This is a genomic window from Arcicella aquatica (genome assembly GCF_034928825.1).
Taxonomy (GTDB): Bacteria; Bacteroidota; Bacteroidia; order Cytophagales; family Spirosomataceae; genus Arcicella; species Arcicella aquatica.
On sequence record NZ_JAYFUL010000001.1, the window covers coordinates 1 to 115,343 of the forward strand.

General features: G+C 35.8%; 88 protein-coding genes (1 of these 88 running past the window's edge). 41 read left to right on the top strand and 47 right to left on the bottom strand.

Annotation, left to right across the window (positions count from 1 at the left end; translation table 11 throughout):
- Nucleotides 1–176 precede the first annotated feature (176 nt).
- A complete protein-coding gene (locus tag VB264_RS00005; protein WP_323245973.1) occupies nt 177–848 on the bottom strand; it encodes a hypothetical protein in 672 nt (223 codons plus the stop codon).
- 155 nt (nt 849–1,003) lie between these two features.
- Nucleotides 1,004–1,534, bottom strand: a complete 531-nt coding sequence (locus tag VB264_RS00010) for a hypothetical protein (protein ID WP_323245974.1) — start codon at nt 1,532–1,534, stop codon at nt 1,004–1,006.
- Between the two features lie 252 nt (nt 1,535–1,786).
- Here VB264_RS00010 and VB264_RS00015 point away from each other — a divergent pair, with 252 nt between their 5' ends.
- From VB264_RS00015 to VB264_RS00060, 10 genes are all read left to right on the top strand, one after another.
- Nucleotides 1,787–4,234, top strand: a complete 2,448-nt coding sequence (locus VB264_RS00015; protein ID WP_323245975.1) for a TonB-dependent receptor domain-containing protein — start codon at nt 1,787–1,789, stop codon at nt 4,232–4,234.
- Between the two features lie 749 nt (nt 4,235–4,983).
- Nucleotides 4,984–6,318 (top strand): rhamnogalacturonan acetylesterase, encoded by a 1,335-nt coding sequence (locus VB264_RS00020; RefSeq protein WP_323245976.1) that lies wholly within the window; start codon nt 4,984–4,986, stop codon nt 6,316–6,318.
- Between the two features lie 21 nt (nt 6,319–6,339).
- Nucleotides 6,340–8,172 carry a rhamnogalacturonan lyase gene (locus VB264_RS00025; RefSeq protein WP_323245977.1) on the top strand — a complete coding sequence of 611 codons (1,833 nt, stop codon included), beginning with the start codon at nt 6,340–6,342 and terminating at the stop codon, nt 8,170–8,172.
- 229 nt (nt 8,173–8,401) lie between these two features.
- Nucleotides 8,402–9,532 (top strand): glycoside hydrolase family 88/105 protein, encoded by a 1,131-nt coding sequence (locus VB264_RS00030; protein WP_323245978.1) that lies wholly within the window; start codon nt 8,402–8,404, stop codon nt 9,530–9,532.
- Nucleotides 9,533–9,852: 320 nt separating this feature from the next.
- The gene (locus VB264_RS00035) at nt 9,853–10,617 is read left to right on the top strand and encodes a rhamnogalacturonan acetylesterase (RefSeq protein ID WP_323245979.1); all 765 of its coding nucleotides are present in this window, start codon (nt 9,853–9,855) and stop codon (nt 10,615–10,617) included.
- A 600-nt stretch (nt 10,618–11,217) separates the two neighbouring features.
- On the top strand, nt 11,218–11,925 hold the full coding sequence (locus VB264_RS00040) for an alpha/beta hydrolase (RefSeq protein WP_323245980.1): 708 nt from the start codon (nt 11,218–11,220) through the stop codon (nt 11,923–11,925).
- A gap of 175 nt (nt 11,926–12,100) precedes the next feature.
- Entirely contained in the window at nt 12,101–14,209 is a 2,109-nt protein-coding gene (locus VB264_RS00045; protein WP_323245981.1) for a beta-galactosidase, read from the top strand.
- 336 nt (nt 14,210–14,545) lie between these two features.
- The gene (locus VB264_RS00050; protein WP_323245982.1) at nt 14,546–15,022 is read left to right on the top strand and encodes a hypothetical protein; all 477 of its coding nucleotides are present in this window, start codon (nt 14,546–14,548) and stop codon (nt 15,020–15,022) included.
- Between the two features lie 248 nt (nt 15,023–15,270).
- Nucleotides 15,271–15,846 carry a hypothetical protein gene (locus VB264_RS00055; protein ID WP_323245983.1) on the top strand — a complete coding sequence of 192 codons (576 nt, stop codon included), beginning with the start codon at nt 15,271–15,273 and terminating at the stop codon, nt 15,844–15,846.
- A 69-nt stretch (nt 15,847–15,915) separates the two neighbouring features.
- A complete protein-coding gene (locus VB264_RS00060; protein ID WP_323245984.1) occupies nt 15,916–16,440 on the top strand; it encodes a hypothetical protein in 525 nt (174 codons plus the stop codon).
- Between the two features lie 49 nt (nt 16,441–16,489).
- On the opposite strand, the gene VB264_RS00065 is transcribed toward VB264_RS00060, so the two are convergent.
- Nucleotides 16,490–16,975, bottom strand: coding sequence for a PH domain-containing protein (locus tag VB264_RS00065; RefSeq protein WP_323245985.1), 486 nt, complete (start codon nt 16,973–16,975; stop codon nt 16,490–16,492).
- Between the two features lie 9 nt (nt 16,976–16,984).
- On the bottom strand, nt 16,985–18,952 hold the full coding sequence (locus tag VB264_RS00070; protein ID WP_323245986.1) for a tetratricopeptide repeat-containing sensor histidine kinase: 1,968 nt from the start codon (nt 18,950–18,952) through the stop codon (nt 16,985–16,987).
- Nucleotides 18,953–19,058: 106 nt separating this feature from the next.
- Between VB264_RS00070 and VB264_RS00075 the strand changes: the two genes are divergently transcribed.
- Nucleotides 19,059–19,430 (top strand): VOC family protein, encoded by a 372-nt coding sequence (locus tag VB264_RS00075; protein WP_323245987.1) that lies wholly within the window; start codon nt 19,059–19,061, stop codon nt 19,428–19,430.
- Nucleotides 19,431–19,705: 275 nt separating this feature from the next.
- Here the strand turns inward: VB264_RS00075 and VB264_RS00080 are convergent, their stop codons facing one another.
- The 3 genes from VB264_RS00080 to VB264_RS00090 all read right to left on the bottom strand — a co-directional run bounded on the left by VB264_RS00080 (nt 19,706) and on the right by VB264_RS00090 (nt 21,269).
- Nucleotides 19,706–20,299, bottom strand: coding sequence for a YceI family protein (locus VB264_RS00080; protein WP_323245988.1), 594 nt, complete (start codon nt 20,297–20,299; stop codon nt 19,706–19,708).
- Nucleotides 20,300–20,341: 42 nt separating this feature from the next.
- Nucleotides 20,342–20,740: a hypothetical protein gene (locus VB264_RS00085; protein ID WP_323245989.1), complete on the bottom strand. Its 399-nt coding sequence runs from the start codon at nt 20,738–20,740 to the stop codon at nt 20,342–20,344.
- 124 nt (nt 20,741–20,864) lie between these two features.
- On the bottom strand, nt 20,865–21,269 hold the full coding sequence (locus VB264_RS00090) for a hypothetical protein (RefSeq protein ID WP_323245990.1): 405 nt from the start codon (nt 21,267–21,269) through the stop codon (nt 20,865–20,867).
- A gap of 142 nt (nt 21,270–21,411) precedes the next feature.
- Here VB264_RS00090 and VB264_RS00095 point away from each other — a divergent pair, with 142 nt between their 5' ends.
- Nucleotides 21,412–22,278 (top strand): helix-turn-helix domain-containing protein, encoded by an 867-nt coding sequence (locus VB264_RS00095; RefSeq protein ID WP_323245991.1) that lies wholly within the window; start codon nt 21,412–21,414, stop codon nt 22,276–22,278.
- A gap of 112 nt (nt 22,279–22,390) precedes the next feature.
- Here VB264_RS00095 and VB264_RS00100 read toward each other — a convergent pair whose 3' ends face one another.
- Entirely contained in the window at nt 22,391–25,279 is a 2,889-nt protein-coding gene (locus tag VB264_RS00100) for an exo-beta-1,4-galactosidase (RefSeq protein ID WP_323245992.1), read from the bottom strand.
- 1,031 nt (nt 25,280–26,310) lie between these two features.
- On the opposite strand from VB264_RS00100, the gene VB264_RS00105 reads away from it, so the two are divergent.
- The 8 genes from VB264_RS00105 to VB264_RS00140 all read left to right on the top strand — a co-directional run bounded on the left by VB264_RS00105 (nt 26,311) and on the right by VB264_RS00140 (nt 37,195).
- The gene (locus tag VB264_RS00105; RefSeq protein WP_323245993.1) at nt 26,311–29,151 is read left to right on the top strand and encodes a glycosyl hydrolase; all 2,841 of its coding nucleotides are present in this window, start codon (nt 26,311–26,313) and stop codon (nt 29,149–29,151) included.
- A 67-nt stretch (nt 29,152–29,218) separates the two neighbouring features.
- Nucleotides 29,219–29,995 carry an NIPSNAP family protein gene (locus VB264_RS00110; RefSeq protein ID WP_309914333.1) on the top strand — a complete coding sequence of 259 codons (777 nt, stop codon included), beginning with the start codon at nt 29,219–29,221 and terminating at the stop codon, nt 29,993–29,995.
- 112 nt (nt 29,996–30,107) lie between these two features.
- Nucleotides 30,108–30,419: an L-rhamnose mutarotase gene (gene rhaM, locus VB264_RS00115; RefSeq protein WP_323245994.1), complete on the top strand. Its 312-nt coding sequence runs from the start codon at nt 30,108–30,110 to the stop codon at nt 30,417–30,419.
- 706 nt (nt 30,420–31,125) lie between these two features.
- Nucleotides 31,126–33,264 (top strand): hypothetical protein, encoded by a 2,139-nt coding sequence (locus VB264_RS00120; RefSeq protein WP_323245995.1) that lies wholly within the window; start codon nt 31,126–31,128, stop codon nt 33,262–33,264.
- Between the two features lie 145 nt (nt 33,265–33,409).
- Nucleotides 33,410–35,860 carry a glycoside hydrolase family 95 protein gene (locus VB264_RS00125; protein WP_323245996.1) on the top strand — a complete coding sequence of 817 codons (2,451 nt, stop codon included), beginning with the start codon at nt 33,410–33,412 and terminating at the stop codon, nt 35,858–35,860.
- A gap of 150 nt (nt 35,861–36,010) precedes the next feature.
- Nucleotides 36,011–36,238: a hypothetical protein gene (locus VB264_RS00130; protein ID WP_323245997.1), complete on the top strand. Its 228-nt coding sequence runs from the start codon at nt 36,011–36,013 to the stop codon at nt 36,236–36,238.
- Nucleotides 36,235–36,657: a PIN domain-containing protein gene (locus VB264_RS00135; RefSeq protein ID WP_323245998.1), complete on the top strand. Its 423-nt coding sequence runs from the start codon at nt 36,235–36,237 to the stop codon at nt 36,655–36,657. Before VB264_RS00130 ends, VB264_RS00135 begins: the two co-directional genes overlap by 4 nt.
- Before the next feature lie 52 nt (nt 36,658–36,709).
- A complete protein-coding gene (locus VB264_RS00140) occupies nt 36,710–37,195 on the top strand; it encodes a DinB family protein (protein WP_323245999.1) in 486 nt (161 codons plus the stop codon).
- 149 nt (nt 37,196–37,344) lie between these two features.
- On the opposite strand, the gene VB264_RS00145 is transcribed toward VB264_RS00140, so the two are convergent.
- The 6 genes from VB264_RS00145 to carB all read right to left on the bottom strand — a co-directional run bounded on the left by VB264_RS00145 (nt 37,345) and on the right by carB (nt 48,036).
- Entirely contained in the window at nt 37,345–38,874 is a 1,530-nt protein-coding gene (locus VB264_RS00145; protein ID WP_323246000.1) for a hypothetical protein, read from the bottom strand.
- Nucleotides 38,861–39,412, bottom strand: coding sequence for an RNA polymerase sigma factor (locus VB264_RS00150; RefSeq protein WP_323246001.1), 552 nt, complete (start codon nt 39,410–39,412; stop codon nt 38,861–38,863). Before VB264_RS00150 ends, VB264_RS00145 begins: the two co-directional genes overlap by 14 nt.
- An 88-nt stretch (nt 39,413–39,500) precedes the next feature.
- Nucleotides 39,501–40,754 (bottom strand): Ig-like domain-containing protein, encoded by a 1,254-nt coding sequence (locus tag VB264_RS00155; protein ID WP_323246002.1) that lies wholly within the window; start codon nt 40,752–40,754, stop codon nt 39,501–39,503.
- Between the two features lie 58 nt (nt 40,755–40,812).
- Nucleotides 40,813–42,000: a PepSY-like domain-containing protein gene (locus tag VB264_RS00160; protein ID WP_323246003.1), complete on the bottom strand. Its 1,188-nt coding sequence runs from the start codon at nt 41,998–42,000 to the stop codon at nt 40,813–40,815.
- A gap of 196 nt (nt 42,001–42,196) precedes the next feature.
- Nucleotides 42,197–44,905, bottom strand: coding sequence for a CHAT domain-containing protein (locus tag VB264_RS00165; protein WP_323246004.1), 2,709 nt, complete (start codon nt 44,903–44,905; stop codon nt 42,197–42,199).
- 290 nt (nt 44,906–45,195) lie between these two features.
- Nucleotides 45,196–48,036, bottom strand: coding sequence for a carbamoyl-phosphate synthase large subunit (gene carB / locus VB264_RS00170; RefSeq protein ID WP_309914302.1), 2,841 nt, complete (start codon nt 48,034–48,036; stop codon nt 45,196–45,198).
- A gap of 446 nt (nt 48,037–48,482) precedes the next feature.
- On the opposite strand from carB, the gene VB264_RS00175 reads away from it, so the two are divergent.
- Both VB264_RS00175 and gcvP read left to right on the top strand, forming a co-directional pair.
- Nucleotides 48,483–49,559 carry a DUF5694 domain-containing protein gene (locus tag VB264_RS00175; protein WP_323246005.1) on the top strand — a complete coding sequence of 359 codons (1,077 nt, stop codon included), beginning with the start codon at nt 48,483–48,485 and terminating at the stop codon, nt 49,557–49,559.
- Between the two features lie 463 nt (nt 49,560–50,022).
- Nucleotides 50,023–52,911: an aminomethyl-transferring glycine dehydrogenase gene (gene gcvP / locus VB264_RS00180; RefSeq protein WP_323246006.1), complete on the top strand. Its 2,889-nt coding sequence runs from the start codon at nt 50,023–50,025 to the stop codon at nt 52,909–52,911.
- Nucleotides 52,912–53,039: 128 nt separating this feature from the next.
- Here the strand turns inward: gcvP and VB264_RS00185 are convergent, their stop codons facing one another.
- Nucleotides 53,040–54,818 carry a gliding motility-associated C-terminal domain-containing protein gene (locus VB264_RS00185; protein ID WP_323246007.1) on the bottom strand — a complete coding sequence of 593 codons (1,779 nt, stop codon included), beginning with the start codon at nt 54,816–54,818 and terminating at the stop codon, nt 53,040–53,042.
- A 256-nt stretch (nt 54,819–55,074) separates the two neighbouring features.
- Here VB264_RS00185 and VB264_RS00190 point away from each other — a divergent pair, with 256 nt between their 5' ends.
- The gene (locus VB264_RS00190; protein WP_309914291.1) at nt 55,075–55,320 is read left to right on the top strand and encodes a DUF1456 family protein; all 246 of its coding nucleotides are present in this window, start codon (nt 55,075–55,077) and stop codon (nt 55,318–55,320) included.
- A gap of 93 nt (nt 55,321–55,413) precedes the next feature.
- On the opposite strand, the gene rlmF is transcribed toward VB264_RS00190, so the two are convergent.
- From rlmF to VB264_RS00220, 6 genes are all read right to left on the bottom strand, one after another.
- A complete protein-coding gene (rlmF, locus tag VB264_RS00195) occupies nt 55,414–56,370 on the bottom strand; it encodes a 23S rRNA (adenine(1618)-N(6))-methyltransferase RlmF (RefSeq protein ID WP_323246008.1) in 957 nt (318 codons plus the stop codon).
- Nucleotides 56,371–56,544: 174 nt separating this feature from the next.
- Nucleotides 56,545–57,789, bottom strand: a complete 1,245-nt coding sequence (locus tag VB264_RS00200) for an MFS transporter (RefSeq protein ID WP_323246009.1) — start codon at nt 57,787–57,789, stop codon at nt 56,545–56,547.
- 57 nt (nt 57,790–57,846) lie between these two features.
- Nucleotides 57,847–58,692, bottom strand: coding sequence for an MOSC domain-containing protein (locus VB264_RS00205; RefSeq protein ID WP_323246010.1), 846 nt, complete (start codon nt 58,690–58,692; stop codon nt 57,847–57,849).
- Between the two features lie 131 nt (nt 58,693–58,823).
- Nucleotides 58,824–59,705, bottom strand: coding sequence for a TraB/GumN family protein (locus tag VB264_RS00210; protein WP_323246011.1), 882 nt, complete (start codon nt 59,703–59,705; stop codon nt 58,824–58,826).
- Nucleotides 59,706–59,779: 74 nt separating this feature from the next.
- Complete coding sequence (locus VB264_RS00215) at nt 59,780–60,382, bottom strand: hypothetical protein (RefSeq protein WP_323246012.1); 603 nt, start codon at nt 60,380–60,382, stop codon at nt 59,780–59,782.
- A 41-nt stretch (nt 60,383–60,423) separates the two neighbouring features.
- Entirely contained in the window at nt 60,424–60,924 is a 501-nt protein-coding gene (locus VB264_RS00220; RefSeq protein WP_309914275.1) for an RNA polymerase sigma factor, read from the bottom strand.
- 367 nt (nt 60,925–61,291) lie between these two features.
- On the opposite strand from VB264_RS00220, the gene VB264_RS00225 reads away from it, so the two are divergent.
- Both VB264_RS00225 and VB264_RS00230 read left to right on the top strand, forming a co-directional pair.
- The gene (locus tag VB264_RS00225; protein WP_323246013.1) at nt 61,292–61,570 is read left to right on the top strand and encodes a hypothetical protein; all 279 of its coding nucleotides are present in this window, start codon (nt 61,292–61,294) and stop codon (nt 61,568–61,570) included.
- Nucleotides 61,571–61,743: 173 nt separating this feature from the next.
- Nucleotides 61,744–63,558 (top strand): serine hydrolase, encoded by a 1,815-nt coding sequence (locus VB264_RS00230; RefSeq protein WP_323246014.1) that lies wholly within the window; start codon nt 61,744–61,746, stop codon nt 63,556–63,558.
- 504 nt (nt 63,559–64,062) lie between these two features.
- On the opposite strand, the gene tilS is transcribed toward VB264_RS00230, so the two are convergent.
- Nucleotides 64,063–65,391 (bottom strand): tRNA lysidine(34) synthetase TilS, encoded by a 1,329-nt coding sequence (tilS, locus tag VB264_RS00235; RefSeq protein WP_323246015.1) that lies wholly within the window; start codon nt 65,389–65,391, stop codon nt 64,063–64,065.
- 35 nt (nt 65,392–65,426) lie between these two features.
- Here tilS and VB264_RS00240 point away from each other — a divergent pair, with 35 nt between their 5' ends.
- Nucleotides 65,427–67,163: an OstA-like protein gene (locus VB264_RS00240; protein ID WP_323246016.1), complete on the top strand. Its 1,737-nt coding sequence runs from the start codon at nt 65,427–65,429 to the stop codon at nt 67,161–67,163.
- 286 nt (nt 67,164–67,449) lie between these two features.
- On the top strand, nt 67,450–67,965 hold the full coding sequence (locus VB264_RS00245; protein ID WP_323246017.1) for a T9SS type A sorting domain-containing protein: 516 nt from the start codon (nt 67,450–67,452) through the stop codon (nt 67,963–67,965).
- Between the two features lie 282 nt (nt 67,966–68,247).
- Here the strand turns inward: VB264_RS00245 and coaE are convergent, their stop codons facing one another.
- From coaE to nusB, 6 genes are all read right to left on the bottom strand, one after another.
- Nucleotides 68,248–68,841, bottom strand: coding sequence for a dephospho-CoA kinase (gene coaE / locus VB264_RS00250; RefSeq protein ID WP_323246018.1), 594 nt, complete (start codon nt 68,839–68,841; stop codon nt 68,248–68,250).
- Nucleotides 68,841–69,515, bottom strand: coding sequence for a YbbR-like domain-containing protein (locus VB264_RS00255; protein ID WP_323246019.1), 675 nt, complete (start codon nt 69,513–69,515; stop codon nt 68,841–68,843). The genes coaE and VB264_RS00255 overlap by 1 nt, the downstream gene beginning before the upstream one ends.
- Nucleotides 69,516–69,737: 222 nt before the next feature.
- On the bottom strand, nt 69,738–70,052 hold the full coding sequence (yajC, locus tag VB264_RS00260; RefSeq protein ID WP_309914255.1) for a preprotein translocase subunit YajC: 315 nt from the start codon (nt 70,050–70,052) through the stop codon (nt 69,738–69,740).
- 39 nt (nt 70,053–70,091) lie between these two features.
- Nucleotides 70,092–70,529: a DUF1573 domain-containing protein gene (locus VB264_RS00265; RefSeq protein ID WP_323246020.1), complete on the bottom strand. Its 438-nt coding sequence runs from the start codon at nt 70,527–70,529 to the stop codon at nt 70,092–70,094.
- A gap of 28 nt (nt 70,530–70,557) precedes the next feature.
- Nucleotides 70,558–70,857 carry a YtxH domain-containing protein gene (locus tag VB264_RS00270; protein WP_184130374.1) on the bottom strand — a complete coding sequence of 100 codons (300 nt, stop codon included), beginning with the start codon at nt 70,855–70,857 and terminating at the stop codon, nt 70,558–70,560.
- Nucleotides 70,858–70,925: 68 nt separating this feature from the next.
- Nucleotides 70,926–72,185, bottom strand: a complete 1,260-nt coding sequence (nusB, locus tag VB264_RS00275; protein WP_323246021.1) for a transcription antitermination factor NusB — start codon at nt 72,183–72,185, stop codon at nt 70,926–70,928.
- 99 nt (nt 72,186–72,284) lie between these two features.
- Between nusB and VB264_RS00280 the strand changes: the two genes are divergently transcribed.
- Nucleotides 72,285–74,066, top strand: a complete 1,782-nt coding sequence (locus VB264_RS00280; RefSeq protein ID WP_323246022.1) for an ABC transporter ATP-binding protein — start codon at nt 72,285–72,287, stop codon at nt 74,064–74,066.
- Between the two features lie 476 nt (nt 74,067–74,542).
- A complete protein-coding gene (locus VB264_RS25085) occupies nt 74,543–74,671 on the top strand; it encodes a transposase (RefSeq protein WP_407654637.1) in 129 nt (42 codons plus the stop codon).
- Nucleotides 74,672–75,227: 556 nt separating this feature from the next.
- Here VB264_RS25085 and VB264_RS00285 read toward each other — a convergent pair.
- The 4 genes from VB264_RS00285 to VB264_RS00295 form a co-directional block, all read right to left on the bottom strand.
- On the bottom strand, nt 75,228–76,985 hold the full coding sequence (locus VB264_RS00285) for an endo-1,4-beta-xylanase (protein WP_323246023.1): 1,758 nt from the start codon (nt 76,983–76,985) through the stop codon (nt 75,228–75,230).
- A 230-nt stretch (nt 76,986–77,215) separates the two neighbouring features.
- Nucleotides 77,216–78,235, bottom strand: a complete 1,020-nt coding sequence (locus tag VB264_RS00290) for a non-reducing end alpha-L-arabinofuranosidase family hydrolase (RefSeq protein ID WP_323246024.1) — start codon at nt 78,233–78,235, stop codon at nt 77,216–77,218.
- A gap of 984 nt (nt 78,236–79,219) precedes the next feature.
- A complete protein-coding gene (locus VB264_RS25090; RefSeq protein ID WP_407654638.1) occupies nt 79,220–79,543 on the bottom strand; it encodes an IS1 family transposase in 324 nt (107 codons plus the stop codon).
- A gap of 23 nt (nt 79,544–79,566) precedes the next feature.
- Nucleotides 79,567–79,896 (bottom strand): transposase-like zinc-binding domain-containing protein, encoded by a 330-nt coding sequence (locus tag VB264_RS00295; RefSeq protein ID WP_323246025.1) that lies wholly within the window; start codon nt 79,894–79,896, stop codon nt 79,567–79,569.
- A gap of 79 nt (nt 79,897–79,975) precedes the next feature.
- Between VB264_RS00295 and VB264_RS00300 the strand changes: the two genes are divergently transcribed.
- Complete coding sequence (locus VB264_RS00300; RefSeq protein ID WP_323246026.1) at nt 79,976–80,788, top strand: ion transporter; 813 nt, start codon at nt 79,976–79,978, stop codon at nt 80,786–80,788.
- A 12-nt stretch (nt 80,789–80,800) separates the two neighbouring features.
- On the opposite strand, the gene porD is transcribed toward VB264_RS00300, so the two are convergent.
- The 4 genes from porD to VB264_RS00320 form a co-directional block, all read right to left on the bottom strand.
- The gene (porD, locus tag VB264_RS00305; protein ID WP_323246027.1) at nt 80,801–81,745 is read right to left on the bottom strand and encodes a type IX secretion system protein PorD; all 945 of its coding nucleotides are present in this window, start codon (nt 81,743–81,745) and stop codon (nt 80,801–80,803) included.
- Nucleotides 81,746–81,779: 34 nt separating this feature from the next.
- A complete protein-coding gene (gene coaBC / locus VB264_RS00310; protein WP_323246028.1) occupies nt 81,780–82,985 on the bottom strand; it encodes a bifunctional phosphopantothenoylcysteine decarboxylase/phosphopantothenate--cysteine ligase CoaBC in 1,206 nt (401 codons plus the stop codon).
- Between the two features lie 98 nt (nt 82,986–83,083).
- Entirely contained in the window at nt 83,084–83,407 is a 324-nt protein-coding gene (locus tag VB264_RS00315; protein ID WP_323246029.1) for a DNA-directed RNA polymerase subunit omega, read from the bottom strand.
- A gap of 51 nt (nt 83,408–83,458) precedes the next feature.
- Nucleotides 83,459–84,355, bottom strand: coding sequence for an outer membrane protein assembly factor BamD (locus VB264_RS00320; protein WP_323246030.1), 897 nt, complete (start codon nt 84,353–84,355; stop codon nt 83,459–83,461).
- Between the two features lie 434 nt (nt 84,356–84,789).
- Here VB264_RS00320 and VB264_RS00325 point away from each other — a divergent pair, with 434 nt between their 5' ends.
- A complete protein-coding gene (locus VB264_RS00325) occupies nt 84,790–87,849 on the top strand; it encodes a PVC-type heme-binding CxxCH protein (protein ID WP_323246031.1) in 3,060 nt (1,019 codons plus the stop codon).
- Nucleotides 87,850–88,087: 238 nt separating this feature from the next.
- Here the strand turns inward: VB264_RS00325 and VB264_RS00330 are convergent, their stop codons facing one another.
- Entirely contained in the window at nt 88,088–90,943 is a 2,856-nt protein-coding gene (locus VB264_RS00330; protein ID WP_323246032.1) for a T9SS type B sorting domain-containing protein, read from the bottom strand.
- A gap of 391 nt (nt 90,944–91,334) precedes the next feature.
- Between VB264_RS00330 and VB264_RS00335 the strand changes: the two genes are divergently transcribed.
- From VB264_RS00335 to VB264_RS00350, 4 genes are all read left to right on the top strand, one after another.
- Entirely contained in the window at nt 91,335–92,006 is a 672-nt protein-coding gene (locus tag VB264_RS00335; RefSeq protein ID WP_323246033.1) for a succinate dehydrogenase cytochrome b subunit, read from the top strand.
- Nucleotides 92,007–92,100: 94 nt separating this feature from the next.
- Entirely contained in the window at nt 92,101–94,083 is a 1,983-nt protein-coding gene (locus VB264_RS00340; RefSeq protein WP_323246034.1) for a fumarate reductase/succinate dehydrogenase flavoprotein subunit, read from the top strand.
- A gap of 123 nt (nt 94,084–94,206) precedes the next feature.
- On the top strand, nt 94,207–94,566 hold the full coding sequence (locus VB264_RS00345) for a four helix bundle protein (protein WP_309914213.1): 360 nt from the start codon (nt 94,207–94,209) through the stop codon (nt 94,564–94,566).
- Between the two features lie 83 nt (nt 94,567–94,649).
- Nucleotides 94,650–95,396: a succinate dehydrogenase/fumarate reductase iron-sulfur subunit gene (locus VB264_RS00350; RefSeq protein WP_323246337.1), complete on the top strand. Its 747-nt coding sequence runs from the start codon at nt 94,650–94,652 to the stop codon at nt 95,394–95,396.
- A 297-nt stretch (nt 95,397–95,693) separates the two neighbouring features.
- Here the strand turns inward: VB264_RS00350 and VB264_RS00355 are convergent, their stop codons facing one another.
- Nucleotides 95,694–96,722 (bottom strand): hypothetical protein, encoded by a 1,029-nt coding sequence (locus VB264_RS00355; protein WP_323246035.1) that lies wholly within the window; start codon nt 96,720–96,722, stop codon nt 95,694–95,696.
- A 253-nt stretch (nt 96,723–96,975) separates the two neighbouring features.
- Between VB264_RS00355 and VB264_RS00360 the strand changes: the two genes are divergently transcribed.
- The gene (locus VB264_RS00360; protein WP_323246036.1) at nt 96,976–97,170 is read left to right on the top strand and encodes a helix-turn-helix transcriptional regulator; all 195 of its coding nucleotides are present in this window, start codon (nt 96,976–96,978) and stop codon (nt 97,168–97,170) included.
- 330 nt (nt 97,171–97,500) lie between these two features.
- Here the strand turns inward: VB264_RS00360 and VB264_RS00365 are convergent, their stop codons facing one another.
- From VB264_RS00365 to VB264_RS00375, 3 genes are all read right to left on the bottom strand, one after another.
- A complete protein-coding gene (locus VB264_RS00365; RefSeq protein WP_323246037.1) occupies nt 97,501–98,928 on the bottom strand; it encodes a hypothetical protein in 1,428 nt (475 codons plus the stop codon).
- A gap of 147 nt (nt 98,929–99,075) precedes the next feature.
- Nucleotides 99,076–99,996, bottom strand: a complete 921-nt coding sequence (locus tag VB264_RS00370) for a helix-turn-helix domain-containing protein (protein WP_323246038.1) — start codon at nt 99,994–99,996, stop codon at nt 99,076–99,078.
- A gap of 75 nt (nt 99,997–100,071) precedes the next feature.
- Nucleotides 100,072–101,079, bottom strand: coding sequence for an aldo/keto reductase (locus tag VB264_RS00375; RefSeq protein WP_323246039.1), 1,008 nt, complete (start codon nt 101,077–101,079; stop codon nt 100,072–100,074).
- Between the two features lie 324 nt (nt 101,080–101,403).
- On the opposite strand from VB264_RS00375, the gene VB264_RS00380 reads away from it, so the two are divergent.
- Entirely contained in the window at nt 101,404–102,168 is a 765-nt protein-coding gene (locus VB264_RS00380) for an Eco47II family restriction endonuclease (RefSeq protein WP_323246040.1), read from the top strand.
- On the opposite strand, the gene dcm is transcribed toward VB264_RS00380, so the two are convergent.
- Nucleotides 102,144–103,382, bottom strand: a complete 1,239-nt coding sequence (gene dcm / locus VB264_RS00385; RefSeq protein WP_323246041.1) for a DNA (cytosine-5-)-methyltransferase — start codon at nt 103,380–103,382, stop codon at nt 102,144–102,146. The two genes, VB264_RS00380 and dcm, sit on opposite strands and share 25 nt — an antisense overlap.
- A gap of 410 nt (nt 103,383–103,792) precedes the next feature.
- On the opposite strand from dcm, the gene VB264_RS00390 reads away from it, so the two are divergent.
- Nucleotides 103,793–104,668: an aldo/keto reductase gene (locus VB264_RS00390; RefSeq protein ID WP_323246042.1), complete on the top strand. Its 876-nt coding sequence runs from the start codon at nt 103,793–103,795 to the stop codon at nt 104,666–104,668.
- A 261-nt stretch (nt 104,669–104,929) separates the two neighbouring features.
- On the opposite strand, the gene VB264_RS00395 is transcribed toward VB264_RS00390, so the two are convergent.
- The 5 genes from VB264_RS00395 to VB264_RS00415 form a co-directional block, all read right to left on the bottom strand.
- Nucleotides 104,930–105,319: a VOC family protein gene (locus VB264_RS00395; protein ID WP_323246043.1), complete on the bottom strand. Its 390-nt coding sequence runs from the start codon at nt 105,317–105,319 to the stop codon at nt 104,930–104,932.
- A 316-nt stretch (nt 105,320–105,635) separates the two neighbouring features.
- Nucleotides 105,636–106,220 (bottom strand): LutC/YkgG family protein, encoded by a 585-nt coding sequence (locus VB264_RS00400; protein ID WP_323246044.1) that lies wholly within the window; start codon nt 106,218–106,220, stop codon nt 105,636–105,638.
- Nucleotides 106,221–106,492: 272 nt separating this feature from the next.
- Nucleotides 106,493–107,869, bottom strand: coding sequence for a lactate utilization protein B (locus tag VB264_RS00405; RefSeq protein ID WP_323246045.1), 1,377 nt, complete (start codon nt 107,867–107,869; stop codon nt 106,493–106,495).
- A 191-nt stretch (nt 107,870–108,060) separates the two neighbouring features.
- Complete coding sequence (locus tag VB264_RS00410) at nt 108,061–108,777, bottom strand: (Fe-S)-binding protein (protein ID WP_323246046.1); 717 nt, start codon at nt 108,775–108,777, stop codon at nt 108,061–108,063.
- A gap of 89 nt (nt 108,778–108,866) precedes the next feature.
- A complete protein-coding gene (locus VB264_RS00415) occupies nt 108,867–109,742 on the bottom strand; it encodes an AraC family transcriptional regulator (RefSeq protein ID WP_323246047.1) in 876 nt (291 codons plus the stop codon).
- 253 nt (nt 109,743–109,995) lie between these two features.
- On the opposite strand from VB264_RS00415, the gene VB264_RS00420 reads away from it, so the two are divergent.
- The 3 genes from VB264_RS00420 to VB264_RS00430 form a co-directional block, all read left to right on the top strand.
- The gene (locus VB264_RS00420; RefSeq protein ID WP_323246048.1) at nt 109,996–111,252 is read left to right on the top strand and encodes an MFS transporter; all 1,257 of its coding nucleotides are present in this window, start codon (nt 109,996–109,998) and stop codon (nt 111,250–111,252) included.
- Between the two features lie 121 nt (nt 111,253–111,373).
- Entirely contained in the window at nt 111,374–112,885 is a 1,512-nt protein-coding gene (gene treF, locus VB264_RS00425; protein WP_323246049.1) for an alpha,alpha-trehalase TreF, read from the top strand.
- 233 nt (nt 112,886–113,118) lie between these two features.
- Nucleotides 113,119–115,343, top strand: the 5' portion of a protein-coding gene (locus VB264_RS00430; protein WP_323246050.1) for an outer membrane beta-barrel protein. Its footprint extends 583 nt past the window's final position; the window shows 2,225 of its 2,808 coding nt (coding positions 1–2,225); it begins with the start codon at nt 113,119–113,121; its stop codon lies off the right edge, out of view.

A 115,343-nucleotide genomic window follows, 5' to 3' on the forward strand; every position in this document is an offset into this window, starting at 1 on the left:
AGAATAAATCTTTAATTTTGATACCGATGATATTTTTCATTAAAAGGCTGTATTTGTTGCTTAGGAACTACAAATTTCAGCCTTTTTTTATTAATTCTGATTTTTCATCGGGTAGAGTAACTTAGAATAATACCTAAACAAATAGTAATTACTTAATTGATATGAAAATAAACATTTTAATAGTCCGCTTGATAACCATGACCATTCTTTCCATAAAATGTTAGCCATCTAGCCAAAGAATAAACAATGTGTAATTTGCCTGCTATATCATTTTCTTCTGAATCAGAAGGAGCTCTTTGGTTTTTAAGGTATTCTAGATTATTTTCCTTAGCAATATTATCAGCAGTATTCATTAACCTATTGCCATAATCTAATGCTTCTTCAGCAAGTTTGGTTTCCCAAGCTTCGTGTACTAAACTTTCATCTATCAAGCCAATACATGTTGTCAAAAATTCGCCTCTGAATACATGTTCCTCCTGTCCATAAGCAATATAGATAGGTAATCCATCAATCTCTTTTGCCAATTCAAGAATATAATAACCTTTATGTTTTTTGATAAAATCAGATTCAGATAGTTCTTTATTACTATCTTGGTATTTTACCTTAATCCAGTCCTCTGCTTCTTTGTCACGTCCAACTTGGGGAGCTTTAAGGGTTTCATACACTGAAATCTGATTAGCAAACCATTCTTCAAGAAGTTCTTCTTTAGATGGAAGTTTTTTGCCTTTTAATTTATCAAGAAAACTCAACTCAAGTGTTTCTTTTCCTTCTATTACTCTAAAGATTTGATTGAATCTTTTCTCAAATCCTTTTTTGGGTTTCCCCATTGGTACTAAATCTAAGCCCATCGTTTAAATATTTATTTATTAAAATGTAGTTTTTCTTTAAAGCAATTCTCTTTTTATTCAAAGACATGAGACACACTCATGGCATGACTTCCAATTAATCGGCAACTATCATAAAACTAACCAAGTCATGCCATGAGTAATTCACAGACCACGAATTATTTCTTAGTCAGGAAATAAAGTTCTCTTTCTAATTCATGTTTCAATTGTGCAACACTTCTCTTCATCATAAAATAGGGCACTAATAACATAATGATACCATGAATTAGAAAAATTGGCAATATACTACTTAATGATTCACTAGGCATTGTACTAATAAATGAAACAAGGAAGATAGCATATACAATACTTATCACTATGTAAAAAGGAATTCCAAAAGTATTGAATCCATTTATTTCAGTTTCAATTAAAAGTTTTTCATTTTGTACAGTGTATGTGCCTTCAGCAATAGCCACATTAAATCCTCCATCAAAAAGCTTCTTTCGTTTTTTAATTTTAAAACCTTCATAATTTACTGTGCCTTTAAAGTCTTTTTTACTGGAAGAAAACACCTCAAAAGGATTTGAAAACAGTCTAGTACTACCTTCTTCTACGATAGTATCCATTTTGTTGACGAAGTCATTTCTACTGATTGGGAGGTCGATTGTTAAGGTGTCAATTAGTTTAATCTTCTTTAGGAATTCATCCATATTAATATTTGTTAAGACGTGGTTTATGTTTGTGACTATGTGGATTATTAGTCCAATGAATATATGTAAAATAATTGAATCAGTTAATTAAAGGAATAATATATTTATGTACCTAATCCCCCCTTAAACTTTTTAGCCTTTGAAAAATCTAAGACCAGTACAAGGATTATTGTCAACTTCAGATTCCTTACAGAATCCTTCCGTAACTTTGTTTCATCAACCAATTATACATCAGCATTTATCTAAAATCGTATGAATAAATTACTAATTGTAGTGTTACTTGTGATGAGTAACTTTTTTGTCTTTGCTCAAACTAAACCAAGTAACAGTCTATCAGGTAAATTGATTGATGGTACGACTAAAGAGCCTCTCCCTTTTGCTGCTGTTATTGTATTAAAATCGCTTGAAACTGGAAAAGATTCTTTGCTAAAAGGCGTTAATTCCAACGAATTGGGGATGTTTCAACTCACTAATTTGCCTACTGAGAAACTTAAAATCAGGGTATCTTTTGTAGGGTATCAGAATTATGAACAAGTTATTGAATTAACCAATCAGGAGACTGTCTTGGCTGACATCGCTTTGTTGCCAGAACCTAAAATGTTGAAGGAAGTGACGGTCACGGCCACCAAAAGTACTACCTCAATGGGGATGGACAAGAGGGTTTTTAATGTAGAACGAAACCTCACTACGGTAGGTGGTACGGCTGAAAACCTCCTCCGTAATCTACCCTCATTAACCATCAATCCCGATGGTTCTGCTAATTTAAGGAATATGGGGGCTACCATTTACATCAATGGAAAGCCTACACAATTGAGTTTAGCACAAATTCCAGCAGGACAGATTGAATCGGTTGAAGTAATTTCAAATCCTTCGGCTAAGTATGAAGCAGCGGCTTCTGGGGGTATTGTCAACTTGATTTTGAAGAAAAATCGTGAGGCTGGTTATAACGGTACCGCTAGTGTGGGAATTGGCAATAATTCACGGTATGATGGCATGGTAAACCTGAACGTGAACCAAGGAAAATGGAATTTTTCGACCATCTATAATTTTAATGCGACTAAAAACCCGCTGAATGGTTATGCTTATCGTACTAATTTCACCAATACGGGGGCTGTCGCAAGCTATTACAATCAAAATACGGATGTTTCTTTGAACAATCTTTTTCATAATATACGTTTGGCAACAGATTATACCCTTAATAAAGCTAATACGCTTTCTTTAGCTGGTAGTTATGTGACGGGTGAATATAATTCAGAAACCAACCAACAGTATCAGAATTTAGATGCTAGTAAGTCATTAGTAAGTTATGGTGGCAGAACTACGAAGCCACACAACACTTTTAATAATGTGGGTGTTGAGTTCGACTGGAAGCATAATTTTGCTCAGAAAGGAAGAACTTTGAGTTTTGTGAGTTCATTTACTCGTAATAATTTATCGAATGCTGCTAATTGGTACACTACCTCGTTGAATGCCGATGGGAATAGTCAGGCAGGTTTTCCAGAAACGGATATTATTGCAGGAAATACCGTGGGAAGTCAGATACTTGCCCAATTGGATTATGTAAAGCCTATCAACGATTCTACCAAAATTGAGATGGGTGTAAGAAGCTATACCTATATACGTGACCAACAATATCTTTTTTCAAAACTAGATGAGGCAAGTAATACCTTGATTCTTCAAAAAGATTTCTCGCAGGATGCAAACATTACCGAAACTGTTAATGCGCTTTATGTGATGTATTCTACGAAATGGAAAAGGAATATCAGTTTTGAAGCTGGCTTACGTTTTGAACAGTCGAGCCTGACAGGGATTTCAAACCTTGATGCTAAATCTAGCTTCGGCTATAAATTTCCCTCAAGTGATGGTGCTAATCTGATTAAAGCGTTATTCCCTTCGCTATCCATCAGTAAAAAACTGAATGCAGACTCGGAGGTTGGTATTAATTTTAGTAGAAAGGTAGGGCGTCCTAATTTCAGACAATTGTTTGTCGGAATTCAGGCTAATGATAAACAGAATATTACGATTGGTAATCCACAAATTCAACCTGAGTTTGTTAATACTGCCGAGTTGAATTATAATACTTCATTAGGCAAAGTAAACTGGCTGTCGAGCTTCTATTATATTTATGAAGACAACACCATTAAGCCAATCGTACAAGCATCGCCAACAGACCCATCTGTATACGTAACTACCTTTATTAATGCACAGGCTGATATTCAAACAGGTTTTGATAATACATTGACTTTTGGAATAGGTAAACGCCTTAACTTCTTAGCCAATTTGAATGTATTCAACATGGTATTGAAATCGGCAGATTATGAAAAAACGTTGTGGCGTTTTAATAGTAAACTGAACATTACTTATAAGGTAAGCAATAGTATTTCGGCACAATTGAATTCAAATTATGACAGCAAAGCCCCACAATTACAAGGCTATCGTCAAGGCATCAAAGCGATGGATTTTGCCCTTAGAAAAAGCTTTATGAACAACAAGGCGAGCGTATTGTTTACGATTAATGATATTTTTAATTCAAGAAAACCGATTACGATTTACGATCAGCCAACATCATACCAAGAGTCGATGAATAGACGAGAGGTAAGGTTTTATAAAATCACCTTGCAATTGCCAATAGGCAACAGCACTGCCGCAAAGAAAAAGGAGCAAAAAATTACGCGTCCTGATGTTGATTTTAATAATTAGATTGATTACTGATGGCATGAATTGAAGTCATGCCATCAGTGACATCTTTCTTATTTTTTAAAATTACCCATTAACGTATATTGTAAGCGTTATAAAATATAAACAACTATTCCCACTCCTTGAATGACTAATACTAGATAGTCTTGTAGTGAAATGCCTACCTTTTGCTTTGGTAAAAAATACCACAGCACTGCAGAAGCAAAGCAGAAGCAAATACCACAGCACTGTAGAAGCAATGCAGAAGCAAATACCATAGCACTGTAGAAGCAATGCTAGTATAATAAAACTATTAAAACTTAAGAAAACTATATAAACCATTAAAACAATAACAACAACAATGATAAAAAAAAGTATTGTTGTTGTTAAGATGAATAACAATGCTTTATTTTTTTGCCTTTGATTGCTATGACAAAATCAAGGGCAAAAATCATGTAGAAAGGTTTTGTTTTTAAAAGAAAAATCGCTATATTTGTATAAAGTTTTACAGCCTGTTATCTTCCGTGTTTTTGTTAAAATCAAAAAATCTTGTGCAGTTTTTATCAATGGAAATATTTAATGTTTCCTAATTAAGCTATTTTTTGTCCCCAAAAAACCTACGATTCCTACCCCGTGAGACCACAGGAGAGTTTTAGAGTCTTGTAACCCTTAATTTGTATTATCATTTAAAAAAGATAACATAGTCTTATTTTAATACAACGATTTCTTTTTTTATAGGACTTTATACATAATTCAACGCTATCACATTCAAGATGAATAAATTTAAGGGATTATTATTGGGTATTATTTTCACATTTTCTTCTTTGTACACTTTTGCTCAATTGCCAACTAGCTTCAAATTTGACTTTGGTGCTGGAAAAGTTGCTAAAGGATATACACAGGTATTACCTGAATCCGTTTATACCAAAGAAAAAGGATTTGGTTTTTTGCCGAATGCACCCATCGTTTCAGAAACTAGAAAAGGCAAAGATGCGTTGACCTCAGATTTCTGTACAAGTACACAGTCTTTTTATTTTACGGTGGATATTCCAGAAGGGAATTATAATGTAAAGCTATACCTAGGAGATACAAAAGGTACTTCCACCACAACCGTGAAAGTTGAAAACCGCAGGTTGATGTTGGAGAAAGTAATTACACCAGAAGGAAAAGTGGAAGCCAAAGAATTTACCGTGAATGTAAGAACTCCTCGTATCAATGATACCGAAAGTGTAAAACTTAAGCCTAGAGAATTTGAATACTTGCATTGGGATAATCAGTTGACATTTGAATTCGCTGATGTGAATCCTAAAATTTGTGGCTTAGAAATCACTAAAGCAAATGACTCAGTAATAACTGTTTTTTTAGCGGGTAATTCAACCGTGGTAGACCAAATCCAAGAACCATACGCTGCTTGGGGACAAATGATTCCTAGATTTTTTAAAGCGAAAGACATAGTTTTTGCTAATTATGCTGAATCTGGAGAGACTATCAAAAGTTTTGCAGGTGCCAAACGTTTGGATAAAGTAATGAGCCTGATGAAAGCTGGCGATTACTTTTTTATAGAATTTGCCCATAACGACCAAAAGGCAGGCTCTGGCGTTGAAGCGAATACGACGTACAAGGAATTTCTAAGATCATACATTCAGAAAACAAAAGAAAAAGGTGGCATTCCTGTGTTGGTAACGTCTATGCTTAGAAGAAATTTCGATGATAATGGTAAAATCATCAACACACTAGGCGACTTCCCCGATGCGATGCGTCAGGTAGCGAAAGACGAAAATGTAGCTTTGATAGATTTGAATGCGATGAGCAAAGTGCTTTTTGAAACGATGGGTCCCGAGAAATCAATGAAAGCCTTTGTGCATTACGAAGCCAATACTTTTCCTGAACAAACAAAGGCTATCCACGACAACACGCACTTTAGCAATTATGGTGCTTATGAAATCGCTAAATGCATCATTGAGGGCATTAAGCAAGCAAAATTAGGCATTGCTACTTCATTAATCAGTGATTTGCCAAGTTTCGACCCTGCTCATCCAGACGAGGAAACTAGCTTTAGCTTGCCACATAGTCCGCTAGTTCATGTTGTTAAACCTGATGGTAACTAATACGCTCTAACTCAAATAACAATGAAATCAACTATTTTAAAAAGTATCATTATCCTTTGTGTTGTCTCGTTCCAAACGTCGGCACAACGCTTAATGGAAAACCTCAACAGAGGTATCATCGCCATCAACCAAGGCGGTGGGAAAGTATTTGTAAGCTGGCGTTTATTGGGGACGGAAGCACCTGATACAAAATTCAACCTTTATAAAACAACAGGCAATGCCAAAGCCGTTAAGCTCAATAAAGAGCCTTTGACAAAAGGCACCAACTTCGTAGATGAAAAGGTAGATTCTTCTAAAGTAAATACCTATTTCGTAAAAACCATTACTGGTAAAACTGAAGGAAATGCGAGCGAGTCTTTTGTATTAGCGTCCAATTCTCCTGCACAAAACTATCTTTCTATTCCTTTACAAACGCCTGACAGATATACACCGAACGATGCTTCGGTAGGTGATTTAGATGGCGATGGAGTGTATGAAATCATCCTTCATCAAGCGGGTATCGCTAAAGATAACTCACAAAAAGGGGTTACCGACGAGCCTATTTTTGAAGCGTATAAGCTAGATGGCACGTTACTGTGGAGAATCAATTTAGGTAAAAACATTCGTGATGGGGCACATTACACCCAATTTATGGTATATGACCTTGATGGTGACGGTAAGGCTGAATTTGCTTGTAAAACGGCAGACGGTACAACCGACGGCAAAGGCAAAGTAATAGGCAATGCGAAGGCTGACTATAGAAATGCTGATGGTAAGATTTTAGATGGCCCAGAGTTCTTTACCATTTTCGATGGCTTGACTGGTACGGCTTTAGCGACTACTGATTATATTCCTGCCAGAGGTGACCTTGGCGGATGGGGTGGTAAAGGCGGAAACGGTGGCAATGACAAATCGGGTAATCGCAGCGACCGTTTCTTGGCGTGTGTGGCTTATTTAGATGGAAAACTACCGAGCGTAATCATGTGTCGTGGATATTACGGAAGAACCGTTTTAGCCGCTTGGGACTGGCGTGGTGGTAAACTAACTTCTCGTTGGGTATTTGATTCTAAAGATGGCAGTAATCCTTTTTCAGGACAGGGTTATCATAACTTAACCGTGGCGGATGTCGATGCTGACGGCAAAGATGAAATTGTATATGGCTCAATGGTCGTTGATGATAATGGTCAAGGGTTGTTTACGACTGGCTTGCGTCATGGTGATGCCTTGCATGTTACTGATTTAGACCCTTCTCGCCCTGGCTTAGAAGTATTTGGTGTGCATGAAATTGAAGAAAAAACCGAAGGACCGGGTGCCGCTTTGTATGATGCTAAAACGGGTGAAATCATCTGGCGTAAAAATGAAGGACAAGACGCTGGCAGAGGTGTAGCCGAAGATATTGACCCTACTAACGAAGGGGCAGAAATGTGGTGGTCTGGCTCAGGCGGACTGTTTAATGCGAAGGGGGATAAAATTGGTGATAATCCGAGTTCAACCAACTTTGTGATTTGGTGGGATGGTGATTTATCGCGTGAGTTATTAGATGGCAACCATATCGACAAGTATAAAGTGGGTAGGTTGTTTACTGCTGAAAACTGTTCTTCAAACAATGGTACAAAATCAAATCCAACTTTGAGTGCCGATTTATTTGGCGACTGGCGTGAGGAGGTGATTTTTAAAACGAATGATAAAAAGGAATTGCGTATTTTTTCAACGACGATTCCTACAGAACACCGTTTACCGACGTTGATGCACGACCCGCAATACCGACTAAGTATCGCTTGGCAAAATGTAGGCTATAACCAACCGCCACATACAAGCTACTTCTTAGGAACAGGCATGAAAACACCAACGAAGGCGAATATAAAAGTGAAGTAAATTATTGAGTGAGTGAGTGATTTGTGATTGAGTGATTGATTTAGTTGCGAGTTACGAGTTAGTAAATTGAAAGTCAATGAGTTGATAAATCTTATAACACATCTATCATTCATTTGCAGCTAAAACAATCACTAACTCACAATTTCCTCTTTCACAACTCACAACTAAAAACAATCACTCAATCACAACTCACTCAATCACAATTAAATCAATCACTCAAACAAAAGATATGAAAAAAAACATCACAACGCTCTGTCTTCTTGCACTGATAAGTATTTGTCAGCTACAGGCACAGAAACTTCCTAAAAAGCAGGAAATGTTAAAGGCTTTGACAGTAGCCAACGATTACTTTATGACAAAATGGGCTGATGTTTCTGCTCCAATTGTGCGTCCTGATAAAACTCGTCCAAGTAATATTTGGACACGTGGGGTATATTATGAAGGATTGATGGCCTTGTATAGTGTTGACAAACAAAAACGTTATTACGACTATGCCGTAGCATGGGGAGAAGCTCATAAATGGGGTTTGCGTAATGGTATCAAAACTCGTAATGGTGATGACCAATGCTGTGGACAAACCTATTTGGATTTGTATTTGATTGACCAAAAGCCTGAAAGAATCCGTGACATCAAAGCGTCTATCGATAGTATGGTGAACAGTACTAAAAAAGACGACTGGTCGTGGGTAGATGCTTTGCAAATGGCCATGCCTGTGTTTGCTCGTTTAGGACAAATCTACAAAGATGATCGTTATTACGAAAAGATGTATGAGATGTATATGCACACCAAGACGATTCACGGAGACAAGGGGTTATACAACCCTGCCGAGGGACTTTGGTGGAGAGATAAAGATTTTGACCCTCCTTATAAAACGCCTGCTGGTAAAAACTGTTACTGGTCGCGTGGAGATGGCTGGGTAGTAGCAGCTTTGGTGAGAGTTTTAGAAATTATGCCTAAAAATGCGCCACATCGTGAAGAATATCAAAAGACTTACTTAGAAATGATGAAAGCCTTACCTCCACTTCAACGTGCGGATGGTTTCTGGAATGTAAGCTTAACTGATGAAACTGATTTCGGCGGTAAAGAATTAACAGGTACTGCTTTGTTTACTTATGGCATGGCGTGGGGCATAAATCACGGACTATTGAATAAAAAACAATACTTGCCTATCATTGCCAAAGCAAGCAATGCGATGCTGAAAGACTGTGTACAACCTAATGGATTTTTGGGTTATGTACAAGGCACAGGAAAAGAACCTAAAGACGGACAGCCTTTGAGCGTTGATAAACAACCAGATTTTGAAGATTTCGGACTAGGTTGTTTCTTATTAGCTGGTTCAGAGGTTTTGAAGATGAAATAGGCGATTAAGCATTAATCCTTCCTATTAGTGGGTGACTTAAATCCTATTGATTACCAACAAGCATATAAATAACTGATAATCAAGGCCCTTATCCCTAGCGAGGGACTTAAGTCCCTCGCTAGGGATAAGGGCTTCACGTAGTCAGACTATGAAATGAGGCGACCAAAGCTCGGTTTGAAAGGAGATTTAAACCAATTTAAACCAATTTTATCAATAATCACACCTTCATTTCAACTTTGTAAAAGATGTGGGTAATCGATAGGGCTTAAGTCACCAGCTAATAGAAATAAATTTGATAATCAAAGTATAATAACAACAACATGAAACGCATTCTAATTCTATCAAGTATTATTTTTCTTTCTTTTACCTTCTTTAAAAAACAAAAACCTACGTTGTATATCATCGGTGATTCTACCGTGAGAAATGGCTCAGGTAAAGGTTCTGACGGACAATGGGGTTGGGGAAGTGTCATCCAAGATTATTTTGACACGACTAAAATCCATATCGAAAACCATGCGATTGGTGGCAGAAGTAGCCGAACATTCTTGACAGAAGGACGTTGGGATAAAATCATGGCTAATCTTAAAAAAGGAGATTATGTGATGATACAGTTTGGTCATAACGATGGCGGAGCGTTGAATGATAGTACACGTGCCAGAGGAAGCATCAAGGGAATCGGCGAAGAGTCCGAAGAGATTGATAATATGATGACTAAAAAGCATGAAACCGTACATACTTATGGCTGGTACATGCGTAAATACATCAATGAAACCAAAGAAAAAGGTGCGCAAGCTATAGTATTCTCGCCAGTACCACGCAATGTATGGAAAGGTGGAAAAATACCAAGAGATACTTATGGAAAATGGGCTGCTGAAACAGCTAAGACCACAGGAGCTTTCTTTGTAGATTTAAACGAATTGGTGGCTGTAAAATATGAGCAATCGGATGAGGCTACTTTGAAGAAAAACTACTTCCCTATCGACCATACACATACTAATTATGAAGGAGCAAAAGTGAATGCTCAGACAGTAGTGGAAGGGTTGAAAGGAGTGAAAAAATGTAAATTGAATAAATATCTAAAGTAATCATACTGATTGCCAATCTCAAAAAATACTGATGACATGACTTGGAGTTATACCATCAATGCTCTTATCCCTAGCGAGGAACTTAAGTCCCTCGCTAGGGATAAACTATTTAATTATCAACAACTTACAAACTTATAGATAATCTATAAAACTTAAGTATCTCTCTAGGGATAAGGGTTCCCTACTCTCCACAGAACCACACAAACCTACTTGTACATACCGACTTATACGCTTAACTTGGAAGACTATGAAAAATTTAACTTGTAAATAATTCCTCCAATGTCCAAATATACCCTGCTGTTATTATGCTGTGTAACGATTTGTTCTTTAAAGTCTGTCAGTGCTCAAAAAGATATAGCAACAGTTAAGCTGCAAAAAGGCATTCAAACATTTATCATTCATACCGTTGATATAGGCAATATGAATTATGATTATATTAACTTTAAGAAGATAGATTAAGTAACTTCTTGTACGATAAAATCATTCACATAATAGGACACCATGAGCTATCAAATTATCTCAAAAATACTCTTTATAATATTAGGCATATACCTTATCATTTGTGGATTATTGTTCATGTTTCAAGAAAAGCTCATTTTTTTGCCTCAAAAACTTAATAGCACACATCAATTTAGTTTCTGGCAAGACTTCAAAGAAATGAATTTTAAAATGAAGGATGGAGTATTGCTTAACGGAGTTTTATTCAAAGCGGTTAATTCAAAGGGACTTATCTTTTACTTACATGGCAATGCTGGTTCGTTAGAAAATTGGGGAGAAGTAGCAAAAACTTATACAAGCCTACATTATGATGTTTTCATGCTCGATTATAGAGGATATGGAAAAAGCGATGGCTCGATATTCAGTGAAGAACAGCTTTTTCAAGACAATCAGGCTGTTTATGATGAATTAAAAAAGAAGTATTCTGAAAATAAAATAATAGTATTAGGGTATTCAATAGGTACTGGCATGGCTACCAAAATTGCCTCCACCAATCATCCAAAACTATTAATTTTACAAGCCCCATATTTTAGCTTAACAGATTTGATGAAACACTCCTACCCTATTATTCCCCCGTTTATACTACAATACAAACTAGCAACTAACCTATATATCAAAGATTGCAAAATGCCTATTGTGGTTTTTCATGGAGATGAGGATGAAATAATTTATTATGGCTCATCTTTAAAGCTAAAAGCATTATTTAAACCACAAGACACCCTTATCACCTTAAACAAACAGCATCATAATGGTATCACAGATAATGAAAATTATCGGCTGTCTATTCAGAAAATATTGATGGAGCGTTAGGAATACAATCCTTTGATAGTTGGGTTAATACGTTTTTCAGTTGTTTACTAAATAAGTACAAAAAGAATTCTTCTTATTGTATCATTTTGATACAATTTTGTATTATTTTTGAAATGAAAGGCTATTTTTCAATCAAAAACAATCAATCGTATCTTATTTGTATTCCTCCTCAATTATGAAAAATTCCAGATTATTCACCAAAATCATGGCTCAGTGTCTGTTGATGACTTGGCTGATGTTAGGAAATGCTCTGTATTCCTCCGCACAAAGTCCCAACAATAAATTACTTTTCGGGGTAGCTTATTACGACGAGTACATGCCTTACGAACGTTTGGATAAAGACGTTGCCATGATGAAAGAGGCAGGTATTAACGTGGTTAGGATTGCAGAATCAACATGGAGTACCGTTGAACCACAAGATAATGTCTATGATTTTTCACATATCGACCGTGTTCTGAATGCCATGCACAAAGGAGGAATCCATGTGATTATCGGGACGCCTACTTATGCCGTACCGACTTGGTTGGTCAAAAAATATCCTTCGGTATTGGCTACTACTGCTCAGGGGCAAAACCGATATGGCGTTCGTCAGAACATGGATATTACCAATGAACACTTTAGGTTTCATGCAGAAAGGGTGATTCGTAAAATAATGGAACATGTAAAAGACCACCCTGCCATCATTGGCTATCAGGTAGATAACGAAACCAAGCACTATAATACCGCAGGCGATAATGTTCAAAAAGCATTTGTAGCCTATATGAAAGCAAAATACAAAACCTTAGATGCTATCAACAAAGCTTTTGGGTTAGATTATTGGAGCAATAGAATTAACAATTGGGATGATTTCCCATCGACCGTAGGTTCTATCAACGCTAGTTTAAGTGCTGAGTTTTCTAAGTTTCAAAGACAATTAGTGACTGACTACTTGGCGTGGCAAGTGGCTTTAGTAAAAGAATATAGCAAGCCCAACCAGTTTGTCACCCAAAACTTTGATTTCGACTGGCGAGGAATTTCTTATGGTATTCAAACCGATGTAAACCATTTTGATGCAGCCAAAGCAATGGATTATGCAGGAGTTGATATTTACCACCCAACACAGGATTTTTTGACAGGTATCGAAATTTCATTTGGCGGTGATTTAGGTCGCTCGATGAAGAATGGCAAAAACTACTTGGTGATTGAAACAGAGGCACAGGGTTTTCCTCAGTGGACACCCTACCCTAACCAGTTACGTTTACAAGCCTTTAGTCATATCGCCTCAGGGGCAAATATGTTGGAATATTGGCATTGGCATTCTATCCATAATTCAGCAGAAACCTATTGGAAAGGCTTATTAAGCCATGATTTTGAACCAAACCCTACTTATAACGAAGCAAAAACGATTGGTAAAGACTTTGAAAAATTAAGCCCGAAGTTAATCAATCTTAAAAAGCAAAATGATGTAGCCATTCTATTTAGCAATGAAGCCCAAACGGCCTTCAATGCTTTCAGCTTTGGTTGGGGAGCTAGAGAGCGTTATAATGACATTCTTCGTCCGCTTTATGATGCTCTTTATCGCATGAATGTTGGCACTGATTTTATCGACCCAAGTACTGCTAATTTCGAAAAGTATAAACTGATTGTAGTCCCTGCCCTTTATGCGGCATCTGACGAACTATTGAACCGACTAAACACTTTTACCAAAAATGGAGGGCATGTAATATATACCTTTAAAAGTGGGTTCTCGGATGAAAACGTAAAAGTAAGAACTAGCCTTCAGCCCGGTATCGTCAACGAGGCGTGCGGGATTTCATATAGTCAGTTTACTATTCCCAATAATGTTTCGTTGAAAGGCGACCCTTATCAAGTAGGAACAGCCAACAACATAGTAAACACATGGATGGAACTTATCACGCCAACGACTGCCAAAGTATTGGCTTATTATGAACATCCAGCTTGGGGCAAATACGCAGCCATTACTCAAAATGAATATGGCAAAGGCGTAGCAACCTATATCGGCTGTATGACGAACGAGAGAATTACAGAAGGCATATTGAAGGAAGCTTTAAAGAAGGCTAATCTTTGGGGAACAAATCAAAATTTGTACTTCCCACTCATCACCAAAGAAGGTACTAATACGGCAGGCAAAAAAATCCATTATTACTTCAACTATTCTGCCGAAAGCAAAAGCTTAAAGTATCCTTATAAATCAGGAAAGGAACTGATTTCAAATACTGGCATTCAGCTAAATCAAAATATTGATTTAGCACCTTGGGGATTTAAGATTGTTGAGGAGGAATAATAGGGTTTATTTGCTTCCCTTCTCCGTGGTCTGTGGCACACACTTACTCCACTGCGTTCTGCATGCCACAGACCACGGAGAAGAGAGAATAAAAGAACTTTTAGCGGTAACCCTTGCGGTTACCGTGCAAGAAAGTACAATAATGAAAAACGGTAACCGCAAGGGTTACCGCTACTGGTTATCATAAGATAAGATACTGTATTATAAGTTTTGGGAAATGAATTTGGGTTTAGTTTGGAGGTTTTGTGCGAAAGTGGTATGTTGCTTAGAAAAAAGAAGCATTACATTTATTAACTCTCAACTGTTGAATAAAAACTAAATCAAAAAAACTAAACAATGGAAATTCCATACAAAGAAATATTACTTTTAATATTGACAACCCTGACTACTTACCTTATATGGCGTGTTCAGTATCAAAAAGAAAAATTGAAAATTATTGAAAATCAACTATCTGATAAGAAATATAAAATGTATTCAGAGCTCATCTATATATTTTTCGATATTGTTTTAGGAGCAAAACTTGGACAAGAATTAACTAATGAGGAAATTCTAAAAAGAATTATTGCTATAAAAAAAGATATGTATTTATATGCTCCTGATATTGTATTTAGACAATTTACAGAATGGTTATTAAATTTAAATAACCATGAAAATATGACTCATCACTTTAATGATTATTATAAACTAATAACATTGGTACGTAAAGATATGGGTAATACAAAAACAACAATCTCAAGAGATGATTTCATGCTTTTCTATATGCAAAATAGAGAAGAATATAAAAAGTTTAAGATTGAAAATAATTGGAATTAAAAATAATCTTTATCCTCACTAATCCAAGTGTTAATTAAGCAAAGCGTTACTTGATATCAGGCTTTAATCAGCAAGCTTAACAACTTTTTTTTATTCTACATACTGTAGCGGCACTGTTTTTCCGTGTTCTGTGCTTTCTCCATAGTTTGTGGCACACAGAACACTTACTCCACTGCGTTCTGTGTGCCACAGACCACGCAACAACAAAGAAAACAAATAATAACGACAATATTTTTACAGCAACTATAATGACAGATATAGACCAAAAACTTGAAACACTCTACGATTTGTTAATTGATAATTCTGAGCTACTTGAAGCTGATTTAAAAAACTTAATTACTAATCCAGACAAAATTAAAGATACTAACAAATTTGCATCATTATTAAGTGAGCTACACAATTCAGCTTTTATTAATCCTCTCCTTTCAACTATTAGTATATCTAGCAAAGATGATGTTTGGTTGCCTGATTTTTTATATGCTGTAATAAATTTATTGGAAGAGAGTTCAGAAAATGAAGCATTTGATGTACCAGAAAACCTTATTGAGAATTTACAAGTTTGGATTCTTGAAAACAAGGGTGAACTATCTTGGAAAGCAGTCATCTTATTAAAACTCTGCCAGTCATATCCAACAGAGGAGATATTTTTGAAAAAATTAGAAGAACGGGATGATTTCTTTTTAACTTATGTAGAATGTGTTTCAGGTCTTTTGAAGTATGATAAAGACAAATATTTTCCATTATTGGTACAAATTGCAAATGATGAAACAAGAAATGGACATCTAAGAGAGTTTTGTACTGAAAATATACTAAAATACAGTTAATCTGTTTCTGTGTACTAGAGAACATGGAAGATACTACTTAACACAAACACCCATATAATATTAAACACCTTGGAAAACACAGAAGAAGTACTAGCAAAAAATGATAATGTAGAAATCCAATATATTATCAGCACCAAAAAGTTTATTATACTGTCAATTTTCACATTTGGGTTTTATATAACATGGTGGCACTATAAAGCATGGAGGTTTTTTAACCAGAAAGACCAATTAGACATTATGCCTGCCATCAGAGCAACAAATGGTGTTTTCTTTATTTATTCTATATTAAGGATGATATTGAAATTTGCACAAGAAAAAGGTTATTCTAAAAAGTATCCTAGTGCATTGTATTCGTTAGTTTTTATCATCTTAGTTTTACCATCTTTACCCCCTTTATATTTCTCCTTGCCTGAAATCCTATCATTAATATTATTGATTCAACCATTTCAAGCCCTCAACTTTGCAAAACGCCAGTCTAATGATTTGAGAGTAATTGAACAGACTAATTTTAATAGAAGGCAAAAAGCACTTTTATTTATTGGTGGTTGGTGTTGGATAAGTATTATTGCAGAAACTTTTTTGAATATAAATTGAGGGTTTGGCTGAACATTTCCATGTTCTGTGGCACACTAAAAGGAACTCATCATCCATAATAATCAGCCACAAAAGCCTGCGGGTCATCAGGCGTTAGGATAATTTTTTTGCCTTCGGTTGTTCTTACCAATACGGTATTGTCTTTTCTGGTGGCATACCAAGTCATGCTCCCCATTTTGGTATTGGCAAATTTCCCGAAATATCCATAGTATCCTCCTACGCCAAAAGTTTTGAGTGAATAGGCTATTTTTTCAGGATTTAATACCTCTACACTTACGATTTTATATCGCTCTATCGATAAATCTTTGATGGGTCTGTGGATAATTAGGCTACTATCGTTGATGGTATAACTCATAGGTCGATAAGCATAAGCCAGTCCGAAGACCAACAACAAAAATATTCCTGATATCAATGTAAACGCTAAACCAAGCTCTTTCATTACTGTAAAGAAACAGATGATTGTAACGGCGAATAAGATATTAATCGCAACGGTCGTTACTTTTACGAATTTATCTAAGGAGGCTTTGTGTGTCATATTGTATGGTTATTTAAATGTAATAATAAATTCTGTACCTTCATTTTCTTTACTAAATACCGATATCGTAGCATTGTTGAGTTCCACAAATTTTTTAACAAGCATCAATCCAATGCCTATCCCTTTTTCTTTTTTAGTACCGTAGGTAGATATACTTTTGCCTGATTCCTGAAAAATCTTCTTTAATTTTGTCTCCGACATCCCAACACCATTGTCTTTTACAGAAACCCTAACGGCATCATCGGTAAGCAAATAGCTAATCAAAATTTCACCTTTGGGCTTAGTAAATTTAATAGCATTGGCTATCAGGTTCTGAAAGATAATGCGAACTTGGTCTTGGTCGGCTTTTATTGATACGGATACTTCGTTATGGTGGATAATTTTAATTTTCTTTTCGTTGGCTACAGCTATAAAAACCCCAAGTACTTCATCTATTACCCTAGTCAAAGACAAGTCTATTATTGCTGTTTTCAGTCCTTCTCGCTGGCTATTTGCCCATGTTAGCAGGTGTTCAATCATTGCCGAAGTAAGTGTCATTTGTTCTAATACTTTATCGAGCATTAGTTCTTTTTCTTCCTCCGCTAACTCATCTGTTTTAAATAACCTTAAAGCCCCTAGCATAGCTGCAAAGGGACTCCTTAGGTCATGCCCAATAATAGAAAACAGCCTGTCTTTGGTTTCGTTAGAATTATTAAGGTCTTCATTTTTCTGCTCAATCAATTGTTTCTGAGCAATGATATAATCCGACTTCTTCTGAAGGTCCTGATATAGCTTCTCGGTTTTTTTGGCACTCCTATAAATCATTATCACTATAACCATCAGGAAGATAGCAATTAGTATGATGATAAGAATAATCAGCCTATTGGCAGCCTCCTGCTCTTGGGCAATCTGGTTCTTTTTAATCAGCACTTCATTTTCTGCCTGTTTTTGTTTCAGATAAAGGGCATTAATCTCCTTTTCCTTCGATTCATTAAATAGGCTGTCGCTATATTGTTTATCCATTAAAAGATATTGATACGCCTTGCCCGAATCTCCGACGGCACTATAAGACTGATGTAACATTTGTAAAGCTTGCTCTATATCCCACTTAGTGTTTGTCTTTTGGGCTAACAATAGTCCTTTCTGGCTACACAATACTGCAGCTTTATATTTACCTAATTTGTAATAACATTTCGCCAGACCTGTATAAGCAAAACTATTTTCCCAATCGTTCTGATAACTGGTATTTTTAATGACAGAGGAATAGTAAAAAATGGCTTTATTTAATTGTTCTTTTTGCAGATAATAATCTCCAATCCTGTTGTCGGCCATAGCCAGTAAGTGTTCATCATTAATTTGTTTACTGACTGATTTGGACAACAAGAGGTAGTAAATAGTGCTATCAGATTTATTTTCTAAGTAACACAAGCCTATATTGAAGTAGTTTGACGAAAGTCTGTTTAATTTATTGAGGCTTTTGTTAACGGCTGCAGCTTTTAAAAATTCTTTTAACGCTAAATTAATTTTGTTCTGAGCAAGGTAAATAAGTCCGACGATATTTGAAGCATTAGCAACGCCCAATTTGTCATCATTTTGGGTGCTAATCGTTAAAGCTATCAGGCTATTGTTCAACGAAATATCATAGTTTCCTTTCATATAATGCATCTTGCCAAGCATGGCATAAGCCCTTGCACGACCTTGATTATAATTTATTTGCTCTGATAATGCTAATGCCTTGTTAGAGTAAATAAAGGCACTATCTGATACCGTTTCCATATACTCTGAAGCAATCGCACTCAATAAATTAATCGTTGCAGTATCAGGTTTTGTCTGATTTACAACAGTAAGTTTATTCCATTTAGAGAGCAATTGCTCAAGTTTTTTTTGTTGAGAAAAAACGATGAAAGGACATAAAAGAAGAAGGACTATTAACCTAAAAACTTTAAAAAGCATAATCTTAAAAGGATAATATGGTAAAGGTACTGTTTGGGCATTCATTCAGTAAATTGTACTATAGCGAACTCAGTATATAAATATAACATAAAGATATTTGATTCTGGAAAACATATCTAATAAATTTAAATTGAAATAATCACACATAATCATGAAATATAGCGGACTGAGACCCATACTATGGACGAATCAATTAATTGAAACAATTGATTTTTATACTAAAATATTAGGCTTTGCCATAGCTGAACAAAATGAAACGTGGGGATGGGCTTCTTTGTATAAAGATGAGGTGGAAATTATGTTGGCTAAACCCAATGAGCATATTCCTTTTGACAAACCCATTTTTACAGGTAGTTTTTACATCAATACCGATAAGGTGGATGAGCTTTGGGGGGAATTAAAAGACAAGGTGGAGGCGTGTTATGAAATTGAAGAATTTGAGTGGCAAATGCGGGAGTTTGCTATTTATGATAATAATGGGTATTTAATTCAGTTTGGGCAAGATATAAGTGAGAAGATGTAGATTGATTATTAAAAGATTGATATTATTACATTTAGCTGGCGACTTAAGTCCTACTGATTACCCACATCTTTTAAAAAGTTGAAATGGAAATGTTATTATTGATTAAATTAGCTTAAATGTACATAAATAGTCTTTAAAACCAAGCGTTGAAGCCCTCATCTCTAGCGAGGGACTTAAGTCCCTCGCTAGAGATAATATATTGATTATTAGTTATTTATATACTTTTAGGTAATCAGCAGGACTTAAGGCACCGACTAAATGTAATAATAGCAATCTTAGATTTTTTTAAACACCAAATCTAACTTAATAGGTATCTCATCAGCGATTAAATCGTCTTTAATTGTTGAGATGAAATTGGGTGTTTTATAAGTGATTCCCCACCTGGAACGATAGATACTTAAATCACCTTTGGCAACAACATTATCTTTATTGATATTAATAAAGGCTGTAAAGACAATTTGGTTGGAGATGCCTTTCATAATAAAATTCCCTGTTATCGAATATTTATTAGGTTGTGCCGTTGGCTGGACTTTAGCGATGATAAAATTAGCCTGTGGGTACTTGCCGACTGCAAAGAAATCATCCGCTTTTAAATGCTCTTCTAAATTTCGTTGCCCTTTTAAATCTTTTTGGTCGGTATTTTTGATACTGTTCATATCAATCACAAAAGTGCCTCCTTGTATTTTTCCATCGTTTGAAACAATCATATTTCCAGACGAAAACTTTAACGTACCTTCATGTCCGCCATAGCCAAATGCGGGCGTACCTTTCCAAAAAATCTGACTTTCGGTAACTGACAAATTGAATTTTTGCTGAGCATAACCTGATAAATAACCAAACAGCAAGAATAAGGTAATGAGCTTTTTCATAGTAAACAGGATTTAGATAAGGATTAGCTATCAGTCAATTGCTTATTCAACCGTGATTTCATTATGGGGTAAGGCATACTGATCAGAACTAGTTAATAAAACTATCGTATCGCCTTTTTTGCATTTTGTCAACACGTTTTGAATATCAATATTGGGAAACACTTCTTTAAAAGAAAGCTTTATCGTTCCTGTTTTTTGGTCTTTGATAGCAATGCTAAAAGGTATATTATTAATAGCTTTGGCTTTATCCTCAGATAGTTCAACAGTACTGACTGCCAAAGAACCTTTGGCAGTTAATGAAACCTTGCATTTTGACAAATTATCATATTTCTCAACAATCATTTTGCTATTTAAGAATGCCGCAGTGCAATCAGTAAATGTACTTTGTGCTAGCAAAGAATGAGAAAAAATAAGTAACGAAAAGATGAGTAATTTTTTCATGATGATTACAAAAGTTTTAGGATATATTTATAGAACACGCACAACACACAATTTGCATCTTTACTATTATGGTGCGACTTAAGTCGCACCATAATAGTAAGTCGTTTTTACATCTAAAAACTTCTTATTCACTTACTTTATTAGCATTGTCAGCCACAACTTGTTTATCTGAACTCGCTAATAAAACTGATGCGTCCTTCTTTTTACAGGTAACAGGCACATTGTTAATATTAATTTTCGGGAAGATTTCATTAAAAGAAAGCATCTTTTGTACTAAATTTTGGTCTTTGATAGCAACACGGTAAGGGAAAGCGGAAGTAATTGCTTTCGTTTCTTTTTTTGATGATTCAATAATTACCGTTTTTACAACTGCTTTGGCTTTTGATGATGGCTTACAACATTTCTTTTTATTAAATTTTTCAACCATTGTTTTACTATTAAACAATACGTCCGAATATTTTTCAGCCGGTGTTTCTGCTACTAAAGCATAAGAAAAGAGCATAAGCGAAAGGGTGAGCATTTTTTTCATGTCGATATTTGTTTATGTTTGAATTAACTGACACAAACCTATCTAATGGAAGGTGGTAGGTAGTAAATCAAATGTAAAAAAGTGTAAAAGCCATGTAAATACAATTGAAACAAGCTATTTATCCTTTAAATTGCCCCTGATTATGAAAACAAAATTTTATATACTATTTGCTGTGCTGGTGATTGGTTCGTTATTTTTTATGGCTACTACTACCAATAAAAATGATGACTATGCAGAAAAACACCTGATAGTGGTGCTACGGGACATCGGGCATCAGTTATTGCTCCATGCTAAAGACTCAACGTCTCGGGTGTTGCCCATCAAGAAAATCAAAGACAATACCTTCCAGATTACTTTTCAGAGCAATTTCACCTTTGTGTCTGATACGCTTGTAAGCTTGGTAGATAAGAAACTAAAATCGACTAATTTACCCACCGAATACATCGTAAATGTGATAGATTGCGGCAATAAGGAATTGATTTTTGCCTACGAAGTAAGTTTTAAAACGGATAATATTTTGCCTTGCTTGGGCAGGAAACAACCCGTAGGATGCTATATGATTCAAATTGAGTTTTTGAAAGCAAAATCTTTCAGTCTTTACAATTATCTATTGTTGTTAATTCCTTTGGGGATAGTCGGGTATTTTATGCGGGGGAACTATTTTAACCGTAAAAAAAGCACTACCCCTACTCCACCGCCTGTTTTAGATTATACTAGTATCGGTAAATATGCTTTTTATCCTAATAAAAGCATCCTGAAGTTGGATGATGAAACGATAGAACTGTCTGAAAGAGAGGCAAAACTATTAGCAATATTTGCCATGAATCAGAATCAATTGATTGAAAGAGAACGGCTTTTGAAGGAGGTTTGGGAAAATGAGGGTGTATTTGTGATAAGTAGAAATTTAGATGTGTTGGTATCGAAACTTCGTAAAAAATTGCAGAAGGATGACCTTGTGAAAATTACAAATCAACATGGGAAAGGGTATAAATTGGAGGTGGGAGTGTAAAGCTTTCAATCCTTATCACTAGCGAGGGACTTAAGTCCCTCGCTAGTGATAAGGATTGAAAAAATACTCATGGCATGACTTCAAGTCATGCCATGAGTGACAGCATTTCTGTTTAATTAGCCGTAGGCTTCTTAACCTTCAACTCATCGGGTGCATCCTTTGTATAAGTTTTGAAGGTTGATTTATAATTTTTATCAAACAATGCCTTTATCTCATTGATATCCACCGAAGAAGATGGATTGAACTGCTCGGAATTCATATAAGTTTTCAAGCTGTATAATAATTGACTAGCGACAAAACGTTTGTCAGGGTCAGAACTTAAGTCGGCACTTGAGATTATCAGTTTACCTTTTCCTACTTTAGCTTCTAAGATTAAACCCAATTTACGGTTCAAAAACCAAGTATCTATTGGCTGAACAATAGGGCGAAAGCCTGCTGGAAAACTATCCAATAACATCACCTGTGAACGATTGACAATTTCCCACCATTGCAAATTACTATGAAACTCGGTAGGGAAATTTTGGAACGCAGGATGGGCGGGGTCAACCAAAAACCCTAAAGTATGTGGCGGGCGCATCTTGAACCAAGAGGTATTCCAGAATACAGGCTGAAAATAGTTGACTACTTCTTTGCCTTTTTCTACTTTCCCTGCGGCTTCTAAAAATACTTTTCCGCCGTTTTGTAAAACCTCCTCAGCCTTGGCATCCAACTCTTTACAGAAGTAAATTTGGTCGGTATTGACGGTAGGTAGCTTTTCTGGATATACCCAAAACTCCCAATTATTTTTAAAGTTGGTATCATCAATTCGTACTTCAAATACTAATTTCTGAGCCTTCTGAATATTACTCAATGGGAAAGTTACATTACCGATAGTGAAATTGTTTCCAATTGGAATATTCGTTTTATCAAATTTCCCTTTAGCGATTACTTGCTTATTTCCATCCAGAATTTGCCACGAAATTGTTGCATTTGTTAAAGCTTCTTTCCCAAAATGATACATTTCTATGTTGGCTTCAAAGTTTTCTGAGTTCTTATATACAAACTTTGGAATACGTGCCAAAGGAACGGTGGTATTACAAAACTGTGCAAATTCTGGTTGTGTGATGTAGCCTTTCTCTTCCCAGAATGAATCTAAGATACCTACTAATGCTGTTCCCTGACCAGAGTAATCGTTTAGTCCCAACATTTGAATCCCTGCTGAAATAGGCGTTCTTAAAGCCATTTCTATTTCAGTTTTATAACTCAATGCTTGTAGTTTTCCCGAAGCCAAAAAGAATTTCTCGCCAAGGTCTCCCATGTCTTTATCTTTCAGGTCTTCTTCAAAAAGTTCGTAGTTTTTGGCTTTATAAACCCCTGTATATTTTTTAATTTCCTTAAAATTCGGGAATACACACCACTGCCCTAATTCATGAGTCAGATAAGGTACTTTAAAATCTTTTACTTTATCCGCAAAGTCTTCATTACTACTCGGTAGCTTGTTCCAAGGCAAGCCTCTTGGTCCCGATTTAATCATGTATTCATTGGAAGGGACTAAAGGCCAGCTCATGGCTACTGATGCTCCAGTGTACTTACGACGAGGGTCTTTAGTCTTCCAATAGTTTATGAATTTGGTTAGGTAATCTACTTGTTTACCTCCTCTTGGCTCATTTCCATAAGCCAACATACAAAAGGAAGCATAATTTCCGTAGGCTTTTGCCATACGGTTGGTTTCGTCCATGATAAATTGGTCGATAGGATGCCCATCGCCCAAAGACGAACCATGATTGGCCCAACTGGGGCCTTCGGGTTGTAAATAAATCCCCACTATGTCGGCAGCGATAAAAGCCGCTTCTGGTGGGCAGAATGAATGAAAACGAAAATGGTTTAATCCATAAGCCTTGGCCGTTCTGAAAACTTTCTCCCAAGATTTTACATCCATTGGTGCATAGCCCGTCAAGGGAAACTGACAGTTTTCTACGGTTCCCCTTAAAAATATAGGGCGACCGTTAATTTCAAAACGAGTGCCTTTTATGGCAAAATCACGCATCCCAAACTGTACTTTTCGGGCAGACTGTACCTGTTTTTGTACAATGATTTCAGCAGATAGATGATACAAGGCTGGGGTGAATTCATCCCAAGTTTGAAAATCATCACCCATCGGATAGTCGATAGTAATGCTTTTCTCTTGGTCATCTATCTGGAAATCAGTTACAAGTAAATTGGGTGTGTGTGATTTAATGCTGTTGAAACTTTGGGCTTTTATTTTTATTTGCCCGTTAATAGGCTTTTTGTATCCATTTTTCAAAACGATTTTTACTTGAGCTATGTGCTTTTTCAAGTCAGGGTAAATCTGAATATCGTCAAACCAAATTTTACCTTCGGCTTCTAATTCTATTTTGCCTACTATGCCATTCCAGTTTCCTTGGGTATGGTCGGTTAAACTGTGTGAATCTTTTCCTACATTAATAGCTTTGATACGGTTATCCACTCTGATAGAGATAGAATGCTTTCCAGTAGAAAGCTTATCGGTCAAATCAAAGGTTTGTGCCACGCACATCGAGTTTTCTAAGCCTATTTCTTCATTATCAACCCAAACACGGGTTTCAGTATGAGGTCTCTCTAAGGTCAACACAATGCGTTTGTTCGACCAATTTTTAGGCACATTTACTTCTTTTTGATACCATGCTGCCCCAACATAATATTTAGCAGGTGTCAGCCAAAAAGGAAACTTTAGGTTATCGGGTGTACGGTATTTAGCTAAATGTGGATTAAAATACCATGAGCTATCGTATATACTACCCGTCCACTGTGTATTAATCGTTACACGGTTGCCCTTTCCATTTTCAAGCATCGAGCCTGGCAATTTGATGGTTTCGGGAAGTTTAGTATTAAACCATTTATCTTTTACGCCAATATCTGTTGAATCAGTTTTAAAACGCCAATCACCAGCCAATGAGATTTTCTGGGCAGAGACCATATTGCTCACTAGCAAGCATACAATAAAGCAATAATGTTTAAACATAAGTTTGAAAGATAATTTTAATGATTTGTCGATTTAGGTTCTCTTTATTAGACAATACAACGCCTCAGTATGCTTGTATAATAACTCCTTTTAAGTATAAGAAACCCTGCCGAACATACTCTCAGCAGGGCTTAGTCTTTACACCAAAAAATCTATTTTATAATGCTTTTGTTATTTTCAATCAAAAACTAGTGAGCGAACTATCAAGTATATTGCTACATGTTTCCGTCATGTTGAAAACACATACTGAAGCTGTTTAAACTTTCCCTTTCGGGTTAAACTAAGTCTTTTAGAATAGCTTGTTCCAAAATTTACTCAACGTAGCGATGCTATGCTTCGCAAATGTTGAAAAAATCAATCCAAAAATACAATACTTTCACCTCAGAAACGGAAAGTTTAAACAGCTTCACTGTCAATTTTGTAAATATTCTTATAAAGAAAAAATATTTAATAAAGAATCTCGTTGCTGAAATACAAATTTAAAATGTATAAATTTGATAACAAATATTGATTATCAAAGAAAAAACACTATCCTGTGCCTTCCTGCTATAGCTTACTCACTGAAAAGAATCAAACAAAGCAAGAAAGTTAAAGGCAATTACAATTTGTACTTTTACAATATTTATCACTAAAATTGACATCATAGAGGTTATTTAATAATATCTCATTTTTATAAGAAAAATACAACGATTTTAGCATGTCATCGTTATCGGGAACGTTGCCATAAAATCATCAATGGTGTATTTCCATGAAATTAAAAGGCTAAAAAAACTATATCCATCCGAAGCTAATTTTGGCATTTATGTATTTTACCATTATTCAAACTGGAGGGCAGATGAGAAAGGCTTAAAAAATATTTTTCATTTATTTTTTAATGATGCCACAGCACTCGAAAATCATGCTTGAGTTTTACAAAAATGTATCTTCTAAAAAATTATATATTTTCAGAAAATATTACTAAACGCATGACATCACAGGATGCTTCAGGTAAGTCGTTGATTTTTCTTTGCAAGAAATAAAAACCATATTTGATGAAACAGCATAGATCAACAAAAGCTTTTCAAACTTTTTTTCTCTTATCAATTACTTGCTCTTTAAGTTTCGGACAAGCAAAGTGGAAACCTATCACACAACAAACCAAACCTTGGTCACGCTGGTGGTGGGAAGGTAACGCAGTTAATCCCAAAGATTTAACATATAATATGGAAACCTACCAGAAAGCAGGTCTGGGCGGTTTAGAGATTACACCGATATATGGTGTAAAAGGTGAAGAATCGAAATTTATTGATTTTCTTTCCCCAAAGTGGGTAGAGATGTTCAAGCATACCTTGAATGAAGGTACTCGCTTGGGTTTAGGTATAGACCTTGCCAATGCTTCGGGCTGGCCTTTTGGAGGCAGATGGGTAACACCAGAAGATGCTTGTAAGAATGTCAATTTCAAAACATATCAATTAAAAGAAGGTGAAAAACTTTCAGAAGTGATTACCTTTCAACAAGCACCATTGTTACGATATGTGTTGCCTAAAAAAACAACTGTTTCAGAATTAAAATACCCTGTTTCAAAGAATGAGAATCTTCAAGAATTAGCGATAGACCAAGTAAGGTATGAAAGACCATTGCCATTACAAACCCTGATGGCCTATTCGGATAAAGGCGAGGTGCTAAATTTGACGGCTGAGGTTAGTGCTATGGGACAATTAAACTGGCAAGCTCCTAAAGGTAACTGGAAGCTGTATGCTGTCTTCCAAGGTTGGCATGGCAAAATGGTAGAACGTGCTGGTCCAGGTGGTGAAGGGGATGTAATCGACCATTTTTCAGAAAAAGCCATTCAGCATTATTTAAAGGAATTTGACAAGGCTTTTGCTAACACGGATGTTTCGAGCATGCGTGCTTTTTTCAATGATTCTTACGAAGTAGATGATGCGCGTGGACAGTCAGACTGGACAGAAAATTTATTCCAAGAATTTCAGCAAAGAAGAGGCTACGATTTAAGAAACTATTTACCGAACCTTTTCAGTAAAGAAAATACAGATTTAAACCATAGGGTATTGTTTGATTATAGAACGACAATCGGGGATTTAATTCTGGAAAAATACACTGGCGAATGGGCTAAATGGGCACATGCCCGTGGCAAGATTGTCAGAAATCAGGCACATGGTTCACCTGCTAATACCCTTGATTTATATGGCTTAGTCGATATTCCAGAGATTGAAGGAACAGATTTATTAAGAATCAAATTTGCCTCATCAGCTTCCAACGTATTAGGCAAGAAACTAACGTCATCAGAATCTGCCACTTGGGAAAACGAGCATTTCCTATCGTCATTAAGTGATGTAAAAAAAGCATTAGACTTATTCTTGGTGGGTGGTGTAAACCATATCTTCTATCATGGCACTAACTATTCACCAAAAGACGAAGCTTTTCCGGGTTGGTTATTTTATGCAGCCGTACACTTTACGCCACATAACCCTTTCTGGAAGAATTTCTCGACTTTGAATAGTTACATTGCTCGTACACAGGCATTTTTGCAAGATAGCAAACCTAATAACGACGTATTATTGTATTTCCCTATTACAGACCGTCTTACTGAGCCTTCTCCAAAAGGTTTATTAGAACACTTTGATGGCGTAACACCTGAATTTAACGGAACCGACTTCAAAGAGGTAGCTCAAAAGATGATTGACCGTGGTTATGGCTTCGATTTTATCTCGGATAAACAAATTGCTAATCTACAATCTCAAAATCAGCAAATTATTACTGGTGGCGTTGCCTACAAAACAGTACTACTGGCAGAGAGCGAGCAAGTACCTTTGGAAACGTTGGAGAAATTGGTGCAGTTAGCAAAACAAGGAGCTACGATTGTTGTTCATCATAAATTGCCTGCTGATGTACCGGGCTTAGGCAACTTAAACGAACGCAGAGCGAAATTTAAGGCATTGTTAGCAGTATTGAATTTTGCCAAAGTAAACGACAAAGTAAGCCAAGCTAAGATTGGCGAAGGGTCATTTTTATTGAGCGACGATTTAGAAGCCATGATGACTTATGCGAAAGTGTATCGTGAAACGATGACCGACAGTGGCTTGCAGTTTGTTAGAAAAACCAGTGCGAAAGGCAATTATTACTTTATCAATAACAAGTCTGGAAAACCTTTTGAAGGTTGGGTAAAATTGGAAGTTGAAGCAAAATCTGCGGCTTTGTACAATCCTATGACCGCAGCATTGGGCATGGCAAAGTTCAGAAATGCTAATGAAGTGTATTTGCAATTAGCAATAGGAGAATCGTGCATTCTTGAAACATTAAAAGCAGTAGAAAAAGGTGCTGAATATCCTTATTGGAAAGCAAGCGCCGAGGCTGTAGAGTTGATAGGTACATGGAAAATATCATTCTTGGATGGTGGACCAACTTTACCAAAAACACTTGAAACGAATAAGTTAGGCTCGTGGACAAAGGCAGGGAAGGAATATCAAGACTTTTCAGGAACAGCTTCATACCAATTAAATTTTGCGAAGCCTAAAACTGTTGCCAAAGGTTATTTGTTAGACTTAGGTAAAGTAGCAGAAAGTGCTTCGGTAACTTTAAATGGGAAATCATTAGGTACTTTATTAGGGCCTACTTACAAAGTTTTTGTGCCAACTACTTTATTAAAAGCACAAAATGTGTTAGAAGTAAAAGTATCGAATTCAATGGCCAACAGGGTAACGGCTTTGGAAGCAGAGGGCATAGTTTGGCAGAAGTTTTATAACATCAACGTATCAGCAAGACTAAAACAAAATCTAGGAGACAAAGGCTATTTTACTACTAAAAACTGGGAACCAAAGGAATCTGGATTATTAGAAAAAGTAACTTTAACGCCTGTGGAATCATTGAAATAAAGGCTTGAGACTGAGATACGTTGAATACAGATTTGTATTTTCAACCATTTTAAACAATATATCAATCATGTTAAAACGTATCTCGATTTTCACTATTTACCTGTTTATCGCCACTTTTACTAGCTTAACTTTTGCCAAGCCTCAATCGGAGTATTACGAAACCAGGGTTTATAGTTTCAAAAGCGTAGAGCAGAAAAAGGTAGTAGAAGATTATTTCAAAGATGCCGCTATTCCTGCGTTCAATCGTTTAGGAATTAGTCCCGTAGGTGTTTTTAATGAAGCTGACCAGAAAGATGGCATTAAGCTGTATGTATTGATTCCTTATAAATCGTTAGACCAGTTTAGTAAAATAGCGAGCAAATTAGCTACTGATGCAGTATATCAACAAGCGGCAAAAGCGTATTTAGATGCCAATTTTGCCACGCCTGCTTACGAACGTTATGAAAGTTCGCTATCGGTAGCCTTTAAAGACTGGTCGAAATTGAAAGCTCCGACTACTACTGCACCAAAGGCTGAAAGGGTATATGAATATCGTTTGTACGAAAGCCACAGCGAGGTAAAAGGATTAAGTAAAATCCACATGTTCAACGAAGGTGGGGAAATCAATATTTTTGTAAGACTAGGATTTAATCCTGTGTTTTATGCACAGACTATCATTGGTGGCAAACAGCCAAATTTGGTGTATATGACCACTTTTGATAACAAGGCATCTAGAGATGAACACTGGAAGGCTTTTGGGGCAGACTCTGAGTGGAATCGTATCAAAGGACTTCCTGAATACGACCACGCGATGACCAAAGCCGAAATTCATTTCTTAACACCAACAGATTTTTCACAAATCTAAATAGAGTTGATGAGTTTAGGGTTTAAAGTTTATGAGTGAAAAGCTTTAAGCCCATACATTTTAGGCTGATAGACCTTAAACTCATAAACTTTAAACTCATAAACTCAAAAAAATGCAGGAAATTGCTTTTACGATGAAGCTCAAAAAAGGATTTGAGCAAGAATACAAAAAACGTCACGATGAAATTTGGCCAGAATTATCTGAGTTATTAGTAAAGTCTGGTATTACAGAATATGCCATTTATTTGGATGAAGCGTCTGGAGTTTTGTTTGCTGTTCAGAAAAGAGTAGATAATCATACGCTTGACGAATTACCACAAACTGAAATCATGAAAAAATGGTGGGCATTTATGGGTGACATTATGGATACGAATCCAGATAATTCTCCTGTAGTTACCAATTTATCTTGTGTATATAGAATGTAATTGAGTGCAGAGTTTCGAGTGCAGTCGTATCATAAAGAAGCACAGTTTTAATGTTTATCAATGTGAAGATTGATGACTTAATCTGTGCTTTTTTAATGCTGCGGGTTTATTTTTTTCCCGCTGATTTACAGAGATTTTTAACGCTGATTTACGCAGATAAATAAAAATCTCCAAAATCTGCGGTTGTTTATCTCCGTGAATCTGCGGGTTTATTTTTCCCGCTGATATACGCTGATTGTTATTGCTGATTTACGCAGATAAATAAAAATCTCCAAAATCTGCGGGTTGTTATCTCCGTGAATCTGCGGGTTTATTTTTCCCGCTGATATACGCTGATTGTTATCGCTGATTTACGCAGATAAATAAAAATCTCCAAAATCTGCGGGTTGTTATCTCCGTGAATCTGCGGGTTTATTTTTCCCGCTGATATACGCTGATTGTTATCGCTGATTTACGCAGATAAATAAAACTCTCCAAAATCTGCGGGTTGTTATCTCCGGGAATCTGCGGGTTTATTTTTCCCGCTGATATACGCTGATTGTTATTGCTGATTTACGCAGATAAATAAAAATCTCCAAAATCTGCGGGTTGTTATCTCCGGGAATCTGCGGGTTTATTTTTCCCGCTGATATACGCTGATTGTTATCGCTGATTTACGCAGAAGATAAAATTATTTAAAATTCACTAATTCTCAACTATCTAGTCTATGAAAAACCTAAAACTATTTTTCATTTGCATTTACGCTTTACTTGTCCAACATACTTTTGCACAAGGTAAAATCGACAGAAAGGCTTTGGTTCAACGCCACACGGTTGTATTATCCAAAATTGATACGCTGGCCTCATTGTCTGTGGGCAATGGAGATTTTGCTTTCACTACCGACATCACTGGATTACAGACTTTTCCTGACTTTTATGCCAAAGGGATTTCGTTGGGTACTCAATCTGTTTGGGGCTGGCATCGCTACCCCAATACAGAAAACTATCAGATAGAAGAGACCTTTAAAGAAATCAATTCTCACGGCAGAAAAATACCGTATGCCGTACAGGCCTCAAATAGTGAGCGTGCAAAGGCTGCCAATAATTTCCTACGCCAAAACCCTCATCGTTTACAATTGGGCAACCTAGGCTTTGAACTCTTCAAAAAAGACGGTTCTAGCGTAAAACCAAAAGATTTAACCAATATTCATCAAACACTCAATGTCTATACAGGCGAAATCACCAGTCAATTTGCGGTAGAAGGAATTCCTGTTAAAGTAATTACGGTTGCTCACCAACAAAAAGATTTGATTTCAGTAAAAGTGCAGTCTGAATTATTAAAAACTGGTCAGCTAAAATACCGTTTACGCCTACCCTACCCAACCAACCAATTTACAGATGAAGGAAATAACTGGAAGAATGCCGACAAACACCAGTCTTCGTTGATATTATCAACTGACAAATCATTCGTTTTCAACCATCAATTAGATGATACTGAATACTTTATCAAGGTAGAAAGTAGCCAAGCGTCGAATGTACTACAAAGCGAAGCCCATTATTTTGTGGTGAGTCCAGATACGAAAGAAAATACGCTTGAATTTAGTGTATTGTTCTCTGAAAAGCTTCCGAAAGAAACTATTCCAAATTTTACTACCACTTTATTGAGTACAAAAACAGCTTGGAGAACTTTTTGGAGTACTGGGGGAGTCGTGGACTTTGCAGGAAGTACCGACCCAAGAGCAAAAGAGTTGGAGCGAAGAATCATTCTTTCGCAATATCTTACCAAAATTCAGTGTGCAAACAACGAGCCTCCACAAGAGACAGGCTTGACTTATAATTCTTGGTTTGGCAAACCGCATTTAGAAATGCACTGGTGGCATGGTGTTCATTTTGCTTTATGGAACAGAACCGATTTGCTTGAAAAAAGCATGGCTTGGTACAAAAAAGTAGAACCAGAAGCTAGAATTATTGCAGAAAGACAAGGTTTTGAAGGTGTTCGTTGGCAAAAAATGACTGACCCAGATGGGAAAGAAGCACCATCGTCAGTAGGAGCTTATTTGCTTTGGCAACAGCCTCATTTTATTACGTTTGCAGAATTGGCTTATCGTAAACACTTAGATAAAGCCACTTTAGAAAAGTATAAAGACTTAGTGTTTAAAACAGCTGACTTTATGGCGTCGTATGCTTATTTCGATGCTGAAAAAGGTCGGTATATTTTGGGCAAAGGAGTAATTCCTGCTCAAGAGCGATTTAAACCAGAAGAGACTTTTAATCCGACATACGAGTTGGCTTATTGGCAATGGGCCTTGACGACAGCCCAAACTTGGCGCGAACGTTTAGGATTGAAAAGAAATGCTAAATATGATGATGTGCTGAAAAAACTATCTCCCCTACCCGTACAAGATGGAGTGTATTTAGCTACAGAAAGCGCTAAGGATTCTTATACTAATCCAGTGTTTTTAACCGACCACCCGAGTGTGCTTTGTACCTTAGGAATGTTGCCTGCCAGTACGATGTTAAACATGACTACTATGCAAAGCACTTTCGATAAAGTATGGAAAATATGGCATTGGGATGATACTTGGGGTTGGGATTTCCCGATGGTAGCCATGACTGCTACTAGATTAGGACAGCCTGAAAAAGCGGTGGATGCCCTCATGATGGACATCAGAACGAATACCTATTTACCCAACGGACATAATTATCAAGATGCTCGCTTGCGTTTGTATTTACCAGGGAATGGTGGCTTACTATCAGCAGTAGCCATGATGTGTGCAGGGTATGATGGTTGTAAAACAGTTAATCCTGGAATACCTAAAAATGGCAAATGGAAAGTACGTTGGGAAGGGCTGAAGAAAATGTATTAAGCAATTGTTATTGAGTGAGTTAGTGATTGAGTGAATTAGTGAATTTTTACAATAAGTTGTAATTATCTTTCACAATGTGAAATCACTAAATCACCATTCACTAAATCACTCAATTACAAACAAATATCTCTCAAAGTAATCAATTATGAAAAAAACGTATTTTGTTTTTGCGCTTTTGTTATCGTCGGTGAGCTCTTTTGCCCAAAAGAATCTTACGCTTTGGTACAAACAACCTGCTCGGAATTGGAATGAAGCCTTGCCTATAGGTAATGGGCGTATTGGAGCAATGATTTTCGGCAGACCTTCCAACGAATTGATTCAGCTCAACGAACAAACACTTTGGTCAGGGAAGCCTATTAACCCTAATCCCAATCCAGAAGCACCAAAGTATCTTCAACAGGTAAGAGAAGCGCTTTTTAATGAAGACTATAAAAAAGGAGAACAACTTACGCATAAATTACAAGGACTTTATTCAGAGGCTTATCAACCATTGGGTGATTTGCTTTTGAAACAAGATTTAAAAGGAGAAGTAAGCAATTATTACAGAGATTTAAACATTGCTGAAGCTACTGCCAGTACACGTTTTAAAGTAGGTGATACAGAATTTACACGTGAGTTTTTTGTCTCAGCACCTGCCCAAGTGATGGTTATTCGCTTGAAAGCTAGTACAAAAGGAGCATTAAATTTTACCGCTTCTACTACTTCGCCACACCCCGTTCAAAATTCTGTTTTGGGGGTAAATGAATTAGTTGTTAGAGGTAAAACTCCTGCGCATGCCGACCCTAATTATGTAGGTTACAATGCTGTACCTGTTATTTATAAAGACTCTACAGGTTGCGGAGGTGTTCGTTTTGACTGGAGAATTAAAGTTAAATCGACAGATGGCAAAGCAACCACTACTGCTGAAGGCATCACTATTTCAGACGCTAGCGAAGCCGTATTGATTATTTCTGTAGGCAGTAGTTTTAATGGTTTTGATAAATGTCCTGATTCGGATGGAAAAGATGAAAAAGCCATTGCAGATAAATACCTCAAGGCAGCATTGCCACTCAGCGTGGATGCCATCAAAAAAGCACACATTGCAGATTATCAAAAGTATTTCAAGCGTGTGAGCTTCTCTTTGAATGGAAACCCTGCTGTAGATTTACCAACCGACGAACGATTGATACAGTATGCTAATGGAGCCAAGGATTCTGCTTTAGAAAGCCTTTATTTCCAATTTGGTCGTTATCTATTGATTTCCTGTTCTCGTCCTGATGGCATACCTGCCAACCTACAAGGTATTTGGAATAACTCGGTTCGTCCACCTTGGAGTAGCAATTTCACTACCAATATCAACACACAGATGAATTATTGGATGGTTGAGATGTGTAATTTATCTGAATTGCATACACCATTATTAAAATGGATTGGCTACATGGCTAAAACAGGAAAAGAAACAACCAAGAATTTTTATAATGCCCGTGGTTGGACGGTTCACCATAATTCAGACATTTGGGCTTTATCTAATCCTGTGGGTGATAAAGGCAAAGGGTCACCTTCGTGGGCCAATTGGGCTATGGGTGGTGCATGGCTAAGTCAACACCTTTGGGAACATTATGCTTTTACTGGTGATAAAAACTACTTGCAAAATACAGCTTATCCCTTAATGAAAGGAGCGGCGATTTTCTGTGAGGATTGGCTCGTTGAAGACAAAAACGGATATTTAGTGACGGCACCCTCTACGTCACCAGAAAACGTTTTTATTACTGAAAAAGGAGAAAAAGGCTCAGTTTCTATCGCTTCTACCATGGATATGGGTATTATCTGGGATTTGTTTACCAATACTATCGAAGCATCAGAGAAATTAGGCATTGATGCTGATTTCAGAAAAGAATTGATTGCTAAGAAAGCAAAACTATTCCCTTTACACATTGGCAAAAAAGGCAACTTGCAAGAATGGTATAAAGATTGGGAAGATGTAGAACCACAACATCGTCATGTTTCACATTTGTTTGCCTTGCACCCTAGTCGCCAAATTTCTCCACTTCGTACGCCAGAGTTTGCCAATGCAGCTAAAAAGACCTTGGAAATTAGAGGTGATGACGGCACAGGTTGGAGTAAATCGTGGAAGATAAACTTTTGGGCTAGGCTACATGACGGTAACCATGCCTATAAACTAGTGCGTGAACTATTGAAACTAACGGGTATGGAAGGTACTAATTACAACAAAGGTGGTGGTACTTATCCAAATTTATTCTGTGCGCACCCTCCATTCCAAATTGATGGTAACTTTGGGGGTACTTCTGGTATTTCAGAAATGATTATCCAAAGTCAAGATGGTTTAATTAACATTTTACCTGCTATTCCAGACGATTGGCAAGATGGTGAAATCAAAGGGATGAAAGCTCGTGGTGGTTTTGAAGTAGATATTACTTGGAAAAATAAACAGGTGACACAATTAGTAATTCGTTCGTCAATAGGTGGAATTTGTAGTATTAAAACGCCAAATCAATTGAAATTAGCAGGAAAATCGACCTTGAAAAAAGCCAAAGCATTTGATGCTTATGATTTTCAAACGACTAAAGGAGGCGTTTATGTGTTAAATAGTTTGTAAGGTATGTAACTTATTAACATTTACCGATGGCATGACTTGAAGTCATGCCATCGGTGTTTTATAATTAAACTAGTTCTGTAAATCAATTCATTACTTTCTCAGAAACAACAAAATAATCAGTAAATTTGTTGGTACTTAAATACTTACACAATGGTAGAGTTCAAAATACAATTAGAAGATACTTTTGTTCAAACGTTTGGTTACAAAGAAATTGACAAACGTTTGCAGGAATTTGTGCAAAAATATGTCATTAAACTTGCTGCACAAGACATTTTAAACGACTTAGAGTCTATCGACCTTGAAAATGACCAAGAGTGGCAAGTATCAAGAAATTTAGCTTGGCAACAGGAGGAACATAAATATCTTGCACAAAAATGAATGAGTTTGTAATTGATGCAAATATTCTGATGAGTATACTAATAAGTGGAAAGGCAAGTTACCGACCTCTTTTAAGTTATTATAATTTTATACTTCCTGATTTTGTTTTAATAGAAATTGAAAAGTATAAAAATACTTTGAAGAATAGAACTAAAATGCAAGAAGAGGAATTCATGCAATGGAGTTACTTTGTATTTTCTAAAATCACAATTTTACCTCAATATGTTCTAAAGCAAGAAAGCCTAGGCAAATCTATGCACCTTCTTCAAAAAATTGATTTGAAAGATACAACTTATGTAGCTTTATCAATGCAATTAGATTTACCTCTTTTGACAAGAGATAAACCTTTGTACGAAGGTTTACGAAAACAAGGTTTCAGAAAAGTCATATTATTTGAAGATTTCCTACGCACGCTTTGACTTTAATATTCTTCTTCTAAATTTGAGGGAATGTCAATCAAACACAATCAACATGCAATTAATACCCTTCCTACAAAAAGGCTTTGCGCTGTCAAATAGTAGAATCACTAAGCTGGCTAGTTTAATTAATCAAGAAGAAGCCTTTTTTCGTCCTTATGATAAGGTAAACCATTTTACATGGGAGCTCGGACATTTAACTTTTGTTAGGAATACTATTATCAAATTATTGAATCCATCTGAAAAACTTTCAACTTTTCATAACGAACGTATAACCTTCGCACCAGGCACAGCACTGTTGGAGGATGAAATGTATCCGCCCTTGGATAGTCTAGTAGCTACTTTTCAACAAAGAGGTGAAAGAATTATAGCCTTATTAGCTGAGATAAACCAAGAAAGATGGGATATCGAAAGTCCTTATAAATTGCCCGCAGGAAATACAGTGGGCGACCAAGTTTCATTTTTTCTCCTACATGAAAACACACATTATGGAGAGATGAGTTATTTGAAGAATATTATCGTTAGGTTGAGAACCGAATAATTTAAAGCTGAGGAGTGAGCCTTTCAAAAACACACTCCTCAACTAATATTACAATTTACTAACTTCACTACTAAACAGAGCCACTACCATAGCTACAACTATGATTACTACACAAGCTAATCCTTTGCAGAAAAATTTTAAACAGTCTCTCATCTTAATTTGAAGTTTATCCCAATATTGAATCCAATTTTATTGGGCTTTATTAATAATAACGAATTTGAATCACTCTGTTGATTCAGTGAATAACTGAAGGTTGGCTCAATAAATAAATAAGCATTATCGCCTATTTGTCTGGTAATACCATAAACTATATTAGCAAAACCATTGAATTGGTTACTCCCATTAATTTTGTAAGCTCCCTCCACTCCTACATTCACATAATGCGAAAGCGACTCGCCTCTCAGAAAAGTATATTGCAATTCTACTTTAGTACCTAAATAGTAAGCAGACTGTGAATACACTTTTTTAATTTCTGCAAAACTTACATCTACTCCCGTATTGTCAGGCGACTGTACCACTAATGAATCTGTACGTACCTGATAACTAAAACTATGATTGGTTTTGGTAAAAGTCAGCCCCGTTCTAAGCTTAAATCTGTCTGATAAAGTAAATACTAAACCTGCCTGTGTGTAAAAGCCCAGTCTGTCAGCATCATCATTTACGGCTATTTGATGCACATAATTAGCGTCGTTTCCATTAGCAGTAATGGTATAGTAATTAATAAGTGGCATCGCACTTACATACCATTCTAATGGTTTAGATTCTTTAAAATATACAGTAGGCTTAGGCCCACGATATCTTATTTTAGGTGTCCTGAAATGATTAGAAAAAGGATGATACTCTTTTGAATCAAGTGCAGAGAGCATCTTAAAACGGCTTCCCGCTACTTCACTTAATTGATTATTAGTACTTACTGCATTATCATTAATCGTGTTGTTTGTTCTATCTGAGAATACAGCAGAACGCCCCTTTGTATTGCTTTTGTTAAAGGAATATTTCTGAGTATTATTATTTATTGCATTGCCTTGTTGGTCTCCAGCACCTGATAATTCACTTTGATGATTATCTGTGGGTGTAATAGGTGGTACTTCGCCAGTATCAGTTTTATTCCCCTTTTTAGCTTTTGAAACTACCTGCTTTTTATAAGAAACTATGGCTTCTTTTTCAACAGTTATAGCTTCTTTTTTACTGATATTCCCCAATTTAGCTGTATTTATCTTTGAAGATATACCTACTGATTCTTCTGCTAATTCATTACTATTCGTAGCATCAGTAGGGTTTTTAGCTATGTTTTTTGATGACAAAGTACTTATATCTTCGGTAGGTAAATCTTTCGCTATATTGTCTGGTTTATTCGTTTCAACATTACTGTGTTTATTTTCCTCAATACTTTTCTCTGCTTCTTTCTGACTATTTACGAATTTTTCGACAGGTTGTTCTATCTTGGCTTCACTATCATTATTCATTTTAGAAGGCAATAAGTACACCCCTATGCCCGTCAGTAATAACAAGACAGCCACTGCGGCAAATTGCCAATATGGTATTTTCCTTGCTGGATTAGCAGGAAGTTGAGGCTCTATTGCTTTCCAGAGTTTATCGTTTGGTTCTGACTCAAAATCAAACAAGTTATCTCGGAAAAGGTCCTCAAAAGGATCTTTATCTTTATCAAGTGCGCTCATAGCTGATAATTCCCAGTTGTTTTAGTTGCTTTCTAAGCAGTTCTTTTGCTCTTGAAAGCTGTGATTTTGAAGTATTCTCGCTCACACCCAACAGTTCCCCTATCTCTGCATGATTATAACCATCTATCACATAGAGGTTGAAAACCATGCGGTATCCATCAGGCAATTGGTTAATCAGCGCAAGAAGTTCTTCACTTGTAAGTGTTGAAAATAGGTTGGGGTAATCATCATTGCTTAGTACAATATTTTCATAGTCTGTATTTTGTTGAAATTTTAAATTAGCATGATAATAATTGATGGCAGTATGTATCACGGCCTTTCTAACCCAAGCACCTACGGCTTTGGGGTTTTCCAGGGAATGAATATTATTAAATATCTTCACAAATGCTTCTTGGTAAATGTCTTCGGCTTCCTCGGGCGTGCGAGTATAACGACGACAAACACCCATCAACTTGCTTTTATACAGGTTATAAAAAGCAGTTTGGGCTTTGCGGTCGTTTTTTTGGCAGGCTTTGACTAATTCCTGTTCGTTGAGCATTTAGTGAGTTTTATTAAATGATGAATTGTTTAAGGAGAATACACCATTTATACAAGGTTTATGGGCTGACTCTTTAAAAATTTATCATTTATTTTTTTATTCTTATGGTAAAATTGGCTTTCAGTATCTCTCCATTAGTACTGGTAATAACATACTTAAATTGATCATTATACTCTTTGCCATCTTGTTGTTTAAGCTTGTAAAAAAGCTTTTTGTCTTCAATGCGTATCACTCCATAAATGGGTTGGGTTTCAATAGTTATATTTTTTATACCTACACAACTCGCCAAATATAATCTATAAGGAAGTTCAACCTCTGAACTTTGTACTTGACTAGCCGACAATTCCATTTCTCCATTTTTTAAATAAGCCTTACAAGCAGGAATTGTGCGAATCAATATTTCGACAAACATTCTTTGTGGATTATTCCCGTTTTTGTCATAAATCGTGTATTCTAACAAATCGTTAGCATCTTGCTTGATTGTCTGGCTGTATTCAATTTCCGAATTGGCATTTACAGTTGCCTTGCCAAACTGTGGATTAATCGAAACCTTTAGGCTCTTTATATCGTAATCATCACAAATTTTATCGTTGTCCAACACTTTAATTTTCTGTACTGAAGTATCGTATTTATCAACCACAATGACATCTGGAATCAAAATATTTTTACACCAATTGCCTTGTACGTCTACCCTAACACCGACAATCCTGCAAACTGGATTACTGCCACCCGTGCATATTTGATAAAAGAAAATATCATCTTGATTTCCACTATTTGGCGTATAAACAATCTTATTTTTAATAATTTCTACCGTTCCAAAAGTAGGTTTGTCTAAAATGGCTAATGAACTAGAATCCACGATGGCATTACAAAAACGGTCGTTTTTCAATACATCCAACACCGTTGGCGTATTTACTTTTACCGTAAATAAATCTGGGATGGCTCCAGCATTACACGGAATCTTATTGTTATCAGAAGTAATATTTACTTTTATGGTATCGCGTTTAATTGCGTTACCATTTGTCATCTTATAAATCAGCAATTCCGATACTTCGTTTTTCGTAGAATCTGACTTATAAACTAGATACCCTGTTTTTGAAAAAGAATATTTGCCATATTGAGGCGCACTTTCAATTTTAATGGAGGTATATCCTGATGATTTCAATAGTACTTTAAGATCAATAGCAATAAAATTATTAGGGGGTGTGTAATAATTTTTTGTATCAATCAACGAAATAGTAGTTGTGGTTGGTTTTATAGTGGGTTCGACTTGAATAATTTCGTCGCACGCACAAACCAAACATAACACCATCATAAAAAATATTCCTACAAAAATTCTCATATTATTTTCAAAACAGAACAGTTGTGGTTAGTCACTCCTACAACTGTTCTGCCTTTTACTATTTATCTTTTTTAGCTGCTATAAAAGCACCATTCTTATCAAAATAAACATAGTATTTGTCTGTACCAAAGGTAATAACCACTAGATAAGCCTGTGCTACATCATTTTTTAATGTAATGCTCCCTTTATTGAATACCCAGCCAACATATACTTTATTCAAATAATCTTTAATTACCTGCGGAAGGTCATTGGCAGATGCAATGCTCTTTTCTTCAAATTTAGGAACTGTTGGTAATTTCGGTTCTAAAACACTGATAAATTTACCACTTCCATCAAAATTGAGGGTAGCAATTTTACCGTCTTTTGAAATAGCCACCGTATAAGAATCTGGTAAGGTATCTTTTAAAATAACAATTCCTTTCTCATACTTCCATCCTGAATAATTAGTACTAAGATAATCTTTAATTGCCTTTGGTAGTTCTGAATCCTTTAAAGTTTTAACTTCAAGCTTCGGCAATTTCAATTTTATCGCGTTCTTACTTTTCAACGTACCTGCACCATCAAAGGTTAATTCATACAACACATCGCCAATTTTTGCTGAAACAAAAAAGGTCTTCGTTCCATCAGCATTAGTTTTCACAAACGCCCTTTCAAATTCATAGCCGCTCAACTGACTTTGAATATTGGCTGGCAAATCTGTCAAACTCACTGAATACGTTTTAGGAGCATTTTTTGGATCAGGCTTTTGACTTTTCGGTTCTGTGAAAGAAGCCACAAAAGTACCCGTTGCATCGAATAGTAACGTTATTCTTTGGTCATTGAAAACTATCAAAATTTTGTAAGCATCCTTACCGTTGGCATCTTTCCCTACCCCTACTTTTTCAAGCTTATAACCTTTGTAATTCGTTTCTAAGTATACTTTGATGGCATCTATCAAAGCGGTTTTAGTAGTATCTGCCTTGACAGTATAGGTACTTAAAATTTTGCCTGTAGCCGCAACTGTAGCTTCGTGGGCAACACCGTTTACTGAAAAATCGCAACCATATACTTTATTTGAATCAATCGTTGTTACTAAAAGTTCTGTAGCCGTTGGGTAGTCTTGTTTAATTACTGCCGAAACCTTGGCTGCTGCTGCCGCATTGGTTGTTGCTTGGCTTTGGCTCTGTTGATCAAGATTTATGTTTTCTTTACAGCTCGTTAAAATGCCCGTCAATGCGAATGCAAAGACAAAAAGGATTTTTTTCATAATTTCACACAAATTTGGATTACACTTTGATTGAAAAGTTAAAACTGTTTTCCCCTAATTTTTTGATCAGGAAAGTCAAGGGAAGATTTGAGATGCATTTCAAAGAGATAGACAACCCAACCCAATAAAAGGGTTGCATGAACCAAAAATAATTTGCAAAAGAAGGAAAAGAAAAAGCTGTTTATCAACTACTTAGTTAGCTCTTGATAGTATGACGTTTAAATTTCTTCCAGCCTATAAAAGCCAGCACCAAGCATACAACAACGCCCAGCACATACCACATAGTATAAGATGAATTTAAAGCTGATGCATCGCCCACCAATACGGCCCCTGCCCAAAAAGTAGGTAATTGATTTTCACCTGTTTGACTTTGTAAGAAGGCTATTTTAGCTTTCTGAAGGGCTACGTCTTTGGTAAAACCTTCAGATAAGTATTGATAAAATAATTCATTTAAGGAATAGGTGGCTCTGTTTTCCACACTCCAAAGCGTTGTTAAAGTAGCAGGAATGCCTAATGTAGCAAAACCTCTGGACAAGCTCAGAATGCCTTCGCCCGTGGCATTTCTTCCTACTGCCGTTTTGCAAGCTGATAATACTAATAATTGCGTTTTGAATCTGTTCAATACGCCCAATTCTGATAGTTTTAGAACAGAATCGGCAAAGTAAATCATCGGTTCTTGGTCGCTATTATCTGCTTGGGCGTGGGTGTATAAATGTACAATCTGATAGTTATGGGCATTATTAAAGAATGTTTTTTTATCAGCACTCTGATTGATAAAGGTTTTTCCGAAATAGAAAAAATCGGACACTTTTGATAAAGATTTATCCGAATCTGTCAGTTCTGTCTGATTCAAGTTTTTTTGGTAAGCTACAGGTGCCATTCCAAAGAATTTCTTTGTCAGGGAGAAGCTTTCATTACTAATATTTTTCAGTAAAAATTGTACTGAATAAGTATAGCTAATTGCATAATCTTTCAGTAAATATTCAGATTTTCTGGAAGACTTACTCATGGCTTCAAAAGGTAAAAAATATCCATCCTGTGCGATGATTACCCTACCTTTGGGGACATCTAGTTTAGCAAAAAGTTGTTGATATAATTGATTCCCTACTTTCAAAAAACCTGAGAAATCAGCATTAGCTTTTTGATTATCGGCACAGTAATTCAAAAATGCTTTTGAATTTTCTTCATAATTTACCAACGAAATCTTCTGTAAATAGGCTTGGTCTGGTAATACTTTCATGGCATAGATGGCCTCATTGCCTACAAAATATTCTATTAGGCAAATGTCTTCCTTCGTAAATTGTGTAGGTTTTTTAAGGTATTTTTTCACATCAGCCAAGCAAGCCGTTGTAGTGTCGTATTTATATTGATAGTAAGTCGGATTTTTGAGTTCTAAGCTTTTAATAAAAGCCGCTTGCTCTTCTTGGGCCTCTAATAATTGATTTTGTAAGATTGTATTTTTAGCATTTTTGCTATTTTGCCCTACTAGCTTCGTATTATACTCCGTGATTTTTTGCTGTAATGATTTCTCTTTTTGTAAATCTTCAGGCGAAAGTTGTTGCTTGGCACTTAGTTCATTGAGTCGGTCATTTAGCAAGACAGCCTTACTTTTCTCGAAAAAATAAAAAGCTTTTTCGTAGTTCTTTAACAGGTAACAGGTTTCAATTGCTTGTTCATAAAGATGATGTGTTTTATTTCGCCAATAAAGTTTCGATTCTGTTCCTGAGTGTTCAAAACGCATTAAATCTACCAACTGATCGGCTACGATGTAGGTTTTCAAGGCATTCCTTAAATAATCTTTCCGTTGTGTGGCTTTGTGATATTCCAGCCAAGTATCTGCTTTATCTTGCAGAGTAGTGAGCAAATAAGATTTAAAGTCGGCGGCTTGTAATGATTTGATAGAGGGAATATCTGCCAATTGTTGAGATTTAAAACCGATGGGTGCTACTTCAAAAGCTTTTTGGTAATACTCAAACGCTTTTGGATAATCCTTTTTCTTCCAATACACCGCCGCAATATCATCATAGATAATTACTTTCATGTAGGCATTATCCATTGTTTGCAAGGCCATCAAATAGTTTTGTAGGGCTTGGTCATAGTCTTGCAAATACTGGTAATAGGTAAAACCAATGTCTAAAAAATTCAAAGAGTAACTATAGGTATTGTTACTAAGCTTGTAAAGTTGTTGGCTTTTCCGATAAGATGCGATAGCTTCTTTGTAATGTTTTTGAGCGGTATATAATTGTCCTGCCCAATAATAGGCATAAGGTAAATAACCAAGAGGGTCTTTTTCTTCTAATAATTGTATTACTTCTTTCAGATTATCACTCGCCTTATCGATTTCTGACATCATCGTGAGTGTCTTTACTTTTTCTATCAAACTAAAAGCCAATCCTTCATGATTTTTGGTTTGTTTAGCAAAGCTAATCCCTAAATCTACGCTACTGATGGCCTTTTCAAAATCGCCCATCTTACTAAAGATATTTGCCTTTTGTGCATAGGCTTTTGAAAGATAGTTGGTTTTTTCGAGATTGGTTTTGGCAATAGCAATACACTTATCAAGCTCGTCTAATGATACCTGATAATGCCCTAGCTGGTTTTCATAGCGGGCTAAATAGAAATAATTAACTTCTAAGCCGAAATGATTAACATCAGCTCTGCCAGATTGATTGATTTGAATAGCTTTTTTGGTATAGATAATGGCATTGTCATAATCTTTATCGTTCGCATAGCAATCAGCAATATGTTTTAAGATTGAAGCATAAATGGAATCTTGACCAAAACATTTTTCACTGCTCTTTAACAATGATAGATAGCTTTTTTTTTGTTGAGCAGGAGCTAGTTTTGAGATTTTTTGAAGGGCATTAATGGTTTCATTGCGTGAAGGACAATCTGCCTTCGACAAGTAGGATAAGGATAAAATTATAAGGGATAAAATAGCTTTTCTGAACACCAAAGTAATATTTTTAGGTTTTAAAGAGATAATAGGCGATTAAATTAATACTTAAAACCAAGAAAATAATCATTTCAAAAAACTAATTTTCAGTTGAAAAAAATAAACCCTAGTCTAATGCTCAAGACTAGGGTTTACTATTTATTAACATACCTGATAAGCGAAAAATAATCAACTTTAATGAAGTATTATTTAAAAAATACACGCGGAAAAGTCATTGCTACAGGTTTTTATCCTATCATTTATTTTGACAAGTATAAATTACGTTCTCCGTAAACTTTGCGGAAGAAATCATCTTTTAATGAATCGATGAAGTAAATTGCTTCACCCGTCGATTTCATTTCTGGTCCTAATTCCATGTTTACATTCGGGAATTTATTGAACGAGAATACTGGAATTTTGATAGCATATCCTTTTTTCACTGGGTTGAAAGTAAAGTCTTTTACCTTCGCTCCTAACATTACTTTAGTAGCATAATTTACATAAGGTTCTTGGTAGGCCTTGCAAATAAATGGTACCGTACGTGATGCACGAGGGTTAGCTTCGATGATATACACTACTTCGTCTTTAATGGCAAATTGGATGTTCAATAAGCCTACAGTGCGAAGTGCCACCGCGATTTTCTTGGTATGCTCTTCTATCTGACGAATTACATTGGCTGATAAATCGAATGGAGGTAATACTGAGTGTGAGTCACCTGAGTGAATACCCGCAGGCTCGATATGTTCCATGATTCCGATGATGTACACATCTTCGCCATCACAAATGGCATCTGCTTCTGCTTCGATAGCATTTTCTAAGAAGTGGTCAAGCAAGATTTTATTGCCTGGAATATCTCTTAGAATATCTACTACGTGTTGTTCAAGTTCCTGTTCGTTAATTACAATCTTCATCGACTGGCCACCCAATACATAAGAAGGACGAACCAATAAAGGATAACCCAAAGAACGACCCAATTCTACGGCATTGTCTGCGTCTTCACACACCCCGAATTTAGGGAAAGGAATATCGTTTTCTTGTAATAACGTAGAGAATGCTCCTCTATCTTCGGCTAAATCTAGGGCTTCAAACGAAGTACCGATGATTTTGATGCCGTGCTTAGTAAGTTTCTCTGCTAATTTCAAGGCAGTTTGTCCACCTAATTGTACAATTACTCCTTCAGGTTTTTCATGCTGAATGATTTCGTAAACGTGTTCCCAGAAAACTGGTTCGAAATATAATTTATCCGCAATATCAAAGTCGGTTGAAACCGTTTCAGGGTTCGAGTTAATCATGATGGCTTCATAACCTGCTTCTTTAGCCGCCAAGATTCCGTGTACACATGAATAATCAAATTCGATACCTTGACCGATACGGTTTGGCCCTGAACCTAATACTACTACCTTTTTCTTATCTGTTTTTACTGACTCGTTATCTAAAGTCTCTGAACCTTGCGAGAAAGTTGAGTAGAAATAAGGCGTTTTAGCTTCAAATTCTGCCGCACAAGTATCAACACATTTGTATACACGCTTGATACCTAAGCTATTTCTTTTCTCAAAAACTTCTGATTCTAAACAACGTAGAGAGTAAGCAATCTGACGGTCGGCAAAACCTTTGTGTTTCGCCTCTTCCAATAATTCTTTTGGAACCGAGCTTAACGTATATTTCTCTAAAGTGTTTTCAACTCTTACTAAATCTTCAATTTGGTATAAAAACCACTTGTCGATTTTAGTTGTCTGCTGAATCGTTTTGAAAGAAATACCCATTTTGAAGGCATCATAGATATGGAATAGACGATTCCAAGATGGATTTGCCAAAGAGTGCATAATGGCATCTTGGTCAACCAATCCCTTGCCATCTGCTCCTAAACCATTACGTTTGATTTCAAGCGATTGACAAGCCTTTTGAAGTGCCTCTTGGAAGTTACGACCGATACCCATTGTTTCACCAACAGATTTCATTTGTAAGCCCAACGTTTTGTCAGCACCTTTGAATTTGTCAAAGTTCCAACGTGGTACTTTTACTACTACGTAGTCAAGTGCTGGCTCAAAGAAAGCCGATGTTGTTCCGGTGATAGCGTTTGTCAATTCATCCAAGTTGTAACCAATCGCCATTTTAGCAGCAATTTTTGCAATTGGATAACCCGTAGCTTTAGAAGCCAAGGCAGACGAACGAGATACACGTGGGTTGATTTCGATAGCGATGATGTCGTCGTTTTCTGGATTTAAAGAGAACTGAACATTACATCCACCTGCAAACTGTCCGATAGCGTTCATCATTTTGATAGCCATGTCACGCATTTTCTGATAAATTGTATCAGGTAATGTCATGGCTGGTGCTACCGTGATTGAGTCTCCTGTGTGAATACCCATTGGGTCGAAGTTCTCAATCGAACAAATGATGATTACGTTTCCTAAATTATCACGTAATAATTCTAACTCATATTCTTTCCAACCCATGATAGACTGTTCTACCAGTACTTCGTGTGTTGGCGATGCATGCAACCCTTTGTTTAAGGCTGCATCAAAATCTTTTGGATTGTTTACGAAACCTCCACCTGTTCCGCCCAACGTAAATGAAGGACGAATTACTAATGGGAAACCTGTTTCTTGTGCAATCTCTTTACCTTCCAAAAACGAACGAGCAGTGCGTCCTTTACAAACGCCCACACCAATTTCAATCATTTTCAGACGAAACTTCTCACGGTCTTCAGTAGTTTCGATTGCTTTAATATCAACACCAATAATGCGTACACCATATTTTTCCCAAATACCCGAAGCATCACAGTCGATGGCTAAGTTCAAAGCCGTCTGCCCACCCATTGTAGGTAAAACAGCATCAATTGGCATGCCTTCAGCTTGGTGTTTTTCTAAGATTTCGATGATTGAATTCTTATCAAGGGGTTTTAGATAGACATAATCCGCATTAAGTGGATCAGTCATGATTGTAGCTGGATTGGAATTAATTAAAGCAACTTTGATACCTTCTTCTCGGAGTGAACGAGCTGCCTGCGAACCTGAGTAGTCGAACTCGCAAGCCTGACCGATGATAATTGGACCTGAACCGATAATCAAAACGGACTTGATGGATGAATCTTTTGGCACTTTTTGTATTAGTTTTTGAGTTGGATAGTTTTAATTTAAAGACATTTTTTAAGGTATTTACTTCCCAATGTTCTATCAAGAGAACAATATCCAAGAATTAAAAAAATTAAAACCACTGATTTTGGAAAGCGATTTGGGTAATTTTTGAAGAGATACTTAACTCGGAGACTAGCGTAATGGATAACTATTAACGAATAACCGATAACGTATCCCCAAAAATTGTACAAAGGTAATAGAAACCAACGAAAGTAAAAGGCTAAGATTTCATTTTAAGGATTAATCAAATTTATTCTTTCTTTAGTTACATTTTAACAAACTACTGTTAATTGGATTAATCTAAGACTTTCTGCTTTAAAAATTTATATTATATACTTAAAATATGATATTAATCTAATAAACTTTATCTTTGCCCCATGAAGTGTATTTTAATAAACATATTTTTTCAAATGAAAATCACATTCTTACTTTTCATAAATTTTTTATTTGTTTTAAATTTTGACAGCCTTTCCCAAAAAAAGGTAGAAATATTATTAATTGGGACTTCGCATAATTACGAACTTAACGTAACCAATGATTTTGATTATGTAAAAGAGGCTGTTAGGAACTTCAAACCTGATATTTTTTGTACTGAATACCTGTCAAAAGACAATGAATCTCAATCAGTCATTGAGACCTATTATGGCGAGCGCATGATGCAAAGAAGGGAAATGCTCCTTGCCAAGAATATCATGGCAGAAAAGGAAATTCCTGAAATCATTAAAAAAAGTTACAAAACCTTAAAGGCAAACCCTGATTCTAAACAAGCTAGAATAGATTTAGCCCATGCTTTGTACCTTAGTGAAGACTTAGGCAATGCGCATTATCAGATTTATCAATTGATGAAAGCTGATTTAAACAAAGAAGAAAGTGAATATTTGAGTAATATATTCGATGTAAAAGATTCGCTTATCAAATATACCTGCCGTAAAAACAATGAATATACTAACCTTGTTTTTCCGTTGGCGGTTGAATTGAACATCCAAAAACTATATGGTTTCGATTGTCAACGCTTTGACCCTCTTTGGAATGTAGCTTGGGAAAAATCAGATAGCCTTTATACAGCGTTTGAAGATAAACTAAAAGCAGATACCAACGATTTAAACAGTAAGAAGTCGTTGAAAACGATAGATGCTTTTATGAAAGAATATTATGCAAGTCAAAAAAGACTAAGAGCGGCCTATCAAGAGGGAACACAAATTCATTTTTTCAATACCAAAGAGTTTGATGACCTAGCGGAATGGGGAGATTTTTTAAGAGAAGATATTTATCAATTAGAAGGTTTTCCGACGGAAGCCTACCAAGAGAAAAGAAAGTACTGGCAACAACGCAATGAGCAAATGGTACAAAACACCCTAAAGGCCATCAAGCAAAGTAAAGCTAAGAAGGTAGTGGTTTTTGTAGGAGCTTCACACAGAAGGCTACTCATGCAAATGTTTGAACGAAATCCGAATGTAACGTTGAAAACAATAGATCAAGTTAATTAATCTTCTTTTTTTATCAAACATAATTTTAAAATCATAAAAAAGCGGTCGAAATTAGTTTTTCGACCGCTTTTTTATGATTGAGAGACACCGAATTCCTACTGTTTGAGCGGAGCGAGTTTAGGAATTCTTGATTTTCTTTTGTTACTTTTCTTTTATCAAGAAAAGAAAAGTAAGGACAAGACGATAATACATACAAAACCTCTAGAACTCATTATCCTAAAGAAAATCCGAGGCAACTATAATTTTGTATTATTCCCAGATTAACTATATTATATTTAATTTCATTTAATCTTTGAAACAATTTTTGTTAACCACCTGTTTTTCAAATAATTCAATTCTAATTATTTAAGCGAATTGAACAGGTTAATTTAGAGGATGTCGATATTTTATCTTTCGTGTTTCCAATAAATTATCATTAAATTTGCAGCATATTCAAAGTATTAAGACTATTTTTCCTTCTAAAATGAAAATAAACTTTCAGTATCAAGAAAAATTTGAGAATCGCCACAACAATTCAAATGTTGCAGACCGTGAGGAAATGCTCGGCATTATTGGGGTTGATTCTATTGAAACACTCATCAATCAAACTGTTCCTGCTGCCATTCATTTATCTCGTCCATTGAATCTTCCAAAGGCAAAATCTGAAGCCAAATTTTTGAAAGATTTCAAGAAACTATCACAACTGAACGACACTTACAAGTCTCATATTGGGATGGGTTATTACGATACCAATACACCAGCCGTTATTTTAAGAAATATTCTTGAAAATCCGGGTTGGTACACAGCTTACACGCCTTACCAAGCAGAAATTGCCCAAGGTCGTCTAGAAATGTTGTTGAATTACCAAACCATGATCATTGATTTAACTGGGATGGAAATTGCCAACGCTTCTTTATTAGACGAAGGCACTGCTGCTGCGGAAGCCATGACGATGCTTCACGGACAAAGAAAAGCGGTAAAGAAAAATGCTGAAACCATCTTCGTTTCTGAACATTGTCATCCACAAACAATTGATGTACTGAAAACAAGGGCATTGCCATTAGGTATTAAATTATTAATCGGTGACCACCGCACTGTTGACTTAACCCAAGAAGACATTTATGCGATGGTATTGCAATACCCTGCATCAGACGGACAAATATTTGATTATACCGATATTATTGCCGCTGCTCATGAACTAAGTATTAATGTAGTAGTGGCTTCTGATTTGCTAGCACTTACTTTATTAAAGTCGCCAGGTGAGATGGGGGCTGATGTAGTAATCGGTACTTCACAAAGATTTGGTGTGCCTATGGGCTTTGGTGGTCCACACGCTGCTTTCTTTGCGACAAAAGAAGAATTTAAACGCCAAATTCCTGGTCGTATTATTGGGGTGTCTGTGGATGCTGAAGGGAATCGTGCATTGCGTATGGCTTTACAGACGCGTGAGCAACATATTCGTCGTGAGAAAGCTACTTCAAACATCTGTACCGCACAGGTATTATTATCAGTAATGGCTTCGGCTTATGCTATTTATCATGGGCCAGAAGGCTTGAAAGCTATTGCCGAAAGAGTACACGGTTTGACAAAACTAACAGCATTAGCGTTAGAAAGCTTGGGCTATGATATTGAAACAGATTCATATTTCGATACCATTAAGGTAAGAGTAGGCGAAAATGAAAAACGCTTGAAAATGGAAGCCGTAGCCAATGGTGTAAACTTCCGTTATTACGAAGATTATAATTATATCGGAATCTCGCTGGATGAAACTTGTACAGTAGAAGACGTAGAGACGATTGTTTATATTTTTGAAAAAATCGGCAGAAGAGAAGTAGAACTTTCTACTTTGTTTGACCAAGTAGATTACGCATTCGATGAATCGGTAAAACGTACTTCTTCATATTTAACGCATCCTGTATTCAATAGTTATCATTCAGAACACGAAATGCTTCGTTATTTAAAAGCATTAGAAAACAAAGATTTATCAATGGTACATTCTATGATAGCTTTGGGTTCTTGTACGATGAAATTGAATGCTACTACCGAAATGATTCCTGTTACTTGGGCTGAATTTGGTAACGTGCATCCGTTTGCTCCAAAAAATCAAGTTGGTGGTTATACTCAAATGATTAGTGAGTTGAACGATTGGCTTTGTGAAATCACAGGCTTCTCGGCAATGTCATTCCAACCAAACTCTGGTGCACAAGGTGAATATGCTGGTTTGATGGTGATTCGCGCTTATCACGAGTCTCGTGGTGATTTCAACAGAAACATTGCCTTGATTCCTTCATCTGCACATGGTACAAACCCAGCGTCGGCAGTAATGGCGGGCATGAAGGTAGTAGTAACCAAATGTGATGAAAACGGAAATATCGACCTTACAGATTTAAGAGCTAAGGCTGAACAATATGCTGAAAACTTATCATGTTTGATGGTAACTTACCCTTCAACACATGGTGTTTTTGAAGAATCTATCAAAGAAATTTGTGCGATGATTCATGAGTTTGGCGGACAAGTATATATGGATGGTGCTAATATGAATGCACAAGTAGGCTTGACGTCACCAGCTACCATTGGAGCGGACGTTTGTCACTTAAATCTTCATAAAACATTCTGTATTCCTCACGGTGGTGGTGGTCCGGGTATGGGTCCTATCGGTGTGGCGAAACAATTAGTTCCTTTCTTGCCAAGCCATGCTGTCGTTAAAGATACAGGCGGAGAATTTGGTATTACAGCGGTTTCTGCTGCTCAATTCGGTTCGGCATCTATCCTTACTATCCCTTATGCATACATTGCATTGATGGGTGGCGATGGCTTGACGCGTGCTACTGAAACGGCTATCTTGAACGCCAACTATGTGAAAGCTCGTTTAGAAGGATATTATCCTGTGCTTTATACAGGTTCACAAGGACGTTGTGCCCATGAAATGATTTTAGATTGTCGCCCTTTCAAATTATCAGCAGGTGTTGAAGCAGAAGATATTGCTAAACGTTTGATGGACTATGGTTTCCATGCTCCTACGCTTTCGTTCCCTGTAGCTGGTACATTGATGATAGAACCGACTGAATCAGAATCAAAAGCAGAATTAGATCGTTTCTGTGATGCCATGATTAGCATTCGTGAAGAAATTCGTGAAATAGAAAATGGTCAGGCGGATAAAGCAAACAATGTATTGAAACACGCTCCACATACACAATCAGTAGTGTTATCAGAAAATTGGGACAGACCTTACACACGTGAAAAAGCAGTATTCCCTCTTCCGTATGTGAAAGCTACTAAATTCTGGCCAGCCGTTTCAAGAATTGATTCAGCTTATGGCGACCGTAATTTGGTTTGTAGCTGTTTGCCTATTGAAGAATATGCACAGGCGTAAGGCTTGAATCAGATATAATAGTAAAAAAGCCCTTTCTCTTTCAAAGAAGGGGCTTTTTTATGTTCAAAAATACGATTTATCACTAGCGAGGGACTTAAGTCCCTTCGCTAGTGATAATCATGGAAAACTCACCGCAGTATCGTCAAAGTACCATTATATTGAAAAATGGGATGGTCTGGATACAGGATAATTTTATAAATATAAGTGCCTTCATATAGTTGATTTCCTGAGTTCGTTCCATCAAAAGGCGTATAATTCCCTTTTGAATAAAATACTACATTTCCCCATCTATCATAAACATGTATTTCGGCATCAGGATAATTGTTGATACCCGATAATTCCCACTTATCATTTTGCCCATCTCCATTAGGAGAAAAAGCCGTTGGCACATAAACTTTGTCGTAAACTAGCACAGCAATATCATCTTTGACACTGCATCCTCTAGAACTGGTTACTAAAAGTGTATATCGAATACTCTGATTAGGTGATGCAACAGGGTTAGGAGCATTCGGATTATCAAGGCTAGTTCTTGGCAACCATGCATAGGTATAGTCTGAACCGATATAACCCTTTAATGTTACGCTATTTCCTTTGGGTAAATATATATCATTACCCAAATCCAATTTTGGCAATGCTTCAATATAAACTTCTTGGCTAATCTCACTATTTAAACAGCTCAACACCCCATTTATTTTATACTTAATAACGTGCTTACCAAACCCTGCTTTTTTATAATCAAACACTGTAGCTGTTGTATTATCGATCGTAAAAACACCTCCAGACGGAGAGCCTTTTAAAGTAACAGGCTGATAGTCTGTTCCACAAACAGAAGCAACAGTTTCCATTGAAGTAGATGAGTTATTAAAAAAAGCTATTTTAACAGGTGCCGAAGTATCATTACAATCCAGTTCGTCGGTAACTTTTAGGGTATAATCTCCGCTAGTCCTCACTTGTATTTCTGTGTCTGTGCTAATCTCACTTCCATTCAAAAACCAATTATAGGTTGTTAGTCCTGTTGGTCCTTTCAAGGTTACTAAATCTCCTTCACAAAACTCTGTCTTGTTTGGGTCGTTAGTGATAGTTGCTTTTGGGTCAGCAATGGTAATTGTAATTTTTTCAACAATTTCAGGACAAGCTCCTGTGTTAGGTACGGCATAGGCAACTTCATGCTTGCCTACTCCTGCCACAGCAGGGTTAAAAGTACCTAATGTTTTATCAGTTATGCCAGCTCCTCGATATTCTCCACCAGCAGGCGAGCCATTCAGCTTAAAAGGTGTTGTTTTTACCCCACAGATAATATCAACCGCATCTAATTGTACCACAATCGTAGAAAAATAAGTTAACGTATAAGGTTCTGATGCTGTGGTACAACTATTTTCATCCGTTACGTATAGTCTATAAGTACCTGCTTTTTTGGCTGTTAGTTGTAGTCCATCATCTATTAAAGTATTATTATTATACTCCCATCTATAAAAGGCAGTCGATATTTGATTGGCATTTAGTTTTACTTCATCTCCTTGACAAATCTGATTAACATTGGGAGATGGCGTAATAATTGATTGCGGTGCTCCCAACATGACCACATTCAATTGTTTTGAATACATTACTATTCCGTTTACATCAATAACTTTTAGCCTATATGGCAGTGCTTCGTTATGACTAACAGAAGGACTATTGGAATTGGGAATGGCAGACCAGCCATTATCACGAAGGATTTCCCAAGAGTAGAAAACATAATTAGCGTTTGGGTCTATATATACTCTGATTTGTCCGCCTGGGCAAAGGCCTACTCCATCTTTTTTTAAATCAAAAGCATCGTATACCTGCGATTTAGCATGCTGAGAAAAACTCAGCAAGACTATCATGAAAGTAAAGTAAGTACGTAATGCTTTTTGAAAATGAAACACTATGTTGATGATTTTTCTGTTTGGAGGTAATTTATGCTCAATAACAAGCCTACCTATTTATAAAAACGACTGGCATTAATAAATATTATCAATAGTCTGGCTTCTACCAGATTGAAAATTAAGTAATTAAATTGATTCATTACTCATTATCAGCTTTCGGATTCAAAATTAATCATCCTATAGAAAGAAAGCAACTTGAAAAATGAAGAGAAGGCGGTAACTTTGCTGATAGAAATAATCATTAAGCAATCATTCCATGTCTAATAACGATATTTTAAAAAAACTAAGGGTAGCTCTTCAATTAAGAGATGACCAAATTGTAGATATTCTAAAATTGGTAGATTTCAACGTATCTAAAGCTGAAATTGGCGCTTTGTTCCGTAATGAAGACCACCCAAATTTTAAACCTTGTGGAGACCAGATTCTAAGAAATTTTTTGAATGGCTTAGTAATCCATTTAAGAGGTCCTAAAGAAGACAAAAAGCCATCGCCAGTTAAGTAGTGTATTGTAAAACAAGTGATGCTTATTGTCAGATTAAATTATTGTATACCAATATCTTAAATACAAAACTCATCACTCACAACTCATAACTTATTACCCGCGTTTTGTTTGCCAATCTTGGTGTTGGCTTTTTGTCAAGAATGTCCAAGCAAGTATTCTGCTTACTTTTTGTCCTTGTGCCATATCAATGGTTTTTACCTCTAAAGCCTTTACCTTTTTTAATAATGCGTATGCTTTCGGCAAGGTAGTTTTCTTGGAAATAAGCGAAGTAAACCACAAGCAATTATGAGCAAACAATGTACTTTCAGCGATCATATTTGCTACAAATGTTTCTTCGCCACCTTCACACCAAAGTTCGTTATTTTGTCCCCCAAAATTAAGTACCTTGTTATTGTTCTTCCCTAAATTTTTCCATTTGCGTTCAGTGCCAGCTTTTGCCTCAGCCATTGAACCATGAAAAGGTGGGTTACACAAGGTTAAATCAAAGTATTCGTCTTGTTGAATAATTCCTTTAAAGATGTTTGCATGGGAAGCCTGCCACCTACATGCTACTGTATTTTTCAAAGAATCATTGGCTTCAATAATTGCCTTGACTGATGCTATTGCTTTTTTATCAATATCTGCTCCTACAAATTTCCAAGCATATTCATGGCTACCAATAATGGGGTACACACAGTTTGCCCCTATCCCAATATCCAATACTTGTATCTTATTTCCAGTGGGTATATTTCCCTTGTTGGCACTTGCCAGTAAATCTGCTAAATAATGAATATAATCTGCCCGACCGGGGATGGGTGGACAAAGATAATCGGGTGGAATATCCCAATGACTAATACCATAAAAATGCTTCAATAAAGCTCTATTAAGCACTTTTACGGCTTCAGGATTGGAAAAATCTATGCTTTCAACCTCAAATTGATTATGAAAAACAAATTTTGCTAGCTCGGGTAAACTAGCAATCAATGCCTTAAAATCATATCGAAATCGATGAGGATTTCGAGGATGTAAGCCTGATTTTTCAGAAGTATTTTTTACAGAATCTTTACTCAAGTTCTTTTAGTGATATTTTTAGTGATTGGTGATTAGTCAATAGTGATTAGGTGTGCTTGTCTAAAATAGGTTAAAATTTATGTCAACCAATTTTAGGCAAGAACAAGGAAGAGGTCACTCATGGCATGACTTTGAGTCATGCCATGAGTATTTTAATCTGCTATTCAGAAAAAATTACAGTCTCAAATCAAATAATTCTTTTGAGCGAATCCATACGATGGTTACAATGATTAAGGTCATTGCTCCGCCAAATATTACAGAAGGTACTGTTCCCATTACCTTAGCCAAAAATCCTGATTCAAAAGCTCCTAATTCATTTGAAGAACTCACAAAAATGCCATTTACAGAAGAAACCCTTCCTCGCATTTCATCAGGAGTAAAGAAGCGCAGAATAGTTTGACGAATTATAACACTTACACTATCGAACACCCCTGTAAAAAATAAAGCAATAACCGATAGCCAGATATTAGTAGATACGGCAAAAACCAATGTAGCCAAGCCAAAGCCTATAATCGCTAAGAGTAAGTTACGCCATGCTTTACCCAAAGGTGGAATATAAACCATCAAAATCATACACAAAACGGCACCAATGGATGGAGCGGCTCTTAGAATACCTAACCCTTCGGCACCTACATGGAGTACATCTTCTGAATACACTGGTAATAAAGCAATTACGCCACCAAAAAGCACTGAGAACAAATCTAGCGAAATAGCGTAAAGGATAATTTTTGTTTTGAAAACATACACGATTCCTTCACGGAGCGAGAAGAAGATATTCACTTTTTGCTCATTTTGTTGGGGAATTGGCGGAGCCGTAATCATAGAAATGAGTATCATCACCAATACAAATAAACCTACTACGCACCATAAAGCATGCGTAAGTCCAAGATAAGCATATAAAAAACCCGCAAGACCTGGGCCTAAAATAGCTCCTGCTTGCCAAAAAGAACTCTGCCAAGTAGCAGCATTAGCAAAAACGTCTTTGGGAATTAAAAATGGATTCAATGAACCTGAAGCTGGGCTATAAAAACCCCTTGAAAAACCAATCAGCATAATTACGCCATAAACAACCGTTAGCATCTGGGCTTGGGTCAGACCACTCGTGGGATTAGTCGCCCAAATTAACACGACTGACCCCAAAGTAATGAAAGCTAAACTAACTTGCATAATGGTTTTCTTATTTCTACGGTCGGCAAAATGTCCTCCGAACAATGCCAATGAAATATAAGGTAAGGCTTCTGCCAAACCAATTAAACCAAGTGCCAGTGGGTCGTGGGTGATTTTATAAATAGAGTATCCAAGAATTACTTCTTGAATGAGTAATGCCATCGTCACAAAACCGTTGGCAAATATGAAGGCTACAAATTCTGGATATTTAAGGGCTTCGTAAGGAGATTGTTTGGGGGATGAATCTGTCATATTTTTATAATGTACTCATTTTAATGGTTAAGTTGACCACTTTTCAAGAGAAACGCATTATGAAACCTCTATTTCAAATTGAGGTAATTTCTTAGTACTTATTACATTGATACTATCGCCAAGCTGTATGGTATCCAATACAGTTACCAGTAAATTTTGTCCAAATAATACTCTTTTACCAGCCTTTCTGTAGGTTGATAATGTATAGAGTGGGTCTTTACCTGTTTTTTCTCCAGACTCTTGGTCAATTGTCGTCATGATACATCTGGCACAGGGTTTTACGCCCCAAAAAGTGGCTTTCCCTATCTGTACTTCGTACCAATTTTCTTCTTCATAAGCTTCTCCTCCTTTGAAAACTAAATTCGGGCGAAAACGATTCATTTTCACATGCTCTTTTAAACGATTATTTAAATCATCTAAAGATGATTGCCCGATTACTAAAAAAGGATAAGCATCTGAGAAAGACGTAATCTCTTCGCCAGTAATGGCATATTTTTTATCTACCTCTCTCCTACTGTCTTCGGGCATATAAACCAACCTTACCTTCATTGCCAAAGCCTTTGAAAACCATTCGTTGGCTTCAGTACTTACTTCCAAGGCATCTATGGTATCATCCCATACTTTTACTTGCACATATTCATGATGATTGGGTGGTGTAAGGCTTACTTTAAGAGGCTCAACAATATCTTTCCTATGGGTAATCGTCAGGAATTCGTCATCAATACTAGGCTGAAAAAGCGCTAATTGAGGGAATTGTCTTTGGGTAAGGAAAGTGCCTTCTTCGTTTACTAAAAGCCATCTTCGGTCATGCTCAATGCCTCTTTCAGTGACTTTTGCTTGTTGAAGGCTAATACCAGCAAGCGATTTTACGGGGTAAATCCAGATTTCAGAGAGTTGAAGCATAATATTTATAATTTCCCTCAAAAGTACAAAAACCTGTGGAATTTGATGATTCACACAGGTTTTTGTTTTATTAAAAAGAATATAGTTATACTACTCCCCATTCCCAAATGCTTACGTTATCAGCATTTGGTTTAGTTTTTCGTTACTGGTTTTATCGTATAACCTTGTTTTTTCAATAAGGCTAACACTCCTTTCGCACCTCCTAAATGTCCTGCTCCTACGCCAAAAAAAGTAGCTTTTTCTTTCATAATAGTGACCATTCTAGGAACCCAATTGGCATTTCTGGTTTCTAGTAAATCTTTTTCAAAACCAGCGTCTGATGTGGGTGAGTTGGTTATATCCGCCAGTAATGCTTCTATATCTTGTTTTTTATAGTCTTTAATCAACTGCTTTAATTCCTTCTTCCCCTCTGTCCAGTTATCTACCATTTTTACTAGCATCAAATCAGCTTGTTTTTCCATGCCCATTTTATCTACCGCATCAAACTGTTCTTGTACTAATTCAAGGCCCTTTACTTCCTTTTTCTGTTCTTGTGCCATCTTGACAAAAACCTCCTCATAGCCTTGCATTGGGCAACCTAACATACTAGGAATACTCATCGAGCTAAGGATAAAAGGCTTCATGCCATCCATAAAAGCGATATTGGTTTTTAAAGAGTCTTTAAAAAACTTGGCTACTTTGGTATAATCTGTTTCCGACATGATTGTCTTCAAGGTTTTCCCGTCGGGCATCATCATATTTTTTTGCATTTCTGTCATCATCGACGGGTCATCCATATCGATTTCTAAATAAACTTGCTGAGCTGAGGCAAACTTACTTTTTACAACTTCTGGCAAGAAAAAATCATCTTTACAAATAACATGTATGGTACCAAAAATATAGGAAGGTTGTGAAAGTCCATTACCTGAAATTTCGTAGAGTAATGATTTCTCTTCTTTTTGTCCATAAATCTTAGAGAAATATAGAAAGCTAAAGATTAATGAAATAGTAAAAAACTTAATAGGATTTGCCATTGGGGGAATAAATATTAAAGGTTTTGTTTCTTGCTTGAATGTAAAATTTTTGTCCGTTTATGTATCAATATCGCTTAGTCGATGCTCTCTTCTAATTCCGCTAAACAGCTTTTTAGTTTGTCTAGGTGTTGGCCATATACTTTACGAATATAAAATTTAACCCAAAAATAGCCTAAAGGAGAAGTAATTACAGTAATACCTATTAAAAATGTTAGCGATAATTCTTGACCTGTGAGTTCCACGCCTACAACCATTCCATAAAACATCATCGGAAAAAGCAGCACATAATTGATAATCAAGTAGATGCGGACAAATTTAGAAAATTGTTCTACCGTAATACGCAAAGAAGTAATTAAACTTAATCTTGTTTCAAATGCTTGGAGAGAACGATATTCAAACCAAAAAACCACTAAAGTAGCAACAGTAGTAAAAATCAGTGTTGAGCAAACATATTTATGAAAAACGGCAATGTCTGTAAAGAAAATAAAGTATAGGAAGATGGGGATAAACAAAATGCTTATGATAAACTCAAACATCATGTTTTTTTTCAGCCTTGCTATCACATCATTTGATTTACCCTTCATCATCATTGAAAATTCATCGTTTTCAATCACTTGAGCAGACATGTTTTCAAGGGATGTTTGTTGCCAAATATTTTTTAATTCGTCTAATTCCATCTTTTGTTTTGGAGCATAATAGTTTTACTATAGCTGTGAAACTATTTGGTATTGGCCATCAAAGTTCTTAGTTTTTCACGTATTCTAGTCATTTTCACTCTTACATTATTCTGACTAATACCGATTATCTCAGCAATTTCTTCGTTATTCTTTTCTTCAAAATACAGCATAATAATAGCCTTTTCAATTTCAGATAGTTGGTCGATGGCCTGATACAATACCGCTAGTTTTTCTTCAATGCTGTAGTCGTACTGATTGTCTGAAATATTGGTAATTGTTTCCGACAATTCTACTCGGATAGGTTTTCTACTTTCTTTTCTAAAATCAGAAATGGCGACATTTAGTGAAATTTGATATATCCATGTTGAAACCTTTGCTTCGTGCCTAAACTTCGGAAAAGCTTTCCATAATTGAATCACAATTTCTTGAAACAAATCTTTTCGATCATCATGGTCACGACGATACATCCCGCACACTTTATGCACGATGCCCTGATGGATTTTGATTAGTTCAACAAATTGATTTTCTACTATTTGGTTCAATACATTGGAGGTTTTGAATGATTAGTCGAACGAAGATTATGATAATTACAGAAAAAAGAGATTATTTTTATTAATTTTAATATCTGCTCCTTATTGGAATTATTTTGAAAACTCCAACAAGGACTGTGAATGGAACAACAAATAGTAAAATGACTTCATAGACAATTAACCCAGAAGTAGCTAAGAATTTTGCATTAAGAATTGCTGGCAATGATGTGGTACTTACACAATAAGTGCTTAAATCTTCATTGATAGTAAGTCCAAATACAAAATCAGTAGTTTTTATATAAGGAGGTGGTAGAGTTAGTAAATCAGAAGTTTTATTAAAAGGTGCTCACAGGAATTTAAACATTGAAAGAGTAGAACAATGAAATATTTATTATTACAAACCAAGTATGAAACGGGTCACGTATTACATACTGACGGTTTTACATTATTTCAACATCAAGATAAAAGCAACACAATGTGTCCTTACTTAATTGTTTCAAGTATTGAAGAAGCAGAAAAACAAGCACAAAGTATTGTGAATAAAAATCCCAACGTAGAAGTAATTATTTTTACAGAGAATGAAGAATGTATCAAAACTATTCATGGCGATTATATTCCACCTATAATTATAAAAGACAAATGGTGGAAATTTTGGTAAAACTGTCTAGATTTCAACCGCTATCTCAGCTTTATAATGGACAAATTCTACTTTAAAGTTGCTTAAAAAATATTTGTAAAAGTCCACAAAATAAAATAGCTACCTACTCCAATCTGTCTAAGATTTTGTTTAAATTGAATGATTGTTAATATCTCTAAAATTAATTCAAAATTATGCAAAAACTACTGACAATCTGCTTATTATCGCTCTCTCTTTTATCTAATGCTCAAAAACGAAAAACCACTGTCCCTGACCGATTTGCGGGTTTAGATACTGCTTTAAACCATATTCTTACCGACTGGAAAGCCCCTGGTTTTGCAGTAGCCATCATCCAAAAAAACAAAGTAGTATATGCAAAAGGCTTTGGCTACCGTGATTATGAAAGTAAGTTGCCTGTTACACCAACTACTTTATTCGCAATCGGTTCGTGTACAAAGGCTTTTACGTCTTCGTTAATTGGTGCTTTACAAAAAGATGGTAAACTGGAATTAGACAAACCAGTGAGTAATTATTTACCTGAGCTGAAGTTCTACAACGATGATATGAATAATAAAATCACCCTTCGTGATATGATGACCCATCGTACAGGACTTCCCAGACACGATTATTCTTGGTATTTTTCTCCTACCTCTCGTGATAGTATTTTAACGCGTATTCGCTTTTTAGAGCCTTCTACTGGTATTCGCGAACGTTGGCAATACAATAATTTCATGTTTCTGGCTCAAGGTATCGTAGCAGAAAAACTCACTGGCAAAAGCTGGGAAAATAATATTAAAGAGCGTTTTTTTAAGCCGCTCAATATGGCAAACTCTCATTTCTCTATCAAAGAATTTGATAAAAGCAGTGATGCGGCTAAAGGTTATGGCTTAAAAAAGGATAGTTTAATTTATCGTTTAGATTATTATAATATCGATGAAATGGGTCCTGCGGGGAGTATTAATAGTAATGTATTAGAAATGGCCAATTGGGTATCTGCTTGGATTAATGGCGGTAAATTTGAAGGGAAAGAAATTCTATCTCCTCAATATGTTACAGATGCGATTTCTTCTCAGATGGTCATAAACGGTGCTTTGCCCAGTAAAGAAACGCCTGACCTACACCTATCTACTTATGGATTTGGGTGGTTTCTGTCATCATATCGTGGACACTATCGGGTAGAACATGGTGGAAATATTGATGGTTTCAGTGCTAATACCTCTTTTTTCCCGAGTGATAGTTTAGGTATTGTTGTGCTGACAAATCAAGATGGTTCTGCTGTTCCTACGCTTGTCCGTAATATCATTGCCGACAAGATGCTCGACCTTAAATATTATAATTGGAGTGGAGAACGGCTGAAAGTATATAAAAAAGCGATCAAAGAATCAAAAGAAGCTAAAAATAAACCAACAAGCAACCGAAAAACGAATACGAAACCTTCACATAGCCTGAGCGACTATACTGGTATATTTGTCAGTGATGGTTATGGAAAATTAAATGTCACTCAAAAAGGAGATTCATTGTTTTTACAATCGCCCAATCATCAATGGTGGCTTTCGCATTATCACTATGATACTTTCTTGAATTTTGACACCCGATATGGCATTGATACGACGAACAAAAGTTCTATATTTTTTCAATTCAACACTGGGGTTAACGGGGAGATTGAAACATTATCAGCCATCGGATTGGAACCTACTATCGGTAAACCAGTTGTGTTTAGTAGAGTGATTCCTATCAAGCCCATTTCGGCAGAAGAATTGAAAAAGTATGTAGGCGAGTTTGATTTAGGAGGTGTTACGATTAAAACGTATGTTAAAAATGACAAAACGCTTTATGTCTTTATCCCCGGTCAGCCCGAATATGAATTAGCTTCTATTGGTAATCACAAATTTAACCTTGTCAAGTTGAAAGGTTACAGTGTTTTGTTTGATATAACGCCAAATCTGGAAGTTACTGCGATTACTTTTGTTCAACCCAATGGTAATTTTAAAGCTACTAAAAAGAAATAATGGAATAATAGTTATATCGAATATTAAAACAAAAAGCGGTCTAAATTAGTTTTAGACCGCTTTTTTTGATTTATGGATAAAGATTATAGTTCCGTTTGGAACACTATATCGGTAGCCCCATTGTACACAACTCTCCCTCAACATGAGTCATCCCTAATTTTAAAATCATAAAAAAGCGGTCGAAATTAGTTTTTCGACCGCTTTTTTATGATTGATGGGCAACGAATTCCTACTGTTTGAGCGGAGCGAGTTTAGGAATTCTTGATTTTCTTTTGTTACTTTTCTTTCATCAAGGAAAGAAAAGTAAGGGCTAGACAATAATTAATTAGAAAACCTCTCAAATTGTCTCCAAAACGCACAATTTTAGGAAAAATTCGGGATGACTCATGTTGGATGGGCTAATAGTAATAGGATGCTTCTACCGATATTTCGCCTCTATGAGGCTATTTTGTTAAACTTCCCTTTTTCAACTCCACATTCCGCACTCAAAACTCCCAACTCCAATTATTTCACTTCCATCAAGCAAATCTTAGCAGTCTTTTCTGTGACTTTAAATCTATCATCAATCCTAAAGCCAATTACCCACACTATGGAACCGTTTGATGTAAGCAGATAGACATCTTTTTTCAAATTCAAAGGTACTTTTTGGTCAATCAAAAAATCACTGATGAGCTTTTTCTTGTTCATTCCTAATGGACAAAACCAATCGCCTTCTTTCCACTTACGTAGCTGTAACGGAAAGCGAATCTTGTCAGCATCCAAACAAGCTACCTTTTTAGCTGTCGGTACTATAAAATCTTCTTCTATTTCAGTAAACTCTCCGATGTTTAGCATTCTATCGCCAAACTCTACTACCACATTATTTGTCTCAATGGTTTTGCTTGTAAAAGCCTGTAGATTTTTTGGGGTAATAACCAATTCTGTACGGTCTTTTACTAGCGTATGTGTTGGTGTAAGAAACATTTTGCCTGCTTCTTTATCAAAAGCTTCAAAAATATCCTGACTTTGTTGATAGCTAAAATTATAAGGCTTCAACAATTCTGCTAGTTTAATCACAGGTTGTGAAAGCGTTTGAATAGCTTTGTAGTTCACATAAATTGCCTGCGAATCTGACCAAGTGATTTGCTTTTTGAGCATTTCCATCTCTTGCTCAAAAATATCTTCTACCGCCGTAATTCTTTCTACGGTTTGCTGAATAGTATTTTCAAGATTAGGATTAATCTGTTTCAACAAAGGCACTACTTCATTACGAATCAGGTTACGTTGATATTTATTAGATTCATTAGAAGAATCTTCACGCCAGATAATCTGATTTTCTACGACATAGTCAAAAAAGGATTCTTTCTCAGCAAACAACACTGGACGAATGATATGCCCATTTTTTACCCTGATACCATGCAAGCCTGCTATGCCTGTTCCTTTGGTCAAATTCAGCAATACCGTTTCAAGTACATCATTTTGATGATGCGCCGTAGCGATATAGTCGAACTGATGTTGGGTTCTTATTTTTTCAAACCATTCATACCTTAAAATACGCGCAGCCATTTGCGTAGAAATCTTTTCATTTTCGGCAAAATCAGTCGTTTGAAAGGTAGTCACATAAAAAGGCACTTTGTATTTAATAGAAAGTTTCTTTACAAACATTTCATCTTCATTCGATTCCTCGCCACGAAGTCCAAAATTGCAATGGGCAATCGCAAAGTTAAGTTTGGCTTTGCTGAAAAGGTCGCACATCACGACAGAATCCATACCACCACTTACCGCTAAAAGTACTTTTTGAGACGGTTGAATAAGATTTTGTTTGTTAATAAACGTTAAAAACTCGTTGAGCATGATTTTATTTGGCTAATTTTGCAAGCACAAGATTTATGAAATATTCCACAAAAATACATCAAATAAAAGTAATTCCAGAATCGATGAAAGCATTTGAAATAGTCAAATCCATTTCCAGTACTTTATCGTATATTTTCATAGGATTAATTTTATCGTTTTTTACTTTTTTTTCAACCAATGCCCAAACTCCTGCTGGAAGCCAAGTAGAAATCATCAAAGCCGACAGTTTGATTGGCCAGAACCAGCCATTTATGCAAATGAAGAAGCTGATTGGGAATGTTGCTTTGCGACAAGGTACTACCCTGATGTATTGCAATCTGGCTATTTTGAATGAAACAACGAATATTCTTGAAGCTTACGGAAAAGTAAAAATTATTCAAGCAGATACGGTCACGATTACTGGGGATACTGCCTATTATTTTGGAAATGAAAGAAAAGCAATCATCAATGGGCATGTGAAGTTAGACGATAAAACGATTTTATTGACTACCAATAAGCTAGATTATAATTTGAATACTAGCATTGCTTACTATAATACTGGCGGTAAAATCATTGATAAAAAAAGTACGCTAACCAGTAAAGAAGGCTATTATAATACTGTTACAAAGCTATTTGATTTTAAAACGAATGTACATGTTATCGATAAGGATGGTAGCCTAACGGGCGATTCCTTGCGATATAGTACCTTATCCAAGGAAGCTTTTTTTATAGCCCCTACGTTGGTTGTTAATAAAAAAGATACAACATACGCCAACCCCGGTAGCCAATATAATACTATCACAAAGATTTCGAACCTCAAGGGACGGTCGACTGTAAAAACGGAAGATTATGTCATGACGGCCGATACAATGATTTACGACCCGCCAACCGAAATTGGTATTGCGATTGGGAATATTCATTTTGTCTCGAAAAAAGACAAGGCTATCCTGACGGGCGACCGTGGTAGATATTCTAAGAAAACTGGGGTTACCAGGGTATTCGGACATGCTTTATTGAAGAATGTTTTTGAGAATGACACACTTTTTTTAACGGCAGACACCTTGGTTTCGTTGGACAACAAGGAAACCAAAACCAAGAAAATGTATGCTTATAAAAGAGTAATGATTTCTAAAAGTGATTTTGCGGCAAAGTGTGACTCGCTGAGTTATAATGTTTCAGACTCAACTATTTATTTTTATCAGAAACCTATTCTCTGGAATTTAAAAAATCAATCTGAAGCAGACTCAATAAATATCCTACTGAAAAGAAATAAAATCAGTGTGATGAATATGAAGGGCAAGTCTTTTGTGATTGCAACGGATACGCTAACAAATTATAACCAGATTAAAGGGCGTAAAATGGTGGTTAGGTTCACGGATGATTCGAAAATTGAACGTGTGAATGTGGAGGGCAACGGTGAAAGCATCTATTACGCAATTGATGAAAAAAATACCCTAACTGGGATGAATAGAGTACAATGTGGGAAAATGAATATGAATTTTGCTAAAAATAAGATATCTCGCATAGCTTTTTTAGCTAAACCAGATGGTAAGTTTATTCCGCCCAAAGAAGTAAAAGAAGACGATAAAGAGTTGGATGGATTCAGGTGGCGAATCAGCGAAATGCCGAATAAAGCAAGTATTTTAGCAAGAGTTGCACGTCCTATTATTACCCCCTCATTAACTGCTTCAAAAGATTCTGTCTTGATAAAAAAGGTAGAAAAAAAGATAGAAAAGAAAATTAATGAATCACCACATAATAAAATAAACAAAAAAACGTTGCCGAAACTTTGAAAATTGAACTTTTTTAATATATTTTTGTTTTATCAATAAAATATTTAAAAGTCAAAGCAACCTTTCAAACGATTTTTAGGTCTATTATAATATAGACACTTAAAAATATTTATTAATTGACTAATGTTGTCTTCATAAAGAAATACTAAATGAAATGAAACCTATACTCTTTAATACAAAAGCTTGGTTACTTTGGGGATGCTTGATATCATCGATATCAGGGGTTGCTCAAACTACTGAGAATCGATATAAAAGTCGCTTGGAAGTTAAGCCAAAGCAAAAGACTATGAGCCAGATTACGAGCTCTTCATCTTATAAAAAGAGGTCTTTTTCATATTTCCAGCCATCTCACCTTTCTCTTGATAGGAATATAAACTATCAGCGTGCTGCTATTAGTCAGTATTTTACTAATTCTTTGATGGTACAAACGCCTAAAAACTACGCTACTAAAAATGAAGCTCAAGTGGTTGCATCAACTACTTCAGTAGAAACTAAAGTAGAAGAATCTTTTAGTGCTGACGATAAACTATTCAATAACGACAAAATATCAATTTGGAATATTTATCCTAATCCAGCGGATGATATTGCAACGATTAAATATAATATCTCCTCACAAGTAAACGAAGTAAAAATCACTTTTTACAACGTTTTGGGAAGTGAGATTAAAGAAGAAGTTTTAGACAAAGATGCTTCAAGAAAAGAGATTTCTACCAAAGATTGGGGAAATGGCATTTATTTATATCAACTGTCTGCTGATGGCAGATCACTGGTAACCAAAAAGCTTTTGGTTAGGCACCAGTGAATAGAAGCTAAAGACTAACAAACACGAGTCATCCCGAATTTTCCCTAAAATTGTGCGTTTTGGAGACAATTTGAGAGGATTTCTAATTATTATTGTCTAGTCCTTACTTTTCTTTCCTTGATGAAAGAAAAGTAACAAAAGAAAATCAAGAATTCCTAAACTCGCTTCGCTCAAACAGTAGGAATTCGGGAAAAATAAATAACAAAAAAGCGGTCAAAAACTAATTTTGACCGCTTTTTTGTTATTTTAAAATTCGGGATGACTCATGTTTGTTAGTCTTCATTATGATGTTGCCTTTAGTTTTTGATACAAGGCTAATACTTGGTCTAACAAGGGCTCTTTTTCGTCGTTGTTAATTACAAAATCAGCAATTTTCAATCGTTCACTTTCTGATATTTGTCTGGCTATGATGTCTTCAATGGCGGCTTCTGTACGCCCGTCTCTTGCCTTTACACGCTTTATTCTAAGGGCTTTTGGGGCATCTACCACAATTACTTTATCAAAGGCATTTCCATCTCCTGCTGCTTTCATGAGCGCAGCTTCATACAATACAAATGAATATTGTTGATGGTCGTCAATCCATGTTCGGGCATCTTGCCGAACTGCTGGATGTATTAGTGCATTTAATTGAAGTAGTAAATCTACATTATTGAATACTTGTGAAGCTACCCATTCGCGGTTGTAGTCGCCACTGGCAGTATAAGCATTTTCGCCTAATAATTGAATAATCGAATTTTTGAGGGGAATATTATGCGCGACAAGCCATTTAGCACGTGTATCAGCTTCATAAATTGAAATACCTAGTATAGAAAAAATCTTACAAACAAGGCTTTTACCCGAACCTATCCCTCCTGTAATACCAATTACCTTTGCCATTATTTTAATAATTCTTCAACCTCAAAACTTACGCTTACTTTGCTCTTATTAGTTTTCAATATGCCGTTTTTAGCAAAAGGCAACCCTATTTCATCATCAAAATTATCTTTAATCCGTTGTCCAGGCACTTTAATATAAATCGTGCTATCCATATCTTTCAACATAGATTCTGGGCCTTCAATGGTCAATACTCTTGGATTAAGATTTATCACACTCGATACTACATAATGCTCTTTCAAGGGAATATGTAAGCTATCTATTTTTAAGGTAAAATCTTTCTTGATTTTTCTATCAAATTCTATCTCAAAGCGGTCGGCTACTATATAGTTTACCTGTACATCTCTAATATACTCCGCAATAGAATCTGTGAGCATACCAGTATTCAAAAACTTAGTCTTCAGTGGCTTGTTGATAGCATACTGAATAGGCGTCTTATTGAATGAAAACGATTTACGTAATAAATCCCACCCGCTACCAGAAACATTGACAGAAATTTTTTCAGGAAGTGGCTGAGTCGGTATGTAAAGGGAATCGTCGTAAGTAATACGAATAGGAAAGGAAATTTTTTGTGAATAGCCTTCTTTGTTCAAGGCATTCATTATCCAAAAAATAATAGCAGCGAATAGGCTCACTATTACAGCTTTGAAATCAGTTTTTTTAGGAGCGGGTTTCATCTGAAAGAATTTACAAATTGAAGTTATCTCAAAAGATAGACTATAAACAAATTATATTCCGATAAAACCTCATCCCCAACCCATTCTCCTTCAGAGAAGGGGCTTTTTGAGTTCAAAAGCTCCCCTCTCTGAAGGAGAGGGACTGGGGGTGAGGTTGAAAGTCAAAGAATATTTAGTGTTCTTTTCTTTTAACAATCTCTTCAATTAAGGAAATGACAAATTTTATTCGCCAATCTGCGCAGAAGAGTCTTTAGAAATGGCTGTTTTCAAAAACACCATTCTTACTCCTTTGCTTGAATCTACTTCTAATACAACTGTTTTTTCTCTTACAGAAGTAACAGTACCGTGCAAACCACCAATCGTTACTACTTTATCGCCAGCCTTTAATGCATCAACGTATGCTTGTTGCTCTTTCTGTTTTTTTTGTTGAGGACGAATCATGAAAAAATACATGACAACGAACATACCACCAATTAATAAAAGAGAAGATGCACCACCTCCACCGAGCATTCCTTGTAATAAAATACTGTTAAACATATTTGTTTTTTGTTTGATTAAATATTCTTTGGAGTCTTACTATTTCTTTAGTACCTCTACTTTAAAAGAAAAAGTATTTTCGGCAGGAGTCGTATTTGCTATCGCTGTTACTGTTTTACTAAGCTTTCCTTCTTTGCCTTTACTATCAAATTTTACCTTAATAAAGCCTTGCTCACCCGGTTGAACTGGTGAAGTAGAGTACGAAGGTGTAGTACAACCACAAGATGCATTTACACTACTTAGCACTAATGGCATATTACCCGTATTTCTAAATTTATAAATGTGAATAATGGTATCACCTTGTGTAATTACACCTAAATCTACCGATTGTGAATCAGCTTGCATCACAGGGAATTTATCACTTGTCGGTTTATAGGCAGAGACAGAGTCTGCCATTGTCTGGCTATCGTTCTTTTGTTTATTTTGACAAGCAAAAAAAACACTAATACCCAATGCCAAAATGATTGCTTTTTTCATACGATGAATATTCGAATTAATTTCAAAATTAGGCTTTAGCTTTAATCTGACTCATCATGCTTTCTACATCTTCCAATAAACGTTCTGCTTTTTCACGTGCTTCATTTACTACTTTCTTACCTTCAGATTTTGCCATTGTTTCAGGAATTTCTTTTCCATCAATCAAATCTGAAATTAAACCTTGTAGTTGGTCACGATACTTTTGAAGTTGATAAAACAGTTTGTTACGGGTATTTTCTCCTTTATCAGGTGCATATAGAATTCCTAAGGCAGCTCCAACGGCAGCTCCAGTCATGAATGCCCAAAATGTTTTTGATGATTTACTCATTGTATTGCAAGTTATCGGTTAAAAAATCAAATTTATAGATTATGCCTGTTGCGTTGTTCAAATAATCATTATTTATTATCAATCAATCCTCGTCCCGACTTTCTGATGATTCCTTCTTTCTGTAATTTCTGCGAAAGTACGTCTAATAAACCATTTATAAACTGCCCTGACTTTGGGGTTGAATAGTTTTTTGCCAATTCAATGTATTCGTTGATTGATACTTTTACTGGAATACTCGTAAAATGAATCATTTCTGCCAAACCCAACTTTAAGATAAGCATATCTGTCATCGCCAGACGGTCGCCTTCCCAGTTTTGTGTTTGGTCGGTAATGATTTTCTCATACGATTCATCGTTATCCAACACATTATTAAAAAGGTCTACGAAGTAATGCTTATCCTCGTCCCAATTTAATGCCAAAGGCTGTAATGCCAAATCCTCCACTTTCTCAATCTTAAAAGTCTTTACACAAAGGCTTTTAAGCACATCCTTATTTTCGTTCCAATTTAGGTCTTTTTCCTCAAAATAATCAGCAATGAGGTGATGTTTCAGTATGAAAGTTTTTACAAGATACTGAACCAACGCCAAATCTTCCTCAAAAGTATGTTTTGTTATACGAAGGTACGATTGGAAAGTTGTATCAGGCAAGATTGCTTCTAAGAAAAGTTTACGCAAAAGGTTTTGGTCTTCTTCTCCCCACTTAGCATTGCTCCTGATAATACCCGTAGTAAACATCGGTAAATTCTTCAAAGCCATCAATACTTGATTTCTGGCTAATCTTGACGTACGGTGGTCTGTTTCAACTAAACGACGTTGCTCATCCCAAACGGCAATTTCAGTAATTTCCAACAACAATTGAAGCATTTTCAGATAAGCATCATATACTCCTTCCACCTCCGCTACCATGTTATCAGTAATCGTAGCTTTGTCTTTTTTTACATAACTTTTATATGATTCAAGGGCATGTCTTGCTGCATTTTTAGCCTCAGCAGGAATGGTATCATCTGTCGATTTCAGATTAAATAGCTCCTCAAAACGTTGTTCAGCCAACTTACGCAAAGCATCTAGCTTTAGCATTTGTTGCTCTTTAGGAATCATTAAGTCAAGATTTGGGAGAAAAGAATCAGCAATTTGGTCAAATGCTAACTGATAATCAGCACGTTCCGCTTGGCGGAAGGCATAAAGGCTTTGAAATGCCTTTGTTCGGAGAAGTCGTCTGTTTACCATTGGGTAATTTAGAAAGAACGTTTTGGTAGTGAAGCTTTGGTAAAGTAATATTACTTTATCCAAAGAGGGTGCAAAATTAGCATTTTTTAAAGAAAAAAGCATTATTCAAGCACAAAATTTTCAATATAAATGATAATTTTACTGAATACTAAAAGTGCTTAATGGATGAAACCTTTACTTTCTTCCATTGGTTATTGAAATATGAAATCCCTAAAGCATCTCAACCAATACTTTCTTAAATATAAATGGTACCTTATTCTAGGTACACTTTTTACTTTCATTTCCAATCTTTTTGGTGTAGTTCCAGCTCAAATTGTCCGCTATGCGCTTGATTTGGTCAAAGAAACCATCGATTTATACTTTCTGTATGATGGCTTTGCTTCGCAAAAAATGGTCTATGAATTCTTTGCCTTTTCAATCTTGTTGTATGGTTCATTAATTATGGTGCTGGCTTTATTAAAAGGATTCTTCCTTTTTTTAGTACGCCAGACTCTCATCGTAATGTCCCGCCATATTGAGTTCGACTTAAAGAACGAAATCTATCAGCATTATCAGACTCTTCCACTGAGTTTCTATAGAAAGAACAACACTGGCGATTTGATGGCCCGTATTTCAGAAGACGTCAATAAAGTACGTATGTATGTGGGTCCTAGCTTAATGTATGGGCTAAACCTTATTTCAGTGTTTATTCTAGTGGTTTGGTACATGCTTTCCGTCAACGAGAAACTTACTTGGTATGTATTATTGCCTGTTCCTTTTTTATCGGGTAGTATATACTTTGTCAATACCATCATCATGCGAAAATCTGAACAGATTCAAGCAAACTTATCTAAGATTTCTACTTTTACCCAAGAAGCCTTTTCGGGTATTAGAGTTTTGAAGGCTTTTGTACAAGAAGAACCATCAACAATAGCTTTTACCAAACAAGCCAACGTTTATCGGGAAAAATCATTAGATTTAGTCAAAGTAGATTCCCTCTTTACACCATTGGTTTCGGTATTGGCTGGTCTTAGTTCTGTGATAGTAGTATATGTGGGTGGTTTAGAAGTAATGGCTGGCAGACTTACCGCTGGGAGCATCACCGAATTTATTTTGTATGTCTATATGCTGACGTGGCCAATGATTGCCTTGGGCTGGACAACCTCGCAAATACAACGAGCGGCAGCTTCTCAGCAAAGAATCAATGAGTTTTTGAATATAAAAACTGATATTGTTTCAAAAGAAGATATTCGTCATACTGTTGAAGGGGCTATTGAAATGAAAAACGTTAACTTCACTTATCCAGATTCGGGGATTGTGGCTTTAAAGGATTTCTCTATGACGATTAAGCCTGGCGAATCTATTGCTATTTTAGGCACTACAGGCTCTGGGAAAAGTACGGTAGCCAATTTGCTTTGTAGAATGTATGATGCCTCCGCAGGAGAAATAAATATTGACAACTTGCCCATCAAAAGCTTGAATGTAAATATGTATCGTTCACAAATTGGATATGTGCCTCAAGATGTTTTCTTGTTTTCAGACTCTATCCGAAACAATGTGAGTTTTGGAAGTAGTGACATGACTGATGAAACCATCATTAAAGCCGCCAAAGATGCTGATTTATACAATAATGTGATAGATTTTCCTGAAGGGTTTGATACGGTTTTAGGAGAAAGAGGTGTAACTTTATCTGGCGGACAAAAACAACGCTTATCTATTGCACGTGCCATCGCACGTGAACCCCAAATATTAATATTGGATGATTGCCTTTCAGCCGTAGATACCAAAACTGAAAATCAGATTTTGAATAATCTACAAGAAATTATGAAAGGCCGAACATCAGTCATTATCTCGCACAGGGTTTCTTCTGCCAAATTAGCAGATAAAATCATCATGCTCGACGATGGGAATATCATAGAACAAGGTACCCATGAAGAACTGATGAATGCCAATAATGTGTACAGAGAACTTTACGAAAAACAATTACAAGTAGAAGAAGTATGAGTTGTGCGTAATGAGTTTAATATACAAGTGTCCTTTCTTTTATAAATGCTAATTAGTTTTAAGTATTTGGAATAAATAAATTGATATTGAAGCTGTTTAAACTTTCCATTTCTTAGGTGAAAGTACTGTATTTTTGAATTGATTTTTTCAAAATTTGTGAAGCATAGCATCGCTACGTTGAGTAAATTTTGGAACAAGCTATGCTAAAAGACTTAGTTTAACCCGAAAGGGAAAGTTTAAACAGCTTCATTATTAAATTTGTCTATAATTATAATTTTATGGGCAGAAAACTGACAATCATATTAACGACCGAACAACGATTGGAATTAGAGCATGGATACAAAACTGGAGATAGTCATGCTTTTCGCCAAAGTTGCCGAATGGTACTTTTGAAATCATCACACAAATTAACCAAGGACATTTGTCAAATTCTTGGAAAAATTTAATACACAAATCTAAGAGCCGAAGCGGAACGGATTAAGTTTTGGCAAAAACGTGGGCTTTACATCTTTTATCTGTCTCAATATTCACCACATCTTAACATTATTGAAAGATTATGGCAAGAGCTAAAAGCCAAAAGGATAAAACCCGAAGATTATTTATAATATTTCGCACTGGTATTAATTTTAAAGAACAAAGGTATTACATTAAAAATGAATCACTTTGTACAATGTAGCTAAAGAGGTTATTCGTCAATTTTGGTGAATGAGAATCACTCAAATGACAATTTACTCAACTCGAAAATTTCTATGGAACTGGAACTTTCTTTTAATTTCAACCAAATATCTGTCTCTCAAAGAATATATCCAAAAAAGAAGCTAAATTTTAATTTTGTTAGCACATCCAAAATGCAAAAATCCCTAAAATATATCAAATTAGTGCATATTTAGGGATTAATTTTAATACAAAATATTGATTTTCAGTTAGTTATACCAACAAGAAAAGCCCTGCTACGGGAATGGGAATTGACTGTATAGAAATGATGCGGTATTATCAGGATTTGGGAAAATAAGTAAAAAAATATAGAGCATTCGTTCCTTGTTAGACTGATACAATTTTACAATGTTCAATCACCCAAAGAATAAATGCTCCATAAAACTTAGGTTGTGTCATAACCTTCTGGGCAAATTAACTCAGGAGGTTGATGCTAAACTTTCTAAGTTATCTTTGGATATATATTTTTTTAGTAACCCTTCCACTTTCTTTCTCTAACACTAAATAATAGAAAGCTGTTGTAAGTTGAGAACAATCAACACTAATGGTGTGAGTGCCAACTTCATATTTTTGAGAAGCTAAATTCTTAACTACTCTTCCTTCCGAACCATACAGATTAATATTAATATCTTGTTCTTTTTCATTATAAAACTCAACATTGGTATATCCATTTATCACAGGATTCGGGAAAATATTTAGTTGAATATCATCAGCAGAAATTTCTGAATTCACTTCTGAAACAGCTTCAATACGGGCACCCGCCGATGCAAATTCAATATATCCATTACAATTCATCATTTGGCTACTACCGCCACCCCCACATCTTCCATTAGAATATAATGAAGTATTAATGGGTTGATTCTCAGCTTGTAATGTAGTTCCATTCACTTGTAAATAATCCACTTCTACATCCCAAGTACCTACATCATTGAAAACCTCTAATCGTACTGTTCCTGTCGCAGTTGACGATACGGTATAATTTGCAAAAGAAGTTGTTAAATTATATGTGCTGATGGCAACGTTATTAATCGTTAATCTAAGTTGAGCTCCAGCAGCTGTACCTCTGGCTCTCACCACAAATGAGCGATTTGTACTTACCGCACATCCCCCAAATGGTGCAGGAGCTGGGCAGCATGAAAGCGTTGGACGACCCGCCAAATAAGATTTAAGCCATGTCATGGCTGGTCTATCTCCACCATTGCCATAAATAATACCACTATCTGTACCACCAGCACCTGATTGACCATTTCCGTTAATCCAAGTAGTTCCTTGTACATAACCCCAAAGTGTAATACCAGCAACTCGTGGATGTTCCCATGCAACAGGAATCAGACGACTAAACACATCTCTTTGCTTTGTTTCATTTGGATTTGCGGGTTGGTCAAATTCAGTGATGTGAATTGGTACACCCGTATTATTCCAAATTTCATCAATACAGGCTTTGAAATTGGCAGCTGTCAAATTTTCAATACCATGAGATTGCAAACCTACACCATCAATTAGGTTTTTCTGACCATTAGTAAGATTTGGAGCATTTTTTATGGCATTTACTATCGCAATATAAGGGGCTCTACAATTATTCCAATTCATCTCTACATTGTATTCATTAATTAACAATGTCGTATTCGGAAATGCCTTACGAGCCAACTGAAAGCACCATATTGCCCAACCATATTGATTATTCAAATCACCAGCATTGGCAGCTTCTGCCCGATAGCCAGCCGTTAGAGCCGCTCTCAGATTTGCCGTCATTGGTGTATTTACGGGTTCGTTCAGTACATCAATCATCTTTAATCCTCCCAAAGGATTGTAATGAGCAGCCGCGGCATTGATAAAATCTCTAACCGAAGCCGTCAAAGTAGCAGTGCTGGCAGTAGCCACCCAACCAGGAGTTTGTGCTCCCCATACCAAGGTATGAAACTTAAATAAACCACCATTGTTCTTAGCCCAGTTGTAGGCAAGATCAGAACCTGTCCAGTTATAAACACCCTTTGTGCCTTCTATTGAACCCCACTTTGAGGCATTTTCACAAGTTGCCTGATTCCAGAATGTACCATAATTTCCAGGTACGTTACCTGCTATAATATTACCAAAATATTTTCCTTTACATCTACCCAATTGAGCTTGAGCAGTGTAAGAAGTCATTGTGATTAATGTAAGCACTACAAAATGCTTCATTAGTAAAATTGTTGTATTAATTTTCATGTCTTTTTTGGATTGTTTTGAATAGTTTTAGATAATGTTTGAAAAGCAGTTTATATATTCGCTATTGCATACCTTTCTTCTAAGTAGTTGTTAAATTTTAAGTCAATAAGTTGTCAAGTTAAAGGATGTACATAAGATATTTATTATCAATTAGTTACATAAGTTTTTCAGATTTAAAATAACATTATTTACTTCCTAACGAATACGATAACAGCTCAGGAAATAAAGATTTAGAAGTTTTGCATTAAACCTAAATCATAAGGTATTCTGATATAATCTCCATAACTGCCATTTACTACGCCTTGAAAGAATATTTCACAACGGTCTATGTTATTGATTTCCATCAACTGATTACTACCTGACCGTAAAATTTCACCATGCGATACTTGGTCTGTCCAGTGACCATTATTTTCGGTCAATCTTGATTTAATTGCCCATTCTTCTGAAACCTTAGTCCATGTTCCATCCAAAGTATTTGCAGTCCAAAGTTCAAAATGTCTGGTAATATCTTCTACCATCATATAGAATTTGCCATCCGCTTTATTTTTATAAACATGGGGTGCCTCAAAAGTATTACTTGCAGCTACGGTTGGTGCAGACCACCCACTTGGGAAATTTGCAATGGTAGTTCTTCTTCTTTTAATGGTGCTTGAACCATCTTGGGCTGAATAGAAACAATAAACATAGTTATTATCTGCAATACACCAGAAGTCAATACCATCATTAAAGCCCAATCCTTTACCAGCAGCCCAGCCCCCATAATTAGAAACACTTGAATTGGTAGAATAGGTAGCACCTAAACCTGATTGGTAAATAAGAAACCACTTACCTTTTGCGGGGAAATTAAATACTTGCGGTGCACAGAAATATCCACCACCATTCAATGAACTCATAAATCTACGTGGCTCACTTTTCATATTGAATAATGAGGCTGCATTTACATATCCCATTTTCCACTGATTGCCGTCTGTTCCTGTATAAAATACGTGCCATTTGCCCCCATCATAAACCAATGATGGATCTTTTACAGCAACAGATTCATAAGAACCACCAGCTCCCTGCTCAAATAATTTACCACCAGTTTTCCAATTTGGATTAGCAATGGCACTAACTTTTGCACTTTTGCTGGGATTTGATGTTGCTTCCACATTTGAAATTACATCATCATTTGTATTTGTACTGCAGCTTGCCAAAGCTACTGAGATTACGGCTACACTGATTTTCAGTGTGTTTTTTGTTGTTTTAAACATGATTGTTTTAGAAGTTAAAAAATAAAAAAGCAATGCTGAATCAAGAAATATTTATAATGTCCATAGAAAATAATATAATTGTTGCGTAGCAAGGTTAGGTATTGAGGCTTTCAACTACTATATGGCAAGGATTGTCTGATTAAATGAAGTAGTGTGCGATTATTAAGGATATCGCGATATTATAATCGGTATGAGAAACTTACTTTTATCAATTTGGGAATTAAATTCTCTTCGAGCTGATTACTTGTATTTTCAATAAAAGCCAAATTTAATTATTGAAGAAAATATAAATCTAAATAAATATAAGTCAATAAATTGTTGAAATTTTAATGTTTTTTCACTCAAATGTAACTAATAAAATCACAAAATAAACTTTTTAATATATAATTATTTCCGTAAGTAGAATCAGTATTTATTTTTTCAAATTATATATATGACGTTAATTGTAAAATTTCTGCTTATGTGTAATATTAAAATTACGTTTTTGTATTATTCTTATATAATATTAAGTTTTATAAATTGTTATTCTGTTCTATTCTGTTCTATATAAGTTAATTTCACTCAAAATAAAATTTATTTTGAGTGAAATGCAAATTTATTTTAATATTTTTTACAAAAATAGTTCAATTTTGTAAAAGTGCTTATTGTAAGACAGGGCCTAACCTCATTTTAATAGTTCGTGAAAACTCTTTGTTACTTCAAGAAAAGCTTGAAATAAAATGGCGATTTAGAAGCAACATATTGAAGCTGTTTAAACTTTCAGTTTCTGAGGTGAAAGTATTGTATTTTTGAATTGATTTCTTCAAAATTTGCTAACCATAGTATCGCTACGTTGAGTAAATTTTGGAACAAGCTATTCTAAAAGACTTAGTTTAACCCGAAAGGGAAAGTTCAAACAGCTTCATTAGCAAAAAGCTGTAAGGAATCATTAAAATATTAGGTAGTGTTTCAGAATGTATGCTGTTAGATTGCGGCATTTTTAAGCTATATGTAAGTTTTTATAAACCCATAGTGCATATCATCCTTTTTTGAAAAACAGATAGTTTTACGACATAATCTCTTCAAATGAGTTCTAAAATTGAGGTTTTGTCTCTCTATCTTTTGAGTCTTAGCTTTTGAAATTGTGTGTTTTTCAGGTGGAATATGTTTTTTGTAAGACCGCCAGTCATCAGTATAGTAATGTTTTATGGTCAAATGACTTAGTTTTTTGAATAGCTTTTGACAGGTTTTATCGTTTCGTTTACCGATTTGAAACGCTAAAATCTTGCGAGTATCGGCACAGTAGGCGTACCAAATCCACCTTTTGATTCCTTACGTTTACCAACCCAACTCTACATTTCGTCAATAATTACACGCTCATACGTTCCCTCAAAACAAGGTTCATGATGAGTTTTAAACCACAACCTTAGCACAAGAATTACTGTTACTGAACTCATTTTCAATATATTTGCTGTATCACGAATACCGTTGCCACGCATAGCCATTTCACAAACTTGCTTTTTAATGCGTGGATTTGCTCCTTGATATTTGTATACAAATTGAAATTGTTTGCGACAATCTTTGCAATAAAAGTTTTGCTGACCGTTGCCATTTACACCATTCTTTTTTACTTTTGGTGTTTGGCAATGAGGGCAATGTACTTTGACTAGAAAGTAAGACATTCTACAAAGTTATTGCCCTCTTGTGATTTAACTCAGAACTGAGCATACATTCTGTAACACTACCAAATCATTTTATCAAATGAATAGCAATTGGTCTAGAAAAGAAATCTATAAAGTATTAGAAGTAACACGAGGTAAAAAAAGCACTGCTTCGTTAGTATTCAACGCTATTTTATTAACAACGATTTCTCTGAACACCTTTGCTATCATTTTGCATTCGGTAAAAAGCCTAAGGCATGATTTTGTTTCTTTCTTCAGTGATTTTGAATACTTCTCTGTTATCTTCTTTACAATAGAATATATCGTTCGGCTGTGGGTGTGTGTTGAGAATGAAAAATATCGTCATCCTCTTTGGGGCCGAATCCGTTATATGTTTTCAGCAGGGGCATTGATTGATTTACTGGCAATTATGCCTTTCTATTTATCTAATTTCACGTCGGATACTGGCTTAATCAGGATACTTCGTTTATTCAGAATATTCAGGCTATTCAAATTTTCAAGATATGTACATGCCTTAAAAGTAATTGAAAGTGTATTTAAAGAAAAACGAGAAGAACTTATCTTAAGTTTTGTCTTTTTTATATTTACATTACTGATTTCGTCTGCTACGATGTATTATATCGAAAACCAAGCACAACCAAATATTTTTTCAAGTATTCCAGCTACTATTTGGTGGGGCGTTACTACGATTACTTCGGTAGGATATGGAGATGCCTATCCCATTACACCACTCGGAAAATTATTAGGGGGCATCGTTGCAGTAGCAGGTGTTGCGATGTTCGCCTTGCCAACGGGTATTTTTGTATCAGGCTTTAATGAACATATAAAATCTTCTAAACAAGATAAAAAGGACTTTAAGTTTTGTCCTCATTGTGGGGAACCATTATCTTAAAGTCCTTCTGTATTATTTACTCAGTTTCCTGTATGCTTCAGAATTATTAGGATCAAGCGAAGTAAGCAATGGCACTATCTTTTTCCTTTCATCTAGCGGAGCATCACCATAGATATTCAATAATTCCGCAGATTTTGCTTCAAAGAAAAGGCGATACCAAATTTGCCCAGGGCGGTTCTGAATTACCTGCTTAATGGTATTCAAGTATTCCGTTATTTGTTTTCTACTAGCTGCCGGGTCAGTAGCATAATTATCCATCGCAATGCGATGATAAGTATAGAAGCCCTCACGTAGGCTTTGTAGCTGTTGATTCAACATATTTTCGGCTACCCAATATCTACTACGTATATCATTTGAAGACGACCAACCTCCGCCTGCATTTTGTGCTAAATTCACTACGTTCAATGCTTTCTGGGCGGCATTGATACCTCCCATTTTTTCAAAGGAATCATAATCATAAGCCAAAGCTATGTAGGCATAAAAGGCTAATATCTGCGTTAGGTTGTCGTTATAATTATTATCATTATAAGTAAGGGGCGTGCCTGAGATATATTTGAATACGAAATTTCTATCTACATAATTTAAAATGACAGTTTCATAAGCAGAACCATATACGGGACGAGTAACCTGAAAACGAGCGTTGGCTTCATAGTCTCCAGTGGCAGTAGCTTTAGTAATAATCAAGGCTAATGAACAATTGATTTTCTCTTCAGGTGCAAAGTTATCATTTGTCCAACGACGGTTGTTCATAAACTCTTGCATGACATTCTGCAATTCTGTATAAATCTGTGTAGCACCACGCTGTTCATTTACCTGTATTTGGTCTGTAGAAATCGTTACTCTACAATTAATCTCTTGGGCTTGTAGGGGCTGTGACAAAGCCAACATTCCCATCAGAGCCATCACCCAACAAAGTGTATATTTATAAAAAGTATAATATGTAATGCTATTTTTCATCAATGCTATTTTTCGAAATTGATTCATTTACTTTCTATTCACTCATCATGGTATTGATGATGGCGTCTATAATGTCCTGAGCTACATCTTGTTTTGATTTCAAATCAAACTCAATGATGCTATCATCTTTTTTGATAATGCTTATCTTGTTAGTATCGTGCCCAAAGCCTGCACCAGCATCTTGTAAGGAATTCAGGACAATCATATCAAGATTTTTAGACTTGATTTTTCCTTTTGCATTGTCAACTTCGTTATCCGTCTCCAAGGCAAAGCCAATCATCAATTGGTCTGAACGTTTTTGTTTCCCCAAAGTTTTGGCAATATCGGTCGTCTTGACAAGCTCTATACTAAACGTATCTTCTTTCTTTTTTATTTTCTTATCTGCCACTATCGCAGGTGTATAATCAGCCACGGCCGCCGCCAAAATAATGATGTCTGCTTCTTCAAAATTTGCCTGCGTAGCAACATACATTTCTTGGGCTGAATGTACTTTTATTAAATTGATGCTTTCGTCTGGTTTTTTCAAAGCTACTTGTCCGCTTACTAGCGTTACTTTTGCACCCGCTTTGGCTAGTTTGTTCGCAAGGGCATAGCCCATTTTTCCTGTAGAATGATTACTGATAAAACGAACAGGATCGATGGATTCTTGGGTTGGTCCTGCGGTAATCAGTATATTTTTGTTGGCTAATACAGGATTGATCGAAAAATGTTTTTGCAGGACTTCCAGTAATTCTTCGGGTTCGGCCATACGCCCATCTCCTACTAAGCCACTGGCTAATTCCCCATAGCCTGCCTTGATGATGTGGCTTCCATATTCAGTCAGCTTTGCAAGGTTTGATACAGTGCTCGGATGTTTGTACATATCCAAGTCCATGGCAGGGGCAAAATAAACTTCACATTTAGCCGAAAGATAAACCGCAGTCAACAAATCATCACAAATGCCATTCGCACATTTAGCCAACGTGTGTGCTGTTGCGGGGGCAATTAGCATCACGTCTGCCCATAAGCCTAAATCAACGTGATTATTCCATTGCCCAGTTTCATCTTTTACAAAAGCTGACAAAACTGGATTTTTTGAGAGTGTCGATAAGGTAAGTGGTGTAATAAATTCTTTAGAGGCATCTGTCATTACAATCTTTACCGCTGCCCCTTCTTTCACCAAAAGCCTAGTGAGTATCGCAATTTTATAAGCAGCAATGCTCCCCGAAACACCTAATAATATTTTCTTGCTTTTAAGCATCTTATTCAACACTGGTTTATGGATACAAACTTAATCAAAATCAAAAAGGTCAAATGTAAAACATCTGACCTTTTTGATTAATAATTGATAGAAAACTCCTAGTCTTCCGAACCTTCATCATGTTTTGGCAAAACGAAAGTGAATTTATCTTCCATAAATTCGTCGATAGCTAATGAAGTTGGCTTTGGCAAACGCTCATAGAATTTTGAAATTTCAATTTGCTCACGATTTTCAAAAATTTCTTCTAAGTTATCTACTGAAGAAGCAAACTCTGATAATTTATTGTTCAATTCTTCTTTAGACTTCAAAGCAATTTGTCTTGCACGTTTCGAGATGATTGCTACGGCTTCATACGTATTTCCTCCTGCTTTAATAGCGAGTTTATCTACGTCTCTGGTAATGATTGATGGATTCGTTGCCATATCTTTGGTTGTTCTACTGTTTCTTGTTAAATGTTTTCAATAAAATACTGATTACTTCTGTTTGTCGCCAGCACCCACTTTAGACGTATTAGATTTCTCTTTGTCTCTAGCGGCTTTGTACTCGGCTTCAAGTTTTGCAATTCTGTCACTTTCTTTAAAGCTGATGTCATATAATTTCTCGGCTTTTTTCAAGAAGTCACTCTTAGGATATTTATCCACTAAATCTTGATAATACTTAATAGCATCATCAAAACGTTCTTTTTGTTTACTTTCAATGGTACTTTGAGCCAAATCAAATTGTGATTGAACTTTCAAATACGCTAGCTCTTCATTAAAATCTGAATCTGGGTAATCTCTCTGAAAGTTATTGATTTCAATCACAGCAGACTTCAAAGAAGCAATATTGAATTCACTGGTTTTATAATAAAGCTTTACTTTTTCGTAAGACTTCTTCTCTAATTTCTTTCTTAGCTCCTTAATCAAATCAGAAGTTTCTTCTCTAAACTTGCTGTCTGAGTAGTTATTAATAAAGTTTTGCAACTCATTAATGGCTGTAATCGTCCCGCTTTGGTCAAGATTGAACTGCGGAGAGTTTTTATATAATGAATAGGCAGACATATATACTGCTTCCTCATAATATTCGCTTCTCGCAAAAGTTTCAGCAAAACGTTTGAAATGGAAATTTGCCATTTCGTAATTGCCAGTGTGATAATCGCAATAAGCTTGATAAAACGTAGCGATTTCTTGTTGGTCTGTTCCCGTTAAAATTGGCAACAATTCCTCAAAGAGTATGCTTGCTTTGTCGTATTGACCTTTCTTGAAAAAACGAATAGCTGCGTCATACTTTTTCTTCTCATCAGTCATCTTTCTGATTTTTTCGAAATTGCTACACGCACTGAGGGTCAAAGCAAACAGTATAAATAATAAAAATTTGTGAGTTCTCTGCATAAGTTCGCAAAGTTAAGTAATTTTTGGGAGTTTGAAAATCAATACTTGTATTTGTTAATCAGAAATTAAGCAAAGTCAAATTTCGTCATTAAAAAGACCGTAATCATTAGTATTCAATAAGTTTTAACGAATTTTAACATATAATCTTATTCTGATAGGCTAACAGATTTTATAAAACAGACAGTTTTGCCTTTTTTACATCGTTTTATGGCTGTATTTTTTCCTGACTTATCTTTTTATTGACAAGTTGATAGCCTTTAAATAAGCATAAACAGTTCTATAGAGTTCTCTTTTTTTAGCCTGTTACCTACAACAAAGTACAAGTTTATATCACTAATTTAATATTTTCGGGTTTATCATTCAGTACAAATCATGACAATATTGCTTTTAGCTGAAAAGTATTTTGAAACTATTGTTCATAAACCATATTTTCCATGTCAAATAAATTATCCACTAAACTTCGTTTTGGAATCCCCGCAATTTTGCTTGGGGGTGCATTACTTACAACTGGTTATCAAAATTCCCCATCCAGTCGCTTTATTAATCATTATGTAGATTCAGTATTGACAGAAGCTCAAAAAAGATTACCTGATAATTCGCTGGAAGGTGTAAAAATGACAGATGGATTAACAGTAAAAACTTTTGCGACAGAGCCGATGTTGATAAACCCCACAGATATTGATGTGGATGCCAAAGGAAGAGTTTGGGTATTAGAGGCTTATAATTATCGCCCAAATATTACGCTAAACCCAACCAAAAAAGAAGGGGATAGAATTGTTATTCTAGAAGATAAGGACGGTGACGGAAAGGCTGATGGAAGTAAAATATTCTATCAGGATGCTTCCTTGAATGCTCCTTTGGGAATTGCAGTATTGGGAAATGTAGTATTGGTTTCACAAAGTCCTTATGTCTGGAAATTGACTGATACCGATGGTGATGACAAAGCTGATAAAAAAGAAATTTTGTTTCAAGGCATTGGTGGCGAACAGCACGACCACGGCATGCACACGTTTGTTTTTGGGCCAGATGGTAAACTCTATTTCAACTTCGGAAACGAGGGACGTCAGTTAAAAGATGTAAACGGTAATATTGTAAAAGACCAATTCGGCAAAGAGATTTCGCCTAAAAACTATCAAGAGGGCATGGTATTCCGTTGTAATTTAGACGGTTCGGAAGTAGAATGTTTAGGACAAAATTTTAGAAATAACTATGAGGTAGCGATTGATTCTTACGGCACAATGTGGCAATCGGATAATGATGATGATGGTAACAAAGGGGTAAGAATTAATTATGTAATGGAATATGGTGACTTTGGCTATAAAGATGCCATGACGCACGCTTCATGGCCAAGTAATCGTACTAATATTGAAGAAGAAATACCAAGACGCCACTGGCATTTAAATGACCCTGGAACCGTACCAAACCTTTTACAAACAGGTTCGGGCTCACCAACGGGTATGATTGTGTATGAGGGCAATTTATTACCAAGTGCTTTTCAAGGGCAGATGATTCACTGCGAACCGGGGCATAATGTGGTGCGTTCGTACCCAGTTCAAAAATCGGGTGCTGGCTATACTGCTGACATTGTCAATATCATGAAACAGGAAAAAGACCAATGGTTTCGTCCTGCTGATGTTTGTGTAGCTCCTGATGGTTCATTAATCGTAGCCGACTGGTATGACCCAGGCGTGGGAGGACACCAAGCAGGTGACCAAACGCGTGGAAGGATTTATAGAATTGCCCCTAATAATACGCCTTACAGCGTTCCAAGTTTAGATTTATCAACTCCTACTGGTGCTATTACGGCTTTAACAAGTCCTAATATTGCTACAAGGTATTTGGCATGGGAAGCCCTGACTAAATTTGGCAAAAGTGCTGAACCTGAATTATTAAAACTGTGGGCATCGGACAACCAAAGAATGAAAGCACGTGCTTTTTGGGCTTTGTGTAAAATTGTTGATGGTAAAAAGTATGTAGAAATTGCTTTAGCGGATGCGAATCCAGATATTAGAATAGCAGGTTTGAGGGCAGCACGCCAGTTGAAATTAAATGTGATTGAGTATGTCAAACAATTGTCAACTAGCAACGACCCACAAATCTTGAGAGAATGTGCCATTGCTCTACATGGTAATACTTCTGTTGAAGTTCCTACTATTTGGGCAGACTTAGCATCAAAGTATGATGGTAAAGACCGTTGGTATCTTGAAGCATTAGGCATTGGTGCAGACAATAATTGGAATGCTTGCTTTGCAGCTTACCTCAAAAAAGCACCAGACCCAACGTTAACCTTAGCGGGAAAAGACATTGTTTGGCGTGCTAGAACAACGGAATCTGTCAAGTTTTTGGCTAGCTTGGCAACTGATAGTCATATCAGCTTAAAAGAACGCTTACGCTATTTCAGGGCTTTTGATTTTATTAAAGGCAAAGAGAAATCTGAAACCTTACTATCATTATTAAAAGGCAATGCTACTGACCAAAACGCCATTAATAAACTTGCGTTAAACCATTTAGATGTAGACTTTGTAAGAACCTCTCCCCTAGCCAAACAATCGCTTAGTAAATTATTGAGTACATTGAGCGGGAAAGAATACATAGAACTACAAACTAAATATTTGTTACCCGAGGAAAACTCACGCTTGTTAAGCATGGTCAGTAAAGGCGAGATGCCTCGTCAGGCAGCAGAAGCATTGATCAAATCTCCAGAAGGGTTAATCATGGTAAAACAAATCATCAATGACCCTAAAAAAGAAGTGTTGGCACTTCAATTATTAAACGGTATTAAATCAAATGGTGGACAAGTATCGATAGACGTTCTGAAGGGTTTGATGCTTAATAAAACACGTTCAGTGAGCATTCGTCGCGAAGCCACACGAGCTATTGGCGATAGCGACAGCGGACAAAATTTGATTTTAGCATATTTGAAAGAAGGTAAAATTGAGAAAGATTATATTCCTTTTGCCGTAGAGGGTGTTAGTAAAGCTTGGCGTAGAAATGTACGCATTGAAGCATCAAAATATTTAGGAGCATCAACAAGTACGGCTAAAAAACTACCTCCTGTAACAGAATTGGTTGCTTTAACGGGCGATGCTAAAAAGGGAGCTGCTGTATTTGCTAGCAATTGTTCGGTATGTCATCAAGTAAATGGAGATGGGATGGATTTTGGGCCAAAGCTTTCTGAAATTGGGTCAAAACTAGGGAAAGATGGTCAGTATTTTGCCATTATGTATCCAGATGCAGGTATTGGTTTTGGCTATGAAGGATGGGACATTAAAATGAAGGATGGTTCAACTATGAGTGGTATCATTGCTTCAAAAACTGAAACAGATATTAGTTTGAAAATGCCTGGAGGAATTGTTCAGAATATCAAAACCAGTGCTGTAAAATCAATGAAGATGATGAATAATTCAATGATGCCTACGGGATTGATGGACGGAATGAGTAAAGAAGAGGCTGTAGATTTAATTGAGTTCTTAGCAAGCTTGAAGAAGAAGTAAGCTTGGTAGCGATGAGTTATGAGCTTACTGATTACCAGAACCATTATAAATTACTGACAATCAGACTACTTATCACTAGCGATGGACTTAAGTCCCTCGCTAGTGATAAGCGCTTCACGTAGCATGAGGACTTCAACGTTTGGTTGTAAAGGCAGTTGATGAACTTTTAATATTACATCAAAAAAGGCTCGAAGTTTTAAAACTTCAAGCCTTTTTTGATGTAATGTATTCAATAATACTATCTCAATAACTCAATCCAACCTTTCAATTTAACTGTTGGATAACTAAGGTCTAGCATCAAGAATTTCACTTCTGCATTATAGAAATAAGTTCCTACTGGCAATTCTTTTCCGTTAGTGTCAGTACCATTCCAAGCTAATTTTGGTCCAGTATAATCATATACTTTTTGTCCAGCACGGTTGTACACACTAAAGATTACGCTTTGAACAAATCTTGGGCATCTCATTGCTTGGAAAATATCGTTCTTGCCGTCACCATTAGGCGTAAATACGTTTGGCAATTCAAAACTCGGACAGTTATCCTTGCAAACTTTATTACTTGGAGCACTTTCGGTACCATATTTATCTGTAGCAGTCACATAATAACAACCTAAATATGAATCATTTTTTATGTGTGTAAACGTCTGAGCTGGTGGTGTCGGGCTGGTTACCTCTCCTACTTTCGTGTAAGTTCCATCCGAGCTTTCAGCATAATATATCGTGTATTTTACAATATCCTTCGTACAATCACTTCCAGAAGCAGATTTATCTGGATTAGTCCACGTCAATTTATTCTCGAATGATGTTAAATCACAATTGGTATTATCCTTTTTGTATTTATCACAATCAAGTAAATCAATTGTTAATTGTGGAGCACAAGGCACAATATCGCTCAAAGGTGTTGCACAAATAATCTGCGAGAAGTTATAATAGATATCAGGTTTAATCCTTGCGTCACCATAAGTACCCACTGTTTCTACCTTATAACAATAGCTAGAATCTTGCGACATTTTTGCAAGGGCTATTCCATCGGCAGCATAAGTATCTGCCCCTGTATCGGTAAAGGCAAAAGTCCCTGCTGTAGTGACAGGCACATCAGCAATACGATTAAATACGCCTGAACCAGAACGAGTCTCTCGATAAACTCGGTGAATTTGGTTTTCGTTTTTCCAAGGTACTATTGCTTGCCATGTCAAACGAACTGACTTTTTATCAGGTGTTGCAGCCAAACGCACGCTACTTGCTTTATCTGTACTATCCAACAACGTTAGGCCTGTATTACTGGTATAATAAAATGCAATGCGATAGGTATAAGCATTAGCAGTTGTATTCAGGTTTTTATCTACAAAAATTGTATCAGCCTTACCCGACAAATCAGTATCAATATTTGGCGAAACTTGTACAAAGTTTGTTCCGTTCAATCCTGTTGCTCTCGACAAACGATATTGATATGGTCCTTTGAAAACATTTTTATCTAATCCAAGCGGACGAGTCCATTTTACGGTCATCTCGCCAGTCGTAGCATCCGTTTTATCTACCGTTACGTTCGTCATGACAGACATCTGTATTGGCAAGTTGGTACAAGTTTGGTCTGAAACAATGCTTTCAGCTTTGTTAATGCCATTCGTAAATACCACTACTGTTCTATAGCTATAATCAGTATTTCTTTTTAAGTTTTTATCAACATAGCTTGTTGACGATACAGGTACTCTCGCTACTTCTACATAGCCTAAACTAGCTGGCAAGCCTGTATCACATGAGTTAGGAGTATAGTTCGTACAACCTTCTTTACGGTAGATAACAATTTCAGAGCCTACATTTTGGCAAGTGTAACTATCCCAAGTTAATGTGATTGTTTTATTGGCAGCATCGCCAGTTGCTTTCAGGTTTTTAATTCTTGGCGCTACTATCCTAATCTTCCATATTTTACTATCTACCAAGCTAGGAATAAGCCCACTCCGTGGTAAATCCTGTGCTTTAAAGAGAATATCATAAGGTTCTTGACGAATATGATTACAACCCGTTTGCCATACAAATCTACCAGAAGCTGGCGAGGCTTGATTAGCAGTTGAAGTAAACGTAGCATATTGTGGCCCAATAAAAGTAGTACCGTCTGGTAATCTATAAACAGCTCCTGTTGAGATGATTGTCATATTATCTACTCTTCCAGAGTTAGAAGGCGTATCAGTAGCAGTAATCGTTTGGCTAATTAATGTACCCGCCTCCACGCATATATCATCAGGTACTTTAATCACTGGAGGTTTGTTATCAGCATCTTTTACTTCAATTTGCATATCTCTTTCTGTAATAGAAATCAATACGCCATTTCGCCACTCTTCTACATAAAATGCACAGTTATACAATCCGATTTCTTGTGGTACATCCCAAATCAAATCACCTGTTAGGGCATTAATCGTAAAGCTACTTGGCGTAGTAGCTACTTCATTAGGCTGACGGAAACCTGGTACTGAATCTCCTTTTCTATCAGTACAGTTATCTTGGTCACCTCTTCTACAAAAAGTAAGTTTATACGCCAAACTATCCCCATCAACATCAATAGCATTAGGATTGTGGATGAATTTTTGACCAACAACTGCTGTTAAATCCACTGCTGGATTTAATAACACTGGCGTAGAGTTAAGTCCTAATCCCGGGTTCACCTTAAAAATAGTTTCAACATAAAAGGCCACTGCATCAGATGCCCCACCGATATTTCTAACGCCTTGGTTTCGGTTAGAAATCGCCACAGTTACTTTATAATCTGCCGCACCTGCATAGGTATAAATTGCTTTATAAATACCTTTCCCGATTCCGTTACCGATGTCTTCCCCATTACCACCGCCGTTGATACGAGGAGCACGAATACTACCAATACCATCGCCAAAACAAAAAGACGCATCACGTTGGTCTTGCCACGCCCTAAAGCCTGTGTTTAAGTCACAATAAATTGTCAGCGTAAACTCATAAGTAAAGGAAGTTGATGAAATTCTTTTTACAGAAATTTCTCCGCCTCTCATGTGTGTTGCGAAAGACTCTGTAGTGGACAGTATCAGAAAAAGGCCTAATACAAAAAAGTAAAATTGTTTAAATCTCATAAAAATTTAGAATATAAAATTCGGATGATTTGCCTACAAGTTATATATTATTTTTTTTGCTAACTAACGAAACAAAAAATCGAACATTAAGTTAAATTACAAGAACCAACAGGAAGGCTCTTCAAAATTAATGTTTAACAATAAAAACAAGATCTAAGTCTTATTTTATTGTAAAAAAACGTAAAAACATTATAAATAATTGCTAAAAAGTGATAGATAATTTGATACACAATCGTTTGGGTCGTAGTTTTGGGGAGGATATTTAGTTTTAAAATACTAGATACTAATTATTCGTGACATTTATCCTTTCAAAAAATCAAATTCACCCATAGTTATTATCTACTCACCTAAAACTATTAACCTTTTTAATGATAACTAAAACAATTAAAAGATGTCTTGGGTAACAAAAACACTAACGAGTTCACTGGGTAGAAAACTACTGATGGCCATTACGGGATTATCGTTGATAGGTTTTCTTGTGGTTCACTGTGGAATCAATGCATGTATTTTTTTAAACGACGGTGGCGAAACTTTCAATGAAGCAGCAGAATTTATGGCACACAACTGGCTAATTAGGACTGCTGAGGTAGGCTTAATGCTAGGCTTTATTATCCACATTGTGGATGGATTAATGCTGTGGAAAACAAATTCAGAGAAGCGTCCTGTAAAATATGCTGTCGTAAAAGGAGAAGCTAATTCTACATGGTACTCACGTTCTATGGGCCTTTTAGGTTCATTATTACTAATTTTCCTAATTATTCACCTTCGTCATTTTTGGGTAGTTAGCCGTTTTACTGATGAGATTACAAGTGGAAGAGAAACTCTTTTCGGTGAAATGAAAGAAGTTTTTGAAAACCCAATTGTTGTTGTTGTTTATGTGTTGGGTTGCATTTCTCTGGGCTACCATTTATTACATGGTTTCCAAAGTGCTTTTCAAACGATGGGATGGAATCACCCGAAATATACTCCATTTGTTAAGTCTTTGGGTGCTGGGTTTTCGATTATCGTACCCATTATTTTTGCGGCAATGCCAATAGCAATGTATTTCGGATGGATTGCATAATGAAAAAGTGTATTTGATATAAATGTATACATTTCATTATATTCTTTCATCACTCCATCACACGATTCTCAATCATAATTCTTAATCAAAAATTATGTCAACTAAATTAGATGCTAAAATACCAGGAGGACTATTACCAGAAAAATGGACAAAGTTCCGTTCTACTGTACCCTTGGTAAACCCCGCAAATAAGCGGAATATTGAAATTATTGTTGTAGGAACTGGCTTAGCTGGTGCTTCTGCGGCAGCCTCTTTAGCTGAAATGGGATATAAAGTTAAGGCTTTCTGTTTCCAAGATTCTCCTCGCCGTGCACACTCAATCGCTGCACAAGGTGGGGTTAACGCTGCTAAAAATTACCAAAACGATGGTGACTCTGTTTACCGTCTTTTTTATGATACTATCAAAGGTGGTGACTACCGTGCTCGTGAAGCAAACGTTCACCGTTTGGCTGAAGTATCTGGTAACATCATTGACCAATGTGTGGCTCAGGGTGTTCCTTTTGCACGTGAATATGGTGGATTGTTGTCTAACCGTTCTTTCGGTGGTACACAGGTACAACGTACTTTTTATGCAGCAGGACAAACTGGTCAGCAATTATTGTTGGGTGCTTATTCTGCGTTACAACGTCAAGTTGGTTTAGGTAATGTAGAATTGTTTACTCGCCACGAAATGATGGACGTAGTAGTGATAGACGGCAAAGCGCGTGGTATCATTGCTCGTGATTTGATTTCTGGTAAATTAGAACGTCACTTTGGGCATGCTGTGTTGTTGGGTACGGGTGGATACGGAAACGTATTTTACTTATCTACTAATGCAATGGGGTCAAACGTAACGGCGGCTTGGAAAGCGCATAAAAAAGGTGCTTTCTTCGGAAACCCTTGTTATACACAAATTCACCCTACTTGTATTCCTGTTTCTGGTGACCACCAATCAAAGCTTACTTTGATGTCGGAATCGTTGCGTAACGATGGACGTATCTGGGTACCATTAAAACAAAATGATAATCGCCCAGCCGCTCAGATTCCAGAGGAGGAACGCGATTATTACTTAGAGCGTCGTTATCCTGCCTTTGGTAACTTAGTACCTCGTGATATTGCGTCGCGTGCGGCTAAAGAACGTTGCGACGAAGGTTATGGTGTGGGTGCTTCTAAAAAAGCGGTTTATCTTGACTTCGCTGCGGCTATCTTACGTTATGGACGTGGAGAGGCTACGAAAAAAGGAATGCACAATGCTACTACCGAAGAGTTGCAAATAATGGGTAAAGAGGTTGTGAAAGAGAAATACGGTAACTTGTTTGATATGTACAAGCAAATTACGGGTGAAGACCCTTACGAAGTGCCAATGCGTATTTATCCTGCGGTTCACTATACAATGGGTGGACTTTGGGTTGATTACAACTTAATGACTACAGTTCCAGGGCTTTATGCAATGGGTGAAGCCAACTTCTCTGACCACGGTGCTAACCGTTTGGGTGCATCTGCTTTGATGCAAGGTTTGGCTGATGGTTATTTCGTAATTCCTTATACTATCGGTGCTTATTTGTCTGGGGATATTCGTACTAAAGCGATTCCAACAGATGCTCCTGAATTCGTTGCTGCTGAAAAGGCTGTTCAAGATACTATCGACAAGTTGATGTCTATCAAAGGGACTAAATCTGTTGATTATTTCCACAAGAAATTAGGTTTAATTATGTGGGATAAATGTGGGATGGCTCGTAACGAAAAAGGATTGAAAGAAGCTATCGCTGAAATTCAAGAAATCAAAAAACAATTCTGGTCGGATGTACGTATTCCGGGCGATGCAGATGAATTTAACCCTGAATTAGAAAAAGCAACGCGCGTAGCTGACTTTATCGAACTAGGAGAATTGATGTGTATCGATGCCTTGGACCGTAACGAATCTTGTGGTGGTCACTTCCGTGAGGAATACCAAACAGAAGAAGGAGAAGCCCTTCGTGATGACGAGAACTACGCTTACGTAGCTGCTTGGGAATACAAAGGTGCCTCTCAATTCGAACTCCACAAAGAGGAATTGGTTTATGAGAATATTAAGATTGCTCAGAGAAGTTACAAATAATTTGAAAATTTGATGATTTGAAGATTTGAAAATGAAAGTTTTAGAAGTATAAGGCTAACAATTTGAAAGAGATGTTTTATTTTAGTATATCATAAAACACCTAAGATTAAAAACCTATACTTTATGCGAAACGACAAAGAAAATCTTATTGTAAGCAAAACACTTTTATTTTCAATACAAATCATCAAATTCAGTGAGATATTAGAAACCAATAGAAAATTTGTTATTGCCAAACAATTATTGAGAGCAGGAACATCTATTGGAGCAAATGTTTGGGAAGCTCAGAATTCAGAAAGTAAAGCAGACTTTATTCATAAGATAAAAATTGCTGCGAAAGAAGCCGACGAAGTAACATATTGGCTAAAACTTTGTGAGTTATCAGAATCCTACCCGCAACCAGAACAAATTATCATTGAAGAATTAACTCAGATTATTCGAATACTATCAAGAATAATTAGTAGCTCAAAAATGGATAAAAAATAATTTTTCATCTAAACATTATTTTTATCCATTTTCAAATCTTCAAATTTTCAAATCTTCAAATTGATTCAGAAATGGAAGGAAATATGAATTTGACGCTAAAGGTTTGGCGTCAGAAAAATGCAAATAGCGAAGGCAATTTTCAGCAATATGATGTAAAAGGCATCTCTGAAGATATGTCATTCTTAGAGATGTTCGACGTATTAAACGAACGTCTTATCACTGAAGGCGAAACTCCAGTAGCTTTCGACCACGACTGCCGTGAAGGTATCTGTGGGATGTGTTCAATGTACATCAATGGTGAGCCACACGGACCAAACAAAGGTGTTACTACTTGTCAGCTTCACATGAGAAGCTTCAAAGATGGTGATACTATCACCGTTGAACCTTGGAGAGCTAAGGCATTCCCAATCGTAAAAGACTTAGCAGTAAACCGTTCAGCTTTCGACCGTATTATTGCAGCAGGTGGATACATTTCGGTAAACACTGGTAATGCACAAGATGCAAACTCGTTACCAATTGCTAAACCAGATGCAGACGAAGCTTTCGCAGCTGCAGCTTGTATCGGTTGTGGTGCTTGTGTAGCCGCTTGTAAAAATGCCTCGGCAATGTTGTTTACTTCTGCAAAGATCTCTCAATTATCTTTACTTCCACAAGGGCAAGCGGAACGTACAATTCGTGCTGAAAGCATGGTAGCTCAGATGGATGTAGAAGGCTTTGGTGCTTGTACAAACACTGGTGCTTGCGAAGCTGAATGCCCTAAAGGTATTTCATTAGAAAACATTGCACGTATGAACCGTGAGTATTACGGAGCAGTACTTTCTTCTAAATAAGTCATTTAGACTTATAATACTAAACATGAGTCATCCCGAATTTTAAAATCATAAAAAAGCGGTCGAAATTAGTTTTTCGACCGCTTTTTTATGATTGATTGGCAACGAATTCCTACTGTTTGAGCGGAGCGAGTTTAGGAATTCTTGATTTTCTTTTGTTACTTTTCTTTCATCAAGGAAAGAAAAGTAAGGACTAGATGATAATAAGTAGAAAACTTCTCAAATTGTCTCCCAAATGCACAATTTTAAGGGAAATTCGGGATGACTCATGTTGATGTCATTTCTACTAAAACTAAATCAGTGGTTATCAAATAATACACCTGTAATTTGATGTAATGAATTAGCTTGATCTCCAATTGTATAAGTTGTAAATGTGCCATTAATTCCAACGTTATACGAATCACCTGTCATACCTGTACTTTTACCAATAATGACCTGTCCTCCGGCAACAGGAATATCATAGTCATCGCTTGTTGTGATACCAGCATTTGATCTTGTTCCACTTCCTGGTGTTCCTACAAAAACAGCTCCATAAACACCATTTAAAATGGTATTAAAGCCAAAGTTCCAAGAAATAGTTCTTGGTTCACCAGCTCTTCTCCATTTACTTCCTTTCCACTCGTAAATTACTTTAACATATATTTTATCATAGAAATAAACTGCTCCTGCATCTTCGAACTGCGGATCTCTCCAAATATTAAACTGATAGGTAGACCTTCTTTCACTTCCCGATTCTCCCCATTGATTAAAGTATTTAACATAGCAATTATATGCATTTCCAAATTGCCAATTAGATGCATTAACAGCCATTGTTGGTGCATCAACTATTATAGTTTGAGCTTTCCCGTTAATTTTACTTAGACTAGGGTTGTTCTTTATTTGTTTTAATAAATTTTCATCCAAATTAGGGATAAGATGTTTCAAACCTTTATTAAACCATATAATATTCTTCCCTATAACATACTCACCTTCGGTATTTAAGATAGATTTATAAGAAATTGGAAAATTAAAATCACTAAGATTAGATATTCCATCATTTGTTTTTTCAAAAGCTCTAAGTGATAAAAAAGATTTTGATTTTTCCCATTCATTCAATTCTTCTTGGGTTTTACCTTCTAAAGTTCTTGAGAACTCCAAAAACTGTTCTTGATTTTCAAAAACTAATCTCCCATTAACTACCTTAGGAGTTGTTTCTACTTGTTCAGCTTTTTCCACTAAGTTGGCTTCAATTTCTTGCTTTTCGCAACTTGTTAACCCTATCGTAAATAGGAGAGACAAACAGCCAAAAAATAAACGTAAGCTACGATTGTATTTTAATGTTTTCATTGTGTAAGCCTTTTTTTTAAAACAATTACGTTATTGTTATCTGTTTAAAGGTGGCACAAAGCAACGCTTATTCATGTAAAAGTCCAATCGAAAAAATGATAAAATTTATCATTTTTTCGATTGGACTTTTACATGAATGTACAGATTCTTATTTAATTAACAAAAATTTGCCATTAATACTATTTTTGGTATCTTTGATGCTATATTTCTACGAGTACATTTTACTTATAAAAAACTTTAATAATTCTAACTTATGAAATTAACATCGAAACTTATAAAACATCGTAAAATTCAAAAAATGTCACAACAAGAAGTAGCTTTCTTTCTTGGAATTGCCCAAAGCACTTATCATAACTGGGAAACAGGAACAAATGTACCAAATCTCAAGTATATCCCATTAATATCAAAATTTTTCAACATTCCTATACATGAATTATTTGAAGAATAAACATGAATTATCTCGAATTTTTCTTAAAATAGGAAGTTTAACAAAATAGCCCGTAAAGGTGATATATCGGCGACTATCGTTGCGATAGTCGCATTAGTGGTAAAATGTAAACAAAATTCTCACCCAAGTCCCATCGGAGCGAATTATTTTGCCCTGATGAGGGCTAGGAGGAGTTAATAAAATGTCTTCTTCTACCGAAAAGACGACCGTCAATATAATGTTCCTAACGAAACTATAATCTGTATCAATCAAGAAAGCGGTCGAAACTAGTTTTTCGACCGCTTTCTTGATTTTAAAATTCCAGATAACTCATGTTTCATTCTATTTACTTTAATCTCTCACATAGACAGATACGTCGTCATCTGTGTAGCTAATCTTGTACCCTTTTAAGTTTTCTTTAGGCTTTGGAAAAAAATTAGCCTTATTATTCTTGTAGTCAAATACAATGAATTCTACTTTATTTTTAATTGCCCATTCTGCTAGTAATGCTGGGGTAGCCTTTAGTTTAGCTTGTGCCAATTGGAAATCAAAGTTTTCAAAACAAAGTAATTGCTTATGGTACTCATATTCATTAAAAAAGAATTGAAGTGGTACCAATCCAACTGATTTATTGTCAAAATACTTACTTAAACTACTATACTTTTCAGGCATATATGGTTTAGTATTAATTTTATAAATCAACTGTCCTATGCCTACTACGCCAATAACTAAATATAAAAAGAAAGCAAAAAGTAAAGGTTTTGATAATTTAAAAGTCGATTTATCATCTACATAACTAAACAACTCTATTATTAATGTCATCATTGTTGGAATAAACAACATCTCATATAGCCCACTAGCACGTTTTGTTATCAACCAGAATGAAACTACTAATGCTATGGTATAAATTGTTAGATTTCTAGGTAGTTGCTTTATTCTATTTTTGAATGTCCAACAAAATGCTATCAATAAAATTGAAATAGACATTTCTTGAGGTGATTTAAAGAAAATAGTTGGAAAACTTAGCATCACTTTTAATTTATCAACTATTCCAAAAGCATTTTGAGTAGCAGGGTCATTTCTGAATTGATACAGCCAAATATCAAATCCATTAGCCTGCCATATATCATAAAAATAAAACATACTCGTAATAACAGCAAAACTTCCAAAAAGCAAGGCATTCCATTTTTTTTCAGAAAGCAAAAGCATAAAAAAACCTGCAAATATGTAGATTACTCCATTGAGATGACATAGTAATGCCATTCCTGCTAATATGCCACCTAATGCTATAAGATATTTATGCTGATATTGAATAAGTAAATATGAAGCAAAGCCTAAAGTCATCATCATCACTTCAGGGCGATATTCAAAACTCATTTTTATGATAAGTGTATTTGAGAACAATAAAAATAATACCAAATACATTGAAGAGCCTTCTAGATTACGATATGCAATATATTTTTTAAATAAAAATACAAGTAGCCCTAAAAACAGCAAACTGGTAAGTTTGAGAATGTACAACGAATTTCCTCCAAGCCACATCATAATACTTCCAAAACCTAAGAATAGTTTATGGCTTACAAAAAGTTGATTTTCCCATCCCAATAATCCACGGAAAAATTCAGAGCGAATAACCCCATCACGTAAAAGCCAATAAGATTCTTCGGCAAACCAAGCATCATCGCCTGTTGGAAACCTCTTGTAGTAAGTCAGAAAGGTCAGAATTATAAGTATAGGTACTAAAATAGTGAGAATGGTTATTGTTTTAGACTTGGTCATTAGAGCTTAGTTTATAGGTATCTGATATAGAGTATAATTGTATAATAGCGTTGCAATATTACAAATTTAGACAAAAATGTCTAAATCAATTCATTTAAATAAAAATACTATTTTAGAAAAGACTAAGTAATAATTATTTTAAGCATCTCAATTAAATGAATGTCTAAACTCTAGTGGAGAAACATTAGTTTTGTTTTTGAATAGTTTACTAAACGATTGTGGATGCTCGAAACCTAATTGATAGGCTATTTCGCTGACAGATAAAGAGGTTGTTGTCAATATCTCTTTTGCTTTTTCAATCAATTTAGTATGAATATGATGTTGGGTACTTTGCCCTGTTAAACTCCTAAGCATATCGCTTAAATAGTTGGCAGATACATTCAATTGTGCTGAAAGATATTGAACCGTTGGTAAGCCTAATTGTTCATTCTTGCCTGAATCAAAGTAACTTACCAGTAACTCATCTAGTTTTATTAGAAGTTCGTCATTGGCCGTTTTACGGGTAATGAACTGTCTGTTATAATATCTATTGCAGTAATTCAGTAATAGTTCGATATGAGAAATAATGACATCCTGACTAAACTTATCAATTACTGAACCGTATTCCAGTTCAATATTTTTAATGATAGTATCAAGCATAGCCTCCTCTTTTTCAGAGAGATGAAGCGCCTCGTTGACAGCATAAGAAAAAAAGCCATACTCTTTAATTGTCTTTTGTAAGGAATAATTACGGATAAAATCAGGATGGATAACCAACCACCAGCCTTTTAGAGCAATATCTTCCGTTACGACCGTTGAGATGACTTGTCCAGGCGAGAAAAACGTCATTAGTCCTTCATCAAAATCATAATAGTTTTGTCCATACTTTAGCTTGCCTGTAAAGTCCTTTTTGATACAAATAGAATAAAAGTTATAGATAACACTCTTCATATTATCATCAAAATGGCAATTAATACTGTTCATGCTAATTACGCTCACCAAAGGATGTTCGGGCTTAGGTAAGCCTAATAAGCGGTGCAATTCAGAAATTGAATTGATGATATATGGCTGATTCGTTTCTTTTTTCATTTTCGTAAATGTTTCAAAAAGATAAAATAGGAAAGCCTTTAAAAAGCCTAGACTTTCCCTAAAATTTGATACTTACTATCCAACCATCGACATTCCCCAAGCATCGTAACGGTCACCTGTTGATGTACCCAATGGAACAATACTTTCTAATCTATTTAATTCATCTGTACTCAACTGAATATTGACTGTCTCGATATTTTGCTCAACATACTTCACTCGTTTCGTTCCGGGAATTGGCAAATATCCTTTAGAGATAATCCAAGTGATGGCTAATTGTGAAGGACTAATGCCTTTTTCGTCAGCAAGCTTTTTGATTTCACTCACCAATTCAAGGTTTTTATAGAAGTTTTCACCTTGAAAACGAGGGATACTTCTTCTAAAATCATCCGCAGGAAAATCATCTGGACTTTTAACGTCTCCTGAAAGGAATCCTCTGCCTAAAGGAGAATAGGCTACAAAGCCAATATTTAATTCCTCTAATGTTCTTAAAATTCCTGCTTCTTCAACAGCCCTTTCAAATAAAGAATACTCTGTTTGTATGGCAGTTAATGGATGTACACTATGAGCTTTCTTGATGGTTTGAGAAGACACTTCCGAAAGTCCAATATAACCTACTTTACCTTCTTTCACCAACTCAGCCATTGCCCCAACGGTATCTTCGATAGGTGTATTAGGGTCTAGTCTATGAAGATAATATAAGTCGATATAATCTGTCCCAAGGTTTTTCAGCGAACGCTCAACGGCTTTTTTAACGTATTCAGGCTTACCATTGATTTGCCAAGTAAGTTGTTCATTGTCGTCAATTTCAAACCCAAATTTTGTAGCAATAATGTATTTATCTCTGTTGCCTTTAATAGCTTTTGAAATCAGCCTTTCGTTTGCCAATGGTCCATACAAATCGGCCGTATCTAGGAAGTTCCCTCCTAATTCTAATGAACGATGAATAGTAGCAATTGATTCAGCCTCATCAGCTTTTCCATAAATATCTGCTCCAGCTATTTGGGTCATACCCATACAACCTAAGCCAATTTTTGGCACTATTAATCCTTGATTCCCTAATGCAATTTTATTTGAACTGTCCATGATTTAATTTTTTAAATGAGTGTTTAGCTTTAACACGACAAAGGTCTATAAACACTCATTCAAAAAAGTAGCCAAATCCCTTGAAGTTGTATCCAAAATGAGGTAGGGCTGTTCTAGCCATTTCAAACTTATGAAAAAAGCGAAGAGTGGAAACAGAATGTACATTAGACCAAAGCTAGGATAATGTTTAAAACTAACAGACTAAAAGCTTGAGAACATACTTTAAAGATTTTCATATATAATACTATTTTTGCTTTTAGTAATTTGTTAATTACCTTCACGCTAGCTTTTAACTTTTTCCTAAATATAAACTACAAATAATTGATGAATAATAAATACCTGAATTTCATTACAGACGAACACTTGCTCGAATGTATTGCAAATCTTCTTAATGCCTATTTAAGAGCTAAAAACAATATCACAAAAAAGAGTTTTTACAATAATAAAGTTGATACGATTAAACTAACCTTTGATGCTAAGTTTAATGATATTGATGAAGAAAGTCTTATACAAGCTGAAATTTTGAGACAGATTGATAAATCTATCAATAACTCAATTGGCACTTTTCATGAGCAAATACTAGGAGGAATTGAAGGCTTTGAAGTTGGAAAATTAAGTGGGTTTGATATTAAAGCAAAAGACAATACCTTATTTGCAGATATAAAAAATAAGCACAACACGATGAATAGTAGTTCCGCCGAAAGCTTATTTCAAAAGCTGGCACGGTATGCAGACACATACAAACAATCAAAGTGTTATTGGGTTCAAATTTTAGCAAAAGGGAGTTTCAACGAAAAGTGGTCTGGAGAAATAAATGGAAAAGAATATAGCCACAGTCGTGTTTATAAAATATCAGGTGACCAATTTTATGCTACATTGACTGGTAATGAGGAAGCATTTCTTCAACTATATAAAGTGCTTCCTCTTGCCATCAAAGAATATCTTGACACTATAGAAAAAAATGGAGAATTAGCCCAAAACTCAGCATTAGACGAAATTAAAACTGAAATCGAAATGTCAAATAGAAGTATTTTAGACCAAATCTCATTTGAAAACTATAATTATTATTTGGGTTTTGACAAGCTATAATACTGATTTAAAAACTTTATAATTGAATAGCCTACTTCTCTTCCTAAATTTACAGGAACAGCATTACCTATTTGCTTATATTGTTGAGCTATCGAACCTTCAAACTTCCAATCATCTGGGAAAGTCTGTATACGCGCATACTCACGTACAGTAAAAGGTCTCGTTTCTTCTGGATGACACCTTTCAGTTTGTTTTTGGGCTGGACTACAAGTCAACGTTAAACAGGGTTCATCCCAACCTATTCTTCTTGCAATACCTGTTTTTCCTCCTCCTAAAAAGAAACTCCCTCCCATAAACTGTTTTTGAATATCTAATGGTAAGTCACGCCAATATCCTTTTTGAGGGACTAATTTTAAAACATCAATTTTACTTTTAGGATACTTTGCCCCTTCTGATTTAGGCACATCTGTATCAAACAAATCTCCTTTTTTTAAAGCATCTACTAGGTTATATATCTTTTTATAAGGTTTAGGATATTCATATTCCAAATCAATATCTTTTCTAATGCCTACTAATATGAGTCTCTCTCTTTTCTGAGGCACTTTATAATTAATAGCTTTCAACACTTGTACAGGGACAACTTTATACCCAATTTCATCTAAAATTGAAATCATTCCTTGTAAAGTCTTACCATTTTCGTGGCTTAATAAGCCTCTAACATTCTCTCCAATACAAATTGGTGGATTAACTTCACTTACGACTCTGGCAAATTCATAGAAAAGGGTCCCTCTTGCATCAGCTAGACCAAGCTTCTTTCCAGCATAACTAAACGCTTGACAAGGAAAACCACCAGTCACAACATCAACTTTATTATGATATTCCGAAAAATCAAAATCTTTAATATCACCTTCCAATACGTCCCATTTTGGTCTATTAATTCGTAATGTCTGACAAGCCCATTTGTCTATTTCATTAAGTGCTACACATTTAAGTCCTGCTTTCTCCATTCCAACTGCCAACCCTCCAGCACCTGCGAATAGTTCTAATACAGAATATTCATTCTCAGGTTCTACATAATTTGAGATACTTTCTTGGATTGTTTTTGCATAAAATGTTGCAAAAAGGGTTTCTACCTCTTGTTTTCTATATACTCGGTAATTGCTCATAGGTTCACGAACAGCGGATAATTTACCTTCCTTATCCCAACGTCTTAATGTTTCTTTACTTTTTCCAATTAATTCAGAAGCTTCTGCTAATGTCAAATATTCATTCATAACCAAGTTATTTAACCTTACACAATGGTTACAAATATATACTTTAAAAATTAACTTCACAAACCGTCAAAAGATTCATTTCAAATAATGAAATAAAATTCTTTACCTTTATATAATCGTATTTACATCTGGTAAAATAGAAAACTTTTTTACCAGATGTAAATCATTTTTAAAAATACCACCCTCCAAAAATATTTTTTGGAGGACTGTTTCTTACTTTCATTAATCTATAAGAGCCTTAAATTGCTCAATCAAAGCAATAACTCGTCAATTTGTCTCTCTCTACATCAATAATCGCCTTTAATATCACTCCTATACAGAATTTATCAGCCTTTTTGTTTTCTGTTTTATATAATTTTCCAATCTTTGAGCAATCTTGTATTCGATTATATTAAAACCAATTAATTTTTATGAATAAAGTCTATTTGAGTGATTCTGGTCCAAAGGTTTCTGAGGCAATCTATGGGTTTTGGAGATGGACAGACAATGGTGCAGAGACCGTTGCTAATATGGAGAGGATTGTTAATTTATGCTTGGAATTAGGTATCAATACTTTTGACCATGCAGATATTTATGGCAATTATACCATTGAAGAATATTTTGGGAAACTCATTCAGCAAAAAGCAATCAAAAGAGAAGAGATTGTCCTTTTCAGCAAATGTGGCGTTCGCAAATCTGACAAGGGTTATACTTATTTTGACAACAGCGAAAAGTATTTGTTAGAAAGTGTAAACAACTCTTTAAAAAGACTTAAAACTGACTACCTCGATATTTTCTTGTTGAATCAAATCGACATGATTAGTAATCCCGAGGAAACAGCACAGATATTAAGAGAGTTGGTAAACAGCGGTAAAATCAAACATGTAGGTGTTAGTAACTTAACCGTATTTCAGCACCAATTATTAGAATCGTATTTGCGTAAGCCTATCGTAACGAACCATATTGAGCTGAACCTTATCAATACCTCAGCGATTGAAGATGGTAGATTAGATTTTATTAAACAACGTTTTAGCAAACCTTTGGCTTGGGCTCCCTTGGCTGGTGGTAAGATTTTGGATGGTACTGATGCTAAATCATCTATTATAAGAGCCAAATTGACAGAAATCGGAGAAAAATATGACGCCAATGTTGAGCAAACTGCTGTGGCTTGGCTTTTACAATTAGGTACTTTGCCGATTATTGGTTCACTATCTGAGGAAAGAATCCGTAATGCTGTAAGTGCTACAGAGATTAAATTAAGCCATGAAGATTGGTATGAGATTTATAATTTGGCGATGATGAAGTAAGTATTTCTGTTTGATTTATTGCTAATAAAACATTAGTCATCCCGAAGTTTCTAATAAAATAGTGCATTTTAAAAGATTTCAGAAATTTTTGGATTTATACTCGACCTTACTTTTTGTCTTGATACAAAAAGTAACAAAAAAATCAAGAATTCCTAAACTCGCTCCGCTCAAACAGTAGGAATTCGGAGTCTCTCAATCACAAAAAAGTAGTCCAAATAAGTTTTTAGACTACTTTTTTGTGATTTTAAAATTCGGGCTGACTTATGTTTGCTCAATCAAGTCCCACAGATTACCATATAAATCTTTGAAGACTGCCACAGTTCCATAAACTTCTTCCACAGGTTCTCTAACAAATTCAACGCCTACACTTTTCATATAAAGATAATCTCTCCAGAAATCATCTGTATTTAAAAACAAGAACACTCTACCTCCCGATTGATTACCCACTGCTTTCATTTGTTCTTCATTAGCAGCTTTTGCTAATAGCAAACAAAACCCATTTGAGTTTTGTGGACTTACTAAAACCCATCTTTTGGTTTCACTCAATTGAGTATCTTCAATAAGCTCAAATTGTAATTTTTTTGTGTAAAATTCAATTGCTTCATCATAGTCATTTACAACCAAAGCCATTTGTATAATACGCTGTTTCATTCGTATATCTATTTTAAAGGTTTATGAAGATACAATAAAACATGAGTCATCCCGAATTTTAAAATCACAAGAAAGCGGTCAAAAAACTAATTTTGACCGCTTTTTTATGATTGATGGGCAACGAATTCCTACTGTTTGAGCGGAGCGAGTTTAGGAATTCTTGATTTTCTTTTGTTACTTTTCTTTCATCAAGGAAAGAAAAGTAAGGACTAGACGATAATTAAGTAGAAAACCTCTCAAATTGTCACCAAAACGCACAATTTTAGGAAAAATTCGGGATGACTCATGTATACTTTATATTGATGTAATTTCTTATCTATGGAAGCACATAAACCGTCAATCCTCTAGCTCCATGCGCCCCTATTACCAAACTTTGTTCAATATCGGCTGTTTTAGAAGGCCCTGAAATAAAGGTTCCGAAGCCTGTTTCATCTACTTTTATGCGTTCATACGCTCGGTGCATATTGGTTACGATTTCAGAGCCTTTGATAATCATCACTAAGTACTGAGTAATCATCGGTAATACTCTATGAGGTAACTGTTTTTCAGAAACCCAAATAGCTCCATTTTCTGCCACTCCGAAATCGCCTCTGATGATAGCTAAATTCAGGGTTTCTAGTTCGTGTGGGTCACTAATATTCAAACTAAAGTCGGCTAAATCAGCTAATTCTTCCACTGTAGAAGCAATCTTTGTTACGCCTTGATAATGTGCCTGAATATCTGCTTTTATTTCTTCATAAGAGTTCACAGCAACGGCTTTACCCCCTACAAAACTGAGAATCTCAGCAAACTTATTGAAATTATTTTCATAAACTGTATCAAACTTAAATTGAACAGTCAACTCCTTGTATTCGGGCTGGTTCTGTTTGATAAGCGATAATATTTTTTCTCTGCTTGACATCTTTTTATTTTTTTGGATTTTGGGACTGGCGGGTTTTAGGACTTGAAGATGTTAGATATTAGACGCTAGACTAGAGGACTTTAGGACTTGAAGATGCCACACCCGTATTTAATACCCGTGGTCTGTGTCTTCACAGAACACAGCGAACGACATTGGACGATAGTGGTCTGTGAGGACACAGACCACGGGTGTGAAAACCTTTTGTCTAAAATCTAATGTCTTTAATCTTTGTCCTTTAGTCTAACGTCTTCAAGTCCTAAAGTCTTCAAATCTCACAATCCCTTTTCACGAATATACCAATCTCTAAAGCTTTCTTTAGGTGGCTCAGGCATCTCTCTTTGGTTGTACCAAGGGTTTAGTCCATTATTCACCAAGAAAGGAGTATTTTTCATAAAGAATCTTCCAAGTTTACCAGCAGTTCTAAAGAATTTAGGTGAGTTTAACACCATTGCCATTGAATTAATCCCCGCAGCTTTTACTTTAGAAACATGTCCCCCCTGCACCAATACTTGGCGCCATTTATATAACTGGTCATGAATATCGATTTTAACGGGACAAACATTTGAGCATGAACCGCAAAGCGTAGAAGCAAAAGGTAAATCTGCATTCTTTTCCATATCCAAATTTGGTGCTAAAATAGAACCAATAGGACCTGCCACAGCCGAGTGATAACTAAAGCCCCCTGAACGACGATACACTGGACAGGTATTCATACAAGCCGCACAACGGATACATTTCAAAGAATTTCTGAAATCTGGACGACCCAATTGCGTAGTTCTACCATTATCTACTAAGATAATATGCATCTCTTGCCCTTCGCGTGGTGTATGAAAATGACTAGAGAAAGTGGTAATAGGTTGCCCTGTAGCACTTCTTGCTAATAATCTCAAGAAAACACTTAGGTGTTCGGCACGAGGTATAATCTTTTCAAAACCCATCGAAGCGATATGTACATCAGCCAAGTGTGCACCCATATCTGCATTACCTTCATTCGTGCAAACTACAAAACCTCCCGTTTCGGCAATGGCAAAGTTTACGCCTGTCAAAGCTACTTTTCTCGTCAAGAAAGTATCTCTTAAATGCTGACGAGCAGCCTCTGTAAGATATTGTGGGTCGGTAGCCCCTTTTTCTGTACCTAAATGTATATGGAAAGTTTCCCCAACATCAGCCTTTTTGAGGTGAATAGCAGGCAATACAATGTGCGAAGGTGGTTCATTCCTCATTTGAACGATACGCTCACCCAAATCAGAATCAATTACTTCTATTCCTTTTTCTTTCAAGAAATCATTTAAATGACACTCTTCCGTTAACATAGACTTCGACTTTACCATACGAGTAATGCCTTCTTTTTTCAAGATAGCGTGTACAATCTCGTTATGTTCTTTTCCGTCTGAAGCCCAGTGAACTTTGATACCATTCGCTGTTGCTTTTTCTTCAAACTGCACCAGTAAATCATGCATATTTGATAATACATGATTTTTGATTTGCGACCCTGCTTCCCGTAATTGTTCCCATTCGGGTATTTGAAAAACGGCTTTGTCACGTTTTGAACGGACAAACCAAAGCGTTTCGTCATGCCAATTTACGTAGTCTTCGTCTTTATTGAATTCGATCGACGCCGTAGCGTGATCATTGATTGGATTATTCATCGAATAAAATTTCGCAGATGCGTGTTTAGTTGTGATTGAGTGAATTGTGAGTTAGTGAATTATAAGTAGTCTGCTACTACAGTCAGTGATTAATGAGGAACGCAAGACACTCCCCAACAATCTAGTGTCTAAAGTCTTTTATCTTAAATCTTCAATTCACTAACTCACAATTCATTAACTCATCACTTAACCTATTTGCTATTTAAAATCTCAGCGATATGTTTTACTTTCACGTTCGAGCCTTTTCTTCTTAAAATCCCTTCCATGTGCATCAAACACGACACATCTGCTCCAGTAATAAATTCGGCTTCATGGCGCAAATGGTCAGCGACTCTGTCTTTACCCATTTTTGCAGAAACAGCTTCCTCCGCAACACAGAATGTTCCACCAAAGCCACAGCATTCATCTTTTCTATCCAATTCAATGATAGATAAACCTGATACCATTTTCAACAATTTTTCAGGTTTTGAATAAGGTTGGGCTACTAATTCAGACATCTGAGCAAGCTTCAGTCCACGTTGTCCATGACAACTTTGGTGTAAGCCTACTTTATGTGGAAAGTGCGCTTCCAGATTTTCTACTTTCAATACATCTACTAAAAATTCTGTTAATTCATAGATTTTAGCATTTTTATCACCTTTACCCAATACATGGTCTTTGACATGGAGTGTGCAACTCCCTGATGGTGAAACAATGTATTCATAGCCTTTAAAATTTTCAAGAAAGTTGTTATCACACCCTTTCGTAAGGTGTTCAAAGCCAGAATTTGCCATGGGTTGTCCACAACAAGTTTGGTTTAGTGGATAATATACTTCACAACCAAATTTCTCTAGTAATTCCAAGGTAGCAATTGCCACATTTGGATAAAACTGATCGATATAACAAGGAATAAACAGCGCTACTTTCATTATTATGGGGCTTCAATTCAATCTTTACGATAAAGCCCAAAATTACAGTCAAAATACTCATCTTAGCATACTGTACTCTTATGCGACAACTATACCTGATTGAAACTATCGATAAAAGCTCTACGAAATTGAGAGGGACTTTTGCCTTTAAATTCCCTGAAAACTCTACCAAAATAAGATACATTATTAAACCCACAATGAAAACAAATATCTGTAATATCCTCTCCTGTCAACAGCATTTTACAGGCTTGATTGATTCTGTATTCATTGACAAATTCAGTAAATGTTTGGTTAGCATTCTTTTTAAAGTAATTACAAAAAGCAGGGATAGTAAGATTAGACAAATTAGCAACTTCTTGTATATCAATCTCTTGCCTATAGTTATCTTCTACAAATTTATAGATTTTATTAAGTCTCTCTTGATCTTTCAAGCTGAAATTATAACGTATATCCGAAGCATTCAACAATATATACTCAGTAGATTTCGCTAAGTTTTGTAGAATATTGAGTAGTTCTACAAGCCTTTCAAAAGGCGTAAGTTCAAGCAATTTTTTAATGCTCTTACTAAGTTGTTCGTATGTTTCGCCGTAAAAAGAAATTCCTTGTTTAGAACGTTCAAAAAGTAATTTTATAGAAGCCATCTCTCGAGATTCAATAAATCCGTCTCCTAAAAAATTCTCCTTAAATTGTATTACGATTTCCTCATGCATACCGATGGCACCATAGCCAAAACCTGAATGGGGTAAATCAGAAGCTATCATCACTAAATCACCTTCAGTGTAATAGCTTAAATGGTTTCCTACATGTCTCCTACCCTCTCCTTGAAACACCAAAACAATTTCATATTCTGGATGATAATGATAACTCCATCTGAAATCTCCAGATGAACCCGCTGGTACTTTGTGATACAATACCCTAAAGGAGCTTCCTTCGTCAGGTTGAATTATTTCAAATTCGGCTTTCATTTAATATTTTTTATACAAATTATAAATATTTTCATTTTTATTGCTAATTTACTGAAAAAACTACTTAATAATAACAATGTATATTAATATAGTAATATTTTATAATAATGAAAGAGTAGTTTATTTATACTTAATTACTGAATTTTGCATAAAGCATTAACCATTTGTATAACTATTCTGATCACTGAGCCAACAAACATAAGAAGCGGACTTTTGTTCGCTTCTTTTTTACTTATTACACAATCCGCCAATTATGAACAACTGGAAAATTAAGGTATCAATCTTTATTAATTATTTCCTATTTGCCATTTTACTCAACAGTGTAGGGGCTGTCATTCTACAGGTTCAAAACACTTATGGCATTTCTGAATCAGCGGCTTCTATCTTAGAGGCCTTCAAAGATTTAAGTATCGCGGTCGTTTCGTTTTTGGTAGCTTCCTTTATTGTTAAAATTGGTTATAAAAATGCTATGTTGATTGCCTTGACAATTGTAGCATTTACCTGTTTGATGATGCCTATCTTGAACGAGTTTTGGATGACTAAGCTCTTATTTGCTTCAATTGGAACATCATTTGCTTTGATAAAAGTATCTGTATATGCTACCATCGGGTTAATTACCAAAGATAAAAATGAACATATTAGTTTGATGAATTTCATTGAATCATTCTTTATGATTGGTGTGCTGACTGGTAGTTTTATTTTTAGTGCTTTTATTGACGACTTAAACCCACAATCACCCGCGTGGGTCAATGTGTATTATTTATTGGCAGGCTTGGCGGTTTTTGCTTTTTTACTTTTACTAACGTCACCTTTGGACGAATCAAGCGTAAAAGTAAAAACGGATGAAAATACAATGGGTGGGTTTGGCGACATGCTTCGCTTGGTAGTAGTTCCAGTGGTGTTGGTATTTGTGGCAAGTGCTTTTATTTATGTACTCATAGAACAAAGCATTATGAGTTGGTTGCCTACATTTAATAGTAAGGTATTGCATTTACCATCAAGCCTCAGTATCCAAATGGCAAGTATTTTGGCTGCGTCAACGGCTGTTGGGAGATTTTTAGCAGGAATTGCCCTTAGAAAAATCAAGTGGCTTTATGTATTATTGACTTGTGTAGTATTGGCAGGAGCCTTAGTAATTATCGCTTTACCACTTGCTAAAAATTTAGGCGACGAAGTCATTACAGGCTGGGGAAATGCACCAATAGTGGCTTTTATTTTTCCGATGATAGGCCTAGTAATTGCACCGATTTATCCAGCTATCAATTCAGTAATTTTGAGCTCACTTCCTAATCGTCAGCATGGAATAATGTCGGGTCTGATTGTGATTTTCTCTGCACTGGGTGGAACTACAGGGTCATTGATAACAGGACATATCTTTGAAGCTTACGGCGGTGAAAGTGCCTTTTATTTCTCATTAATTCCACTTACCATTTTAATTGTTTGTCTTATTGTTTTCAACAAGTTATCAAATAATGAAAATGTTGAATTGAAGAGTACAGGAGTACATTGATTATTTTTTAATAGATTGCACATTATTTTAATATCATTTATAAACAATCCACATAAAATTAAAGCTAGAAAGCATATCGTAATTCAAAAGATTGCTTTTCGCTTTGTAGTAATGAATAACGATGTCCGTAAACAATACTTCAAAATCAAATCATCCCTTCGATGAATTGTTTGTCGATGTGCAGATGAGTGATATTTTTCCTGATTCCAAGACTTTTAATGATTATATACCTAAGGAATCTTCTGAAAAAATATTAGAGAAATATCTCGAAGAAAAAACTAAGTCTAACTTTGATTTAAAGCAGTTTATTCATACCAACTATATCGCCAATACAGTATCTGCCAACGATTATAAAAGTGATACTTCAATTCCTATTGCTGAACATTTATCAGCATTATGGCCTATTCTCACTCGTGAGCCAAACTTACAGGTAGAAGATGGTTCTTTGATTCCTCTGCCTTCAAGGTATGTAGTGCCAGGGGGCAGATTCCAAGAAATTTATTATTGGGATAGCTACTTTACCATGCTTGGCTTACAAGAAAATAGGCAGATTGATTTAATAGAAGGTATTATCGATAACTTTAATTACCTCATCAACAAATTTGGCTATATCCCCAATGGTAACCGTACTTATTTCTTGGGGCGTTCGCAACCTCCTTTTTTCTCGTTGATGGTCGAACTACTAAGACAAGAAAAGGGCGATGAAGTATTACTAAAATATTTGCCCGCTTTAGAAAAAGAGTATGATTTCTGGATGGCAGGTAAAAATAAACTTGTCAAAGATAAAGCAAGCGTCGCTACGGCTAGAGTAGTAAAAATGCCTAACGGGACTATCATGAATCGTTATTGGGATGAAAACGATTCACCCCGACCAGAGGCCTATAAGGAAGACATAGAATTGGCAGAAAAGGCTGGGGGAAATCCCTCAGAAATTTATCGTCATATCAGAGCTGCCGCCGAATCTGGCTGGGATTTTAGCAGTCGTTGGTTTAAGGATGGGAAAAATATGACTACCATTCATACTACAGACATCGTTCCTATAGATTTAAATTGTTTGTTACTGAATCTTGAAAAAACTTTATTCCGTGCTTTTCTTTTATTGGAGGATAAATTTTCAGCTAATAAATTATACAATGCTTCAAAATTGCGTGAAAAAGCTATCAAGAAATATTGTTATAGCGTAGAAGAAGGCTTTTATTTTGATTATGATTTTGTCACGCAAAAGCATACAGCCTCTTATTCACTGGCATCTAGCTTTCCTTTGTTTTTTGAGATTGCTAATAAATTTCAAGCAACCAATGTAGCCAAAAAAATAAAAGATAGTTTCTTGAAAGATGGTGGTTTAATTACGACAACAATCAATTCGGGTCAACAATGGGATGCCCCTAACGGATGGGCACCTTTACAATATATTACTTATGAAGGACTTAGGGCTTATGGTTTTGATATTTTAGCTGATAAAGTAAAAACACGGTGGATACAAACCAACGAAAATGTATATTTGAAAACGGGCAAAATGACCGAAAAATATAACGTGCAAACACCAAATATTGAAGCGGGCGGAGGTGAATATCCTAACCAAGATGGCTTTGGTTGGACTAACGGCGTATTATTAACCTTTCTAAATAGTTAACTTTTATTTTTCCTAAGCGCATGATGTTTTTTCAATTCTTTGATAAACATCATGTGTTTTTTTATGCCCTCCCCTCTCGATTCTCACAAAATATTTACACAATCTTGCAACAAAAGTATTTTTTTTAGTCTCTGTTAGATAAATGTTAAAGAATGTTAATTGTTTTTTTATAACTAATTAATTAGTTAATTTAGCATTTATAATTAAACCTCCACACAATTAACTCTATCATCATGTATAAATCTACGTTACTTCTATTATTTTGCCTATTTTTCTCTATTCTCGTCAAAGCTCAAAATCCTACAAGAGTAACAATTAAAGGAATTGTTCAAGACACCAATTCAGCAGTCATGTCGGGAGCGACGGCAATGCTTTTACAACCAAAAGATTCATCTTTAGTCAACTTCTCCAGAGCGAACGATAAAGGAGCATTTGAATTTAGAAATGTAAAAAATTCACCCTATATCCTTAAAATTTCTTTCGTGGGTTTTCTACCTCACCAACAAAACATTAAAGTTTCAGAAACTGAAATTGCAGATTTAGGGCCTATTAAAATCAAACCTATTTCACAAGAATTACTAGAGGTAGTAGTACGAACAGCTAAAGCCCCGTTGAGCATAAAAGGTGACACGATTGAATACAATGCGTCATCATTCAAAGTGCCACCTGGGTCATCTGTAGAAGATTTATTACGTCGTTTACCGGGCTTAGAGGTGGATGCTAGTGGTAATATCAAAGCCCAAGGCAAAGATGTAAAGAAAGTATTGGTGGATGGTAAAACTTTTTTTGGCGACGACCCCAAAGCAGCTACCAAAAACTTAGGTGCTGAAACAATCTCTAAAGTACAGGTTTTCAATGGTAAGTCAGACCAAGCCTTGCTTACGGGTGTAGATGATGGTAAAAAAGAAAAGACTATCAACCTAGAACTAAAGGATGAATTCAAAAAGGGCTCATTCGGTAAAATTACGGGGGCAGTTGGAACAGAATCAAGAAATGCTTTCAGAGGAAACTATAACCGTTTCAATAAAAAAGAACAGTTTTCAATATTGGGTTATGTAAACAACATCAATGAAACAGGGGTAAACTGGGGAGATTATGGTGAGTTTAAAGGGAATAACTCATTTAATCAAAATGATAATGGTGATTTTGGTTTTGGAAGTGGAGGTCGTATCTTTTTTACTGATGGTGGTGGAATTTTAAATAACTTTGATGGACGAGGTTTTACTAACAATTTTGGTGGAGGTATTAACTATAACTATACCTATCAAAAAACAAAATTGAGTACTAGCTACTTTTATAACCAAACAAAGCTTACGCTTGATCAATTTCAAACTAAAAGAACATTTTTACAGGACAATTCATTTACTACTACTGATACGACTCATACCAATAATTTCAGAGGCAACCATAGTATAGCTGGGCGTTTTGAACAAATGTTAGACTCTAGCAATACCCTTATTACCAAAGCTAATTTACGTTTTAGTAATTCAAACAGTACTGATTTAGAAAGTCAGCGATATATCAACCAAGATAATGCCCTTAAAAATTCGGTTGCTATAAACAATGGGTCGAACCTAAATGTATTTAACTTTTCTGGAACGGCCATTTTCAGACATAAATTCAAGAAAAAAGGGCGCACATTTGCATCAAGCCTTTCTTATGCTGCATCCTCAACAGATGGAACCGATAAAATCAATTCTTTGACTAAATTTTTTAATGCTCAAAATGTAAACGACCAAATCAGAGCTATTAGTCAATTGAACCAAAATGCCAATACAACGAACACATTGAATGGTGGTTTGAATTTTTTAGAGCCTCTTTCTAAGAAAATATATTGGGAGAGTTTCTATAACTTTGCTAATAATAAGCAAAATGTTGGCAGAGACGCATTTAATGGGGTATCAAACAATGAACGATACGATAGCCTAAGTACTTATTACAAAAACGACATTACTTACAACAGAATAGGAAGTAGCTTGCGTTATTCACACGCTGGTGTTAATATTTCTGCGGGCTTAGCGGCACTTCGTTATGACTTAACAGGTCAGCTTTATGGCAAAAAGGATGCCCCACTCAAAACCGAAATCAATAAAAGTTATGATGCCCTTACGCCTAACCTTTCGGCAAGTATCGAATTCAAAAACAATGCTTATGCTGGATTAAGTTATAACTTAAACGTACAAGCTCCTAGCATTAGCGAGCTTCAACCAGTGGTAAACAACAATAACCCTTTTTATATTACCACGGGTAATCAAGACTTGCTCCCTACAAAAAGCCATGAAATAGGTCTTGATTTCTACAAATTTGACCCTGCTACTTTTACTAACATAAGCTTGTGGACAAGTTATAATTATTACCAAAGCCAAATTGTTTATAATCAAACGGTTGATGCCAATTTTGTAACGAGAACTCGCCCAGAAAATATTTCAGGTGGTACACGTTTTAATACTGGTTTGTA

Excerpts from the sequence above, each read along its gene's own strand:
- VB264_RS00205 (WP_323246010.1), bottom strand. The coding sequence starts at position 58,692 with ATGCTTCAACTCTCTGAAATCTGGATTTACCCCGTAAAATCGCTTGCT.
- VB264_RS00210 (WP_323246011.1), bottom strand. The coding sequence starts at position 59,705 with ATGGCAAATCCTATTAAGTTTTTTACTATTTCATTAATCTTTAGCTTT.
- yajC (WP_309914255.1), bottom strand. The coding sequence starts at position 70,052 with ATGTTTAACAGTATTTTATTACAAGGAATGCTCGGTGGAGGTGGTGCA.
- VB264_RS00255 (WP_323246019.1), bottom strand. The coding sequence starts at position 69,515 with ATGAAACCCGCTCCTAAAAAAACTGATTTCAAAGCTGTAATAGTGAGC.
- coaBC (WP_323246028.1), bottom strand. The coding sequence starts at position 82,985 with ATGCTTAAAAGCAAGAAAATATTATTAGGTGTTTCGGGGAGCATTGCT.
- VB264_RS00315 (WP_323246029.1), bottom strand. The coding sequence starts at position 83,407 with ATGGCAACGAATCCATCAATCATTACCAGAGACGTAGATAAACTCGCT.
- VB264_RS00015 (WP_323245975.1), top strand. The coding sequence starts at position 1,787 with ATGAATAAATTACTAATTGTAGTGTTACTTGTGATGAGTAACTTTTTT.
- VB264_RS00055 (WP_323245983.1), top strand. The coding sequence starts at position 15,271 with ATGACAGATATAGACCAAAAACTTGAAACACTCTACGATTTGTTAATT.
- VB264_RS00070 (WP_323245986.1), bottom strand. The coding sequence starts at position 18,952 with ATGAATGCCCAAACAGTACCTTTACCATATTATCCTTTTAAGATTATG.
- VB264_RS00150 (WP_323246001.1), bottom strand. The coding sequence starts at position 39,412 with ATGCTCAACGAACAGGAATTAGTCAAAGCCTGCCAAAAAAACGACCGC.
- gcvP (WP_323246006.1), top strand. The coding sequence starts at position 50,023 with ATGAAAATAAACTTTCAGTATCAAGAAAAATTTGAGAATCGCCACAAC.
- VB264_RS00285 (WP_323246023.1), bottom strand. The coding sequence starts at position 76,985 with ATGAAAATTAATACAACAATTTTACTAATGAAGCATTTTGTAGTGCTT.
- VB264_RS00400 (WP_323246044.1), bottom strand. The coding sequence starts at position 106,220 with ATGTCAAGCAGAGAAAAAATATTATCGCTTATCAAACAGAACCAGCCC.
- VB264_RS00395 (WP_323246043.1), bottom strand. The coding sequence starts at position 105,319 with ATGAAACAGCGTATTATACAAATGGCTTTGGTTGTAAATGACTATGAT.
- VB264_RS00415 (WP_323246047.1), bottom strand. The coding sequence starts at position 109,742 with ATGAAAGCCGAATTTGAAATAATTCAACCTGACGAAGGAAGCTCCTTT.
- VB264_RS00420 (WP_323246048.1), top strand. The coding sequence starts at position 109,996 with ATGAACAACTGGAAAATTAAGGTATCAATCTTTATTAATTATTTCCTA.
- VB264_RS00330 (WP_323246032.1), bottom strand. The coding sequence starts at position 90,943 with ATGAGATTTAAACAATTTTACTTTTTTGTATTAGGCCTTTTTCTGATA.
- VB264_RS00120 (WP_323245995.1), top strand. The coding sequence starts at position 31,126 with ATGAAAAACCTAAAACTATTTTTCATTTGCATTTACGCTTTACTTGTC.
- VB264_RS00030 (WP_323245978.1), top strand. The coding sequence starts at position 8,402 with ATGAAAAAAAACATCACAACGCTCTGTCTTCTTGCACTGATAAGTATT.
- rhaM (WP_323245994.1), top strand. The coding sequence starts at position 30,108 with ATGCAGGAAATTGCTTTTACGATGAAGCTCAAAAAAGGATTTGAGCAA.
- VB264_RS00245 (WP_323246017.1), top strand. The coding sequence starts at position 67,450 with ATGAGCCAGATTACGAGCTCTTCATCTTATAAAAAGAGGTCTTTTTCA.
- VB264_RS00325 (WP_323246031.1), top strand. The coding sequence starts at position 84,790 with ATGTCAAATAAATTATCCACTAAACTTCGTTTTGGAATCCCCGCAATT.
- VB264_RS00160 (WP_323246003.1), bottom strand. The coding sequence starts at position 42,000 with ATGAAAAAAATCCTTTTTGTCTTTGCATTCGCATTGACGGGCATTTTA.
- VB264_RS00100 (WP_323245992.1), bottom strand. The coding sequence starts at position 25,279 with ATGTTTAAACATTATTGCTTTATTGTATGCTTGCTAGTGAGCAATATG.
- VB264_RS00090 (WP_323245990.1), bottom strand. The coding sequence starts at position 21,269 with ATGAAAAAAATGCTCACCCTTTCGCTTATGCTCTTTTCTTATGCTTTA.
- VB264_RS00130 (WP_323245997.1), top strand. The coding sequence starts at position 36,011 with ATGGTAGAGTTCAAAATACAATTAGAAGATACTTTTGTTCAAACGTTT.
- VB264_RS00345 (WP_309914213.1), top strand. The coding sequence starts at position 94,207 with ATGCGAAACGACAAAGAAAATCTTATTGTAAGCAAAACACTTTTATTT.
- VB264_RS00370 (WP_323246038.1), bottom strand. The coding sequence starts at position 99,996 with ATGAAAAAAGAAACGAATCAGCCATATATCATCAATTCAATTTCTGAA.
- tilS (WP_323246015.1), bottom strand. The coding sequence starts at position 65,391 with ATGCTCAACGAGTTTTTAACGTTTATTAACAAACAAAATCTTATTCAA.
- VB264_RS00230 (WP_323246014.1), top strand. The coding sequence starts at position 61,744 with ATGCAAAAACTACTGACAATCTGCTTATTATCGCTCTCTCTTTTATCT.
- coaE (WP_323246018.1), bottom strand. The coding sequence starts at position 68,841 with ATGGCAAAGGTAATTGGTATTACAGGAGGGATAGGTTCGGGTAAAAGC.
- VB264_RS00085 (WP_323245989.1), bottom strand. The coding sequence starts at position 20,740 with ATGAAAAAATTACTCATCTTTTCGTTACTTATTTTTTCTCATTCTTTG.
- VB264_RS00050 (WP_323245982.1), top strand. The coding sequence starts at position 14,546 with ATGGAAATTCCATACAAAGAAATATTACTTTTAATATTGACAACCCTG.
- VB264_RS00200 (WP_323246009.1), bottom strand. The coding sequence starts at position 57,789 with ATGACAGATTCATCCCCCAAACAATCTCCTTACGAAGCCCTTAAATAT.
- VB264_RS00270 (WP_184130374.1), bottom strand. The coding sequence starts at position 70,857 with ATGAGTAAATCATCAAAAACATTTTGGGCATTCATGACTGGAGCTGCC.
- VB264_RS00340 (WP_323246034.1), top strand. The coding sequence starts at position 92,101 with ATGTCAACTAAATTAGATGCTAAAATACCAGGAGGACTATTACCAGAA.
- VB264_RS00380 (WP_323246040.1), top strand. The coding sequence starts at position 101,404 with ATGAATAATAAATACCTGAATTTCATTACAGACGAACACTTGCTCGAA.
- porD (WP_323246027.1), bottom strand. The coding sequence starts at position 81,745 with ATGAAAAATAGCATTACATATTATACTTTTTATAAATATACACTTTGT.
- VB264_RS00280 (WP_323246022.1), top strand. The coding sequence starts at position 72,285 with ATGAAATCCCTAAAGCATCTCAACCAATACTTTCTTAAATATAAATGG.
- dcm (WP_323246041.1), bottom strand. The coding sequence starts at position 103,382 with ATGAATGAATATTTGACATTAGCAGAAGCTTCTGAATTAATTGGAAAA.
- VB264_RS00010 (WP_323245974.1), bottom strand. The coding sequence starts at position 1,534 with ATGGATGAATTCCTAAAGAAGATTAAACTAATTGACACCTTAACAATC.
- VB264_RS00375 (WP_323246039.1), bottom strand. The coding sequence starts at position 101,079 with ATGGACAGTTCAAATAAAATTGCATTAGGGAATCAAGGATTAATAGTG.
- VB264_RS00005 (WP_323245973.1), bottom strand. The coding sequence starts at position 848 with ATGGGCTTAGATTTAGTACCAATGGGGAAACCCAAAAAAGGATTTGAG.
- VB264_RS00240 (WP_323246016.1), top strand. The coding sequence starts at position 65,427 with ATGAAATATTCCACAAAAATACATCAAATAAAAGTAATTCCAGAATCG.
- VB264_RS00290 (WP_323246024.1), bottom strand. The coding sequence starts at position 78,235 with ATGTTTAAAACAACAAAAAACACACTGAAAATCAGTGTAGCCGTAATC.
- VB264_RS00065 (WP_323245985.1), bottom strand. The coding sequence starts at position 16,975 with ATGACACACAAAGCCTCCTTAGATAAATTCGTAAAAGTAACGACCGTT.
- VB264_RS00390 (WP_323246042.1), top strand. The coding sequence starts at position 103,793 with ATGAATAAAGTCTATTTGAGTGATTCTGGTCCAAAGGTTTCTGAGGCA.
- VB264_RS00175 (WP_323246005.1), top strand. The coding sequence starts at position 48,483 with ATGAAAATCACATTCTTACTTTTCATAAATTTTTTATTTGTTTTAAAT.
- nusB (WP_323246021.1), bottom strand. The coding sequence starts at position 72,185 with ATGCTTTTTTCTTTAAAAAATGCTAATTTTGCACCCTCTTTGGATAAA.
- VB264_RS00365 (WP_323246037.1), bottom strand. The coding sequence starts at position 98,928 with ATGACCAAGTCTAAAACAATAACCATTCTCACTATTTTAGTACCTATA.
- VB264_RS00140 (WP_323245999.1), top strand. The coding sequence starts at position 36,710 with ATGCAATTAATACCCTTCCTACAAAAAGGCTTTGCGCTGTCAAATAGT.
- VB264_RS00295 (WP_323246025.1), bottom strand. The coding sequence starts at position 79,896 with ATGTCTTACTTTCTAGTCAAAGTACATTGCCCTCATTGCCAAACACCA.
- VB264_RS00335 (WP_323246033.1), top strand. The coding sequence starts at position 91,335 with ATGTCTTGGGTAACAAAAACACTAACGAGTTCACTGGGTAGAAAACTA.
- VB264_RS00190 (WP_309914291.1), top strand. The coding sequence starts at position 55,075 with ATGTCTAATAACGATATTTTAAAAAAACTAAGGGTAGCTCTTCAATTA.
- VB264_RS00075 (WP_323245987.1), top strand. The coding sequence starts at position 19,059 with ATGAAATATAGCGGACTGAGACCCATACTATGGACGAATCAATTAATT.
- VB264_RS00080 (WP_323245988.1), bottom strand. The coding sequence starts at position 20,299 with ATGAAAAAGCTCATTACCTTATTCTTGCTGTTTGGTTATTTATCAGGT.
- VB264_RS00095 (WP_323245991.1), top strand. The coding sequence starts at position 21,412 with ATGAAAACAAAATTTTATATACTATTTGCTGTGCTGGTGATTGGTTCG.
- VB264_RS00145 (WP_323246000.1), bottom strand. The coding sequence starts at position 38,874 with ATGAGCGCACTTGATAAAGATAAAGATCCTTTTGAGGACCTTTTCCGA.
- VB264_RS00300 (WP_323246026.1), top strand. The coding sequence starts at position 79,976 with ATGAATAGCAATTGGTCTAGAAAAGAAATCTATAAAGTATTAGAAGTA.
- VB264_RS00320 (WP_323246030.1), bottom strand. The coding sequence starts at position 84,355 with ATGCAGAGAACTCACAAATTTTTATTATTTATACTGTTTGCTTTGACC.
- VB264_RS00045 (WP_323245981.1), top strand. The coding sequence starts at position 12,101 with ATGAAAAATTCCAGATTATTCACCAAAATCATGGCTCAGTGTCTGTTG.
- VB264_RS00355 (WP_323246035.1), bottom strand. The coding sequence starts at position 96,722 with ATGAAAACATTAAAATACAATCGTAGCTTACGTTTATTTTTTGGCTGT.
- VB264_RS00225 (WP_323246013.1), top strand. The coding sequence starts at position 61,292 with ATGAAATATTTATTATTACAAACCAAGTATGAAACGGGTCACGTATTA.
- VB264_RS00265 (WP_323246020.1), bottom strand. The coding sequence starts at position 70,529 with ATGAAAAAAGCAATCATTTTGGCATTGGGTATTAGTGTTTTTTTTGCT.
- VB264_RS00105 (WP_323245993.1), top strand. The coding sequence starts at position 26,311 with ATGAAACAGCATAGATCAACAAAAGCTTTTCAAACTTTTTTTCTCTTA.
- treF (WP_323246049.1), top strand. The coding sequence starts at position 111,374 with ATGTCCGTAAACAATACTTCAAAATCAAATCATCCCTTCGATGAATTG.
- VB264_RS00350 (WP_323246337.1), top strand. The coding sequence starts at position 94,650 with ATGAATTTGACGCTAAAGGTTTGGCGTCAGAAAAATGCAAATAGCGAA.
- VB264_RS00110 (WP_309914333.1), top strand. The coding sequence starts at position 29,219 with ATGTTAAAACGTATCTCGATTTTCACTATTTACCTGTTTATCGCCACT.
- VB264_RS00135 (WP_323245998.1), top strand. The coding sequence starts at position 36,235 with ATGAATGAGTTTGTAATTGATGCAAATATTCTGATGAGTATACTAATA.
- VB264_RS00035 (WP_323245979.1), top strand. The coding sequence starts at position 9,853 with ATGAAACGCATTCTAATTCTATCAAGTATTATTTTTCTTTCTTTTACC.
- VB264_RS00020 (WP_323245976.1), top strand. The coding sequence starts at position 4,984 with ATGAATAAATTTAAGGGATTATTATTGGGTATTATTTTCACATTTTCT.
- VB264_RS00155 (WP_323246002.1), bottom strand. The coding sequence starts at position 40,754 with ATGAGAATTTTTGTAGGAATATTTTTTATGATGGTGTTATGTTTGGTT.
- VB264_RS00215 (WP_323246012.1), bottom strand. The coding sequence starts at position 60,382 with ATGGAATTAGACGAATTAAAAAATATTTGGCAACAAACATCCCTTGAA.
- VB264_RS00405 (WP_323246045.1), bottom strand. The coding sequence starts at position 107,869 with ATGAATAATCCAATCAATGATCACGCTACGGCGTCGATCGAATTCAAT.
- VB264_RS00025 (WP_323245977.1), top strand. The coding sequence starts at position 6,340 with ATGAAATCAACTATTTTAAAAAGTATCATTATCCTTTGTGTTGTCTCG.
- VB264_RS00125 (WP_323245996.1), top strand. The coding sequence starts at position 33,410 with ATGAAAAAAACGTATTTTGTTTTTGCGCTTTTGTTATCGTCGGTGAGC.
- VB264_RS00360 (WP_323246036.1), top strand. The coding sequence starts at position 96,976 with ATGAAATTAACATCGAAACTTATAAAACATCGTAAAATTCAAAAAATG.
- VB264_RS00410 (WP_323246046.1), bottom strand. The coding sequence starts at position 108,777 with ATGAAAGTAGCGCTGTTTATTCCTTGTTATATCGATCAGTTTTATCCA.